General features: G+C 54.1%; 82 protein-coding genes and 1 riboswitch (1 of these 83 running past the window's edge). Of the genes, 35 read left to right on the plus strand and 47 right to left on the minus strand.

Annotated features, from left to right (window positions below; translation table 11 throughout):
- From VGM48_RS09610 to VGM48_RS09630, 5 genes are all read left to right on the plus strand, one after another.
- A partial coding sequence (locus VGM48_RS09610; RefSeq protein ID WP_331578436.1) for a gliding motility-associated C-terminal domain-containing protein occupies window positions 1-2,067 on the plus strand: 2,067 nt, incomplete at its 5' end.
- Between the two features lie 32 nt (window positions 2,068-2,099).
- Window positions 2,100-3,134: a PorP/SprF family type IX secretion system membrane protein gene (locus VGM48_RS09615; protein WP_331578438.1), complete on the plus strand. Its 1,035-nt coding sequence runs from the start codon at window positions 2,100-2,102 to the stop codon at window positions 3,132-3,134.
- Between the two features lie 26 nt (window positions 3,135-3,160).
- Window positions 3,161-3,637 (plus strand): redoxin domain-containing protein, encoded by a 477-nt coding sequence (locus tag VGM48_RS09620; protein WP_331578440.1) that lies wholly within the window; start codon window positions 3,161-3,163, stop codon window positions 3,635-3,637.
- Between the two features lie 130 nt (window positions 3,638-3,767).
- The gene (locus VGM48_RS09625; RefSeq protein WP_331578442.1) at window positions 3,768-4,106 is read left to right on the plus strand and encodes a T9SS type A sorting domain-containing protein; all 339 of its coding nucleotides are present in this window, start codon (window positions 3,768-3,770) and stop codon (window positions 4,104-4,106) included.
- 106 nt (window positions 4,107-4,212) lie between these two features.
- Window positions 4,213-5,244 carry an acyltransferase family protein gene (locus tag VGM48_RS09630; RefSeq protein ID WP_331578444.1) on the plus strand — a complete coding sequence of 344 codons (1,032 nt, stop codon included), beginning with the start codon at window positions 4,213-4,215 and terminating at the stop codon, window positions 5,242-5,244.
- Between the two features lie 3 nt (window positions 5,245-5,247).
- Here VGM48_RS09630 and VGM48_RS09635 read toward each other — a convergent pair whose 3' ends face one another.
- A complete protein-coding gene (locus VGM48_RS09635; protein ID WP_331578446.1) occupies window positions 5,248-6,420 on the minus strand; it encodes a class I SAM-dependent rRNA methyltransferase in 1,173 nt (390 codons plus the stop codon).
- A 151-nt stretch (window positions 6,421-6,571) separates the two neighbouring features.
- On the opposite strand from VGM48_RS09635, the gene VGM48_RS09640 reads away from it, so the two are divergent.
- Entirely contained in the window at window positions 6,572-7,126 is a 555-nt protein-coding gene (locus VGM48_RS09640) for a nucleotide exchange factor GrpE (protein WP_331578448.1), read from the plus strand.
- 24 nt (window positions 7,127-7,150) lie between these two features.
- Window positions 7,151-8,314 carry a molecular chaperone DnaJ gene (dnaJ, locus tag VGM48_RS09645; RefSeq protein ID WP_331578450.1) on the plus strand — a complete coding sequence of 388 codons (1,164 nt, stop codon included), beginning with the start codon at window positions 7,151-7,153 and terminating at the stop codon, window positions 8,312-8,314.
- Here dnaJ and VGM48_RS09650 read toward each other — a convergent pair.
- The 10 genes from VGM48_RS09650 to recG are packed head-to-tail and all read right to left on the minus strand — an operon-like array spanning window position 8,311 to window position 25,387.
- Window positions 8,311-10,077 carry a YfbK domain-containing protein gene (locus VGM48_RS09650; RefSeq protein ID WP_331578452.1) on the minus strand — a complete coding sequence of 589 codons (1,767 nt, stop codon included), beginning with the start codon at window positions 10,075-10,077 and terminating at the stop codon, window positions 8,311-8,313. The two genes, dnaJ and VGM48_RS09650, sit on opposite strands and share 4 nt — an antisense overlap.
- A 33-nt stretch (window positions 10,078-10,110) precedes the next feature.
- A complete protein-coding gene (gene hpt / locus VGM48_RS09655) occupies window positions 10,111-10,647 on the minus strand; it encodes a hypoxanthine phosphoribosyltransferase (protein ID WP_331578454.1) in 537 nt (178 codons plus the stop codon).
- A 14-nt stretch (window positions 10,648-10,661) separates the two neighbouring features.
- On the minus strand, window positions 10,662-11,729 hold the full coding sequence (locus VGM48_RS09660; protein WP_331578456.1) for a glucosaminidase domain-containing protein: 1,068 nt from the start codon (window positions 11,727-11,729) through the stop codon (window positions 10,662-10,664).
- 6 nt (window positions 11,730-11,735) lie between these two features.
- The gene (locus VGM48_RS09665) at window positions 11,736-12,374 is read right to left on the minus strand and encodes an O-methyltransferase (RefSeq protein ID WP_331578458.1); all 639 of its coding nucleotides are present in this window, start codon (window positions 12,372-12,374) and stop codon (window positions 11,736-11,738) included.
- 45 nt (window positions 12,375-12,419) lie between these two features.
- Window positions 12,420-13,922 carry a sodium:solute symporter gene (locus VGM48_RS09670; protein WP_331578460.1) on the minus strand — a complete coding sequence of 501 codons (1,503 nt, stop codon included), beginning with the start codon at window positions 13,920-13,922 and terminating at the stop codon, window positions 12,420-12,422.
- Between the two features lie 19 nt (window positions 13,923-13,941).
- Complete coding sequence (locus VGM48_RS09675) at window positions 13,942-14,571, minus strand: hypothetical protein (RefSeq protein ID WP_331578462.1); 630 nt, start codon at window positions 14,569-14,571, stop codon at window positions 13,942-13,944.
- 54 nt (window positions 14,572-14,625) lie between these two features.
- Window positions 14,626-15,666 (minus strand): PorP/SprF family type IX secretion system membrane protein, encoded by a 1,041-nt coding sequence (locus VGM48_RS09680; protein WP_331578464.1) that lies wholly within the window; start codon window positions 15,664-15,666, stop codon window positions 14,626-14,628.
- 36 nt (window positions 15,667-15,702) lie between these two features.
- Window positions 15,703-19,395, minus strand: a complete 3,693-nt coding sequence (locus tag VGM48_RS09685) for a PKD domain-containing protein (protein WP_331578466.1) — start codon at window positions 19,393-19,395, stop codon at window positions 15,703-15,705.
- A 37-nt stretch (window positions 19,396-19,432) separates the two neighbouring features.
- On the minus strand, window positions 19,433-23,212 hold the full coding sequence (locus tag VGM48_RS09690; RefSeq protein WP_331578468.1) for a PKD domain-containing protein: 3,780 nt from the start codon (window positions 23,210-23,212) through the stop codon (window positions 19,433-19,435).
- A gap of 48 nt (window positions 23,213-23,260) precedes the next feature.
- Window positions 23,261-25,387, minus strand: a complete 2,127-nt coding sequence (recG, locus tag VGM48_RS09695; protein WP_331578470.1) for an ATP-dependent DNA helicase RecG — start codon at window positions 25,385-25,387, stop codon at window positions 23,261-23,263.
- A gap of 87 nt (window positions 25,388-25,474) precedes the next feature.
- Between recG and VGM48_RS09700 the strand changes: the two genes are divergently transcribed.
- The 5 genes from VGM48_RS09700 to VGM48_RS09720 are packed head-to-tail and all read left to right on the plus strand — an operon-like array spanning window position 25,475 to window position 30,064.
- Window positions 25,475-26,377: a decaprenyl-phosphate phosphoribosyltransferase gene (locus VGM48_RS09700; protein ID WP_331578472.1), complete on the plus strand. Its 903-nt coding sequence runs from the start codon at window positions 25,475-25,477 to the stop codon at window positions 26,375-26,377.
- Between the two features lie 13 nt (window positions 26,378-26,390).
- The gene (locus tag VGM48_RS09705) at window positions 26,391-27,122 is read left to right on the plus strand and encodes an SDR family oxidoreductase (protein ID WP_331578474.1); all 732 of its coding nucleotides are present in this window, start codon (window positions 26,391-26,393) and stop codon (window positions 27,120-27,122) included.
- Window positions 27,119-27,727 carry an HAD-IB family hydrolase gene (locus tag VGM48_RS09710; protein ID WP_331578476.1) on the plus strand — a complete coding sequence of 203 codons (609 nt, stop codon included), beginning with the start codon at window positions 27,119-27,121 and terminating at the stop codon, window positions 27,725-27,727. The genes VGM48_RS09705 and VGM48_RS09710 overlap by 4 nt, the downstream gene beginning before the upstream one ends.
- A gap of 41 nt (window positions 27,728-27,768) precedes the next feature.
- Window positions 27,769-28,956, plus strand: coding sequence for a glycosyltransferase (locus tag VGM48_RS09715; protein WP_331578478.1), 1,188 nt, complete (start codon window positions 27,769-27,771; stop codon window positions 28,954-28,956).
- Window positions 28,949-30,064 (plus strand): hypothetical protein, encoded by a 1,116-nt coding sequence (locus VGM48_RS09720; RefSeq protein ID WP_331578480.1) that lies wholly within the window; start codon window positions 28,949-28,951, stop codon window positions 30,062-30,064. The genes VGM48_RS09715 and VGM48_RS09720 overlap by 8 nt, the downstream gene beginning before the upstream one ends.
- Here VGM48_RS09720 and VGM48_RS09725 read toward each other — a convergent pair.
- Together VGM48_RS09725 and VGM48_RS09730 are read right to left on the minus strand one after the other, a co-directional pair.
- Entirely contained in the window at window positions 30,054-30,902 is an 849-nt protein-coding gene (locus VGM48_RS09725; protein WP_331578482.1) for a hypothetical protein, read from the minus strand. The genes VGM48_RS09720 and VGM48_RS09725 overlap by 11 nt on opposite strands.
- A 124-nt stretch (window positions 30,903-31,026) precedes the next feature.
- Window positions 31,027-36,426, minus strand: coding sequence for a PKD domain-containing protein (locus VGM48_RS09730; protein ID WP_331578484.1), 5,400 nt, complete (start codon window positions 36,424-36,426; stop codon window positions 31,027-31,029).
- A gap of 381 nt (window positions 36,427-36,807) precedes the next feature.
- Between VGM48_RS09730 and VGM48_RS09735 the strand changes: the two genes are divergently transcribed.
- Together VGM48_RS09735 and VGM48_RS09740 are read left to right on the plus strand one after the other, a co-directional pair.
- A complete protein-coding gene (locus tag VGM48_RS09735) occupies window positions 36,808-38,169 on the plus strand; it encodes a flippase (RefSeq protein WP_331578486.1) in 1,362 nt (453 codons plus the stop codon).
- A 3-nt stretch (window positions 38,170-38,172) separates the two neighbouring features.
- A complete protein-coding gene (locus VGM48_RS09740) occupies window positions 38,173-39,057 on the plus strand; it encodes a beta-1,6-N-acetylglucosaminyltransferase (RefSeq protein WP_331578488.1) in 885 nt (294 codons plus the stop codon).
- Here the strand turns inward: VGM48_RS09740 and VGM48_RS09745 are convergent.
- Entirely contained in the window at window positions 39,054-40,214 is a 1,161-nt protein-coding gene (locus VGM48_RS09745) for a glycosyltransferase family 4 protein (protein WP_331578490.1), read from the minus strand. The genes VGM48_RS09740 and VGM48_RS09745 overlap by 4 nt on opposite strands.
- Before the next feature lie 2 nt (window positions 40,215-40,216).
- Complete coding sequence (locus VGM48_RS09750; RefSeq protein WP_331578492.1) at window positions 40,217-41,440, minus strand: glycosyltransferase family 2 protein; 1,224 nt, start codon at window positions 41,438-41,440, stop codon at window positions 40,217-40,219.
- 66 nt (window positions 41,441-41,506) lie between these two features.
- Here VGM48_RS09750 and VGM48_RS09755 point away from each other — a divergent pair, with 66 nt between their 5' ends.
- From VGM48_RS09755 to VGM48_RS09775, 5 genes are all read left to right on the plus strand, one after another.
- Entirely contained in the window at window positions 41,507-42,694 is a 1,188-nt protein-coding gene (locus tag VGM48_RS09755) for a glycosyltransferase family 2 protein (RefSeq protein ID WP_331578494.1), read from the plus strand.
- 145 nt (window positions 42,695-42,839) lie between these two features.
- Entirely contained in the window at window positions 42,840-45,080 is a 2,241-nt protein-coding gene (locus tag VGM48_RS09760) for a GumC family protein (protein ID WP_331578496.1), read from the plus strand.
- Between the two features lie 61 nt (window positions 45,081-45,141).
- Window positions 45,142-45,894: a TolC family protein gene (locus tag VGM48_RS09765; RefSeq protein WP_331578498.1), complete on the plus strand. Its 753-nt coding sequence runs from the start codon at window positions 45,142-45,144 to the stop codon at window positions 45,892-45,894.
- Window position 45,895: 1 nt separating this feature from the next.
- Window positions 45,896-46,474: a gluconate 2-dehydrogenase subunit 3 family protein gene (locus tag VGM48_RS09770; RefSeq protein ID WP_331578500.1), complete on the plus strand. Its 579-nt coding sequence runs from the start codon at window positions 45,896-45,898 to the stop codon at window positions 46,472-46,474.
- 6 nt (window positions 46,475-46,480) lie between these two features.
- Complete coding sequence (locus VGM48_RS09775) at window positions 46,481-48,202, plus strand: GMC family oxidoreductase (protein WP_331578502.1); 1,722 nt, start codon at window positions 46,481-46,483, stop codon at window positions 48,200-48,202.
- Here VGM48_RS09775 and VGM48_RS09780 read toward each other — a convergent pair.
- Window positions 48,199-49,677 (minus strand): O-antigen ligase family protein, encoded by a 1,479-nt coding sequence (locus VGM48_RS09780; RefSeq protein ID WP_331578504.1) that lies wholly within the window; start codon window positions 49,675-49,677, stop codon window positions 48,199-48,201. The genes VGM48_RS09775 and VGM48_RS09780 overlap by 4 nt on opposite strands.
- Window positions 49,678-49,908: 231 nt before the next feature.
- On the opposite strand from VGM48_RS09780, the gene VGM48_RS09785 reads away from it, so the two are divergent.
- From VGM48_RS09785 to VGM48_RS09795, 3 genes are read left to right on the plus strand one after another with little or no spacing between them, the layout of a single operon-like run.
- A complete protein-coding gene (locus VGM48_RS09785) occupies window positions 49,909-50,799 on the plus strand; it encodes a cupin-like domain-containing protein (RefSeq protein ID WP_331578506.1) in 891 nt (296 codons plus the stop codon).
- A gap of 40 nt (window positions 50,800-50,839) precedes the next feature.
- Complete coding sequence (locus VGM48_RS09790) at window positions 50,840-52,225, plus strand: flippase (protein ID WP_331578508.1); 1,386 nt, start codon at window positions 50,840-50,842, stop codon at window positions 52,223-52,225.
- Between the two features lie 46 nt (window positions 52,226-52,271).
- A complete protein-coding gene (locus VGM48_RS09795; RefSeq protein WP_331578510.1) occupies window positions 52,272-53,126 on the plus strand; it encodes a cupin-like domain-containing protein in 855 nt (284 codons plus the stop codon).
- A 62-nt stretch (window positions 53,127-53,188) separates the two neighbouring features.
- On the opposite strand, the gene VGM48_RS09800 is transcribed toward VGM48_RS09795, so the two are convergent.
- Window positions 53,189-54,085, minus strand: coding sequence for a cupin-like domain-containing protein (locus VGM48_RS09800; RefSeq protein WP_331578512.1), 897 nt, complete (start codon window positions 54,083-54,085; stop codon window positions 53,189-53,191).
- Window positions 54,086-54,340: 255 nt separating this feature from the next.
- Here VGM48_RS09800 and VGM48_RS09805 point away from each other — a divergent pair, with 255 nt between their 5' ends.
- On the plus strand, window positions 54,341-61,066 hold the full coding sequence (locus VGM48_RS09805) for an amino acid adenylation domain-containing protein (RefSeq protein WP_331578514.1): 6,726 nt from the start codon (window positions 54,341-54,343) through the stop codon (window positions 61,064-61,066).
- Between the two features lie 89 nt (window positions 61,067-61,155).
- Window positions 61,156-65,205, plus strand: a complete 4,050-nt coding sequence (locus tag VGM48_RS09810) for an amino acid adenylation domain-containing protein (protein ID WP_331578516.1) — start codon at window positions 61,156-61,158, stop codon at window positions 65,203-65,205.
- On the opposite strand, the gene VGM48_RS09815 is transcribed toward VGM48_RS09810, so the two are convergent.
- The 7 genes from VGM48_RS09815 to VGM48_RS09845 all read right to left on the minus strand — a co-directional run bounded on the left by VGM48_RS09815 (window position 65,192) and on the right by VGM48_RS09845 (window position 72,955).
- Window positions 65,192-65,947, minus strand: a complete 756-nt coding sequence (locus VGM48_RS09815) for a class I SAM-dependent methyltransferase (protein WP_331578518.1) — start codon at window positions 65,945-65,947, stop codon at window positions 65,192-65,194. The genes VGM48_RS09810 and VGM48_RS09815 overlap by 14 nt on opposite strands.
- Entirely contained in the window at window positions 65,937-67,082 is a 1,146-nt protein-coding gene (locus VGM48_RS09820) for a glycosyltransferase family 4 protein (RefSeq protein ID WP_331578520.1), read from the minus strand. Before VGM48_RS09820 ends, VGM48_RS09815 begins: the two co-directional genes overlap by 11 nt.
- Window positions 67,083-67,090: 8 nt before the next feature.
- On the minus strand, window positions 67,091-68,992 hold the full coding sequence (gene asnB / locus VGM48_RS09825; protein ID WP_331578522.1) for an asparagine synthase (glutamine-hydrolyzing): 1,902 nt from the start codon (window positions 68,990-68,992) through the stop codon (window positions 67,091-67,093).
- A gap of 7 nt (window positions 68,993-68,999) precedes the next feature.
- Window positions 69,000-69,902, minus strand: coding sequence for a glycosyltransferase family 2 protein (locus VGM48_RS09830; RefSeq protein ID WP_331578524.1), 903 nt, complete (start codon window positions 69,900-69,902; stop codon window positions 69,000-69,002).
- A gap of 93 nt (window positions 69,903-69,995) precedes the next feature.
- Window positions 69,996-71,162, minus strand: coding sequence for a sugar transferase (locus VGM48_RS09835; protein WP_331578526.1), 1,167 nt, complete (start codon window positions 71,160-71,162; stop codon window positions 69,996-69,998).
- 148 nt (window positions 71,163-71,310) lie between these two features.
- Window positions 71,311-71,712, minus strand: a complete 402-nt coding sequence (locus VGM48_RS09840) for a response regulator (protein ID WP_331578528.1) — start codon at window positions 71,710-71,712, stop codon at window positions 71,311-71,313.
- A gap of 424 nt (window positions 71,713-72,136) precedes the next feature.
- The gene (locus VGM48_RS09845) at window positions 72,137-72,955 is read right to left on the minus strand and encodes a phytanoyl-CoA dioxygenase family protein (protein ID WP_331578530.1); all 819 of its coding nucleotides are present in this window, start codon (window positions 72,953-72,955) and stop codon (window positions 72,137-72,139) included.
- A gap of 165 nt (window positions 72,956-73,120) precedes the next feature.
- Between VGM48_RS09845 and VGM48_RS09850 the strand changes: the two genes are divergently transcribed.
- Together VGM48_RS09850 and VGM48_RS09855 are read left to right on the plus strand one after the other, a co-directional pair.
- Window positions 73,121-75,028 carry a LamG domain-containing protein gene (locus VGM48_RS09850; protein ID WP_331578532.1) on the plus strand — a complete coding sequence of 636 codons (1,908 nt, stop codon included), beginning with the start codon at window positions 73,121-73,123 and terminating at the stop codon, window positions 75,026-75,028.
- Window positions 75,029-75,153: 125 nt separating this feature from the next.
- On the plus strand, window positions 75,154-76,740 hold the full coding sequence (locus VGM48_RS09855; RefSeq protein WP_331578534.1) for a hypothetical protein: 1,587 nt from the start codon (window positions 75,154-75,156) through the stop codon (window positions 76,738-76,740).
- 10 nt (window positions 76,741-76,750) lie between these two features.
- Here the strand turns inward: VGM48_RS09855 and thiH are convergent, their stop codons facing one another.
- The 19 genes from thiH to VGM48_RS09950 form a co-directional block, all read right to left on the minus strand.
- Window positions 76,751-77,887, minus strand: coding sequence for a 2-iminoacetate synthase ThiH (gene thiH, locus VGM48_RS09860; protein WP_331578536.1), 1,137 nt, complete (start codon window positions 77,885-77,887; stop codon window positions 76,751-76,753).
- Window positions 77,888-77,900: 13 nt separating this feature from the next.
- Window positions 77,901-78,668 carry a thiazole synthase gene (locus VGM48_RS09865; protein WP_331578538.1) on the minus strand — a complete coding sequence of 256 codons (768 nt, stop codon included), beginning with the start codon at window positions 78,666-78,668 and terminating at the stop codon, window positions 77,901-77,903.
- Between the two features lie 2 nt (window positions 78,669-78,670).
- Window positions 78,671-79,321 (minus strand): thiamine phosphate synthase, encoded by a 651-nt coding sequence (locus VGM48_RS09870; RefSeq protein ID WP_331578540.1) that lies wholly within the window; start codon window positions 79,319-79,321, stop codon window positions 78,671-78,673.
- Window positions 79,276-80,058 carry a bifunctional hydroxymethylpyrimidine kinase/phosphomethylpyrimidine kinase gene (locus tag VGM48_RS09875; protein ID WP_331578542.1) on the minus strand — a complete coding sequence of 261 codons (783 nt, stop codon included), beginning with the start codon at window positions 80,056-80,058 and terminating at the stop codon, window positions 79,276-79,278. Before VGM48_RS09875 ends, VGM48_RS09870 begins: the two co-directional genes overlap by 46 nt.
- Entirely contained in the window at window positions 80,021-80,626 is a 606-nt protein-coding gene (locus VGM48_RS09880; protein WP_331578544.1) for a thiamine phosphate synthase, read from the minus strand. The genes VGM48_RS09875 and VGM48_RS09880 overlap by 38 nt, the downstream gene beginning before the upstream one ends.
- Window positions 80,619-82,169, minus strand: a complete 1,551-nt coding sequence (thiC, locus tag VGM48_RS09885) for a phosphomethylpyrimidine synthase ThiC (RefSeq protein ID WP_331578546.1) — start codon at window positions 82,167-82,169, stop codon at window positions 80,619-80,621. The genes VGM48_RS09880 and thiC overlap by 8 nt, the downstream gene beginning before the upstream one ends.
- Window positions 82,170-82,181: 12 nt before the next feature.
- Window positions 82,182-82,388: a sulfur carrier protein ThiS gene (gene thiS / locus VGM48_RS09890; protein ID WP_331578548.1), complete on the minus strand. Its 207-nt coding sequence runs from the start codon at window positions 82,386-82,388 to the stop codon at window positions 82,182-82,184.
- 40 nt (window positions 82,389-82,428) lie between these two features.
- Window positions 82,429-82,524, minus strand: a riboswitch (TPP riboswitch).
- Window positions 82,525-82,546: 22 nt separating this feature from the next.
- Complete coding sequence (locus tag VGM48_RS09895; protein ID WP_331578550.1) at window positions 82,547-83,893, minus strand: glycoside hydrolase family 27 protein; 1,347 nt, start codon at window positions 83,891-83,893, stop codon at window positions 82,547-82,549.
- Between the two features lie 5 nt (window positions 83,894-83,898).
- The gene (locus VGM48_RS09900; RefSeq protein ID WP_331578552.1) at window positions 83,899-85,419 is read right to left on the minus strand and encodes an alpha-N-arabinofuranosidase; all 1,521 of its coding nucleotides are present in this window, start codon (window positions 85,417-85,419) and stop codon (window positions 83,899-83,901) included.
- A 176-nt stretch (window positions 85,420-85,595) separates the two neighbouring features.
- Entirely contained in the window at window positions 85,596-86,846 is a 1,251-nt protein-coding gene (locus VGM48_RS09905) for a glutamate-5-semialdehyde dehydrogenase (protein WP_331578554.1), read from the minus strand.
- Between the two features lies 1 nt (window position 86,847).
- The gene (gene proB / locus VGM48_RS09910; RefSeq protein WP_331578556.1) at window positions 86,848-87,882 is read right to left on the minus strand and encodes a glutamate 5-kinase; all 1,035 of its coding nucleotides are present in this window, start codon (window positions 87,880-87,882) and stop codon (window positions 86,848-86,850) included.
- 2 nt (window positions 87,883-87,884) lie between these two features.
- Window positions 87,885-88,880 (minus strand): hypothetical protein, encoded by a 996-nt coding sequence (locus VGM48_RS09915; RefSeq protein ID WP_331578558.1) that lies wholly within the window; start codon window positions 88,878-88,880, stop codon window positions 87,885-87,887.
- A 9-nt stretch (window positions 88,881-88,889) separates the two neighbouring features.
- A complete protein-coding gene (locus VGM48_RS09920) occupies window positions 88,890-90,074 on the minus strand; it encodes a histidinol-phosphate transaminase (protein WP_331578560.1) in 1,185 nt (394 codons plus the stop codon).
- A 31-nt stretch (window positions 90,075-90,105) separates the two neighbouring features.
- Window positions 90,106-91,692 (minus strand): flavin monoamine oxidase family protein, encoded by a 1,587-nt coding sequence (locus tag VGM48_RS09925; RefSeq protein ID WP_331578562.1) that lies wholly within the window; start codon window positions 91,690-91,692, stop codon window positions 90,106-90,108.
- A gap of 91 nt (window positions 91,693-91,783) precedes the next feature.
- Window positions 91,784-93,322, minus strand: coding sequence for a RagB/SusD family nutrient uptake outer membrane protein (locus VGM48_RS09930; RefSeq protein ID WP_331578564.1), 1,539 nt, complete (start codon window positions 93,320-93,322; stop codon window positions 91,784-91,786).
- A gap of 28 nt (window positions 93,323-93,350) precedes the next feature.
- Window positions 93,351-96,914, minus strand: coding sequence for a TonB-dependent receptor (locus VGM48_RS09935; RefSeq protein WP_331578566.1), 3,564 nt, complete (start codon window positions 96,912-96,914; stop codon window positions 93,351-93,353).
- Between the two features lie 22 nt (window positions 96,915-96,936).
- Window positions 96,937-97,908, minus strand: a complete 972-nt coding sequence (locus VGM48_RS09940; RefSeq protein ID WP_331578568.1) for a FecR family protein — start codon at window positions 97,906-97,908, stop codon at window positions 96,937-96,939.
- Between the two features lie 68 nt (window positions 97,909-97,976).
- Window positions 97,977-98,546 carry a sigma-70 family RNA polymerase sigma factor gene (locus VGM48_RS09945; protein WP_331578570.1) on the minus strand — a complete coding sequence of 190 codons (570 nt, stop codon included), beginning with the start codon at window positions 98,544-98,546 and terminating at the stop codon, window positions 97,977-97,979.
- A gap of 6 nt (window positions 98,547-98,552) precedes the next feature.
- The gene (locus VGM48_RS09950) at window positions 98,553-99,434 is read right to left on the minus strand and encodes a hypothetical protein (protein WP_331578572.1); all 882 of its coding nucleotides are present in this window, start codon (window positions 99,432-99,434) and stop codon (window positions 98,553-98,555) included.
- Between the two features lie 147 nt (window positions 99,435-99,581).
- Here VGM48_RS09950 and VGM48_RS09955 point away from each other — a divergent pair, with 147 nt between their 5' ends.
- From VGM48_RS09955 to VGM48_RS09965, 3 genes are all read left to right on the plus strand, one after another.
- Window positions 99,582-100,865, plus strand: coding sequence for a YdcF family protein (locus VGM48_RS09955; protein ID WP_331578574.1), 1,284 nt, complete (start codon window positions 99,582-99,584; stop codon window positions 100,863-100,865).
- A 44-nt stretch (window positions 100,866-100,909) separates the two neighbouring features.
- Window positions 100,910-101,560 (plus strand): hypothetical protein, encoded by a 651-nt coding sequence (locus VGM48_RS09960; protein WP_331578575.1) that lies wholly within the window; start codon window positions 100,910-100,912, stop codon window positions 101,558-101,560.
- Between the two features lie 64 nt (window positions 101,561-101,624).
- Complete coding sequence (locus VGM48_RS09965) at window positions 101,625-102,563, plus strand: glycosyl hydrolase family 18 protein (protein WP_331578577.1); 939 nt, start codon at window positions 101,625-101,627, stop codon at window positions 102,561-102,563.
- Window positions 102,564-102,597: 34 nt separating this feature from the next.
- Here the strand turns inward: VGM48_RS09965 and VGM48_RS09970 are convergent, their stop codons facing one another.
- Window positions 102,598-104,232: a S53 family peptidase gene (locus VGM48_RS09970; RefSeq protein ID WP_331578579.1), complete on the minus strand. Its 1,635-nt coding sequence runs from the start codon at window positions 104,230-104,232 to the stop codon at window positions 102,598-102,600.
- Between the two features lie 68 nt (window positions 104,233-104,300).
- Entirely contained in the window at window positions 104,301-104,582 is a 282-nt protein-coding gene (locus VGM48_RS09975; RefSeq protein ID WP_331578581.1) for a PDDEXK nuclease domain-containing protein, read from the minus strand.
- Window positions 104,583-104,713: 131 nt separating this feature from the next.
- Here VGM48_RS09975 and VGM48_RS09980 point away from each other — a divergent pair, with 131 nt between their 5' ends.
- Window positions 104,714-106,162 (plus strand): M28 family metallopeptidase, encoded by a 1,449-nt coding sequence (locus VGM48_RS09980; RefSeq protein ID WP_331578583.1) that lies wholly within the window; start codon window positions 104,714-104,716, stop codon window positions 106,160-106,162.
- Between the two features lie 53 nt (window positions 106,163-106,215).
- Here the strand turns inward: VGM48_RS09980 and VGM48_RS09985 are convergent, their stop codons facing one another.
- The gene (locus VGM48_RS09985) at window positions 106,216-108,576 is read right to left on the minus strand and encodes a penicillin acylase family protein (RefSeq protein ID WP_331578585.1); all 2,361 of its coding nucleotides are present in this window, start codon (window positions 108,574-108,576) and stop codon (window positions 106,216-106,218) included.
- A gap of 26 nt (window positions 108,577-108,602) precedes the next feature.
- Here VGM48_RS09985 and fdhD point away from each other — a divergent pair, with 26 nt between their 5' ends.
- From fdhD to VGM48_RS10000, 3 genes are all read left to right on the plus strand, one after another.
- Window positions 108,603-109,445: a formate dehydrogenase accessory sulfurtransferase FdhD gene (fdhD, locus tag VGM48_RS09990; protein WP_331578587.1), complete on the plus strand. Its 843-nt coding sequence runs from the start codon at window positions 108,603-108,605 to the stop codon at window positions 109,443-109,445.
- Window positions 109,446-109,456: 11 nt separating this feature from the next.
- On the plus strand, window positions 109,457-111,805 hold the full coding sequence (locus VGM48_RS09995; protein ID WP_331578589.1) for an FdhF/YdeP family oxidoreductase: 2,349 nt from the start codon (window positions 109,457-109,459) through the stop codon (window positions 111,803-111,805).
- 333 nt (window positions 111,806-112,138) lie between these two features.
- A complete protein-coding gene (locus VGM48_RS10000; RefSeq protein ID WP_331578592.1) occupies window positions 112,139-112,534 on the plus strand; it encodes a response regulator in 396 nt (131 codons plus the stop codon).
- Here VGM48_RS10000 and VGM48_RS10005 read toward each other — a convergent pair whose 3' ends face one another.
- A complete protein-coding gene (locus VGM48_RS10005; protein ID WP_331578594.1) occupies window positions 112,535-113,434 on the minus strand; it encodes an SMP-30/gluconolactonase/LRE family protein in 900 nt (299 codons plus the stop codon).
- Window positions 113,435-113,502: 68 nt separating this feature from the next.
- On the opposite strand from VGM48_RS10005, the gene VGM48_RS10010 reads away from it, so the two are divergent.
- The gene (locus VGM48_RS10010; protein WP_331578596.1) at window positions 113,503-114,156 is read left to right on the plus strand and encodes a MarR family winged helix-turn-helix transcriptional regulator; all 654 of its coding nucleotides are present in this window, start codon (window positions 113,503-113,505) and stop codon (window positions 114,154-114,156) included.
- Between the two features lie 29 nt (window positions 114,157-114,185).
- Window positions 114,186-115,343 carry the beginning of a ligand-binding sensor domain-containing protein gene (locus tag VGM48_RS10015; RefSeq protein ID WP_331578598.1) on the plus strand. 1,908 nt of this gene lie beyond the right edge of the window, so the window shows 1,158 of its 3,066 coding nt (coding positions 1-1,158); its start codon is at window positions 114,186-114,188; its stop codon lies beyond the right edge, outside the window.

Genomic DNA, 115,343 nt, shown 5'->3' on the forward strand with positions numbered 1-115,343 from the left:
GCCCCCAACATCAACGTCAATGCCGTCGGCCCAACAGCCAGCTTCACACCAACTCCCCTGGTCGGCGCCTGCAAAAACAGCCCCGTCGCGCTGACAAGCACGTCTGTTTCCGGCCCCGCCCCCGCCATAACAAACTCCACCTGGACCTTTGGCGACGGTCAAACCGCATCGGGCCCCGACGCCAGCCATTCCTACACCGATACCGGCTTTTTCCATATCTCGCTCCAGGTCACGGATACCTACGGATGTACCGACACCTATGTCTCGCCCGACTCCATCCAGATCACCTCACCCATCGCAAAATTCGCCGGCCCCGACAGCTTCTACTGCCCAGGTGTACCCCTCCATTTCATCGACTCATCCCAGGGATACAACATCCTCGAAGCCTGGTCCTATGGCGACGGTAGTGCCACCGACTCGGCCGTACACACCTACGTCACCGCCGGTCAGATCTATACCGCCAAACTCACCGTCACGGACAAATACAGCTGCACCGCCACATTCACAAAACCCGTCACCATCCAGAAACCCGTCGCCACCTTCGACATCGCCGACACCACAGCCATCTGTGTCCCGCTTCAAACCGAATTCACCTCGCATTCGCAATACTACGATTCCCTCTATTGGGACTTCGGCGACGGCAGCACCTCAACCCTGCCCGTCACCTCCCACTTCTATAATACCCTGGACACCTTTGTCGCCAAACTCTATGTCCAGGGCCCGGGCGGCTGCCTCGATTCCGCAAGCCGCCGCGTACTGGCTCTGGACCCCACCGCCATAACAAAATTCATCTATAGTCCACTGTACCACTGCGATTCCGTAGCCGCCACATTCTCCCTCGTCGTCCCGGGATATGTCAGTTTCGCCGTGGCCTTTGGTGACGGGCAATACGATTCCACCGGGGATACGATGCTTTCCCATTTGTACCGCAACCCCAACCACTATTCTCCCTCCATAACGATGACCGATGCCACCGGCTGTATCTTCGGCGTCGGCGGCTTCTCGCCCATCTACGTACTGGGCGCAACCCCTTTCTTCAGCCCCAATAAACATTCGTTCTGTGACAGCAGCCTCGTCACCTTCACCGACTTTACCATTTCGAACAACGGTTATGCCCGGGAGACTTATACCTTCTCGGATGGCTCGCCGGAACAAACCGAACAACCCGGAAGCGGTGTATACAATGTCTCCAACTATTTCAACAAAGCGGGCGCCTGGCCGGTGATCCTGACAGTAAGCACCGACAGTGGCTGTACCGAAAGCTACGCCGATACGATCCGCGTCTACCAGACACCGCATCCCGCAATAACCACCGCCAGCCTGCTCTGCGCCGGCCTGGTCCAATTCGACGCGGATCTCAACGCCCCGCAGGTGGACACCATCACCTGGGCCTGGAATTTTGGCAACGGCCAAACCTCCGGCGCCGAGAACCCCACCGTCCGCATGGATGCCGGTAACTATACCATCACCCTGAAAGCCTCCACATCCCTGGGCTGCGCGGACACCACCAGCAAACAGGTTACCGTAAACCCCCTCCCGGAAATAAAGGGGCCCAATCAGCTCACCACCCCCCTGGGCATCCCCGTTACCATCCCCTTCACCTACAGCAGCGATGTCACCAGCTACGTTTGGTCACCGCCAACCAACCTCGACTGCCCCACCTGCCCCAACCCCGTGGCAACCCTGCTCCTGAGTACCCAGTATGCGGTCACAGTGACGGATACCAACAATTGCAAAGCCATCGATAGCATTTTCATAAAGACGATCTGCACCACCGACAACATATTCGTACCAAACACCTTTTCACCGAACGGCGACGGGGTCAACGACGTCTTCTACCCGCGCGGAAAGAGTCTGTACAACGTCCAGTCGCTAAGCATTTTCAACCGATGGGGACAAATGGTATTCCAGCGCCGGGACTTCCCGGCCAATAGCCAGGACATGGGCTGGGATGGAAATTTCAACGGCCACCCCGCCCCGGCGGACGCCTACGTCTATATAGTGGAAGTGATTTGCGAGAACGCACAGGTCGTAGCCATCCATGGTTCGGTTACTCTTGTGCGATAGATGGTATTTGACAAAAACTAATATTAGCCCGTTTGAATCGACATAGATCATATAGCTTTCTCTTCGTTCTACTCCTCAGCGTCGCCGCCCGGGCACAGGATATCCATTTCTCCCAGTTCTATGAAACACCGCTTCTCCGCAATCCCTCCCTCGCAGGTCTCTTTACTGGTGACTATCGCGTCCAGACCGTCTTCCGCGATCAGTGGAACAGTTTCACCGACGCCTATCGCACCGGCTCCCTGAATGCCGAGGTCAAATGGCCTGTCGGTCAGACAAGCGACTATTTCACCACCGCACTGCAGGTCCTCTATGACAAGGCCGGCACCGCCGCCCTGACCACAACCGAACTCCTGCCCGCCCTCAACTACCATAAGTCCCTGAGCGACGAAAAACCCATGTTCCTCTCACTGGGATTCATGGGCGGTCTGGTGGAGAAAACCCTCGATCTCTCCAAAGTGACCACGAACAGCCAGTTTAACGGAACGGCCTACGACCCCGCGCTGCCAAATGGCGAGACCATCCTTACCCCAAATGTGCACTATCTCGATGGTAGCATCGGCATCAGCTTCAACACCAGCTTTGGCCCCGACAACGCAAACACGATGTATGCCGGGTTTGCCTATCACCATCTCAACCGCCCGAAAAATTCTTTCTATAAAAATCCCGCCATCGAGCTCGACCCCAAGATCGTTTTCTCCGGCGGCCTCAAAGTCGGGGTCAACGATTATTCCTATTTCACCCTCTACGCCGACTATTCCCGCCAGGGCCCGTCGATCGAAACCATTGGCGGGGTGCTATATACCTACAAACTGGGACCGGACCCCGACAATTATCCCTACTCGTTTACCATCGGTACAATGGCCCGCTGGAACGATGCCCTGATCCCGATCGTCAAGCTGGAGATGAATTCGTTTAACCTCGGACTCAGCTATGACATCAACGTATCCCGGCTCAACACGGTCAGCAATAGCCGGGGCGGCTTCGAACTGTCCCTCTCGTACACGGGATTACTGAACCGCGATCACGAAAGGACCACCAACGGAAAGTTCCACGATCCGAGATTTTAACCTACATTTATTCCCAAAAAACAACCATGAGCATTAGCTTACAAGTGGGTCAGCAGGCGCCTGATTTTACCCTCTTCAATTCCGAAAAACAAAAGGTCTCGCTCAGCGACTATAAAGGCAAAAACGTCCTCCTCCTCTTTTTCCCCCAGGCCTTTACCGGCACCTGCACAAAAGAGCTTTGCAGCACGCGCGACAATATCGCCCTCTACAACCAGGCCAATGCCCAGGTGTTCGGGATCAGCGTCGATTCCATCTTCACTCTCGCCCGGTACAAGGAAGACCAACAGCTCAATTTCCCCCTTCTCAGCGATTTCAATAAAAACGTCTCCACGGAGTATGGCACCCTCTACGACACCTTCGTCTTCGATATGCGGGGCGTGTCCAAAAGATCGGCGTTCGTCATCGACAAAGCCGGGATCATCAGGTACGCGGAAGTACTCGAGACCGCAAGCGATCTTCCGGATTTTGCAGCCATTCAAAAGACCCTGACAACCCTTAACTAATTAACGATCAATAAATTAACAAATGGCCGGTCGAATCCGGCCCCTTATTTTGTTGTATTATTTTGGATGCTAATTTGTATCTTTGAGAAGATATGAGTATTTTGGCACCACATGTAAAACAAGCCTGAGTATGAGGATTTTTTACATCTTTTTTTCCATTATTCTACTGATATCCACCCAGGCTAAAGGCCAGGCACGGGGTCCATTGCCCGAGCCGGAACACAAAGTCATCAAGTTTTATCCAAACCCTGCAGTCTCCTATATCATTTTCGAACTGACCAAAGATCCGAACAAAACTTTTACTCTGCAGATTTTCAGTTTTCTGGGAAGAAAAGTAAAAGATGTACAAGATATGACAGAGAAGACAACTGTCAATGTGAGCGATCTGCCGCGCGGTCTCTACACCTTCCAGCTGAAGAACGAAGAAGGAAGGGTTACCGACTCGGGTATGTTCCAGGTCAATAAGTAAATCCACCTTCCCTTCTCTCTCTTTTTAATTCCATTCTCCTTTGTTGAGCTAACCTAAACACCTGCCAGTAAACCCCTGGCTATTATATACCCTAAGCCCTGATATCATGAAACGTAACTTGCTGCACATCGATGAGATACGCTTTCTCATCATACATATCGTTCTGATAAATCATTGGAACATCAATCTGTACCTTTCACACGCCCCTTACGATCATAAGATATTCGACATCTGGTTCGATCTTACTTCTCCCTGCCTGGCCGTACTCTCCGGCTACCTCTTTTTTTACAGAACAAAAGAAGATTTTCACTATCTGCGAAAATTGAAGACCCGCTTTAACAGCCTCGTAGTCCCCTATCTATTCTGGACCCTCAGTTTCTTCGTGGTCTATATCGTTGTAAAGGACGTCTATTCCCGCATCTTTCATTCCACCTTCTGGTACGCTCCGGAAGAAAGCCTCAGTTTCAAAAATGTGGTTCACAACATTATCTACCCCCCGTTGGCCAACTTCTGGTACCTCCAAAACCTTGTATTTATCTTACCCTTCAACTTTATCATCTACTATTTGCTGAAGAACCGGTATGTATATTTCGCCTTTTTCCTGGGCGTGCTCGCCTGCTATTCTTTTAACCTCGTCGATCTGTTTTTCAACTCCCGTTTTCTCCCTTATTACCTGATGGGCTGCTTCTTTGGTTACAACGAAAAATATCTTCCCAGGATACCGATTTCCACATTGGCGACGGTCATCCTGATTCCGGTACTCACCTGGGTTGCACTGTCCTCCTCGCCATGGAATGACAATCTGTTCCCTTTCCTGGAAATCAAACTGGTGATCGTATTCATCTTCATTCTATCCGTCTACAATCTCCTGGATAGCAATCAGAATTCCATAGTATTCAAATATCTGCAGAAATATAAAGCCTTTTCATTCTTCCTGTTCGCCATCAATATGTTCCTTTTCAGTTTTGTCCAGCGGGCGTTATTGAAACTGGGTGCGGAAAGATACCTGCACTACGAAGCCTTCCTGCTGCTGTTCCTGGTGGGATCGGTAGTCGCGGTGATCGCCCTCGCCTTTGGCATCGCCTCGCTGTTAAAACGGTACTGTTCAAAATTCTTTTACACCATCACGGGAAGATAGCAGCTACAACACCTGTACGATCAGGAATTTCAGGTAGTTCGTGTTCTCCCACCCCTCGATGATGGGGTGATCGCTGGCTTGTGCCTGAAACGTCACCTGCCGCAACTTCCGGCGGGCATCCTTCGCCGCCAGCTGGATCGTCTCTAAAAAAAGCCCGGGCTGCACCAGGTTCGTACAGGAGGAGGTAACCAGAAATCCCCCTTTCCGTACCATCTTCATCCCGCGCAGGTTGATTTCCTTATATCCGGTAATAGCCTTTTGAATGGTCTCCCGGCTCTTGGTGAAGGCTGGCGGGTCAAGCATCACGACATCATATTGCCGCCCTTCCTTGCTCCATTGCTTCAGCGCATCAAAAGCATTCACCGCTTCATAATTGCACACCTCGGTAAGCCCGTTCAATTCCGCATTGCGCCGGCACTGCGCCACCGCATTCTCCGAAATATCCAATCCCAACACCGAACGCGCCCCGTAAAATCCGGCATGCGTTTCAAAACTACCCGTATAACAAAATGCGCCAAGAACATCGGCATCCTTCACGATATGCCGGATGGCACGGCGGTTGTCATGCTGATCGAGAAAATAACCCGTCTTCTGCCCGTTCTCGAGATCCACATGCATCTTCAAACCATTCTCCTGAATGATGATCTTAGGATCGAACGGCGCTGACAAAAACCCCTTCTGCTGCGGCAGCCCCTCCAGTTCCCGTACCGGCACGTCGTTGCGCTCGAAAATACCCTTGGGCTGGAAGATCCGCTGCAGGGCATCGACGATCGCCGGCTTCCACCGGTCCATTCCCAGCGCCAGCGTCTGCAATACAAAATAATCGTTGAACTTATCGATGATCAGCGCGGGCAGATAGTCGGCCTCTCCAAATACAAGCCGGCAATTCTCCGTATAACCCAACCGCTGCCGGTAGGCCCATGCCTCGGCAAGCCGATTATAAAAAAAGGCGTCATCGATGGTCTCCGACTTGTCCCGGGTCAGCAGCCGGACCGAGATCTGGGACTGAAGGTTGATATAGCCTCTACCGATGAACTTCTTATCATGCGAAAAAACCTCTACGATTGCCGCACCCGCACTGTCCCCCTCCACCGTCGCCACCTCATTCCCGAATATCCAGGGATGCCCGTTCTCCACCCGCCGGCTGATCTTCTTTTTCAAATAAACCTTTGTCATGGGCGTAAAGATAAAGAATTAGTACCCATCAGGTTAATGGCGCCCGAATACTATCTTCCTGTCAGGGTGCACATTTTTTTAGGACATTTTGTCTCTTATTGGGTCTTGGCAGGAATCTTGACAACCTTACCTTTGTGCCAATTTTATAGCTATGAATAATATCCATTTAGACAACCAGGATCGGGACGACCTGGAGGACATGAATACCGATGAAAACATCGCCGGAACCACTCATCTCGGGGAATTAAGCGCCCGCGAGGAAGAAGTGGACAGGCTAAAAGAGGAAGTACAGGAGCAAAAGGACAAATACCTTCGCCTCTTCGCTGAATTCGACAATTACCGCAAACGCAGCGCCCGTGAAAGCATCGAACTGCGGCAAACCGCCGGCAAAGAAGTCATCGTCTCCCTCCTCGACGTACTGGATGACTGTGACCGCGCTGAAAAACAATTGCAGTCCACCGAAGACCTTCCGCTCAAGGAAGGCGTACAGCTCGTTTTCTCAAAGCTCCGGTCCGTCCTGCAAAGCAAGGGCCTGAAAGCCATGCAAAGCATAAATACGGACTTCGACGTGGAAAAGCACGAGGCGATCACCGAGATTCCTGTTCAGGATAAGGCCCAAAAAGGGAAGGTGATCGACGAAGTACAAAAAGGATACTACCTCAACGATAAGATCATCCGCTTCGCAAAAGTTGTGGTAGGCAAATAAACCCCAACCCAGGTTCAACACACTATGTCAAAAAGAGATTATTACGAAGTATTGGGGGTGGCAAAAGGAGCCTCTGCCGACGAGGTCAAAAAGGCCTACCGCAAGGTGGCCATGCAGTTCCACCCCGATCGCAACCCCGGTGACAAGGCCGCTGAAGACAAATTCAAGGAAGCCGCCGAGGCATACGAGGTGCTCAGCGACGCAGACAAGCGAAGCCAGTATGATCGCTATGGACATGCCGGCCTCTCCGGCAATGGCCGTGGCTTTAGCGGTAGCGGCAATATGAACATGGATGACATCTTCAGCCAGTTTGGAGATATCTTTGGCGATGACCTCTTCGGCAGCTTCTTCGGCGGCGGCCGCAGAGGCGGCGGTGGAGGCGGCCGCGCCCGTGGGGTACGGGGCAGCAACCTGCGCGTAAAGATCAAGCTCAACTATGAAGAGATCGCCAAGGGAGTTTCAAAGAATATCAAAGTAAAGAAATACGTCGGCTGTACGACCTGCAGCGGCAGCGGCGCCAAAGACAAAAGCAGCGTCCAGACCTGCTCCACCTGTGGCGGCAGCGGCCAGGTACGCCGGGTCAGCAACACCTTCCTCGGCCAAATGCAAACCGTCACCACCTGCCCTACCTGCAACGGTGAAGGTTCCATCGTCACTGCAAAATGCACCGTCTGTAAAGGCGAAGGCCGCGTCTACGGCGAAGAGACCGTCAGCATCGACATTCCCGCCGGTGTACAGGAAGGTATGCAGCTAAGCGTCAGCGGCAGGGGTAATGCCGGCGAAAGAGGCGGCCCGCACGGCGACCTGATCATCCTGATAGAAGAAGAGCAGCACCCCGAATTACACCGCGACGGTCTCAACGTCGCGTTCGAACTGCACCTCTCCTTCCCCGATGCCGTATTCGGCATCCAGGCCGAAGTACCCACCATCGACGGAAAAGCAAAGATCAAGATCCCGCCGGGCACTCAAAGCGGTAAGATATTTCGCCTCAAAGGAAAAGGCTTCCCGGGAGTAAACTCCTACGAAAGAGGCGACCAGCTGATCCATGTCAACGTCTGGACACCCCAGCACCTGACACCGGAAGAGAGATCCACGCTGGAAAAGCTCAACGGTTCAGCCAATTTTCAGCCAAAACCGGATAAAAACGAACGCAGCTTCTTCGATAAAGTAAGGGAGATGTTTTCCTAGTCTTCATCCTTACGATGATGCTTTTCATGCCCGTAGATCCTACGGGCTTTTTCCATTAGAGTGATGAATTCCTGCTGCATGACATCGCGGGGATCGCTCGACTGTTCCGCCATCTCGATAGCTTCCTTCCAACCCGCCTGATGGGTAAAACGCGACCGCTTCAACAAACCGCCAAACAAAGCAATAGAAGAAGCAAATCGGTAACAGGGCTGCAGTTCCTTAAAAGGGACCGATTGATTCTCGCAGTTATACGTGCTGGCCCGCGGCAAGGGATCATGCGGCAGCCGGTAATTCAATTGCACCTGCGCCAGCTGGTCCTCATCCTTCACGATAATACTGTCGGGATTTGCCGGAACGATCTCAAAAAGGGCCAGCAGGGAATGCCCGCTTCCTACTTCCCCACCCTGCAACTGGCTGAGCGAATCCGACAACACCTTTTCCCGGTTGTCAAAGCCGATAAGGCGGTAGTCCCGCACCAGCGAAGAATTGAACTGGATATTCAGATACGCGTCATCCGCCACGGCATATACCGTTTGGGTAAACTCCCGCACAAGGACCTTCTCCGCTTCCCGCTCATCGTCCAGATAGGCAAAATTCCCGTTCCCCTTCTTCGCCAACACCTCCAGCTTGGAATCCTTGTAATTACCCATTCCAACCCCAAGACAGGTTAGATAGATTCCCCAGTCCTTATATTGAGCGACCAGCTTCTCCAACTCTTCCTCCGAGGTCTCCCCTTCGTTAAAATCGCCGTCCGTAGCCAGGATCACCCGGTTATTCCCCCCTCTGATCAATTGACTTTTCGCCACCCGGTACGCCGCCCGGATACCCGCCTCGCCCGGAGTTGCACCACCGGGGGCCAGATCTTCGATAGCCTCCAGGATCTTCTTCTTGTCCGCCCCCGAAGTGGGACCCAGTGACACGGCTACCGATCCGCCATAGGTCACCATCGAAACCGTGTCGATAGGTCGTAAGTTATTGACTAACAACCTAAAAGCCGATTTTAAAAGCGGCAGTTTATTGGGTAGGTCCATCGACCCCGAGATATCGATCAACAGCACCAGGTTGGCGGGCGGGATCCTGGCCGGATCGATCTTCCGGGCGCTTACCTGCAGGAATAGCAGCCGGTTCCCTGGATTCCAGGGACATACGGAGAGCTTGGACCCAAAGGCAAAACAGCTGTCCCGCGGCGGATCGGTATAACCAAAATTGAAATAGTTGAGCATTTCCTCGATCCGCACCGCATCGGGTGGTATCGTACTGCCCATATTCAGAAAACGCCGTACGTTGCTGTAGGAAGCCTTGTCGATGGTCACGGCAAAACCCGTCTCGGGAAATTTCCGGGCGGGAATAAAATCATTTTCTACGAGGGAACTATAAGTCTCGGCGCCCACCGTCCAACCCTTCCGGTCCGTGGCCCGCCAATCTTTGGTCAGCGAGAGAAGACTCTTTTGGGGGGGTGCCGCGGGCATCATCCTGCCCGACGACCGCAAATGAAGGTCCTGGTATTTCGTGGCATCCACCGCCACGACAAGCGTCTGAAAACCCTCCGCAGAAAGGGTAAGCGTATCCGATGACGCGGGTACGGGAATCCCAAAGGCACCGCTACTCCCTGAATGATACAGATACCCGCTCGAATGCAGCACGATCCGTACTTCCGGCAAGGGGCTGTTCTTCTCATCCTTCACCTCCCCGCGTAAATAGAACTGAGCATGCGCGGATAAAAGTAAAAGAGAACATGAAACCGCCAGGATTACAGGTTTCAATCGGATATTTTGAGTCAATTTAATGCGTTCTCCCTACTCTACCAACTGATAAATGGACGGAATATTGCGTCCCAGGCCATCATAATCAAGGCCGTAGCCAAGTAAGAACTTGTTTGGGACCGAAAAGCCGAGATAATCCACGGTGATCGGATACACCGTAGCCTCCGGCTTATGCAGCAAGGCAGCGATCTTTAACGACGCCGGCTGCTGATGTTCCAGTTGCGGCAGGAATTCACTAAGCGTCTTTCCGGTATCCACAATATCCTCCACGATCACCACATGCCGTCCATGCAGGTCGGTATCCAGCCCGATTGCGGTGATCACCTGCCCCGACGACTTCGTTCCCTTATATGACGCCAGTTTGATAAAGCTGATCTCCGCCTCGATGGACATCTTCTTGAACAGATCGGATGCGAACATAAACGCCCCATTCAGGATGGCAATGAACAACGGCCGCTTATCGGAATAATCCCGATTCATCGCATCCGCTATCGCTTGTATCTTCTCGTCGATAAGTTCTTTTCCCAAATAAGGCCCAAACTCTTTATCATGAACGCGTATGATGGACATAGTACAGAATGATTTTATCGCTTGTTATCTCCCGTGGCCAGCCTGGGCCGCGAAGGAGCACTCCGCTGCAAATAGATCCGTTCCCCCGCCGCCGGCCTCGAATCGGCTGAAAGCTGATTCAGCTGGAGCAGGTCCTCCAGCCGGACGCCCTCCGCCTGGCCGATATCGTATACACTCTCCCCCTCTCTTACAATATGAAATTCGATGGAGCCCACCCGCCGCTTCCGCTGCAAAAAGATCAGCTGCCCCTTTACAAGCACATCTTCCTCCTTCAGCTCATTGAATTCCATCAGCCGCGGCAACGAAAGTTCGTATTGGTTGGCAATCGCCAAAAGCGAGGTGCCCGCCTGCGCGTAGATCACCTTCGTCCGGTTGATCGTAAATTCCCCCTCGGGATACGACACCGCGGGCGCACCGTTCAATCCTCCCGCCCCCGCCGCCGGCTTGTTCTTCGTCGTCCCATCTCCGGATCCCGCCGCGCCATCGGCCACATCGGCCTGCACCGGCGTAACGGTAGGCGCACCCGGCATTGTCAGCACCACCTCCTCAGAGGGCTTCATCTTCCCCATCGCGATCAGCGTATACTGCTGCAAGTTATAATCTTTGACAAGTTTGATCAGTATCTGGGAGTATTTGATATTCGTCGCATACCCTGCCTTCCTTAACCCATAGGCCCAGCCTTCATAATCCGTGGGCTCCAGTCGAAAAAGGAAAGCATATCGCGAACTGCGACGCAGGAAATCGGAATGATCCCGGTAAGAATCGGCCGCCGTGGCATAACTGCGAAAACACTCCTGCCGGGCATCGTCATCGTGATAGACTACCTGCCCTTTCCAGTCGTCCTTGCATTTGATCCCAAAATGATTGTTGGATTGTTTCACCAGCTCGCTCGTCCCCGCCTCCGTCTCATGCAACCCCTGGGCCAGGATGATCGAAGCCGGAATACCCGAACGCTGCATCTCCGCCATCGCCAGAGCCTTGTAAGTATTGACATAGACCACCCCGTTCACGCTCATCTGCGCCGGCGCCCATTTCACCGCCGCCACCAACAACAATCCCGTTACGATACTCTTTAAATGCATCAATATTTATTTCTTCCGGATGAAAAACAGCCCATCCCGCACCGTCAGCATCACCCGCTCAACCCGGTCATCCGCCGCCACCATCTCATTAAAGGCCTGGATAGCCTTTGCGCTCTTCCCGGTTACCTCCGCTTCCAGCACCTGTCCATGAAACAGTACATTGTCCGCGATGATCAGCCCCCCACTTCTCAACCGGGGTAAAACCATTTGATAATAATCGATATATCCCGGCTTATCAGCATCTATAAATACAATATCCCACACTTCTTCCAGGGCCGGGAGGATGGCTAACGCATTTCCACGGTGCAATATTATCCGGTCGCCACGGTTTGACCGGCGGAAATATCCCGCCGCCCGATCGGCATCCTCGTCCCGCAACTCGATAGTGTGCAGTTGCCCATCCTCTGCCAATCCTGCCGCCAGACAAAGCGCGCTGTACCCCATAAAAGTACCTACCTCCAATATCCGCCGCGGACAAAGAAGTCTGCTCATCATCTCGAGCAGTTTGCCCTGCAGGGGTCCGCTCAGCATATGCGCCTCGGGATGATTGGCGGCCGTATATGCCGCAATCTCCTCCAGCAGGGGATCCAGTTTCGAAGAATAGTGTTCCGCATAAGCCTGTGCCTTGAGGTCTACAAGTTCCATACCGGTTACATTTGAAGTTGGGCAAAGATACGGCTTCCGACCTCTCTAAGCCTGCACCGGCCTCGACAGGGTCCATAAGCCCAAAAACGTCAGCAGTCCGTTGATAACCAACAATTCCAACCCGATTTGAAACCCGAACAATCGGCCTGAATACTGACTGAGGAAATAACAACACACCGGCGCCAGCAGGCAAAGTGCCGTGATCTTCCAGGTATTGGCCAGGGTCCGCCTTGTAAAGATGCCAAAGGCAAAAAGCCCAAGCAGGGGACCATAGGTATACCCGGCGAGTTCGAGGACGGTATTGACGATGGATTTATTATCCACCCATTTGAATATGAGGATACAAAGAAGGAAGACAAGCGCAAAGCTGAAATGCACGGTCATCCGGATCCGCTTCTTCCGGCCCTCGGTTAGATCGGCCCGGTCCTTCAGTCCCAGCAGATCGATGCAAAAAGAGGAGGTCAGCGCCGTAAGCGCGCCATCCGCACTGGGAAAAAGCGCCGAGATAAGCCCGATAATAAAGATGATCGATACCGCGGAAGGCAGATAATGCAGGGCAAGCGTCGGGAAGAGATCGTCCCCGATGACATTCCGGCCACCCATCAAAAGCGCATGCCCCTGGTAGACCGCACCCCGCTGCAGCGAATACAGATAGAGCAATCCTCCCAGGAACAGAAACAAAAAGCTCACCAGCACCATGATAAAACTGAAGGTCACGACATTCTTCTTGGAATCATGAACATTCTTGACGCTGATATTTTTCTGCATCATCTCCTGGTCCAGTCCCGTCATGGCGATGGCAATAAACATCCCGCCCAGTATCTGCTTGCCCCAAAATCCCTTGCTGCTCACATCACCATTAAAGACATGCGTAAGTCCCTTCGCCTCCAACGCCTGCATGGCCCCGCCAAGCGAAAGGTGCAGATTATGCAGGATATAGACCGTACACACGCAAAGTCCAAGCAACATGAACGTCGTCTGAAGGGTATCGGTATACACGATCGTCTTCACCCCACCTTCAAAGGTATAGAGCAGGATCATCAGCAGAATGACCAGGCTGGTCACCCCGAAAGGAATTCCAAGGTCCTTCAGAATAAAGATATGCAGCACATTGATCACGAGATAGAGCCTCGCCGTAGCACCCACCGTGCGGGAGATGATAAAAAACAAAGACCCGGTTCTGTATGCCACAGACCCGAATCGCGAATGCAGATAATTATAGATGGAAGTGAGATGCAGCCGGTAAAACAAGGGCAGCAGGACAAAAGCGATCACCAGATAGCCAAACCAATAGCCGATGATCACCTGAAAATAGCCAAACGCCTTATGAACATCACCGGCCCAATCGCCAACCGTCCCGGGAACGCTGACAAAGGTCACCCCCGAAAGACTTGTCCCGATCATCCCAAAAGCTACCAGCATCCAATTGGAATTGCGGTTCCCGATAAAGAACGAATCGTTATTCGAGTGACGCGACGTACGCCAGGCTACCACCAGCAACAGCAGGAAGTAACCGATGACAAAGGCAAAAAGCAAAAAAGACGACATCCTTCAAAAATAGGAAATCCTATCGATGGTGCAGGTAAAAATCAAAACCCGCCCGCAAAACCGGCAACGGATGGCCATAGACGTCGTTGTACGGGGAATTCTTATTCGAAATGGCATCGAACATCAGGGCAATATAAAACCCACTTTCCCCAACAACCCGCCGGCCATAACCAACCCCCAGCAACAAACTCGGCGCATTGGCATTAAGCTTGAAAGATTCTCCGCTGGTCATATCCTTCTCTGTGATACTCGTCCAGTTGAACTCGGGCTGCGCAGTCAGGAAAAGAAAAGGTAACACATAGGCACGGCCGAATACCCCGCCCCCATACGTGAATTGCTTGCTGCTCACATCGGGGTTATAGATAAAATTCGGATCAGCCCGGATCGAGCTGTAGTTGAAGTTCACCACCGCACCGACATCCAGCCACCGGTTCAGGGAATAGCCGATCTCCGGGTTGACCCCGACATTAAAGCTATAAGAACCAAAACCAAGCCCCAGGCTCCCGCCAAGGAAAAGATTCTGCTTCGAAAAACCAGTCTCGGGACCTTCATCGGAATAAGTGTACGTACGGTTGGGCATATGCTCCTGCGCCATACCGGCCAGGCATACCATCCATAAACAAAACGCGATTACAACCTTTCTTGTCATTATTGGTTATTGATTTTGGGCAAAAATAGCGCAATTCCCACCTTCTGACGCATCTTACGGTTTGAAAGTGGGACACAACGACTGCCGCTTATCTCCATTATATTGACTGTAAAAGCCCTGGTTCAGCAATGCAAACTCCCAGGAGCCATAGCCACCATCATAATGCTTTAGCGCCGAAGTGGTGACATCATATGTGAAGGTTAGCCTGATATTCTTATAAACAAACCCGATCATCGGGATGATCGCATCTCCCGGCCGCATATAAAGCCCGCCGATCACCTGCTGATCCCCCTCATCCTGCAGATTGAACTGGGCATTCAACCCGATCACCATCTCACTCGCACCCGCCATCTGTGTATAATAACCCATCGGATTGACGATGACCTGCTCATTGACCTTTATACTCGCATTGACAAAACCCGTATAACGGGGCGCGATCCGGCTGTCAAAACCCACCGGGTCCGTATTGAAAAAAGACTCCCGGGGCCGGTTGAAATGCTGCACCGAAAACCCGCCGTTCAGATACATCTTATTCGTAGGAAAATAGGCATAGTTCATCCCGATCTGCATATCCAGGTAGTTGTCCGAAGGATGATCGATGACGACGCTCGTCGGCAGCGTATTGTCAAAGAATTTTCCGTCGAACTGATCGGGGAACTTCAGGTTGGAAGTATTGATCCGTTTGTTCACCCACCCCGTATTAAACCCGATCGAAAGCAAACTCGCAAACCCGACCATCTGATGATAGGCCACCGAAGCATACACCGAAGTCGAGGTCAGCGTGCTCGACCCGGCATCATCCCGCAGGATAACCCCGCCAAGCCCCATCCAGCCGTTCTCGATCCGGTTCCGGAAGACCTGCGCATCCCCCCAGAGACTCATCGTCCGGTAAGGCGCAGCCATGATCGCCGACCATTGATCCCGGTAATTGGCCCCCAGCCGGTAATCGGCATCGGGAATAAAACCGGTGTTGGCAGGATTCGTTATCAGCGGGGCATTGAACCACTGTGAGAAATGCAAATCCTGGCCGTTGGCGCCCAGAATTCCCAGGGTCATGCCACAGCTTAGCACCAGTATTGTTTTCAACCCCCTCATCTGTTTCTATTAACGTAGGTTACAAGATTTTGGTTGTCACCTCACCAAAGTTATATCACCTTTCTTACTCACATGTTTCCCGTCCGAAAATTGCGCCTCCAGGGTATAGGCATACACATCCATCGGCTGCAAAACGCCCAGATAAGTGCCGTCCCAACCCACATTCGGGTTGTCGGATTCGAAGACCATTTTCCCCCAGCGGTTATATATTCTAAAATCCATATGTAAGATACCAAAGCCCATCACCTTCAAAATGGCATTCTGCCCAAACCGGCCCGGCGTAAAGGCATTGGGGACATCCAGCAAGGGGTTGATCAGGGAAGCCACCACATGACAAACCGTATCGGTACACCCAAACTGGTTCGTCGTGATCAGACATACCGGGAAGCTGTCCGTCGCAATATACAGGTGCTGCACCGTATCCGCCGTGGTCCGGACCGCGGAATCCCCGTCGCCAAATGTCCACAGATAGCTGACCCCACCCTGCGACCCATTGGTAAAGACGATCGGCACATTCGCCACCGGCGGCGAAGGCGCAAACGTAAAGGCAGATTGCGGCTTTATGTTCACCGTGATCGTAAAGCTGGTATCCGACACCTTGTTACAGGTGTTCGGGTCCTCCTCATGCAAAGAGATCGTATACGTTCCTGGCGTCTGATACAGATGCGTCGGGTTGACATCATTCGAGATATTCAGCTCCCCGCTCGCCGGATCGCCAAAATTCCAGATGAACGTAGTACCCCCAAGCGATGTATTATTAAATTCCGCATTGTAGGGCGCGCAACCCGTCGACGGCGTTATAAACTGCGCCTTGGCTATCGGCGAAACCCGCAGCATCTGCGACGCGGTATCGGGATAGTTACAATACGAGGTATCGTTCAGGATCAGATTGACGATATAGGTCCCCGGATTCTTATAACTGTAGGTCACCGCACCCGCACCCGTCGTCACCTCCGGCGATCCATCCCCGAAATCCCAGATAAACGACGTGGGGCCAAAAGGCTTGCCGATGGGCGCAGTGGAGGTATTGGTAAAATCATAGTCCAGCGACGTACAGGGCGCCAGCGGATCTTTCGTAACAGCGAAGCTCACCGGCGCCCGGTCGGTCCGCGCAATGACATGACGATAGACCGTATCGGCAACATTACAGCTGTTCGAATCGATCGCTACCATCATCACCGTATAAAACCCCGGATTGACATAAGTGTGCGCCACCGCATAGCTTGTCGTGGCCGTATCGGGACTCCCATCCCCAAAATTGAATATATACTGCTTCGCGTTCCGGATCGTATCCTGCAGATAAGTGTCCATGGGAATACAACCAGCCGTATCGTCCTTTCTGCCGTTCACCGAAACCTGTAATCCCCCTGCCACCCCCGCAAAATTAAAAGCGATCTTTATGGCAGCCATATTACATCCGGCACTCGCCCCATTGACAGGCGCCCAGACACCAGGCGTGGTCGGGTACCGGCCGGTCGCCTGCGGACCACTGCAGTTCGCGCAGATCGCCTGGTAGATCACCCCATTCTGATCATACCGGCTCGTTCCTCCATCCACATGCTCGCTGATACTATTGGAATTGTCGTTCTCCCCAAAGAAGGTCCCGTAAAGCAACCCGCTCGCGTTCTTCGACATGACGATAAAATAAAAGTCCCGATTGTCGCTAAGCCGCTTGTAGGCGTCCGGCGTGGTCGGCAAACCTGCCGTCCCGGCCAACCCATAGGGATCACCTCCATTCCCAAGGATCCATCCCCCCCAGCCACTGACATAAATATTCTCACACCGGTCGATCAGGAAAGCCACAGGCGAAATATTCGGCAACCCGTGGGACTGCCCCGAAGGAGTACCAAAAGTCGTGGAATAGATATAGCCCGAAAGATCCGGCTTCAGCTTCGAAACGAATTGCCGCCCCCCGCCGATCGAATAAGTGGCATTGATCACAGGCCAGGTGCCGTTCGTAGTGCCCATCACATAGGGAATGCCCTTCTTATCGACCTGCAAGCCATAAATGGCATCTCCATAGGCCGTTCCAAGATAAGTGCTTCGGATCATCGTCGACCCATCCGACGACACCTGCGCTACAAACCCATCGGCAGGCCCGCCGGCATAGCCGCTCTGCATAACTCCGCCGCTCTTGCTGCCCGGCAGATTCTGGCTGGTGGTGGCCCCGGCAACATAGATATCTCCCGTCAGCGGGTTTTGCTTGAGGACAAACGCAGCATCGGAAGCCGAACCGCCAAGAAAGCTGCTCCAGATAAGATGATTGCACGTAGGGTCTATCTTCAGCACCACCCCATCCTGCCTGCCCCCGCCATAAGCCGGCTGGAACACTCCGCCTACGATCGGGAAATCCGGACTCTGTGACGACCCGGCAATAAGGATATTTCCCTGTCCATCGAGGACCACCTCGCTACGGGAATCATCCCCATAGTTTCGGATCAGCGAATCGGCCCGCTCATTGGGCGGCTGCGTGGCAGCCTGGTCCTCCATATTCACACAATCATTCTTGGTGCCGCCGATCCGCATGCTGCCGATAAGTTTATTTCCTCCGGCACTGATCTTTGCGACGAACATATCCGCCCCGCCCCCAGCTCCGGCCGTGGAAAGGATCGGGAAATTGGTGGAATAGGTCCTGCCCAGAACATACAGATTACCCTGTCCGTCACAGATAAGACTATGCGGCGTCTCCGTTGCCGCCCCACCAAGATAAGTCGCATATATTTTGCTGTTGCCGCTTTGATTAAGTTTCACGATCCCCACATCGAAACTCCCACCGCCAAAAGAAGGCTCCAGCGCACCCGTGGTAAAAGGAAAGGCCGAACCAAAAACAATCCCCCCGAAGTAAAAACTGCCGTCAGGCCCCGGCGTCGCGGTAAAACCCCAATTGCTCACCTTACTGCCCGAGAACGAACAGAAGATCACCGTCGGATCGATGATCAGCGTGGCGTTGGCGTCATGATCCGGCACATCGAAGCTCACCGTATTCCCGTCATGGATGGTGTACCGGCAACGGATATCTGTTTTTCCCTGCTGATTATAGAGGTAGGAATAAGGCGCCAGTTGCGTCACCGCCCCCACCGACGTACCCACGATCAGCTGGCCCTTCTTCACGCTCAGCCGGTCCGCACCCTCATATTTCATCTGTATCCGCCGGTAATCGCCGCCCGGATGGACGATGATGTCATATTTCATCTGTCCCTCATTGGTGTAATAACGGACGTCGATATTCGGATACAGGTTCTTGTAGGTTACCCCCTGAAAGACCCGGCAGTCCGATCCCCATTTCGATTGATCGTTCCCGATAAAGTAGTTGTTGAGCCCCGGAAGGGCCTTATCCGGCACAATAGCCGCGTCGTCGCTGGCGCCGTCGAAGCTCACCCGGTAAGCATGGGCCCGCAAACCGGCTGCCGACCCGCTTCCGCCTGTGGACACTGCCTGCTTGGAACCCAACACCTTCGGACCCGCCCCATGAAATGCTCCCCCCGGTCCGGATATCCCGTGATGGGCTTCCGTCATCCGGCGCAGGTCATCGGCATTATACAGCATCGCCGAAAAACCCTTCTTCTCGAGGTATAGCGCCCCATTCGGCAATTCCCCCTTGAATTGTACCCGGGGATCCCACTGGCCCTTGTTCTCCACGAATTCAATGTTGGAAGCACCCACCTGGGCCCATCCCCGGAATACGGTCGCCAACAATAGAATTACAATATAGAAAACTCGCTTTCTCAAATAGCGCATTTTTACAAATTACAAAAATCCCCCGTACTTATCGAATCAACGTAATATCCCCTTTCTTCGTCGCTCGTGACCCATCGGAAAACTCCGCTTCCAGGGTATAGACATACACATCCATCGGCTGCGGCTCCCCATGATAGGTGCCATCCCAGCCGACATACGGATTGACACTCTCGAAGATAAGTTGTCCCCAGCGGTTATAGATCCTCCAGGTCATATGAGTGATGCCGAATCCGACCACTTTCACCACCGCATTGACCCCAAACCTGCCGGGAGTAAAGGCATTGGGGACATCCAGCAGCGGATTGATCAGGGCAGGCACAGCATGACAGGTGGTGTCCGTACAGCCCGAGGCATTCGTCACCACCTCGCACACCTCGAACGTATCCGTCATATTATACAGATGGACCACGGTATCCGGCGTCGTCTTCGTCTCCGACGTGCCATCCCCGAAGAACCATTCATACTTCACCCCCGGCGAAGACGCATCCGTGAAGACCGTCGGGGTGTTCGCCGGCTGCGGCGGCGTGGGCGAATACGTAAAGTCCACCGTCGGCTTGCCCTGCACCGTGATCGTAAAGGAATAGGTACTGGTGATATTACACGTCGTGGAATCCACCGCCTTCAGCGTGACGGTATAGGTGCCGATATTCGGATAAAGATGCGTGGGTGAAGCATCGATGCTGTCGATGCCGCTTCCATCCCCGAAATCCCAGTAGAATTGCTGCCCGGCGGTGGAGGTATTCGAAAAAACCGCATTATACGGCGCACAACCCAGTTGCGGCGTCGTAAACTGCGCCTTGACATTTTGCGCGACATAAAGGATCCTCGTAGTATCCATCGGCGAATTACAGTAAGAGGTGTCCACCAGGGCTAGCGTCACCTTATACGGCCCAGGCGCGGAATAAGCATGCGTCGGCTTCGCGGCAAAAGGCTGATCCGGCGCCACCGCCCCATCTCCGAAGGTCCAGGTAAAGGCGGTGTCGCTGAATGGCGGCGCCCCCGGCGAAGCCCCCGAGAGATTCGTAAAGACATAGTTGTTGCTCGTACAGTCGCCCACCTTGTCATAGCGGAAATCCAAAAAAGCGGGGTTATCCTTAACCACGACATAGCGTATCGCCGTATCCGCCACATTACAGGTATTGCTGTCTATCGCGATCAGCGTTACCTTGTATACGCCGACATTCTGATAAAGATGATCAAATGTATATTGGGTCGTGTTGCTGATCACCGTGCCGTCTCCGAAATCCCAGATATACGATTTCGCATTGCGGAGCGTATCCGAGATCGTCGCGGTCAGCGGCGCGCAACCCACGCTGTCACCCCGGCCATGCGTGACCACCTTCAACCCCGCGGCAACACCCGCGAAATTAAAAGCGATCTTCACCGCCGCTTCATTACATCCAAGTGCGCCTGCCCCATTGGTCGAAGCCCATACCCCCGGCGTGGTTGGGAACGTAGCCCCCAGATAACAGTTGGCGCACACGGCCTCATAAATAACCCCCTGCTGGTCGAACCGGCTCGTACCCCCATCCACATGATCCCCGAAGTGCCCATACTGCTGGCCAAAATAACTTCCGTACAGCTGGCTCGCAGCATTCTTTTGCAGCACAAAGAAATAAAAATCCTCGCCGTCGGTTACACTCTTGAGGGCGCCTGCAGTCACCGGAAGGTTCCAGGTCCCGCTGTTGGCATAACCATCCGTACTGTCCGCACCACCGCCCCATCCGGCTACATAGACATTCTGACAGCGATCCACGAGAAAGGCCGTCGGTGATATACTGGGATGCTGCCGGTTGCCTCCACCGAAATTAGCGGAATAGACAACCCCCGTAAGGTCCTGCGTCAGCTTGGTGATGAACTGCTTTCCACTGGATTGACCGGGATTGCTCTGGTTAAAAGGAGAATTATTCACCGGCACGATCCCATCGGTGGTCCCGACGATATAGGGAAATCCGAATTTATCAAAATCCAGCCCATAGATCATATCGTTGGACCCCGTTCCGAAATAGGTGGATTTTATCAGGTTGCTTCCATTGTTACTGATCACGGAGATGAACCCATCGATACCGCCGAGTTGCCCCGGATGGATCACCGGCACATTAGTCCTGCCCGGGAGATCTCCGCTCATCGTTCCCCCGCCGACCCAGATGGTATTATCCACCGGATTCAACGAAAGCACAAAGGCGGCATCACTACCCGATCCGCCCAGAAAACTGCTGAAAAGCACCGTGCTCAGGTCAGGGCTCAGCTTGAGCACTACACCGTCCTGCTTGCCGCCAAACGTACTCTGAAAAGCATTTTGAACAGGAAAATCAGCGGACTGGGTACACGCGGCGATATAGACGTTGCCCGCGTTGTCCAGGATCACCTCGCTTCTGCCGTCATCGCCATAGTTCAATCGCAGGTCCGCCGCCCCTTCGGGATACTGGCTGTTGATCAGATATTTCGGCGCGAAATTGACCCCATCCCATCCGCTCCCGCCGATCCGCTTGCTGCCAAGCAGGGCCGTCCCGGTGGAGTTGAACTTGACGACAAAAAGATCGAATCCTCCGCCACTGCCAACCAGGGTGCCCGGGAGATTAGGGGGGAAGTTGGTAGAACTGGTCCGTCCCGTAACGACGAGATTGCCGCTATTATCAACGATCATGCTGTGCGGCTGCTCATCCCCGCTGCCCCCAAGATAAGTGGCATATATCCGCTTGCTTCCATTTGGACTTAATTTCATGATGGCCACATCATAGTCGTAGCCGTTTTCCCCGCCGCCCTCACTGCCATCCCCACCCTGAAACGTGGTTTGGAACGCTCCAGGACTCGCCAGAAAACCGGAACCATTAGGCCCCTTGGGGTTCATCTGCGACTCGTCCAGCACGATACCACCCATATAGAAATTCCCGCCTCCGTCATACGTGGCCGTATAACCCCAGTTGTCCGACCGGCTGCCCGTGAACGAACAGAACACTTCCGTCGGATCGATAACAAGCGTCGCATCCGGCGAATAATTTTTCACCTTGAACTGGATCCGGTTCCCGCTGAGCAGCGAATAACTGCAGTCCAGGTCTGTCCGGCCGCTGTCGGTGACCTGGTAGCTGCGGGGCTCCAGTTCCGTAACCGTACCCACGGAAGTCTGTACATAGATCTTGTTCTTACGGACGGTCAGTTTGTCCTGCCCCTCATACTTCAAAATGATCTTGCCCGGATCGGCGCCGGGATGAACGATGACATCATACTTGATAAACCCCCGGTCCGTATAGTAATGGATATCGATGCCGTCGTACATATTCCGGTACCAGATGCCCTGGAAGACCCGGCATTGCATCGCCCAGTTCTTCTTATCGCCGATAAGATAGTTGTTGTATGAATCCAGCGGTTTGTCAGGAGTGATCTGCACCCCGTCATTCGAATTCTCAAAGCTCACCCGGTAGGCGTGATTGTGCAACAGATAAGGATCACCGGTCGATCCCGGGCTGCCGGAACCCGCACCTCCCGGCTTTGACGGGTAATTCATCCCCGGCACCGAGGCTACTGTCTTTTTCCCCGCATTTCCGCCGCCCGATACTCCCGCGGCAGCAAGATCTCCATGCATCAATTGCCCAATCCGTTTCATATCATTCGTATCATGCAGAAGCACCGTAAACCCCTTCCGTTGCATGACTAAATTACCCGTCCCGATCCCCGCATTGAAGCGAACCGACGAATCCCACTGTCCCTTGTTTTCGATAAACTCGAGATTGGAATAGCCCCCGGATTGCGCACTTAACTGAATCGCCGATAAGAAGAGCAGCGTAAAAAATAGGCTTATTCTTAGCAAGGGTTCTTTGTTTAATGTTTTCGGCCGACGGACCATCGTCCATCCTGGTTAAGATATCTTGCTCCAGGCCGTTTTGCCGTGCTGGGATTGCAAGAAAGCCTTCAACGCCTTATTCTCTTCCGTCGCCAGGTCGGGATCCTTGTCCAGCAGCTGCGCCGCCCTGTCACGGGCCAGCTCGAGCCAGTACCTGTCCTGAACAATATTCGCAAGCTTAAAGTTCAATAACCCACTCTGCCGGGTCCCCCCGATATCGCCCGGACCCCGGATTTCGAGGTCCTTTTCAGCAATTTTGAAGCCATTGTTAGTCTCGGTAAGGATACTCATCCGCTCCCGGGCCTCTTTTCCCAAACGGGGACTCGTAAGCAGGATACAAAAGCTTTTCTCTGAACCACGCCCCACTCTCCCCCGCAGCTGATGCAGCTGGGAAAGCCCGAATTTCTCCGAACTCTCGATAACCATCACTGTCGCATTCGGCACATTCACTCCAACCTCGATCACCGTCGTAGCAACCATGATCTGCGTATCGCCGCTGAGAAATCGCTGCATATTCGTATCCCGTTCATCATTACTCTGCCGCCCATGTACCATGCTGATCCAATACTTCGGTTCGGGAAACCAGGCCTTGATATTTTCATAGCCCTTCATAAGATCTTCATAGTCCAGCTTCTCCGACTCCTCGATAAGGGGAAAGATAACGTAGGCCTGCCTGCCTTTAGCAACCTCGTGCCGGATGAAATCCATCACCTGCGGCCTCCTGTCTTCGTAACGATGAACAGTCTGGATTGGTTGCCTTCCAGGTGGTAATTCATCCATGACACTATAGTCCAGGTCACCATAGGCAGTCATCGCCAGCGTCCGCGGAATAGGTGTGGCCGTCATCACCAGGACGTGCGGCGGGATCTCCGCCTTCTCCCAAAGCCGGGCCCGCTGAGCCACACCAAACCGGTGCTGCTCATCCACGATCGCCAGCCCCAGCCGCTGGAATTTCACCGCCTCCTCCAGCACCGCGTGCGTCCCGATAAGAATATGCAGTCTGCCCTCAACAGCCATCCCAAGGGCCTCCTTTCGGATCTTTGACCGGGAGGACCCCGTCAATAAACGGACCTCAAGGGGCAGATCCTTTAGCAACGCCGAGATCCCTTCATAATGCTGCCGCGCCAGGATTTCCGTAGGCGCCATCAGACAGGCCTGAAAGCCATTATCTATCGCCAGCAGCATCGCCAGCAGGGCTACCATCGTCTTACCGCTGCCGACATCCCCTTGTAATAACCGGTTCATCTGCCGCCCACTCCCCGTATCCCGGCGGATCTCCTTCAGCACCCTCTTCTGAGCACCGGTGAGCTCAAACGGCAGGTGATGCGTATAAAATCCGTTAAAGAGCTCGCCCACCTGCGAAAAAACAACGCCGTGCGAGAACCGGTGCCGCTTTGACTTGATCAACCCCAATCTCACCTGCGCAAGAAACAGCTCCTCGAATTTCAACCGGTCCACCGCTTGCTGGAAAAGCACAGGCTGCGTAGGGAAATGGATCTGCCGGTAAGCCTCAAAACGCGAAAGCCAGCCCCGCTCCTCCCCTGTTTCCTCATCCGGATAGGTCCTCGCCGGTTGTGGCAGGTTTTCCGGCAAGTCACTCTCTTTCAGCATATTAAGAAGAGTCTGAGTAAGTTTCCCCAATTGCCGGCCCCCAAGCCCCCGGACCTTTAGCTTCTCAGTCGTTGGGTACACCGGCTCCAAAAACTCCGGCCTCGCCGTCCCCTGACCCTGCAATATCTCGATTTCAGGGTGCGTCAACTGCGGACTCCCCTGGAAAAAGCTCACCCGGCCATAAACAAGGAATTCCCCGCCCACCTGTACCAGTTTCTGGATCCCATGGATACCCTGAAACCAAACCAGCTCAAGGGTACCCGAAGCATCCCGCACTTCGGCCACCAGCCTCCTGCTCCGCTTATCACCAAGCAATTCCACACTGATAACCCTGCCGGCCACCTGAATATACTCCGTCGCCGCATTTATCTCCCGGATAAGATTGATCTTCGTCCGGTCGACATGACGATAGGGAAAATGTTCGAGCAGGTCCCGAAAACAAAAAATACCCAGTTCCTTTTGTAAGAGCTCGGCCCGCAGCGGACCGACGCCTTTCAGATATTCTATCGGATTGGAAAGTATGGATGCCAAAGTACTGATGAAACAAAAAATTTACACAAAAATAAGTTATAACTATTGTCGTTTTGTTTGTATTTTGACGGATAATCTACTACTGTTTTGGCGTATCTAAAACTGTTAAGACCAAAGGACTGGGCAAAAAACCTTTTTCTGTTTATCCCTCTCTTTTTCGCAGGCAATTTCTTCCAAACCGCAAAGCTGATAAGCCTTTTTTTTGGCTTCGTCGCCTTTTCCCTCATTGCCAGCAGCATTTATATCATTAATGACTATCGCGATCGGGAAGACGACCGCAAACATCCCATAAAACGCAACCGGCCGTTGGCCTCAGGCGCCGTCTCCCCATCCGCCGCCGTCGTCATCATGGCACTGCTCATCGTCGCGGGATTCGGCATCGCCTGGGTCACCCGCCCTGAATTCGTGGTCGTCCTCGGCGTCTATTTTCTTCTTAACCTGGGCTATTGCTTCGGGCTCAAAAATATCGCGATCCTCGATATCTTCATCCTGGCAGCCGGATTCGTACTCCGGATAAAATCGGGATCCGTCATCGCCGATGTCCACCTCTCGGAATGGATCATTATCATGGTCCTGCTCCTGGCCATCTTCATGGCCATCGGCAAACGTCGGGATGACGTACTTCTCAAAGTTAACTCCGGCGCCGATATGCGCAAATCGGTAAAAGGCTACAACCTCGAACTGCTGAACGTATTACTAGCCGTTGTTTCCTCGATCATCGTCGTAGCCTATCTTATGTATACCATGTCCCCGGAAGTGAAAGAAAGGCTCGGAACTTACCGCCTTTATTACACGGGCGTCTTCGTACTGGCCGGATTGATGCGTTATCTCCAGCTGATCTACGTATCGGCAGAATCCGGCTCTCCTACCAGGATCCTTTACAAGGACAGGTTCATCCAGGTGACCGTTTTCCTCTGGATCATAAGTTTTGTGACTATCCTTTATAGTGAGAATGTCCCTATCTTTAACATTTTAAGAAAGTTGTTCTAAAAAACAGTCGTTCATGCCCTCTGTTCTCTTACTCGGAGCCTCGTCGGATATCGCAACAGCCCTGGCCCGTAAATATGCTTCAGCAGGACACGATCTACAACTGGCTGCAAGGAACGCCCATCGGCTCGAACCGCTCCGTACCGACCTTTCCATCCGCCATGGGATCACGACGACACTCCTGGAATTCGATGCCCGCGCCTTCCAGCAACATTCCGCATTCTGGGAAACCCTGCCAGTAAAACCCGATATCACCATCTGCATCTTCGGCTATCTCGGAGATGAGACGCGGGCGGAATCCGATTGGTCGGAATGCACGAACATCCTCGAAGTAAACTTTGTAGGCGCCGTATCGATCCTCAACATCATAGCCGGCAGCTATATCAACCTTGGGAAAGGAACGATCGTCGGTATCAGCTCGGTCGCCGGCGAACGGGGCCGTCAAAGCAACTACCTTTACGGCAGCGCCAAAGCCGGGTTCACCGCCTACCTCTCAGGCCTTAGAAACCGGCTTTCCCATCACGACAGGCATGTCCTCACCGTTATTCCCGGCTTCGTCTATACCCGGATGACGGAAGACCTGACACTGCCCCCGCTGCTGACGGCAACACCCGAACAGGTAGCTTCCGCCGTTTACAACGCGGTCGAAAAAAAGAAGAATGTCATTTATGTAAAATGGTTCTGGCGCTGGATCATGCTCATCATAAAAAGCATCCCGGAATTCCTGTTTAAAAAACTAAAACTGTGATTCGACGCATCGCTTTTTTCGATTTCGACGGAACCGTCACCACAAAAGATACGCTGCTGGAATTTATCCGCTTCAGCAGAGGTGGGATTCGCCTTGCCCTCGGCTTCTTGATCAACAGCCCCTGGCTGATAGCCATGAAGCTAAAGATCATTTCCAACCAGGCAGCCAAACAACGCATCCTGACGTATTTTCTTGGGAAACGATCCCTATCCTGGTTCGATCGCCGGTGCGCCGACTTCTCCCGCGATATCCTGCCCGGCCTTATCCGCCCAAAAGCACTTGCCGAGATCGACCGGCTGCTGGCATCCGATGTAACCGTGGTCATCGTATCAGCCTCGCCTGAGAACTGGATCGCCCATTGGGCCGAACGCTTGGGGGCCGGCCTCATCGCGACCCGGTTGGCCGTCAATACCGACGGCAAAGGAATAACAAGGCTCACGGGCCGGATAGCCGGCGCCAATTGCTACGGCGAAGAAAAGGTGAACAGGATCCAACAACGATTTGCTCTGCCTGACTACATGGAAGTATATACTTATGGGGACTCCAACGGTGATAAACCGATGCTCCGATTGGGAACGGCTCGCTTTTTCAAGCCCTTCCTATGACGATCAATCCCGAAAAAGAGGGTCGCAAAAAAAATGAAGCTATGGATTTTGTAATTGTAGGTCTTCAGGCCTGGTATTTTGAACTGGGAAGCAATTGTAAGAATATTGCCCTTGAACTATCCAAACACAACCGGGTCCTTTATATCAATATGCCGCTGGACCGGCGGACCATCCTGCAAAAACGGGACGATCCCCATATTGCCAACCACCTCCACCTGGTGCAGAACCGCCAGACCGAGGTTGTCCAGCTGGCTCCCAATCTCTGGAACTATTCTCCTACCCGCGTGATCGAGTCCCTCAACTGGCTCCCCTCCACCTTCCTGTTCTCGCTTTTCAACCGTATCAATAACCGGCGGCTGGCCGACGAGATCCGAAAAGCCACGGACATCCTTGGGTTTAAAGAATATATTCTATTTAACGACAACGACATTTTCCGTTCTTTCTACCTGAAGGAGATGCTCAAACCAAAACTGTACATCTACTACAGCCGGGACAATCTGCTCGCCGTCCCCTATTGGCGAAAACATGGCAGAAGCCTCGAACCCCGCCATATCGCCAAAGCCGATCTCGGCGTCGCCAACTCCCTCTATCTCGCGGATTACCTCCACAGGTACAACGCCCATAGCCATTACATCGGCCAGGGCTGCTCCCTCTCCCTCTTCAACCCGGATATCGCCTATCCGGTCCCGGAAGACCTGAAGGATATCCCCCATCCGATCATCGGGTACGTCGGCGCAATAGTAAGCCTGCGGATCGATATCAATATCATTCTCGAAATAGCACGCGCCAGGCCGGCCTGGCATATCGTCATGGTAGGGCCCGAAGATGATTTCTTTACCGCAAGCATCCTGCATACACTGCCAAACGTGCACTTCCTGGGCAGAAAGGATATGTCCTCCCTGCCCGCTTATATGGCCCATAGTGATGTCTGTATAAATCCGCAGCTGGTCAACGGAATGACCATCGGCAACTATCCCCTGAAGATCGATGAGTATCTTGCCATGGGTAAACCCGTTGTCGCCACCCGCACCGCCACGATGAAATTATTTGAAGAACATAGCTATCTTGCCGACACTCCTGCGGAATACGTTCCGCTCATCGAAAAAGCCCTGGCCGAAAATAATGCGCAGCTCCGGGAAAAAAGGATCCGGTTCGCCAATGAACATACCTGGGAGAATTGTATAAAACTGCTCTATCAGGCCATCGCAAATCATTCGCCGCATGACTAGATCAAGGGAAAAGAACATACTCATCGCCATCCTTGCAACGGGATTTCTCCTTCGGGTACTGATCTCCTTCTTTACCCACCTGCCCAATATGCATCATGATAGCTGGGAATACTATGACCAGGCCGGCACCCTGGTTTCCGGTGGCTATACCAATTACTTTCCAAATGGTTATCCCCTCCTGATCGCCGTTGCCAGAACGCTCGCGGGCACCCACTACCAGGCCTTCCTCCTTTGGACAAATATCGTCTTTTCGACGCTGACCATCTGGTTCCTCTACGATATGGGAAAAACAGTGTTCGCAAAGCCATCCATCGGCCTGGTAGCCGCCGGCTTCCTCGCCGTATTTCCCTCTCAGATCAATTATGTCCGGTGGCTTACAACCGAGGTCCCGACTGCTTTCTTCCTCCTCGGTGCCTATTTTCTTTATTTTCGGAAGCAATATTTTCGCAGCGGGATCTTCTTCGCCGTGTCCATCTTCATCCGTACAAACATCGCCCCGGTACCCTTCTTCCTTCTGGCGATAAAAACCATCCGGGAAAAAAGATTCTCCTTCCGGATGCTGTTCGGCATTCTGCTCCCATTGCTCGCAGTGGGCTTCTATTGCTATTCGAAAACAGGGGAATTCTCCATCTCCGGCAACAGTCAGATCAACATCCTGTATGCGGTTACCGCAAAAGGCGGTGATGTGGACTTTAAATTACAAAATAAACACCCCGAGATAAATACCAGCGGCAAGGCGATAAAAATGTATATCGACCACATGAAGAACAACCCGCTTGGATATCTCGGTCAGAAATGTGCCAATTATTGGGAGCTCTGGGGATTCTACCCCTCCTCCGAAATGGGTACCCGAAGCACGGTATCCCGGCTGCTCATCGGTGCGGGCAATTTCTTCATGGTGGTACTGGGTCTCATCGGCTGGTGGGTTCATCGAAGTTCCCTCGCGGTGAACCTCCTGCTGTTGCCATTTATAACGATCACCCTCATTCATACGATCCTGTTCGCCCTCACGCGATATACCTATCCCGTAGAGCCGTTCATGATCCTTCTGGCGGCAAGCGCCCTTGTAAGATTTAAGGAGAAAAAAGAAGCCCGGATTACCCCTTGATGATCTTGTTTTTCTTGCTCACGATCCTCGACCAAAGATCATAATCCCGCCAGGCCCGCTCTACCCGGTTCCAAAAGCCGCGCACCCGGACAAAAAGGAAGAGCATCCGGCTATGCTTCGCACTCACCCGCTGCAACCGCCCATATTCCTCATAATTCTGCTTTCGGGCGTGGAACTTGGTGACCACCTCATCCCAGTCCTTATGCGGATCTACCTGGATCTTGCGATATAGCTCGCCCCCGCCCACCGGGAGCGTATGCTTCATGACCACCTCATCAAAAACGATAAGCTGATCCTTGGGATAGCCCAGCATCTTCGACCAAACGGAATCGATACCCCAACTGCTGCGATTCCCCGTAAAAGAAGGCAGACAGATCTTCAGCGCCTCCCTGCTGAACAAGGGCGCCATCACCTCGATCTGACCTACAAACCGGCAAAAACTGTTGGGCTGTTGCCGGAAGATCGGCCAGCTGCAAAAGGAATCCTTACTAAGGGAAGCGCAACTGATCGCGGAACGAAAAGCCCGGCTCAGGGAAAAAAGCGCGTTGATCTGTAAGGTGTCGATCTCGATATCATCATCCAGGAAATAGAAATAATCATACTGATCCAGCCATTCGGGTCGCACATTCGTCAACAACTCGGTGAGCATAAAGTATTTAAACCCCTTCAAATGATAAAAGAACTCGACTTCCTCATACAATGCGGGGTTATTGATCTCTTCATGATAGAACAGCAAACAAACGTCAAAGTCCTTTTTGCCCTTCTCCCTTAACCAGCTTTCCTTAAAGAGATATGACTTGTTCCCACAAGGCGCGATGACGATATTCCTCGTTGCCATTAGCTCAAAATTTAACAAACGAGCTACAAGATAGCCAATAAATTCGGAAAAACTAGGGGTGCCCCCTATGCAGAAGACCATCTCCCCATGGAGATGGCCCTTTGCTTAAGCTATAAGCGGACTTTTATTGTTTCATTAACTTTATCTGCTGTGTCTGATTATTGCCGTAAGTAGCGCGGATGATATACATACCCGCAGTCAGCCGGGTTACATCGATCAGCACAGAAGACGTGCCCGGTGCCTTGCTAAACTGCAGAGCCTTGACAAACTTCCCGTTCATGTCGAACAGATTCAGCACTACCAGACCCTGACCATCACCCGTCATGTTCAGCGTCGTTTGATCATGCGCAGGATTGGGATAAAGGAAGAAATGCGCTTCCGAACTATCCTTCGATCCTCGGGTATCACTCATTACCGTCACCTTCACGATCGCACTGGCCGTATCACCGGACTGGCTGGTTACCGTCAGTCGGAACTGGTACAAACCGGCTACCAGGTTGTCCGCCTGCGTGATGGCACCATCCGTTGTAGTGAACGACATCCCTTCGGGACCACTCATCTGTTCCCAATGATAGGAAGCAATCGCCCCGCCGCCATCGGAAGAACCGCTGCCATTCAATTGAACGGCGCTGGCCGGAAGAGCAATGGTTGTATCCTTACCCGCATTCGCGATCAGGGTCGAGACATGCGTGTTCGGTGCGTTGGGCTGGTTGATGGTTATGGTAAGCTGAGTCTGAGTAGTAGCCCCTCGGTTGTCGGCAACGACAAACACGAAGACATAGACCCCGGCCTGCAGACCATGGATGGTCGGCCTCGGCGTATTGGCATTGGTAATGGTCACCCCGCCCTTACCGGACAGTTGATACCAGGAGTAGGATACGATCTCCCCATCCGGATCGAAGGATGCCGAACCGTCGAGGGTTATCGTCGTATCGCTGCCCGTCAGGGTAAAGGTCTGGTCGGACCCCGCGTTAGCAACCGGCGGAATATTCACAGGTGGAGTGTACACGTTCACGTTCACGGTAGAGGAAGCCGACTGGCCCTTGCTATCGGTAGCGGTAAGCATGAAAACATATTGTCCGGCCGTCAACCCGCTCACGCCGGTACTGATGGCATTGGGCGTAGCCAGGGTCGCCGTCGCAGGCCCGCTCTCCTGACTCCAGGTCGTCGAAACGATCGTCGCCCCGTTGACTCCCGTGGCCGAACCCGTCAACGTCAGCGAACTGGTAGGCAGCGTGATCGTCTTGTCGGAACCCGCGTTCACCACCGGTGGCGGCGGCTGCGGCGATACCACAAGATTCACCGTCGTGGAAGCGATCTGACCGTGGTTGTCTGTAACCGTCAGTTGGAACGTATAAGTACCGGAAGCGATAAGATTCGTAACACTCGTCGTCAGACTCCCCGCCGACCGAAGATTCGCCGTGGTGGGACCGCTAACCTGACTCCACTGGGTGGAAGCAATGGTTGCCCCGTTGGTACCGCTGGCCATCCCCGTAAGGGTCGACTGGGTAACCGGTAAGGTGATCGACTGAGCCGTAGCGCTTACATTCGGCGCAGTCACCGGCTGTGAAGCCGCATTCACGGATACCGTTACATAAGCCGAGGCCGTTTGGGCATTATTGTCCTGCGCCGTAAGCAGGAACACATAGACACCTTCAACAAGGTTGGAAATATTCGTGCTCAATTGGCCGGGCGAACCGATCGTCGCGTTGGACGGTCCACCGATCTGTGACCACTGGGTAATCGCGATCGTGGCTGAACCGGTGCCCGCAGCCGTACCCGTCAGCATCGTAGAGTTCGTCGGCAGGGTGATCGTCTGGGCCGTACCCGCACTCACCGTCGGCGGCGTAGGCTTTACCCCATTCACATAGATCTGAACATAATCCGACGCCGTCTGACCATTATTGTCCTTGGCAGTAAGCAGGAACACATAGATCCCCTCCACCAGGTTCCTTACCGCCGTGGTAAGGCTTCCGGGCGTAGCGATCGTTGCCGTTCCCGGACCGCTCAACTGCGTCCACTGCGTGGAGACAAGCGATGCACCACCCGTTGCCGCGGCAACACCCGTCAGGGTCGTGGAACTCGTCGGCAGGTTAAGCGTCTGAGTCGTACCCGCATCCACCGTCGGCGGCGTAACAGGCACTCCATTCACGGTCACCGTTACATATGCACCCGAAGTCTGGCCGTTATTATCCGTCGCGCTGAGCAGGAATACATAGACACCCTGTACCAGGCTCGAAACCGTAGTGGTCAGGCTCGTCCCTCCACCGCTAAAGGTCGCGTTGGACGGGCCCCCGATCTGGGTCCACTTAGTAGTAGTAAGGGTTGCACCGCCATTGGCCGAAGCCGTACCCGTCAGCGTCGCAGAACTGACCGGCAGGGTGATCGTCTGGGCACCGCCCGCATTCACCGTCGGCGGCGTATACGTTGGCGGCGGAGCCGAAGAATTTACCGTCACGGTTACGGAGGCGGTAGTCGCCTGGCCCCTGTTGTCCGTTGCGGTAAGCAAAAAGGTATAGGTTCCCTGTAGAAGATTGGAGACAGTGGTAGTCAGACTCGATGCCGTACCGATCGTCGCGGCAGAAGGCCCGCTCGTCTCCGTCCAGTAAGTGGAAGAGATCGTCGCACCCCCGTTGGCCGTAGCCGTACCCGTCAGCGTTACCTGATTCGTAGGCAACGTGATGGTCTGGGTACTGCCCGCACTGACCGTGGGCGGTACGGCAGGAGCGCCGTTCACCGTAACCGTCACGGTAGACTTGGTCGTCTGCCCCTTGCTGTCCGTCGCCGAAAGAGTAAAAGTATAAGTGCCCTGTACAAGGTCGGAAATCGTTGTGGTCAGGTTTGACGCCGTACCGATCGTCGCGGTAGCGGGACCGCTCTTCTCCGTCCACGTGGTGGAGGAAATGGTCGCCCCGCCGTTAGCCGTAGCGGTACCCGTCAGCGTCGTAGTATTCGTCGGAAGCGTGATCGTCTTGTCGCTCCCCGCACTGACCGTCGGCGGAACCAACGCAGCCGCATTGACAGTGACGGTCACATTAGCCGAAGCCGTCTGTCCCTTGCTATCCGTTGCCCGAAGCGTAAAGGTATAGGTGCCTTCTACCAGGTTGGAGGCACTCGTGGAGAGACTGCCGGCCACCCCGATCGTCGCATTGGCAGGTCCCGAGGTCTGCGTCCACTGCGTAGAACTGATCGTGGCCCCGCTGTTACCACTCGCCGTACCCGCCAGCGTCACGGAATTTGTCGGCAGGGTGATCGTCTGGGTCGTACCCGCATCCACCGTCGGCGGAGGCGCCGGCGCCGTAGCGTTCACAGTGACCTTCACCGTAGAAGAGGCCGTTTGGCCATTGTTATCGGTGGCGGAAAGCCGGAAAGTATAAGTGCCCTGCACCAGCGCATTCACCACCGTGATCAGATTGCCCACCGAAACGATCGTCGCCGGGGCAGGACCGCTCGCCTGACTCCAGGAAGTGGAGGCGATTGTCGCGCCGTTGGTGCCGGTCGCCGTCCCGGTCAACGTCACCGTGGCTATCGGCAACGTAATAGTCTTGTCACTGCCGGCGGTAACCGTAGGCGGAGTGTTGGGCAATGCGGCAGAATTGACCACTACCGTATCGGCAGCCATGTTCGTAGCCCCCTGATTGTCGGTAACGGTTAAAGAAAAGATATAGGTACCCGCAGCCAGCCCGCTTAAACCGGTGGTCGCCGCGGTGGGAGAGGCAATGGTGGCGGAATTGGGCCCGGAACTCTGCTGCCAGGCATACCCGGTAACGGCACCATCAGGGTCCGTCGACGCCGATCCATCCAATGTAGCAGTGCTCGTCGGCAGCGTTATAGTGATCTTGGAATTCGCTTTGGCCACCGGCGGCTTGTTCGTCCCGCTGCTGTTGACGACAACCGTCACCTGCGACGTCGCCGTCCGCCAGTTGTTATCCGTCACCTTGAGCTGGTACACATAGGTGCCCGTAATAAGGTTGCTCACCTTCGCAGTTGGTCCCGAAGGCAGGGTGATAAGGGACGTGGAAGGTCCCGACACCTGCGTCCACAAATAATAGTTGATATAGGTATTGCTGTTCGCAGTCGTAGCCGACCCCGTCAGCGTCGTCGTATTCGTACTGATATTCTGATTGGTACCGGCGTTGGTGGTCGGGTTCGCTACATTCGGGATCGCATATTGACTGCAGGGAGACCCACCGGGATTCAGTACACAATAAGGTGAAGAGGTCAGGGCCGCCTTGGTCAGCGCAAAAGGATTGATGGCCGTAACCCAGGGCACGTCAAATGAGTTTGGATAGATCGACAGGATATCGCCCGTCGCCTGCATCTGCCCGTTCCCCAATACTCCCCCCTTGTTCCGGCCCCAACTGTAAAGATTGCCATTGGCATCCTCGGCCCAGGTGTAAAACACGTCCCCAAGGCCATTCCAGACATTGGTAAAGCTGTGCAAACCAACCGCGATCTGCTGCGGCTTCGGCACCAGCAACTCGGCCATTCCCCAGTCCCAGGCATAAGGTGCGGCCTGCCCGCCGGCCTTGATATAAGTGGCCCAGTTCAGCTCCTGTCCGTTACCGATGCTGCCACAGGCATTGTCCCCCCAGGCCCAGATAGTGCTGTCCGTGAGAAGAACAAAACTGCTTTCATTATTAATGGAGATCTGCTTGATGGGTTTCGGCAGGTTCAGGTAGGAATTCAGCAGGGTCGGCTGCAGCTGCGCATTGGCCGTAGCACCCATCCCCATCAGATTGGGATAATATCCCCAGCCCCAAAGATTACCGTTGGCACAAAGCGCGTAGTTGAAATTACTGCCCGCCTGTATATCGACCACAGGCGAGGAGATATTGATCTTCGTAGGAGTCGTCGGATTGGGATTGCTCTTCCCCTGCGCCAAAAGATAAGGCATCGAATAACCGACAGCCCCACCCCAGGTCCAAACGTTGCCGTCAGCGTCCAACGCACAACCGAAGATGTCCATCGCGATCTTCTTGATCACCACACCCGCCGGAAAAGGGATCTGCACCGGCCTCGTCGACGTACCGCCACCGGTCCCGTTACCACGGTTCCCCGAACCGGTAGCCCCCCACATCCACACCGTCCCATCTCCCTTCAGGGCCATAGTCAGATAACCGGAAGCACCCGCCCCCGGACATACCTGCACGATATTGTTAAAGGCATTGCCAAGACTGTCCGCGGATATCTTCACCGGCGACCCTACGGACCCGCCGATAGACCCATTGCCGACCTCGCCATAAGCGTTGTCACCCCAGCAATAGACATTACCCTGATCATCCAGCAAACACTGGTGATGCAGGGCGCCCGCGACATTCGTAACGACAGAAGGCTGACCGGGAACAAGCGCGGCCGGCCCTCCCGCTACATCGTAGAGCTTATGAGTCGCATTATTTATTATGAAACAGTTGTACTCCCCCGGACCGATAAAGTACTTGGGCGTTTGAGAAAACGATGGAGTGGAGAAAAGACACAGAAAGGTTAATAGGGCAGAAATTAAATGTAAAGTTCTGGCTTTCATGATTTGGATTTTAGCATTCAATAACACAAAAAGATCGCTCTGACAGTTTAGCTTTGATCAAACAAGATTACCACGTTTCAATAGGATAGGCGGAACTGTGAATTAAAGGACGATCAAAGAAAATCTAGCTTTTAATAGTATCGAAAGGTTTGACAATATTCATGCCAAAAAGGAGTAATATATGGCCACGTTTTGATTAATTAGGGTATGCATTTATCCCCAACCGGTGTTGAAAAATCAACTTGTTGACGCGCAATAAAATATATAAAAAAAAGTTATTGGTTGGGTGCCGATGGAATACCCGGAAACAGGTACGAAAAAATCAAGGTTTTTGACGTAAGTTTGACCCCGCGCCCGGGAAGGCTTAAATAATAACCACCGTTGAAAAAATATCTCTCTTCTTACTGGATTCGTTCGGCATTTTTTTCTATTCTGCAACGGTTCTCGGTAACCCTCTTCGGCCTCATCAATTTCATCGTGCTTATCCGCTTTTCCCTCTCAAAAGAACAGATGGGCACCTGGTCACTCTTCCTGGCTATTACCACCATCTTCGAAACGACAAAAAGCGGCCTGCTGAAGAATGCCCATATCCGCTACGTTAGTACCAGTGACGTCTCCGACGAAAAAACAACCATCGCCTCGTCTTCTTTATTAATTAACGCCTCTATCAGCATCCTTTTCATCGGGTTGATCATCTTTTTTTCGGGTAGCGTCAGCACCCTGCTCCATACCGGCGCCGACCTCGGCACCACCCTGCTCTGGTTCATCCCCGGGCTGGTTTGTATGGTCTTCTTTTCTCATATGGAAGCCATCCAGCAGTCCCACCTCGACTTTAAAGGCGTATTCGCCGGCTATTTTGTCCGCCAGATCGTCTTCTTCACCCTCATCCTCGGCACTGCCCTGCTCCGCATCCCCTTCGCCCTGCCCTGGCTGGCCCTTTATCAATCCTTCAGCATCGCCCTGGGCACCATCGTCATAACCCTCTATAGCCGCAAATATCTCATCGGCCGCTTCAACCCCTCAAAACTCTGGATAAAAAAGATCTTCAACTATGGCGGCTACATCTTTGGCTCGGGCCTCCTCGGCAATATCTTCGCCAGCGTCGACCAGTTCATGGTCGCCACCTTCAAACTGTCCAATGCCTGGGTAGCCAACTATAGCGCCGCCGCCAAACTCAACCAGGTGGTCGATATCCCCTCCTATGCCGCCGCCGAGGTCCTCTTCCCAAAAGTCTCCAAAGCCTCCATCGACGAAGGGAAGGAAAAAGTGCGCTATCTCTATGAAAAAATGGTAGGGATCCTGATGGCCTTTACCATCCCCACCGCCATCTTCGTGATCATCTTCCCTAAATTCGTCATCCTGCTCATCGCAGGTAAGAACTATATGGAAGCCGCCCCCATCCTCCAGATGTACATGATCACCGGCCTCCTCCGCCCTATGCAGAACCAGGGCGCCAATCTCCTTAACTCGATCGGGAAAGCAAGACTATGCTTTATTATAAACGCCATTTCACTGGGAGGAAATCTGGTAATTAATTATATTTGTCTGTCTAACCTGGGATTCTATGGATCAGCCGTAGGAACCATGATCACCTGCCTGTTAGGAGCCATATGCTGGTATTTCATTATTAAACGACAAATCGGGGCAGTGCTGCCAACCATGGCGCGGCACGTAGCCGAATATTATAAACTCTTTTTCACGTATGCGAAAGGTTTCCTCTCACCTCAACCATCCGGCAAATAAAAGATGAGAATCGCACACCTGATCTTGACGCACAAGAATCCGCAGCAGTTGGGACGGCTGATCAACGTGCTGGACCATCCGAATTTCGACTTCTATATCCATGTTGATAAGAAGATCGACCAGGCCCCCTTTGCCTTCCTCGCACAAAAAAAAAATGTCTTTTTCATCAATAACCGGGTCCGCATCTACTGGGCCGGCTACGGCACCATTCAGGCCACCCTCAATGGCTTCGAAGAGATCCTGCAAAAAAAATACGACTATATAAACGTCACCTCCGGCCAGGACTTCCCCCTCCGGACCCCGGATGATATCTATACCTTTATCGCCGAACGGAATGGCCTCGAATTCATCACCTGCCAATCCATCGACGACGAATGGAAGGACGCCGCGCCCCGTATCCGGAAATACCACCTGATCAACTGGCACATCCCCGGCAAACACCGCCTGGAAAGTCTGACAAATATAATGCTGGAGAAAAAGCTGTTCCCAGCCAGGAAATTCCCGCTGGATTATAAGATCGTCGGCCGGTCCAATTGGTTTACCGTCACCACCGCTGCCGTCCAATATATCTCCGGTTTCCTCAAACAGCACCCGGAGATCGTTCGCTATTTCAAACTCTGCTGGGGCGCCGACGAGTTCATCTTCGCCAGCGTTCTCTATAATTCCTCCTTTCGCGACCGTATCCGCGATAGCCTCGTCTACGTCGACTGGACAGGCAAAACCGACGGCCATCCCCGTATCCTCGATGTTAGGGACTTCGAGAAAATGAAAGCCTCCGGTAAACTCTTTGGTAGAAAATTTGACCAGGACACCGACTCCCGCATCATCGATATGCTGGAACAGTCCATCCAAAACACAAGCTCCAAAGTCGACCCGCGTCCTTCTTAACTCCCCGCGATCTTCTCCTCATAAAGCCGCTGGAATCCCTCCGCCCACTTGTCCCAGTTCAGCGTTTCCTCGAATCGCTCCCGGCTCGATCGGACCAGCCCATGATACCGCTCCTTGTCCGCGAAAAGCTCCGCTATCTTTTCTGCGTAGGCTGACCCCGGCGCATCATACGGCAGACAATATCCGTTCACCCCATCCCTGACCACATAGGAAACCCCGCCCGTGTCCGTTGTGATTGCCGGAACTCCATATGCATTCGACTCACAGGCCACCAGCAACGAACAATCGGCCCTCGTCGGCAGGATCAAAAAGTGCACCGAGGACAAAAGCCCGATAAACTGCCGGTGATCATCCTCCTTATTCTTGTTCAGAAATGGGATCACCGTCATATCCGCATCCCGGTATTCCTCAGGCGGCACCACCCCGCATACGATCAACTCGGCATCCACCCCCTTCTTCTTCAACGCCTGCAACGCGTCAAAAGCGATCTTTCCCCCCTTGCGCTCCCACTCGACCGCAAGATATAAAAGCGTCAACCGCGGATTCTTCTCTTTCTCAAAGATCGACGACCGATCCGGTATTCTGTCCATATTCGCACCCAACGTCATCAACACGATCCGCTCCGCCGGGATCCCATAGTCCTTCATCGCCGAATCCGCCGCCCATTGCGACGAATAGATGATTGCCGCACTCCTTTGCAGGGATCGCCGCTCCAGCCAGTCACCCTCCCAGCGGGAAAAAGGACTGACATTCTCGAAATCATTCTTGTAGTAGTTACTGATCAACCGGAAGGTCGCATCCGAAACATACACCATCGGCAGACGGCTGTCCAGACACGCTACCCCGGTGGAAGCGGCCGGCGCCACGATACAATCATATTCCTTCCCCTTCATCCGCCGCCGGAATACCCGCCGCGCATACCAGCTGCTCAGCAGGTTGTACTTGGTGGCATACTCCGTCCGGAACAAGATACGGTTCAGCTTCGCCATCGCCCGCATCGTCTTGTCCAACCATCGCGGGAACACAACCGGCCCCACAAAATCCACGTCCCACCCATGCCGTACCAGCGACTGCCCCAAATAATAGGTAATACCGCTCCAGCTGCGCTTGTCCAGCGGGTCGTTAATGGTCAGATACGCGATCTTTTTTCCTTTCAAACTTAAGGGTTTGTCGTATTCTTCAATGCCGGGTTGCTCACCTCGGTCTTGGTATGCACCGTGTGGATAAATGTCTTGTTGGCCTTCTTCAAATGCAAAAGTGTTCCGAACATGATGAACACAGCCCGCGGCAACCGCAACATCGCCCGAAACAGGTCCCGGTTCACAAGCTCCGAAGGCACACCCATCATCATCGACAGAACAAAAAGCACCAGCAGCGTCCCCGACGCGATCACCCAGTACAACATCGGGTGCACAAAAAAGCTCATCACCACCAGCAACGGCATCAGGACGAACAGAAATGACCGGGGCGGAACGAAATTATGCAGGATCCCAAGGTTGAAATAATTGAAATTCCCCCGAAACAACTGCCGGAAAGATGGAAGAAAATATTTTTTCAGATATTGATGCTGGCTCGATACCCAACGCTTGCGCTGATTGCTGAACGCGGTCGAATTACCGATCTTCTCGTCATAGATCGCCCCATCATGCAGATAACGGATCGAATGTCCCCGCTCCACCACCTTTAATTGAAGGATCTTGTCAAATCCGCCCGTGGCGTCGATCTCGCTCATGATCTGCCGCATTTCCGAAAAATCAAAAGCCATCCCCGAACCGATCACCGACGAAGACAAACCCAACGCATTCGACCCCCGCCGGAACAGATGGTTCCCGATCGCCTCGCTGCAGGCATCCAGTATCGCAAACGGACTGTCCAGGTTCTTGGCCACCCGCTGCCCCTGCACCGCCCGCTCCCCGGCACTAAACTCCCCGTCAAGCTTCCGCAGAAAGTCTTTCTCAAGGATATTATCTGCATCACAGATCAGTACGATATCATGTTTCCTGTCGATCCGGGAAAATGCCGCATTCAACGACTTGGCCTTCGTGCTCTTCTCAAAAAGCACCTCGATCACCTCCACCGGCAACCGCCGCAACTCCTGCAACGTTTCCGGGCGGAACGAATCCGCCAGGATATAGACCGTATACAAACCCGCTGGATAATCGAGGGTCAGCAGGTTCCTCGCAGTCGAAACGATGATCCCATCTTCCTTATACGCCGCCACCATGATCGCAATATCATTTTTTGGTGTCGCGGAGATCCTTGCCGGCTTTATCCGCCGGACCCGGCCCGCAAACGATAAAATGAACAGGTACAATACCGAAAAAGTCAGCAACGCGAAAAGAAGGAGATAAAAGAGATAGGCGATTTTTTCTAAAAATGACACTTACTTGTATAATTTTATGCGCGTAACACGTTCTGACGGGTCAAAAGTAATACAAAATAATAGGACATGCATTTGTGGCAATTGATTTTCTACGTCTCCTGCGGACTGGTCTTCTATAACTACGCAGGATACGCCGTTATTGTCTTTCTCCTGAATAAGATCACCGGTAACAGACAGGAAGCCAAAGACGACCCCGGCTTCCGTCCTTCCGTCGCCTTCATCGTCGCAGCCTATAATGAAGAAGATGTCATCAAACAAAAGATAGTCAACTCCTTAGAACAGGACTACCCAAGGGATAAAATAGAGTTCATCTTCATCACCGACGGCTCTTCCGACAACACCCCACTGCTTATTACCCAATCCCCCGGGATCCGCCTCCTGCACCGCCCCGAAAGAAGCGGAAAATCCGCGGCGCTCAACCGCGCTGTGGCCGAAGCAACCCAGGATATCATCATCGCCAGCGATGCAAACACCCTGCTGAATAAAGATGCAGTAAAGAATATCGTCCGGCACTACCGCTCCGCAGAAACGGGCGGCGTCGCAGGCGAAAAAAAAGTGCTTTCCGCAAACACCGGCGCGGAAGACGTTGGAGCCGGCGAAGGCCTCTATTGGAAATATGAATCCGCCCTCAAAAAGCTCGACGCGGATTTCTATTCCGTCGTAGGTGCAGCAGGTGAGCTGTTCTCCCTCCGAAGGACGCTCTATGAACCCCTCCCGCACGATGTCATCCTCGATGACTTCGTGCTCTCCCTTCGCGTTGCCCAAAAGGGATACCGCATCCGTTACGAGCCCGATGCCTATGCCATGGAACTACCCTCCTTCTCGATGAAGGATGAACAAAAACGCAAAGTCCGCATCGCCGCAGGCGGATTTCAGGCCATCGGCATGCTGACCCCCTTGCTCGCCTTCTGGAAATACCCCCGCCTCACCTTTCTCTATGTCTCCCACCGGTTACTCCGCTGGACCCTCAGCCCCCTCTGTCTGATCCTGGCCCTGCTCGCCAATGCCGCGCTGCTGCCCGCCGGAACGCTATACGTCGTCCTGTTTGCCGCACAGGCGGGTTTCTACGGCATCTCCCTCCTCGCCCGGCTCTTCCCCACCATCCGCAACAGAATAAAACTGGCAAAACTCGCCTACTACTTCACGTTCATGAACCTCTCCGTCATCCTCGGATTCTTCCGGTTCCTCCGCGGCAGGCAATCGGCCACCTGGGAGAAGGCCCACCGGACACCCCAACCCGCACCCGGGGATTAAATCAACCCACCGAAGGGCCTAAAACTTGCACCAAAAGAAAACCATCATTATATTTACAACCACATTCACTCAAAGTTTCGGCTCTTTTCCGTCCAACTTCCTATCTGCCTAGCATTCAATTACTTACAATACCACTTTAAAATTAATGGATTTACTGTATTATATCCGGATCGTACTCAAGAGAAAATGGATCATTCTGGGGGTAGCAATCATCGCAGGCATAGTTGCTTTTTATTTCATGCGCAACGAGCCCAAAAGCTATAAGTCGGTTACCCAGATCTCCACCGGTTTTACGATTAGCGACGAGATCAGACTGGGCGAAAACTTCTCTCTCTATGATGCCGACGTTAAATTCAACAACGCCATCGCGACTTTCACCTCACCGACGGTGATCAACCTGCTCTCCTATACCCTCATCCTGCACGATCTGGAGAACCCGAACCCCTTCCGCAACATTACCCCGGAAAAAAAGCGGTTACCCGTTTACCAGGCCGTCAACCAGGAACAGGCCCGGCATGACTTCGGCGACAAGCTCGAGACCATCACAATGCTCAGCTCCTTCAACCCGGACGAAAAGAAACTGCTCGAATTCCTGACCCTCTATGGCTATGATTACAAGTCGCTCAACAAATACCTCAACGTCGGCCGCCTACAGGGAACGGATTATCTCGAAATAGAGTTCAAATCGGAAAATCCCGAACTGTCCGCCTTCGTCGTCAATACACTCTACCAGCAGTTCCTGCGCTATTATAACACCACCCGAGGTCACCGCTCACAGGAAGGGGTCGATACCCTCCGCAGCCTCATGGAAAAAAAGAAACAGGAACTGGATCTCAAGAACGCAGCCCTTCGTGGGGAAGCCCCGGTCGGCGCAGCCGCCGATTCCCGGAAACTGGCCGAACTCACCAACCTCGATCGCGCACTCACCGATGAGAAAGCACGGCAGCTCAACCTCTATTCCAACCTGCGAAAAGTGAATCAGCGCCTGGTCAATATGGGAGTCGACGCACAAACGGCAACCAACCAAACCGCCACCCCGCCGGACAATACCAATAGCGAAGTGCTGATGCTCAGAAAAGCCATGAATGAAGCCTATATGGCCTATATCAACAGTGGCTCGAACGACAAAAATCTCCTCAACCGGTACAACCAGTTGAAGACGGAATATCAGAATAAGATCATTAATTCGAATAGCACCACCTATAAAGCAGCTGACGGCACGACGAAAACGGAGGATCCGGCAGGGAAAAAGGCCGATCTGATCCAGCAAAAGAACGATATCGACTTCGACATTCAGGAAAGCACCCGCTACATCGATTCCCTCCAGGGCAAGATCGGGTTGCTGAGAAGCGGCGCCGCCCGCGACGCCTCACAGGAAGTAGCAACCGAAACCCTGATGAAGGACGCCGAACAGGCCAACAAAGACTACCTCGAAGCAAAAAAACGATACAACGACGCTACCGATTACTCCACCTCCTCACTGAATAACTTCCGCCAGGTCGTAACGGGCCAGCCCGCCATTACCCCCGAACCCTCGAAAAAGGTCCTGATCGTTGCTCTGGCAGCCATCGGTTCCGCGGTCACGGCAACGCTGATCATCCTCATCCTGGCCTACCTCGACTCCTCCGTGAAAACCCCGCGACTGTTCGAACGTACGGTCAACCTGAAGTTGATCAGCATGATCACCTTTATGAACCTTAAACAAAGGACCATCGCCGAACTCGTCACCACGCTCGACCCAACTTACGACGCAAAGGACAAACAACGACATAACGTCTTTCGCGAATCCCTCCGCAAATTGAGATACGAGATCGAGATCAGCGGCAAAAAGACTTTCCTGTTCACCAGCACAAAAAAAGGCCAGGGCAAGACAACCCTGATCCAGGCCCTCGCCTACAGCATGAGCATGAGCAAGAAAAAGATCCTGATCATCGACACCAACTTCTGTAACAACGACCTCACCGTGGCCCTCGAAGCACCGCCCATCCTGGAAAAGATAGTCCCTAATGATCGGAACGATGATAGCCTGGCCGAGCAGATCCGCAATCTCTCAAAGGACATCGGTGTCGACACGGTCTTTGTTATCGGATCCGAAGGCGGCGACTACACCCCCTCCGAGATCCTGCCGCGCAAACACCTTCTTCAACATCTCCAGAGCCTGGCTCATGACTATGATTTCATCTTCCTCGAAGGGCCGCCTCTGAACGATTTCTCCGACAGTCGCGAACTCGCCCAATACGTGGACGGGGTCATCGGTATCTTCTCAGCCGACCAGATCATCAAACAGATCGACAAGGAATCCCTGCAGTTCTTCTATGAGCTTAACGGGAAGTTCAGCGGCGCCATCCTGAACAAGGTCGACCTTGAAATGGTCAATGTCTCCTGAGCCACGAACCATGCATGAATCATACAAAACACGTATATTACATTTGTCAAACACCCATCTCATGAAGAGAGAAAAAAGCTTCCGGTTGGCCGGTTCCTGCTGGTTGATCACCCTTTCTATACTGCTCGCATCGACGACCTCACAGGCTCAGAATTATCAGGCGCCGTATACCCCGCCCCTTAACAAACGGCCCATCCGTTCACTGCCCATCAGGGACACCGGAGTCGAGGAAAAGCTCGTCCAGCTGGCCCTGCAAAACGTCTCCTATGACGCCATAACAAGGCTGATCACCATCGCCAAATACAAGGTAAAACAGGAAAAGAATTCCTGGTTCGACCTGCTGACCCTTTCTTCTCAGTTCAACGACCAGTCGTTCAAACATTACTCTGCCAACAGCTCGATCGCCTATATCTATCCTAAATACTTCTACGGCATCACGATCCCTATCGGGACCATCGTCTCCAAAGGCGGCCAGGTCAAGGCTGCAAAGGAAGAAGTAAAGATCGCCGAGGACAATCAGATCGATCTCGCACTGAAACTCCGGACGGACGTATTGTCAAAATACAAGAACTGGCGTGTAAGTAATTCCCTGGTACTCCTCGAAAGACAGGTTGCCGACGACATCCACGCCGCATTCCTGCAAATGGAAAAACGTTTCAATGATGGCTCCGTTACCATCGAAGCCTATAGCGAGTCCTCCCGCAGTTACTCCATGGAAATGACCAAACTGCTTAATTACCAGTTGCAGGCCGATCTGCAAAAACTCGAGATCGAACAGGTCATCGGCGTTCGCCTGGAATCGGTCATCAATTGATATGAAAAGACGTACAGCCATCGGCCGAATTCTGCTCACCGGTGCCATCGGAGCCGGCGCTTTTTCGGGCTATGAATGGTACGAGTGGAACAAATCTCCTGACTTTGACTACCCCGATAAACACCGGGCTACCCTGGCGGCCCTCGTGCAGACCATCCTCCCACCCGGCCCGTCGATTCCAGGCGCAGCCGAAGCCGGCGTCCATGAATACATCATCCGTCTCGTCAAAGATTGCGTGGACATCCATGCCGCCAACACCTTCATCGACGGATTAAAAGACCTCGTACACTATAGCCGCTCCACATACAAAAAGGAATACGAAGCGGGCACCCCCGCCGAACAAACGGCAATTATGACCCATTTCCAGGAAAAAGGCCGCCCTCTCAATGGCATCCTGGGAAAAGCACAGAACAAATACCTCGGTAAATCGTTCTTCTACCTGCTGCGCGACTACACCGTTCGGGGTTACTGCACCTCCGAACTGGGCGCCGGCAAAGGATTGGCCTATGTGGCGATCCCCGGCAGTTTCCACGGCTGCATCCCAAAAGCCCCGGGACAAAGAGCATGGGCAACAAAATAACACCGAATGGGCGATCCGCGACAAATACCAAATCTCAATACAAAAGGAGTCGGCGCAAACAGCTTTGACGCCATCGTGGTAGGCTCCGGCATCAGCGGCGGTTGGGCCGCAAAAGAGCTTTGCGAAAAAGGCCTCAGGACCCTCGTCCTCGAAAGAGGCCGCAACGTCCAGCACGTCAAAGACTATACGACAGCCTTCATGGCGCCCTGGGAATTCCCGCACCATCTCGAAAATACCCGCAAAGACAAGGAAGCCGACCCTATCCAAAGCGGAGCCTATACGGAAAGCAATAAACAATGGTACGTAAGCGACAGCGAACATCCGTATATCCAACAAAAACCCTTCAACTGGATCCGCGGCTACCAGGTAGGCGGCCGCTCCCTCACCTGGGGACGCCAATGCTACCGGCTTAGCGATCTCGACTTCGAAGCCAACGCAAAGGATGGTATCGCCGTCGATTGGCCCATCCGTTATAAGGATATCGCTCCCTGGTATGATTACGTGGAGACCTTTGCCGGCATCAGCGGTAAAGCAGAAGGCCTTCCCCACCTCCCCGACAGCATCTTCCTGCCACCGATGGAAATGACCTGCATCGAGACCGAATTCACCAACAAGATAAAACAACAGTATAACGACCGCATCGTGACCATCGGCCGCGTCGCCAACCTCACACAGGCAGTGCAGGGCCGCGGCCCCTGCCAGTTTCGCAATCTCTGCGCCCGCGGCTGTCCCTTCAGCGGCTACTTCAGCAGCAACGCTGCCACCCTCCCCGCAGCAGAACAAACGGGGAATATGACCCTCCTGCCCGACTCCATTGTCCTTGAAGTTCTCTACGACGAAAAAAAACACAAGGCCACGGGCGTCCGGGTAATGAACGCCCACACAAAAGCAATAACCGATTATTTCGCCCGGGTCATCTTCCTCAACGCCTCTACCATCGCAACGGCCGCCCTCCTGCTGAACTCTACCTCTCCCACCTTCCCCAACGGCCTCGGGAATTCCAGCGAACAGGTAGGTCACAACCTCATGGACCATTTCACCGGCAGCGGCGCACTGGGAGAATACGAAGGCTTCGATGACCGGTATTTCTCCGGCAGAAGGCCCGTCGGCATCTATATCCCCCGCTACCGCAATATCAGCAAAGAAACTGCCCGGAAAGATTTCATCCGTGGCTACGGACTACAGGGAAACGGCACCCGCGCAGAAGGCGTCGAACGGTTGGCCTCCCTGGAAGGTTTCGGCGCCGACTTCCGTGATAAACTCGTCCAACCCGGACCCTGGACCCTTTGGATGGGCGGCTGGGGAGAGACCCTGCCCTATTACTCCAACAAGATCACGCTGGACGACGCTAAGAAAGACAAATGGGGCCAGCCCGTGATAAAAATCGATTTCGAATACCACGAAAACGAACGGGCGATGCAAAAGGACGTAGAAGAAAGCACCCGGGAGATGCTGGAACGCACAGGATTTAAGAATATCAACTCCTATAGTCACGCGCAACCCGGCGGATCGGCCGTCCACGAAATGGGGACCGTCCGTATGGGACGCGATCCAAAGACCTCGGTCCTCAACGGCTTTAACCAGATGCACGATGTTAAGAACGTCTTCATCACAGACGGTAGTTGCATGACCTCCTCCGCCACGCAAAACCCATCCCTGACCTATATGGCCCTCACGGCCCGCGCATGCGACTACGCCGTCAGCCAGCTGAAAAAAGGAGATCTCTAGGAGACATAGTTCACCCGCAACAGGATCGCGATCGCCGGGTAATAGATACATACATTCGTGATCTCATTGATGCCTTCCTGCGCCAGGTCGGCAAGCATGAACGAGAACAAACAGGCCAGACACGCCGCCAGGATCGATTTGTTCCGCCCGTTGTTCGTACTGAAATATTCCACTACACCCGTTCGCAGAATGTAGAAGTAGAGGATACACGTGATCAGCAACCCGATCCAGCCGATCTCGAGCGCAGTCTTCAGATACCCGTCATCCGTCTGGAAATTCGCCAGATAATGCCCGGGGTTGTAAGAAACGCCCGCTGCATTCGTCGTCCCAAGCCCCCCGCCGATCGGATGAGAATAGATATAGGGTTGAATATGCTTCCGGTTCACCTCCCTTACAAGATAAGAGTCGTCATGCTTGCCCTGGAAGCTGCTGCGAAACCGGTTCAACGTCGCATTGCTGTAGTACGGCAGATTGATGACGAACAGGAGCATCAGCACCATCACACCCGCAAAAATGCGCGTTTGCTTTTTATTGGCCTGTAAAAGGATATAGATGAATAGTCCCGCCAGCAACATAATATTAGAAGTGCGCGTACCCGAATAGGTACTGGAAAGGATCATGACCATCACCCCCGTAAAATAGAGATATTTTCGCAACCGCCTCTTCTCGTTCAGGCCAAGGATAATGTATAACACCGCGACCCCCGCCATGTCCATCCCAAAAGCCGTCGGCCCCGAGGTGGTCGAGAACTTGCGGATCTGCCCGGCATAATAAAGCGAGGTACCCTTGATCCTGCTGATATACGTCATCTCGAAGGGAAACAGCCCGTGCCATTGCTGGATACAACCATAAATAGCGCAGATAAAGGAAGCCCAGAACAACATCAGCAGAAAGTTGTCGATCCGGTTAAAACTGTTGAAGACCTGATACGCAATGAAGAACAACAGGAAACTTTCCGTAGCAACACGAAAACTGATATACCATCCCGTAAAGGAATGCGCCAATGGATTGAAGAACTCGATGATCGTATAGATATACAGCACCAGCGTCCATATCATCACCGGCGTGTGGAATAAATGATTCGATGCCTTCCTCAGCCGCTCCCGCCGCAATACGAACCCCAACATGGCAACTATCAGCAGCAGATCATAACCGACCCCGACTTTTATCGAATCGTTTCCGATAAGCCGGGGCACGAAATAAATAAAATAGTTGTAAAACAGGACAAAATACAACGACGTCGCGCCGTTGGCCAGACAGGGAAGCACGGCGCAAAGCCCGATCACCAACACAAAAAGACTGATGCCGATGACCGCCTGCTTAGCCAGAAGATAGCCAAATCCGGCCGCAACCAGGGCTAATAAAACGCAGCCAAACCAATTGTAAAGCTTCTCATCGAGGAAGGTCCTCGTAAGCCAACGGTTGAACCGCCCACTGACACGCTGCTTTCTGCGAAGAACGTAATTGTTGTCCATTAGCGGCTAAAGAAAACAAACTTTTAGGATGATAAAAATAAGCACGGCAGCCATGAAAAAAATGACCAGTTTCTCATGTGTCGTACGTTCCCTGTTCGTGGTATTTTGGTTGTTGTCCATAGAAGAACCCATTCATTATCAACTACCGGCAGTAAAATACCCGGTCACCCGGCAAAAAGGCATAAAATTTCCTAAAATTATGTATATCTTGGCAAATATAATAACGTGATTATGACAAGTGAAAGTATGCCTGCTTTAAAGGCGACCCCTACTACCGACACCGCCAAAACGGTCACCATCGACCGCCGCAACAATCTTTCCTACGAAGAGTTCAAGCACGAGTACCTGTTTCCCCGCAAACCGGTCATTATCACGGACGCTACCGCCGCCTGGAAGGCATCCACCTGGACTCCTCAGTTCTTCCGGGATAGATACCCCGGTAAGCTCGTCACCACCGATCAGGGCGAAATGCGGATGGAAGATTTTATCGACAGCATCACCAATCACAACGGCACACCCGGCCCGTTCCTTCGTGAACAGCCGTTGAAAGACGTTTTCCCCGATCTCGTCGATCACGTTCAACCGACCCCTTCTTACGTCAAGCCAAATTGGCTGGGAGGTAATTACCTGGTCGGATCCGTCACCCGCCGCCTCAACCGGGAGTCTCAAATCGAGGTGAATTTCTGCGGTCGCAGGATATTCCCCTATCTGCATATCGATGACCTTGGAGTTCACGCCTTCATCACCCAACACTACGGTGATAAAGAGCTCGTCGTCTACCCCCCGGACCAGGAACCCTGGCTCTACCGGAAACCCGGTTCCCGCTTTTCCGAAGTGGTCGATGTAGACCATCCCGATCTAAGCAAGTACCCGCTGTTTGCAAAGGCCTCCGCTACGAGAGTAGTCGTAAAAGCCGGTGAAAGCGCCTTCATGCCCGCGGGCTGGTGGCACACCACCCGGGTGCCCGGAACATCTCTTAGCACGGTGATCAGCCTTTCCAACAGCTCAAACTGGCCCGATCTCGTAAACTATTTGCAAAGCAATAGCTATAGTCCCCGCCTCTTTTCAGTCTATGCGATGTATCTTCGCAGCGTCGGATTTATTAAGTCCCGGATAAGCTAATTGCATATCTGTAAATATTTGTACTCTTTAAAACCTGGCATTGAAACCGCCAGCTGGCACGGACGTCAACATGAATACTCCTAATCGACGCTATTGGCTTCAATCCGGTTTCCTGAGCCTGATGATCAATTTTCAAAATCTTATCTTTGGTTTTGGAAGCTTCTACTTTCTTGTCCGCGAACTCGACAAACATCAGTACGGCATCTGGTCCCTGTTCATCGCCACCACAACGATCTTTGACTCTGCCCGCAGCGGCATGGTCCAGAATGCGCTCATTAAATACCTCTCGGATCATTCGAAAAAAGAGCACCCCGCAATCATAACAGCCTCCTTCTACCTCAGCGGTGGCCTGATGCTGGTTTGCATGATCCTCAACATCTGCATCGCCGGCTATCTCGCCCACATCTGGCACGATCAGGGCCTGGTCCATATGTTCTATCTCTTCAACATCGTCTATCTGCTGCAGGGCCTGCTCTATCAGTTCCAATGGATCGAACAGGCCAATCTTAGTTTTAAGGGCGTGTTGATCAGCAGCATGATCCGCCAGGGTGGCTTTTTTACGTACGTTATACTCGCATACTTTCTCCGTTGGCCGCTCACCCTCATCAGTTTCATCTGGGTGCAGGCCGGCTGCGCCTTCGTAGCGATGCTGATCCAATACCTCTTCGTCAGCAATGACCTCACCTTCGAAAAAAAGGTCGACCTCGCCTGGGTAAAAAAACTCTTTAACTACGGCAAATATGTCTTTGGCACCAATATCAGCGGCATCCTCACCGGCTCGATCAACCAAATGATGCTCGGCGCCATCGTGTCTGCAGACACGGCCGGCGCTTTCAACGTCGCTGTCCGCATCACCACACTCACGGAAGTGCCCACCAACGCGCTCGGAACGGTCGTCTTTCCCCAAAGCGCAAAACGCTTTGCTACCGGCGGCCAGCAGGCGATAAAATACCTGTACGAGAAATCCGTCGGCACCCTGTTGGCAATCCTGATCCCCTCACTCGCGCTCCTTTTCATCTTCCCCGATTTTACCGTACGCTTCATCGCCGGGAACAGATACCCCGAAACCATCCCCGTCATCCGGGTCACCGTCCTCTATTGCCTGCTCACCCCATTCAGCAGACTCTTTGGAACGATCATGGACTCCATCGGTAAACCCCGGATCAATTTTATCATCATCCTCCTCTTCACCGCTCTCGAACTCTTTCTCACCTGGATCCTGATCGAAGACTTCGGAATGATGGGCGCCGTCTATGCTTCGCTCATCGCCTGCCTGATCTTCTTCATCATTATCCAGGCCATTCTCAACAAACAGCTTAAGATCAATTTCCTGAATACCTTTGTCTACGCAATCCAGTTCTATCCTGAGTTCTACCGTGTTTATGTCCGCCCGCGCATCAGCAAGAAAATGCAGCGGAGCCTATGATTAACGGGAAAAAAGAAGTATTTTTCAACCCATAAACCGTGTAAAAATGCAAGTGCAGAAAGTGGACGACATTACCCCAAAAGAATTTCATAACGAGTTCTATATGACCGGAACTCCTGTCGTCTTTAAAAACGCGTCAAAGGTCTGGAAAGCAAATGGCACCTTCACTCCCGATTGGTTCCGTCAGAACTACGGCGAACGCACCGTCGAAGTCAAGGGGAAAAAATACACCATGCGTGAAGTGATGGACATGGTGGAGAACAGCACCGAAAAAGATCCCGCACCCTATCCCATTATCTACAATATACCGGAAACCCTGCCCGAACTGACCCCCATGCTCCAACCCCTGAACCTCAACTATGCCTGCCCGAACTGGCTCGAGAGCAAATGGTTCAAAAAAGGTAACTGGGGCGGCGTAACCGAATTGTTCATCGGCGGCCCGGGCGGTCGCTTTCCCTATGTCCATCTCGATTACTATCACCTCAGCGCCTGGATCAACCAGCTCTACGGCGAAAAACGCTTCACCGTCTATCCCCGCGGCCAGGAAGAATTCCTATATCCGAAAGCAGATGATCCCTGGCGCTCCGATATCAATATCTTCGAGCCCGACTACGAAAAATTTCCCAAATACAAGAACGCCACCCCGATCCATTTCACGGTCGGTGCGGGCGAAACCCTCTTCATCCCCTTTGGCACCTGGCACAGCGCTTACTCCCTGACACCCACCATCTCGGTAGCCTTCGACCAGCTCAACAGAAAGAACTATCCCGAATTCATGAAGGACGTGTGGATGTTCAAAAAACGCGAAGGAACGCTGAGAGCCATCAAACAATACAGCTACGCATGGTTCGCCGGCCAGACCTGCAAACTGGGCGATGCACTCGGAGCAAAACGCTCATGAGTTCAACTTACAAATGAAAAAGGGACCCCTGGGTCCCTTTTTTTATTCTGAGTGAAAATTTTTCATAACGGCATCAGCGCCTCTTGCGCATCCATCAAAACCCCCAGGGCCATCCCATAGGCATAAACAGCCATCGACATCAAAGCGGACTTTCGCCTCCACACCTTCGCCTCGTCCCTCACGAAGGCCCTCCAGTTGGAGCCATTCAAATGGCAACGCCCAAGCGAAATACAAGGCTCATGTATCTGGGTAATATGCCACCACCCTGTCGGGAACAGCAGCGTCTCACCCTGATTGACCATCACCCGCAACGGCCGGGCCTCCCTGAACAGGGGAAATTTCTCATAGTCGGGATTCAGTACATTCACCTGTGAGATCTTTGGATTATTCGGAGTTGGATACAGATACGGCGTCTGTTCCGGCCCGAACAAGATAAACTCCTTGCTGCCATATAGTTGCGTCAGCTGATTATGCAGAAATAGTTCGTCGACATGCAGAAATGGAAAGGAAGCCCCCTGACCGCCGATAAAAAATTCATAAACCTCGGTCCCATGCATCATGAAACGAGGTAACAACGGATGATTGATCCGGTCCAGCTTACCGAATACGATCTCCGGCTTAAATTCCTTACGCATTTCCGGGCAATAATATTCCACATTGACATTGAAGGGGTAAGGTGCCGGAGTTTCAGGCGACGAAGCCAATACCCTATCGATAAGGTCGGAAAAGGTATACTCCACGCCTTTTACATTCTTGGTCAGATGCCCATATTTTTCCTTGATGAACTGCGGTGTCACCTTGCCCATTCCGGGCCATTGGCGCGCCGCATCCGTAAGGACAACCGGCCTCCCGGGCTCGATATATTCCTTGATGAGTTCCCTACGCGATAGGTTCGACCTCCGGTCTATCGTCTCGACAGTTCCGGACACGGCTTTGAGCTTAACGGCTTCCTGTAACATGGGGCCTGTTGTTTTTGGGTATTTTTTGAATGCGCGGTATCATTCGGAGACTGGACACAGGAGGAAAAGTACAAACGCTGGGTAGTAAGTGCAATAAAGATATGTCTTTTTACTCAATTTTTAATGCCAGGAAGGGCCAAAACATTAAAAAAATCACAGAGTAAGTAGTATATTTGAGAGCCTGTAAAAACCCCTAAAATACACGGCAGATACGTATTCTGCCCTGCGAATGCTAACCTGTTTATCGTAGTAGCCATGGAAATGTCCATCCATTCACTTTTTGAGCGTCAGCTTAGGCTGACCCCTGACTATATTGCCGTCAGTTTTGGCGAACGCATCCTCACCTACGCAGACCTCGACCGCGAAGCGTCCCGCCTATCACAAGCGATCATCGCCCGTTCGCCTAACTCCGCCGCCATCGGCATCAGCACCATGCGCCGCATCGAAATGGTCATCGGTGTCCTCGCCATCCTTCGCTCGGGCAAAGCCTATCTTCCACTCGATCCTTCTTACCCCGCGGATCGCCTGCAACAAATAGTCTCCGACTCGGGCATCGATACCTGCCTTTCCATGTCTACGGAAGAAGAAGCCACCCTCGCATCGCTGCAGGGTCTCTCCCCCCTTTCCTTCAACGCAACCACAGCCGCCGTCGACCTAACGGCCATCCAAAACCGCGAACCATTCCTTGCCTACCTCCTCTACACCTCCGGATCCACCGGCAAGTCAAAAGGCGTATGCATGGGCCACGCACCGCTGGTCAATCTGCTCCAATGGCAGCAAAAACATTCCATCGCCGCAGCCGGTACCCGCACCCTCCAGTTCGCACCGCTGACCTTCGACGTTTCGTTCCAGGAACTGTTCGCCACACTTACAACAGGCGGCACCCTGGTTCTCATCGAAGACGAGCTGCGCCTCGACCCGCAGAAACTGCTCCGCTTCATCGGCTCGGAAGGCATCAACCGCATCTTCCTGCCCTTTGTCGCATTGCAATACATCACCGAAGCCGCCGACAACGCAAAACTCTTTCCTTCCTCTCTTCAGGAAGTGATGACGGCTGGTGAACAATTGAAAATAACTCCCCAGGTAGTCAACTTCTTCTCGGCCCTTCCCGGCGCCGTACTGTACAACCAGTATGGCCCAACCGAGACCCACGTCGTTACCGAACTCGTCCTGCAGGGCGATCCCAACGCCTGGCCCGCACTGCCCAATATCGGCAAACCCATCGACAACACCGGCGCCTGGATCCTCGACCCCCAGCAACGTCTGCTCCCCGATGGAGACATCGGCGAACTCTGCTTCAGCGGCGTCTGTCTGTCCGAAGGCTATCTCCATCGACCCGAACTCACAGCTCAGAAATATCTGCACTGGACCCATCCCGAAAAAGGGCAACTTCGCCTGTACCGCACCGGTGACCTCGCCCGCTACCTGCCCGATGGCAACATCGAATTCCTCGGTCGCATGGACGATCAGGTCAAGATCCGTGGCTACCGCATCGAACTCGGCGAGATCGAAGTGGTCCTCAACCAGGCATCCGACGTCCAGCAATCCGTCGTCATCGCAAGAGAAGACGTCCCGGGAACAAAGAGACTCGTAGCCTACATGGTCAGCAGCAGCGGTAAAAAAGACACCCAGGCCCTGCGCCAGCTCCTCGCCCGCACGCTCCCCGACTACATGATGCCGGCAGCCTTCGTCTGGCTCGACGAACTCCCGCATACCACCAGCGGGAAGATCGATAAACGAGCCCTCCCCAAACCGGAGATCAAACGCCCGGAACTGACCGTCCTCTACAAAGCGCCCGCTACAAAGACGGAGACCCTGCTCGCCGGTCTCTGGGCCGGACTCCTGCAGCTGGACAAGGTTGGCTCCGAAGACAACTTTTTCGAACTCGGCGGCAACTCCCTGGTAGCCCTGAAGACCGTAGCCGTCCTGCAACAGGAGCACGGCCTCGATCTACCGATCACAAAACTCTATCAGTTTCCGACGGTAAAAACCGTCGCCGCCTGGCTCGACGGCGGAAAAAAAGCCCGTATCCAGTTGCCAAAAGATCACGGCCGTCGGACCACCGGCGCCGGCAACGACGATATCGCCATCATCGGGATGGCCGGCCGCTTCCCCGGAGCCGCCACCATCGACGAGCTGTGGACCATCCTGAAAACCGGGAAAGAGACCGTCTCCTTCTTCTCGAAAGAAGAACTCGATGCGGCGATCCCCGCTTCCCTCCGCAACGACCCGGACTACGTGCCGGTACGCGGCATCATCGACGGCGCCGACACCTTCGACGCAGGCTTCTTCGGCATCAGCCCCCGCCTCGCCGAACTGATGGACCCCCAACAGCGCATCTTCCTCGAAATAGCCTGGGAAGCCCTTGAAAAAACGGGCTACCTCCCCGAAAAATATTCCGGTTCCATCGGCGTCTTCGCCGGCTCCGGCAACAACAGCTACTATCTCAACAACGTCATCCCCAACAAAGAACTGGTCGACCGGGTCGGAAGCTTCCAGGTGATGACCTATAACGAAAAAGACTACGTGGCCAGCCGCACGGCATACGTCCTCAACCTCAAAGGACCCGCCGTCAGCGTCCACTCCGGCTGCTCCACCTCCCTGCTGGCCGTGGCCCAGGCAATGGACAGCCTCCGCAAAGGCCAGTGCGATATCGCCCTCGCCGGCGGCGCCTCCGTCACCGCGCCTATCCGCAGCGGTCACATCTACCAGGATGGCGCCATGCTCAGCCGCGATGGACATTGCCGGCCATTCGATGCCGAAGCCCAGGGCACCACCTTCAGCGACGGCGCCGGCATCGTACTGCTGAAACGAAGGGAACAGGCGGAAAAAGACGGCGATACGATCTACGCCGTTCTAAAAGGCGCCGGCATTAACAACGACGGCAGCGGAAAAGGCTCCTTCACCGCCCCAAGCGCGGAAGGCCAGGCAGGCGCCATCGCCATGGCGATCGCCGAGGCCGGCTTCGAGGCCTCCTCTATCAGCTATGTAGAAGCTCACGGAACGGCAACCCCCCTCGGTGATCCCATCGAGATCGAAGGTCTCCGCATGGCCTTCGGCGACCAATCCAAAAAACAATACTGCGCCATCGGGTCTATCAAAAGCAATATGGGTCACCTCACCGCCGCCGCCGGCGTGGCAGGTCTCATAAAAACGACCCTGGCGCTCTGGCACCGCCAGCTGCCCCCATCCATCAACTACAACTCCGCCAACCCGGCAATCGATTTCGGCCAGACACCCTTCTTTGTCAATACCGCCCTCCGCGACTGGCAGGCGAACGGCTTGAGAAGGGCCGGCGTCAGCTCCTTCGGCGTTGGTGGCACCAACGTACACGTCGTCGTCGAAGAAGCCCCGCAACCCGCACCCGCCGGTTCCCCGGCCGGCAGACCCGTTCAACTCGTTACCTGGTCCGCCCGCACGCCGCAAAGCCGGGAAGCCTACGGCAACCGTCTCGCCGCCTGCGCCGCCACAGCCACACCGGGAAGCCTCGCAGACATCGCCTTTACCCTTCAATCCACCCGGGCTGAATTCGCCGCCCGCCGCTTCGTCCTGGCCACCGATGAGAAAGACCTCGTCCGCCAGCTGCGGCAGCCGGCTCCGGCTCCGTCAACAACCGGCATCCTCGAAGAATCCCGCACCGATATCGTCTTCCTGTTCCCTGGTCAGGGTTCACAACAGGTGAACATGGGCCTCCAACTCTATGAACACGAAGCGGTCTTCCGGCAGGCCGTAGACGAATGCGCACAGCTGCTGCTTCCCGTCATGGGCGAGGACATCCGCGGGATTCTCTATCCCCGCCAGAACACCCCGGATACGGCCGCACGCATCAACAATACACTTTACGCCCAGCCCGCGCTTTTTGTCATAGAATACGCCCTGTCCTGTCTCTGGAAAAGCTGGGGCATCGTCCCCGCGGCCTTCGCCGGACATAGCATCGGGGAATTCGTCGCAGCCCATCTGGCCGGCGTCTTCAGCCTCAAAGACGGCTTACACCTGATCGCCACACGCGGCCGGATGATGTCGGAACAACCCGGTGGCAGCATGCTCAGCATCCGCGCCCCCCATGAAAAGATCGCACCGCTGCTGCCCGGAACCCTTTCAATGGCTGCTGTAAACAGCCCCGAACTCTGTGTGGTTTCCGGCCCCACCGCCGAGATCACCACCTTCTCCGCCTTGCTAGAAAGCCAGGGCATCCAGAATAAACCACTTTATACAAGTCACGCCTTCCACTCCGCCATGATGGACGCGGTAGTGGAACCCTTCCGCCAACTGGTAGCCTCCATCCCGCTCAGCCTGCCCCGGCTGCCGATTGCCTCCACCGCCACCGGAAAATGGCTCACCGATACCGAAGCCACAAGCCCGGCATACTGGGCGGCCCACCTGCGCGAAACCGTTAGGTTCTCCGGCGCTGTCACCACCTTGCTGGAAAACGACAACCGGCTGATGCTCGAGGTCGGACCCGGAAAAGTTACCGCCGTCCTCGTCCGCCAGCACCGCACCGCAAAACCCGCCACCGCCATCAGCAGCCTCGACGCCGAAGAAGGCGCCTCCCAATACCACGCCGTCCTGAAAGCTCTCGGCCAACTGTGGCTCAACGGCATCCAACCCAACTGGAATGCGTTCTACGCCGGCCAGCAGCGCCGCCGCCTCGAACTTCCGGCCTACGCCTTCGACCGCCAGCCCGCCTGGGTGAACCCACCACAGCCGCCGGCCCCACAGGCACAGCCGTCACCACTGCAGCCACAGCCGCATACATCCATGTCCTTCCCTATCACCGAAAATTTGACTCAAAACAGACCTATGCGTACAACAGAACTGATTCGAAAAGTGAAAGAGATCCTGGAAGACGCTTCCGGAATCGAATTGCAGGCCGCAGACCCCGACACCAGCTTCGTGGAACTCGGACTCGACTCCCTCCTGCTCACCCAGGTGGCCCTGAATCTGAAAAAAAGTTTTAACCTGCCGATCTCCTTTCGCCAGTTGAACGAAGAATACGGCAGCCTGAACCTGCTGGTGACCTACCTGGACGCCAATCTGCCCCCCGACCCGGTACAGGTCCAATCCCAACAACTTCCGCAGGCTCAACTCCAGGCACAGCCGCAAACCTATGCCCAGCACCAGCCGGCTTACGCACAGCAGCCCATGGCATACGCCCAACAACCCATAGCCTACGCCCAGCAGTCCGCGATCCCGGCGGGGGGCAACAACGCCACCGTCATCGCACTCATCTCCCAGCAGATCCAACTGCTGGCCCAGCAGATCGCCCTCCTGCAAGGCGGCATTCCCATGCCGGTCTATCAACAGGCCGCCCCCGTCGTCGCAATACCACAGGCCATGGCTGCCCCGGCCTTCATCCCGGCGCCATCGGCAAACGGCAACGGCAAACCGAAAATGGAAGGCGATCTCACGGCCGAAGAATTGGTAGAACACAAAAAACCCTTTGGCGCCACCGCCAAGATCGATAAGAATGCCCGCGAACTCGATGTCCGCCAGCAAGCCTTCCTCAACGACCTCGTCGCCCGCTATACGGCAAAGACGGCCACGAGCAAGCGCTACACCGCCGAACATCGCTCCTATATGGCCGACCCCCGCGTGGTCACCGGCTTCAAACCACAGACAAAAGAGATCGTATACCCCATCGTCGTCAACCGCTCGAAGGGCAGCCGGCTTTGGGACCTCGACGGAAATGAATATATCGACGCGCTGAATGGCTTTGGCTCCAATATGCTCGGATACCAACCCGGCATCATCGTCAACGCGATCCATGAACAAATGGAAAAAGGCTACGAGATAGGTCCGCAACACGAGTTGGCCGGCCCCGTTAGCAAACTCATCTGCGAGTTTACCGGCTTCGACCGCGCCGCCCTTTGCAACACCGGCTCCGAAGCCGTCCTGGGCGCCATGCGCATCGCCCGCACCGTGACCGGCCGCAGCACCATCGTCGCTTTCGCCGGTTCCTACCACGGCATCGTGGACGAGGTCATCGTCCGCGGATCGAAAAAATTGAAGTCCTTCCCCGCCGCCCCAGGCATCATGCCCGAGGCCGTCCAGAATATGCTGATCCTTGACTATGGCACCGAAGAAAGCCTCCGGATCATAAAAGAGCGCGCCCATGAACTGGCCGCCGTCCTCGTCGAACCCGTCCAAAGCCGCCGGCCGGAGTTCCAACCCGTGGAATTCCTGAAAAAGTTGCGCACCATCACTGAAGATGCAGGCACATGCCTCATCTTTGACGAGGTGATCACCGGCTTCCGGATGCATCCCGGCGGCGCCCAGGCCCTTTTTGGCGTAAAAGCCGACCTCGGCACCTATGGCAAGGTCATCGGCTCGGGCATTTCCATCGGGGTCATCGCCGGCCGGAAACTGTATATGAACGCCTTAGACGGCGGCGACTGGAAATATGGAGATAACTCCACTCCGGAAGCGGGAGTAACGTATTTTGCAGGTACCTTTGTAAGACACCCGCTGGCACTGGCCGCATCAAAAGCCTCCCTCGAGTATATGAAGGCGAAAGGACCGGCCCTCCAGCAACTGCTTACCGACAACACAAAGTATCTGGCAGATTCTTTCAACGCCATCTCTAAACGCCATGAACTGCCGCTGTATGTCGCCCAGTTCGGCTCGCTCTGGAAGATAAAATGGAAGGAAGAGATCACCTATGGAGAACTGCTCTTTACCCTCATGAGGGACAAAGGCATCCATATCCTCGATGGTTTTCCCTGCTTCCTCACGGAAGCCCACAGTCGGAAGGACATCGACACCATCATCGAAAAATTCGAACAAAGCGTCGATCAGCTCATTGACGCCGGCTTTCTTCAAAGCATAAATGCCAATCCAACGGTCCTCAACAAAAACCCTGAAATAAAAGTCGATGAAACACCGTTGATCCCTGGCGCAAGACTGGGCCGGGATCAGGACGGCAACCCCGCGTGGTTTATCAATGATCCTGATCGCCCCGGGAAGTATTTGCAAGTCAACTAAAAAGAAGACAATTGGACCAGGGAAAACTGACTAACGACCTATCACCGGTGGAATTTAACCCATTCACCGGACCCGAAATTATTCGGGTAATGCCTGCTATTGAGCCGCAACTGGAGATATGGATCTCCTGCCGCCTCGGTGGAGACGACGCTAACCGTTCCTATAACGAATCGGTATCCCTTCGCCTTACCGGCCCTTTTGACCGGCCTGCCATGGAGAACGCCCTCCGGGACCTGATTGCCCGGCACGAAGCTCTCCGTTCGGTATTCAGCGCCGATGGGCGGAAGATCATGGTCTTTCGGGAACTACCCACAAACCTCTATTTTGAGGATATCTCCACCCTCTCATCGGAAGAACAACAGGCCTTTATCGACATTTTCTCAAAGAACGATGCCCAATCGGCCTTCGATCTCCTGAATGGCCCCCTCTTCCGGATGGCCCTGTTCCACCTCGACAACGAAACGTATTTCTTCAAACTGACGGCCCACCATATCATCTGCGACGGCTGGTCACTCGGGATCATCCTGCAAGACCTGGGAAAACTCTATTCCGTCTACGCAAAAGGAACGATCCCCGCCCTGCCCGAAGCCCTCCGCTTCAGCCAGTACGCCCTCGAACAATGGCAATTCCTCGAAAGCCCCGAATACACCCGGACGGTAAATTATTGGCTCGACCAGTATAAAGCCCGTGTTCCCGTCCTCGACATGCCCACGGATTTCCCCCGCCCCGCCCTGCGCACCTACAAAAGCAGACGGGATGATTATGCCCTCGATTCCGTCCTGACCCAAGCCATAAAGAAACTGGGGGCCGGTGCAGGCTGCAGCATGGTGATGACCCTGATGACGGCCTTCGAACTCTTCCTGCACCGCCTGACCGGTCAGGACGATATCGTTCTCGGTCTCCCCGCCGCCGGTCAGTCGGCGGCAGGCTATCAAAACCTCGTCGGCCACTGCGTCCACCTGCTCCCCCTCCGTAGCCAGCCAAACGGCGAACTCTCCTTCCTCAATTATCTCAAACAGCGGAAGCCAAAGATTTTCGACGCCTACGACCACCAGGAGTTCACCTTCGGCAGCCTGCTGAAACGCCTACCCATCTCCCGCGACCCATCCCGCATCCCACTGGTCCCGGTCGTCTTCAATATCGATATGGGCCTGGACAACGGCGTTGCTTTTCACAACCTCGCCTACCGGATGGCCTATAACCCCCGCGAGTTTGAAAATTTCGAGATCTTCCTCAACGCCTCCGGCTCCGAACAATCCCTTGTACTCGAATGGTCCTATAATACCCAGCTCTTCAAACCGGAATCGATCCGGCGGATGATGGATACTTTTGTACACCTGCTCCGGGAACTGACCTCCAACCCAAATACCCTGATCAGGAACCTTCAGGTGATGGATTCTTATGCCTCCAACGCCCGGCTCAATAGTCTGAACGATACGGCATTCGAATATCCAAAGGACAAGCCGCTCTACGCCTTTATCGACGAACAGGCGGCGGCGAACCCCAGCCACGCCGCCCTGCAATTCCAGGGTGTCGTCATCACTTATAAGACTCTTGCGGAAAAGACAAGTCGCCTCGCTCATCTGCTAAAAGCAAATGGCGTCAAAAAAGGAGATGCCGTTGGCCTGGCCCTCGATCGTTCTGCGGAAATGGTCATTGCGCTGATCGCCATCTGGAAGGCAGGCGCCGCCTATATCCCCCTCGACCCCGCCTACCCGGACGACCGGATCGAATTCATGCTCAAGGACGCCGCCGCAGGTATCCTGCTCACCGCCGCAAAATATCGCAGCCGCTTCCGCTCTGAGGCAAAGAACCTGATCCTCGAAGACTGCTGGAACAAAATAAACAACTACCCCTCCACACCCCCCGTAACCGGCACCGGATCGGACCTGGCCTATATCCTCTATACCTCAGGGTCCACCGGAACCCCGAAAGGCGTCGCCATAGAACACCACAACCTGGTCAATTTCATGCTCAGCATGCAGCATCTGCCCGGTATCACCCCCGCCGATCGCCTGCTGGCCGTGACGACCATTTCATTCGATATCGCCGGCCTGGAACTATACCTGCCCCTGGTCACCGGCGCCACCCTCGTCCTGGCAGACGCAGATTCGACAAAGGACGGCCGCATCCTGCTGGATATCGTTCGCACGGAAAAGATCAGTATAATGCAGGCTACCCCATCCACCTGGCGGATGATGCTGGAAGCGGGCTGGGATGCTCCCCTGCCCCTGAAAGCCCTCTGTGGCGGTGAAGCCCTGCCGAAAGACCTGGCCGAGATCCTGGTCTCCAAATGCGCCTCGCTCTGGAACATGTATGGCCCTACCGAAACGACTATCTGGTCCACCGTAAAACAGATCCAGCCCAACGAAGAAGCCATCACCATCGGCCGGCCCATCAACAATACAAAAGTCTACATCCTCGATGAGACCGCCAGCCCCGTGGCCCTCGGCGCCATCGGAGAGATCTATATCGGCGGAGACGGCGTTGCCCGCGGCTATCATAACCGCCCGGCCCTCACAACCGAACGATTCGTCAACAATCCCTTTGCCACCGGCAACACAAAGATGTATCGCACCGGCGACCTCGGCAGACTGCTCGAGAATGGCGACATCCTCTGTCTGGGCCGGATCGACCACCAGGTTAAGATCCGCGGCCATCGCATCGAACTGGGCGAAATAGAACATAGCCTCATCAAACAGCCCGGTGTGAAAGAAGCCGTGGTTATCGCCCGGGAAGACCGGCCCGGCGACCAGCGCCTTGTAGCCTATATCGTCCCGACCAGTGCCAATCTGCCCGAAGGAAGCCATGTTCCCGCCCAACAACAGCGCGCATTGGAAAATGGCCTGCACAATCTCCTGCCCGCCTACATGGTCCCAAATGACTTTGTGGCGATGAAGCAATTGCCCCTGACGGCAAACGGCAAGATCGACCGCAAAGCCCTTCCCCGTCCGGCGGCAAGGGAGGGCGCAGCCTCCTCTTCGACAAAAGAATTTGTTCCACCCACTACCGAACTGGAAAAGATCATCGCCGCCTCCTGGATCCGGTCCCTCGGCCTGACCAAAGTCAGCATCCATGATGACTTTTTCGAACTCGGCGGCCACTCCATGATCGCCATCCAGGTCATGACCCAGCTGGATAAAGCCCTCGGTAAACGACTGCCCCTGACAACCCTGGTGGAATGCCCTACCATCGCCCAACTTGCCCGGCGCCTCGAACAAACCGACAGTGCCGTATCCTGGAGCTCGCTGGTCCCCATCCGCGCGGAAGGGTCCAAAACCCCGTTGTATATCGTTCACGGCGCAGGTCTTACCGTCCTCATCTTCCACTCCCTGGTAAAAAGCATGGACCCCGACCAACCGGTCTATGGCCTGCAGGCCAGGGGCCTCAATGGCATCGACAAGCCACTGGATAACATGGACGCCATCGCCGGCCACTATGTCTCGGAAATCCTGGAACATAACCCCGATGGCCCCTTCAATCTCGCCGGCTATTCTTTCGGGGGCTTCGTGGCCTTCGAAATGGCGCGGCAGCTCAAAGCACTGGGAAAAGAAGTAAAAATGCTGGGGATATTCGATACGGCAGCCGACAACACCTCGGTTCAATTCGCCCCACTTTGGAAAAGAATGATCCGGAAAATATTCCGCCAGTTCCCGAAAATGCTCTTCATCCTCCAATCCCTGGGCAGACATCCCGGCCAGACGATCCGGTATCAGACCACCTTCTTCCGTAAAAAAATGCGCCAGCCCCTCGAAAAAGTCGGCTTGCTGCCGGAGGAAAAGAACGAACTGGATACCCTCGAACATGCCGCAGAGATCAATGAGAAGATAGAGATCGCTTACAGCGACTTCCAGTTGCAACCCCTTGATATCGAGGTAGATCTCTTCAGGGCGGAGACCCGTCTGTTCTTCGTAAGCGACCCGGAATACCTAAGCTGGCAGAGATATGCGCTGGAAGGTGTATCCGTCCATGATGTTCCCGGCGACCACAAAACCTTCCTGATGGACCCTCATTACAAGAAAATGGCCGTGATCCTGCAAAGGTGTCTCGACCAGCGCAATGAGAATTCCGGGAAGGAACAAAAAGAGATCGTGAAAATGCTTCCCCTCGCTAAACGGAAAAAGCTTACCGGGTCTTAGTCTTTTCCCATACTGTCACAAAACCACCCGTCCACTGATAAGGCAACACCTCGGCAAGGGCGCAATCCCATTTTTGAAGGACCTTGATCTTCTTGGTAAAGAGGGAGAAAGGAAATACGTCTTCGATAAAATTGGTCTTCCCGAACCGCACGATCCGGAAAGTATTATCACTGGCCAATTTCTCGAGCGAGGGACGTGTAAAGAATTGAATATGAGTTAGATCATCGGCATCCGATTGCACCGTGGTGCCCTTGTAGCCAAGACCCTGCTTAAACTTATTGACACTCCGCCAAAGCCAGCTGTTCTTCTTCTGCATCCGCTGCACCGGCTTCGTCACCAGACTTTCCCGCGGCCCCTTGCCATTTGGCACCGTTACTACCAGCACCCCATCGTCATGCAGGATCTGGTGCAGCACCTTCAGCAGTTTCCCCGGATCGTTCAAATGCTCCAACACCTCGCTGCAAACCACGGCATGATACCGCTGCCCGTCCGCAACCAGCTGCTCGGCGCTTACCACCTCGAACCGGACATTGGGAAAAGTATTCAGGCTCCGGGCCTTCTCAATCGCCTTAGGACTCACATCCACCCCGCGAACCACAAACCCCTTCTCGCCGAGATACCTCGAGATCACCCCGTTGCCGCAGCCTACATCCAAAACCTCCGCTCCCTCGGGCAGGTTGGCTTTCAGGGCATCCACGATAAAGTTCACACGCTTGATATCGACAATCTTTCTAAATTCCATTGTTAGCTAAGGGTTTGTTTAACACATCAGTATATATAGCCTCTATTTCCCGGGCCATCCGCACAACGTTAAAACGTCCGCTGATCGTTTCTATGGCCCTTTGCTGAAATTTTTTCTGCATTTCCCGGTCCCGGCCCAACTGGACCAGGGCCTCCGTAAGGGAGGATACAAGCTGCCCCGTCTGGATCAATAACCCGTTTTCCCGGTGTTTAAGCACCTCTCCGGTGCCATCCACATCGGAGGCGATGATCGCCTTCCCCATGGCCATTGCCTCCAACAGTCCGATCGGCAAACCCTCCCAAAGCGACGGCAGCACAAAGATATCGGCCGCAGCCAAAACGTCGGGCACATCCTGCCGGAAGGTTTGAAAGAGGATCCGCTCCCCCAGCCCAAGCTCACTGCTAAGCTTCAGGGCTTCCTCTCTCAGTTCCCCATCCCCCACCATCAACAGCCGCATGCCCGGTACCGTCTCCAACGCCGCTTTAAAGGCCCTGATCATCGCCAGGGGCTGCTTCTGTTTGGTGAAACGCGCGATAAAAAGCACCAGCAGGTCATCGGATGCGATCCCCAGCTCCGCCCGCACATCCTTGCTAACCCCGGCAGGCGAGAATTTCTTCTGATCGATGCCGTAATTAACAAGCACAGACTCAAATCCCCTTATGTTCTTTCTCCCCGAAGCCTGGTTAGCCTCGGACACCGAGATGTTCACCGCGGTCCGGGTCGTGATATAGCTCTCGCCGGCGATCCGCATCCGCTTCAGTAGCGTCTGCTGATCCTGGTGAAAGGACCATCCATGTATGGTATACACCACGGGTATCCCAAGAGACCTCGCCGCCCAGAGTACATTGCTGGCGGCACGCGTCCCATGCGCGTGAATAAGGTCCACCTTCTTAGCCCTGAGCAGTTCCTTCACCCTTCCCCACTTGGTCAGATCAAAAGGCTTCTCCGTATAGATAACATCGGTTCCTACCCCCATCTGCTGCAGCCTGTCGATCATCGGCCCCTGGGTAAAGCTCAGCACCACCGGCTCGAACCGGCTCTTGTCGAGGTACTCCACAAGATTCAGCAAGTGAGACTCACCGCCCCCGATCTTGCCCTGCCGGATACACTCAAGGACCCTGATTTTTTTTCCCATAGCCATAATTATAGTTTCTCTATCCAGCGGTCATACCAAAGCTGGAACATCAACACCTGCCACAATTTCTGATAGTTTACTTTTTTACCCGCAAGGTATTCATCTCTCAATTGAATAATGGGTCCAAAAGCAAATACACCCGTAGCCGAAAGCGCCTTCTCACTAAGATAATAACGCAACTGCTCCTTCAGCTCTTCCCTGAACCAGACCATCAGCGGCGCGATAAAAGGTCGTTTGGGCCGTTCCATCAGCTCTTTAGGAATATAACGGTGCACCACCTCCTTCAACAGCCATTTGTTCACCCCATTCCTGATCTTCAGGGAGGAAGGCAACTGCGCCAGGAATTCGATCACCCGGTGGTCCAGCATCGGCTCCCGTCCTTCCAGACTCACGGACATCGTCGCCCGGTCCATCTTCACCAGATTGTTATCCACCAGAAAAGTCTTGTAGTCGATAGCCAGAAGCCGGTTGACAACTCCGTCATTATGCTCCAGCAACCTACCGTCTTCAAAGAAGGTGTGATACCGCTCAAAAGGCCGGCCCAGAAAGGATTCCACCTCCTTTTCCGTGATATACTGGCTGATATATTTCACCGCGGTGACGGGATCATGGCTTTTCCAGATAAGCCGCATCTTCTCGTACCGGGTCGCAAAATTATATTTACTGTTAAAGAAAGGAATATACTCGGGATTGATCAGCGACATCGTCCCGCTGATCAGGCTTTGCACAAAAGGCGGGAACTGACTCGTATATTTCTCCGCCTGGTTGAATTTATTGTAGCCGCCAAAGATCTCATCTCCCCCATCGGCACTCAGCGCCACCTTCACCTGCTTCCGCGCAAGCACACTCACCAACACCGTCGGTACGGTGGAATTATCGGCAAACGGTTCATCATAGATCTCCGGCAACCGGTCCAGCACACTCCCCGCTTCCTTCGCCGTGAGATACCATTCCGTATGATCCGTCCCAAGATACCCGGCGATCTTCTTCGCCTCGGGCGCCTCGTTGAACTCATTTTCATTAAACCCGATCGTAAAGGTCTTTAGCTTCTCTGTCCGCCCCGTCTGCAGCAAAGCCGCTACACTGCTGCTGTCATAGCCGCCGCTAAGAAAGAGCCCGACCGGCACATCGGCTACCATCCGGTACTCATAGGCGTTCTTCAGCAGCTGATCCGTTTGCTCGATCGCCTCCTGATCGGACAGGTCCAGCTTGGGCTTGTTATAATGATCGAAAACATCCCAGTACTTCACCAACTGCTGCTTGCGGCTGGCCAGATCGATCGTCAGATAATGACCGGGCAACAATTTGTAGGTCCGGTGGAAGATGCTGTGCGGTGCCGGGATGTAGCTGAATTGCAGAAAAAGCGCCACGCTGTTGATATCGATCTTCTTTTCAAAAGCAGGATGGGCATACAGGGCTTTTAGTTCGGACCCGAATAAAAGGATCTCATCGTTCCAGTAATAATACAACGGCTTTACACCCGCACGGTCACGCAAAAGCGTGATCTGTTGCTTCTTCTTATCGTAAAGAACAAAAGCAAACATGCCGACAAATTTCTGTACCACGTCGATCCCCCAACAATCATATCCTTTTAGGATTACCTCCGTATCCGACCAGGAATTGAAGGAATAACCCTTCCCCTCCAGCTCTTTTCTGATCTCCTTAAAATTATAGATCTCCCCATTGAAGTTCACGATCAGCTCGCCAAAATGCATCGGCTGATGTCCCAACGGCGACAGATCGAGGATCGACAGCCGGCGCTGACCAAAGCCGATCGCCGCGTCCGGAGCTTCATATACCTCACAGCCGCCGTCATCCGGCCCGCGATGAAGCATCGCATCCGACATCTTCCGCAGCACGTCGATGCCGGTAGTCTTTTTAAAATCCACGAAGCCGGTGATTCCACACATAGATAGATCAGTTAAAGGTAATGGTACGATTGAATTGCCACAAAATGCCCTTCCAGAAAGAGTTCAGATGCTTCTTCTGACCTCTGACAAGATAGGTCAGCGTATTCTTGGGTATGGTAAAAAGAACAAAATAGAGGGCAAATAGGGAAAAGGCCAGCGGCGGCGTATTCCGGCGCATAAACAGGATCCGGTTACGCGTCAGATAAAAGGTCTTCAGCGGACTCGACTTGCCCGTCGTCATCGATTCCTTATGATAGATCAGCGACTTGGGCTGGTAATAGACCTTGAATCCATGCCGCTTGATCTGCTCCGACCAGTCGAATTCCTCATAATAAAGAAAGAACTCCTCCGGCATGGCACCCACCTCCTCGATGACCCGCCGGGGAACCATCATGGCGCCTCCATGCGCATAATGCGTCTCCTTCATCTGGTCATATTGACCCTGATCCTTCTCCCGGCACCCGATCATACTGTTGCGACCGGTAAAAATATTGACGGGATAATAGCCGGCGTACTCGATCGTCCCCTTGTCAAAAAAATAATGGAACTTGGGACAGACGATCCCCGCATCCGGAAACTGCTCATACACCTCGAGCAAACCCTCCAGCAGGCCGGGAGTGAATTCCGTATCGTTATTGACGATAAAAAGATAATCGCCGGCAGCCTTTCGGATGCCCGCGTTATTGCCGGCCGAAAACCCAAGATTGCGGGGATTGCGAACGATCTTCGCCTCCGGATAAACCTGCAGAAAGGAAGCGGTGGGATCCTCGTTCGAAGCGTTGTCAACGACGATGACCTCGATGTTGGAATAGGTATTCTGCTTCCGGATGGAAATAAGAAAATCACACGTTATTGCGGTAGTGTTCCAATTCAACGCAATAATGGATATTAAAGGACGATCCTTCAACATAAGTTGATCTTCTTTTTTTGCAAGGTAAGCGAATTAACTGAACGGACCTAAGGTACGCGTTCATCCGGGGCTAAACTCAAAAAGACTCCGCCCCTAGACATTTTCCCTTTGCAGGAGCGCACTGGGAGTATTCGCGATGATCCAGAAATCGGTGACAAAATTGCATTTGGTGGCATAGTCGATGTCCAGGCTGATCCTTTCTTCCACCGACATATCCTTTGTCCCCCTCTTCTTCACCTGCCAAAGCCCCGTGATCCCGGCCGGCGCCATAAAACGCGCCGCATAATCGTCCGTTGTCAGGTTCTTGGCCTCGTACAGCGGCAGAGGACGGTTGCCGACCAGCGACATATCCCCGATCAGCACATTTACCAGCTGCGGCAACTCGTCAAGGCTCGTATTCCGAAGGAAACTACCCACTTTCGTGATGCGGGGGTCATTATTGATCTTAAAGAAGACGGGACCCTTTGCCTCTCCACCATATTGGTTCAGATGAGCCAGATCGGCGATCTTCTTGTCGGCGCCATGGATCATCGTCCGAAACTTGTAGAAGTTGAATATCTTATAACCCCGGCCGGCGCGCTTGGCAATATAAAAGATAGGGCCACGCGACTCCAGCCTGACGGCAAGGGCGATCAACAGAAAAAGCGGGCTCAACAGCAAAAGGGTGACCGATGCGACAAGAATATCGAAAGCGCGCTTCGTCATAGGTCCAAACCGCAGACTGCGCAATGACTTCTCCTCGATCTTCGGCTCCGCGGTATCCTTACCGGTATGCGCCTTCATCTTGCAGAGAAAACGGATCTTCGAGATCAGGTCCTCCTTTTCGCATTCTTCGATGAACAGCATCTCATCCGGGCGCGCATGCTTACGGTAAAGCAGCACATCCTTGTCCCCTAATCCCGACACATCCAGGATAAATGGGATACCACTAAGAACAGTATGCTTGCGGAGAAATTGATTGAAATGACTGATGACGGCAAAATCAAAACGCGCCTCACAAACGATAACTTCAGGTAATTTGTTCTTTCCCTGCTCAACACTTTTCAACAACTCGGTCTTTGCTTTTTCAAGCCCTTCCAGCACCGCACCTTCCTTATAAAGCTCCACGAGCTTCATGATGTTATTGCTGTTCCTCCCGATATAGCAGAACCCGCTAAATTGGAAGTTGCCGGTTTGGGGCAGATGATACGACCTAAAAGTTGCTCTCGGGGCAATCTTTTTGGCCTTTTGTACAGTTTGGGGCAGATAAATTAAATCCATACAACAGGTTTTCGGTATTCATAAATACGGTGGCTCAGAAATATGAAGCAGCTTGTTCACTTGCGCGCTTCTTTTTACGATTCAGGGTTATATACGCTGTACGCTCTTAATTGGATTAGATTTTTCATGGTGAGAACACCAAAAAATTCTAACTCGCTAATACGCGATCTTTATCAAGCTGGCCATTGCTAACCAGATCCTGGATGGCTTCCACCAGCTCTACCGGATTGAATGGCTTCATGAAATATTTTAGCACTCCGTGCTCCACACATTTGGCGTCCGTCTCCTTCGAATCAAGACCGGATAATACCACTAAAGGGATATCTCCGTACATTCCACTGCTCGCCAACTGCTCGATCAATTCCCATTTTTCCATATCAGGCAACTGGGGATCGGCTATGATCAGATCGGGATGCTCCCGATGAGAAAGATAATACATGGCGGAATATCCATCAGGCACGGTCACAACCTGATAATCTCTTCCTAATACGGTCTGAAGCAAGAATCTGATTGCTTTGCTATCATCGATAGCCAGAATTTGTTTTTTCATTACCACTGGGTATTTTAAGGGTTCAAGTCGAAACTTGATCTTTCAAGGATGGCAATGGAACTTACCTTCAGGCTAACACGAGGTATTGGCTTCAAGAAAATGCTTCTGTGGTAAAGAAGAAGCTGGCTTTACAAAATAGCAATGTGGATTATAACTTTCTTACTAATTCCAGATCTTAGATCGTAAGGAATTTCAAGGATGGTGGGTTACTCAAAAGGTATACATGAAAGAGTTATATAGCCCAATATTCAGAGGATTTTAGAATATGGCAGGCGTTAAGTAGCGTGAAGGTACATACTCCTTTTTTATTTTTCAAATTATTTGGTGATTATTTTTAGATTCGAGAGCTAAATTGGGAATTTTTCCCGATTTGAAAAATACCCTTTTTAGAGTATTTTTTGCCCTGTCCCTTAACGTAATGCAACTATAAGACCAGGGGGTTGAATTCCGACGCCGCCAGCCTCCCGGGGGGTAACCCGTTAAGCCAGTTATTAAGCTCGCTTACCTGTGCCGGATGGATCGGCTGGGCTACTCTCGCCCCATCTGCCATATAAGTAATTGTCATCATTTCTCGCCTCCGGTCTGACAAATTTGCCGCCGTATGATGCACCGTATTCCCATAATGCCAGGTCGCATCCCCAGCCCGCATCCCCGCAGCCCGGCTAAGCGAAAAACGCTGTTCGCGGATATATCGGCGGTAGGTCCCATCCGGCTCCGAAGAGAGCTTGGGATCCATGATCGTCCCCTGCCGGTGAGACCCGGTCGCAAAGACAAACATCCCCATCTCGATCGTCTGATCCGTTAGCGCCATCGCCATCGTCACCGTATCGGCCGTATCCAACGGCCAGTAATATTGATCCTGGTGCCAGTACGTTTCCCGCCCACCCGCTTCCTTCAACAAAGCATGATCATGGTAGATCCGCACATTGGCCACACCCAGCAGATCGGCAGCCACTTTTGCTAGTCGCTTCGACAACACAAACTGCCTCACCCCCTCATCCACCCGCCACAAATTCACCATCTGACCAAAGGCCCGGCCATAGATTCCCCGCTCCGGCAGCCTCCGCTTTTCCCGGCTCTGTCGCTTTACCACATCCACGATCAATTGTCGAAAATTGGCCACATCCTGGGTATTTAAAACCCCTCTCACAAGCAAATGGCCATTGACCCGGAATTCGTCCCTTTGCGCCATGGAGACATCCAGAAAGCCTTCAGGAAGTGGTATATTCTTTAAAATCGCCATCTGCCTGTAAATTAATCCTTCCTTTTAAAAAATGGAAGACCCTTGTAGAAAACACACGCCTTTTACCATCAGGAATAACCCCTAGACCCCGCTTATTTCGGGCACCTGACTATTACGACTCGCCTTTTTAGGCTACCTTGATCGCTAATCTAAAATCAGTATCCTATGAGAAAATGTTACACTTTTCTCCTGGTATCGCTTTGCCTGTCCCTGACCGCCTTTTCGCAAAACTCATCCTTGAATCTTACGGGCGCCAACAACATGACCGCCGGCGTGGACGTGATCCCGGTGACCGGAAACTTTGCCGTCGAATTCTGGGTATATGTCCCGCATTCGACGAACGACGGAGATTTCCACACCATGATCTCGGAAGGCCAGCCCGGGTTGGCTTTTTCCATCGGCCTGGCCAGCGACGGAACAGTTCAGGTAGGCGATCCGGCCGCATGGCCGAGTACCGGGTTCCCAATGCCCTTCGACACCTGGACCCATATCGCACTCAGCTTCGACCAGGCCGACATAAACGGCGCCCTGCTCTATGTCAATGGCAAATACATAACTAATGTAGCCGGCTTCTTCTTTAACGATGATCAGCCCTTTCGCATCGGCGTCCAGACCGACCTGACCCAACCCCTCGTCGGCAGGATCGACGAAGTAAAAGTCTGGAATACCCCAAGGTCCGCCGCCCTGATAAAAAGCGATATGTTCGGCGTTCCCAACAACGCCGATAACACCCTAAACGCTTACTATAATATGAACGATGGTAGCAACACCATCGTTACCAACAGCGCCGATTTCACCGGCAGCCTCCAGAACGGTTCCATCAACGGCGACGTCGGCGGCCTCCTCTCCTGGCAGTCCTCTCCCATTCAATATGGGAACAATGCTCTCGTTTTCGACGGCGTCGACGACCAGGTGGATATTCCCGCCCTCGCAGACAAAAGCTACGATCTTTCCAGCGGCGGAACCGTCGAATTCTGGGTCAATCCCTCCACCCTTCCCACAAGCGGTTGGAGTACGATCTTCGGCAACCGCGGCCCCGGAGGGGTCCGCTATAGCATCCAGCTCTCGGCCAGCCAGATCGGCATCGACAACGGCACCACTGTCAATACACTCAATTACGCCGTCCCGGCCGGGACCAACACCTGGACCCACATGGCCTTTGTAATGGACGGAAGCAACAACACGCTCGTCTATGTCGCCGGCCAGCCCCTTGCCACGATCGTCGGCACCCCGGGCGGCGGGATAGGCCAGCCCGTAACGCTCGGTATCTCGAAAAATATCAGCGGCCCCGACAATAACCCATTCACCGGAGGTATCGACGAGGTCCGTATCTGGAAAACGCAACGATCAGCCGCTGAGATCCTCGCTAACCGCGATAATACCCTCAACGGCACCGAAACGGACCTGATCGGACAGTTTACCTTCGATCAGGGCGCCTCCAATGGCGACGACGACGGGTTCAGAACAGCCCTCGATAACAGCAACATCGCCAACCACGGTACCCTGGCGAACTTTGCCCTCACAGGGACGACATCAAATTTCACCCTGCATAATCTCACCGGCGAACTTCCGGTTACCCTCACCGCCTTCACCGCCGTCCGCTCCGGAAATGATGCGGTACTCCAATGGAAAACGGCAACGGAAGAGAATACCAGCGAGTTCATCATCGAAAGAAGCGCCGATGGAAAGAAATACACGGACGTCGGAAACGTCCCCGCGGCCGGCAACAGCAAAACAATGCTCAGCTATTCCTATATAGACCCCAAACCCGGCAGGAATAGCATCTACTACCGGCTCAAACAGGTCGACCTCGACGGCAACTACGTCTTCAGCAGTGTTCGCCTGATCAACTTCCCCGCCAACGACAAACTCATCTGGTACCCCACCGGTAAAGGGACGGCCGAAGTCCTGCTGCAACATGGCGGCAGCGAACCTTACACGCTCTTCGACGCCGGCGGCCACCTGCTGCGGATGGGTCAGCTGGCAAACGGGAAGGCCCAAATATCCCAACTGCCACCGGGCATCTATTACTTCCATACGTTATTATACACCACGGCAATTCTGCTCCCCTGATAAAAAAGGCCGCCTGCAATACAACGAGGCGGCCTTTTTATCCCCAAAAGCCATAAAAGCCGTTCGCCCCGGCGCGCAAACACGAGTTTTCTTGCAAGACCCAAAACCCTGTGCTATCTTGGCATATGTCCTCTCTTCAAACCCTTACCCAAAAACAGCGCACTGCCGTTTGGATCACGTTCCTGGTCCTGCTGGCCGTCGCCTTTATTCAATGCTTTCGCGTTACCCATGACCTTCTCTGGCCCTTCGACGTCGACTTCGATCGCGATATGTCCTTTGTTCAGGGTACACTGGACGGTGCCTATGGCAAAGACCCCAGCTATCTCAACGAATGGCTCTGGTACAATCCCCTGCTCTTCCTGATCGAAACAGGTATCGTAAAGCTCACCGGACTGCCCATAAACCTCGTCCTGGTCCGGGCCGGCGCCTGGCTCAATATCCTCGGACCCCTCTTCTTTTTTGTCATGTGCCTGCGCCTCTTCGATCCCCGGACGGCTCTCGCAGCGGCACTCTCTTATCTTTTTCTCTCCTCGGGCAAGATCCTGCTCGTCATCGGCGCAACCTATACCCCCTGGCTCTACCCCTCGGCGTTCATGCTCTTCGCCTTTTTTCTCGACATCCTCCTCTGCTATAAAGCCTTCTCCACCGGAAAGAACGCCTGGTTCGCCCTCCTTGGGGGAGCCATCGGCATCACCTTCCTGGGCCACGCAGCCCCGGCCGTTATCATCGTCCTGATCATGGTCGCCCTGCAGGCAGGCAATCTCCTGAAAGCCTTCAGACAAAAACAATACGGCCAGGTAAAAACCTATCTTATCCAGGGCGTCATCGCGTTTGGCTGCTTCTGCCTCGCCGCCTCACCCATCTTCTACTATATCGCCGGGAAATATCATTTACACATCATCAACCGCGAGCCCTCCGAGTACACCGAAGGACTCTTTTTTATCAACCATAGCTGGGGATTGTTAAAAGCAAATTTCACCTTCGGCTTTGTCGTCGCGATCGTCGGCCTGATCAGCTTTTACCGCACCTTCCCCCGCGGACTGGTCCGCAACATCGTCCTCAGCTGGCTGTACATCTCCGTAGGCCTCTATCTGTTCGCAACCATCGTCGCCGGCCTCGACCACCGCTACGGCATCCGCCTGCCGGCAATGGTGCCCTCGTTCCATTATTTCATGTATATAAAAGCCATCCAATCGGTATTTTTCGGTTTTGGCCTCGTCTTCCTTCTCCGCCCCCTGCAAAAATATTGGGCGCTGGCGATCCTGGTCATCGCCGCGGCCAGCTTTCCGTTCTATCTGAAACGGGAAGACTTCACGGTCGGCCGGCAACTCTCCATCGCCAAACAGGACGATACGGATAAACAACAGGTTTATAGTTATATCATGCAAAATCTCTCTCCGGACAAGGTCATCCTCTGCGAGAAAGACCCATCCCTCTTTCCCGTAATGCCCACCGGCCGGAAGATGGTTTCCACCGCCTATACCTTCTCCAATCCTTATGTTGATTTCGAAAAACGGGAAGCCGATCGCGAATCCATGCTCGACGATATCCGCACCGGGCAACAACCGGCGTTACAAAAATTACTGTCGGAATATAAAGTGGATTACATCCTGCTTTCCAACGAAGCCATAGCCGTAATAAAACCCGGCTTTACCGTCCCCGGAAAAACAGTGCTTCATAACAACAGGTATACACTCTTTGCCTTGCAATAACCCCGGGGGCTCACCATACCCCATCCCGGTTCTGGTTTCCGGCTTGCAACACCGGATCCCAATCCTTCCATACCGCATCATATCCCTGCCGCCGGATCATCGCGGCAATCTCCTCGGGACTTCGGTCATCATGGATCTCAAACTGCTCCAGCGACTCCCGGTCCACCACATATCCGCCCGGATTCGTCCGCGACCCGGCACTGATCGAGGTGATCCCCACCCGCACCGCATGATCCCGGAAAACAGGACTTTCCCGCGTAGACAACGACAGTTCCACCTCCTCATCCACCAGCCGGTAGGCACAGATCAACTGGATCAGTTCCCGGTCACTCATTACCACCTTCGGCGCCAACCCGCCCGCGTGCGGTCTCAACCGCGGAAACGACAGCGAATACTTCGACCGCCAATATCGATTTTCCAGGTACCGCAGATGCAACCCCGTAAACCAGCTGTCTGTCCGCCAGTCCTCCAATCCGATCAACACGCCCAACCCCATCTTGTAGATCCCCGCCATCCCAAGTCGGTCCGGCGTCCCCAGCCGGTAGTCAAAATTGGCCTTCTTTCCCCTGGGATGATGCAGCGTATAATCCTCCCGGTGATACGTCTCCTGATAAACCAGGACGGTATTCAGCCCATGCTCCATCAACAGCGAATAATCCCCCGACTCCAGCGGCTGCACCTCCATCGACAAATGCGCAAAATGCGGCCGTAATACATCCAGCGCCTTTACAAAATAATCCACGCCGACCGTTTTATTGGCCTCCCCGCTCACCAGCAACACATGTTCATATCCCATCTCCCTGATGGCGGCCGCCTCCCGCAGCAATTCACCCGCACTCAGCGTTCGCCGCGCGATCTTGTTCGAAAAGCTAAAGCCGCAATAGGTACAGATGTTCTGACACTCATTCGAAAGATAGAAGGGGATATACAGTTGGATCACCTTACCAAAACGCTTTTGCGTGATCCGCCGGCTCATCTGCGCCATCTCTTCGAGATAGGGCGCCGCGGCCGGCGAAAGCAGGGCCTTGAGGTCCTCCAGGTCACGCACCGGCTTGCCCAACGCCCGCTCCACATCCCGGTCCGTCCTGCCATAGATGTCCTCTTTCACACCCCGCCAGTCATATTTATTAAAAACTTCAATGAACATACTCACGAAATACTTATTCCAAAAATGCCGTCAGCGGACTGCTCGCCATCGCCCCCGCCGGTACCCCGGCCAACCGGGCCTCAAACGCCATCCGCCCACTCTCCACCGCCAGCTTAAAGGCCCTCCCCATCTTCACCGGATCGCCGCTCACCGCGATAGCCGTATTCACCAGCACGGCATCCGCGCCCATCTCCATCGCCTTAGCCGCATCAGAAGGCGACCCGATACCGGCATCCACCACCACCGGCACCCCACTCTGAGCAATGATGATCTCCAAAAAATCGGCGGTCCTCAGTCCTCTGTTGCTGCCGATAGGCGCCCCCAGCGGCATCACCGCCGCCACTCCCACTTCCTCCAGGCGCTTACACAGTACCGGATCGGCATGGACATAGGGCAACACCACAAACCCCCGTTTCACCAGTTCTTCTGCCGCTGCCAGGGTCTCCACCGGGTCCGGCATCAGCCACCGCGGGTCGGGATGGATCTCCAGCTTAAGCCAGTGGGTCCCAAGCGCCTCCCGGGCCAACTCGGCGGCAAAGAGGGCCTCCCGCGCATTCCGCACCCCCGAAGTGTTCGGCAGAAGTTGTAGATGTGGATGCCGCAGCCGGCGCAGCAGTTCATTGCCGCCCGAACCACCATGAGTATCCACCCTTCGCAAAGCCACCGTCACCAGTTCGCTGCCGCTGGCCACCACCGCCTCCTCCATCGTGGCAAGCGAACCAAATTTACCGGTCCCCGTAAATAACCGGGAATGAAAGGTCTTATCCGCAATAGTCAGCATGACTAATAATTTTTAATGGTTTCATCCAGCAGCCTCACCAGCCCGGGCCGGTCCTCCGCACGCACAAGCATCCCCGAAAAAGCGATCCCATGAAGACCCGCATCCAGCAAGGGAGCGACATCCTCCATTCCAATTCCGCCAATGGCGACGACCGGCAACGGGATCTGCTCCCTTCTCATCTGACCCAGGATCCGCTGATACCCGGCAAGTCCCAGGATGGGGCTAAGATTCTTCTTGGTCGTCGTATACCGACAGGGGCCCAACCCGATATAGTCGGCCCCCTGTCGCCAGTGTTCCCGGATATCCTCGATCGTGTTGGCCGTCCCGCCGATGATCCGGCCCTCGCCCAGCAGTCGCCTCGCCTCGGCTGTGCTCATATCCTGCTTCCCCAGATGCACCCCGTCGGCGCCCGATTCCGCGGCAACAGCCACCCGGTCGTTGATGATCAACACACAATCCCTCTCCATGCAGATCTTCTTTGCCGCCCGAGCCACCTCCAATACCTCCTCATCCGGCGCCAGTTTCATCCGCAGTTGGATCCATCGGATACCCGCGTCGCAGGCCGCCTCCACCTGCTGAATAGGATCCACCGGCGCCTCATCCATTGTCAAAAAATAAAGCCGGCCCGGCGGCCTCCAAAGGATCGATGCCATCCTAACAAGGTTTTATCACTGCTTAAAAATTGTTTGACATAGTCCTTTGCCTGTATTGCCGCCACAGACAGTCCATGACCAAGCGCCAGGTTAGCCGCCAGCGCAGAGGCCAGCACACAACCCGATCCATGCTTGGGATAGACGGGCTCGTCACCGGCCGGTTCCAGCACCTCCACCCTTCCCCCACTCCACAGATAGTCCCTTCCCGGATGCTCCGGATGATGCCCGCCCTTCAAAAACAAATGACAGCCAACCCAGGCCGTCAGCACCCGGCATCGCTCCATCACGTCCTCATCCGGATAAAGCCACCCGATCTCTTCCCAGTTCGGCGTCAGCATGAAACATTGCGCCGCCAGTTCCTCCCATCCCGCCACACCCCCTTCCCAAAACATCGACCCGCTGCTTGCCCGGATCACGGGATCCAACACCACCCGCACAGCCGGGTTATGTTGCTTCAGATGCCGGATGATATTTGCCGCCGCACCCGGCGAAGGTGTGACCCCTATTTTCACCCAGTCAAAATCCGCCGAGGCAAAACAAAGATCCATCTGCTCGAACAGGTCCTTCTCAGGCGTCCAATCCACCCGCCGGATAACCCGCTCATTCTGCCAGGTCATCGCCGTACATACCGCCCACCCATAAACGCCATGCGCCTCCAGGGTCTTGACATCCGCCAGTACCCCGGCCCCGCCGCTCGGGTCATAACCCGCCACCACCAATACCCTGGGTTGCTCCATCCACTGCTTTTTTTAATTGTTCAAAACGCTCCACCGCCCTGGCCGGTTCCTCCCAGATCCATCCCAACACCGCCGCGCCGGTCCACCCATACCGCACCATCTCCCCGATAGTTTCGGCGCTAACCCCACCCAGCCCCACCGGCCGGCAGGGCAGCTTTGCATCCGGCACGGATAACAACTCCGCATTCGCCAGATACCCCTTCTTCGAAATGCTATCAAACAGGGGGCTGATAAACGCATAGGCCAACCCATCCGGCAACGCCGCAAATTCCTCCCAGCCATGCACCGACGTGGAAACCCGCAAGTTTGTCCCCACAGCCATCCTCACCGGTCCGTGGATCTGCGGGATACCAAAACGCACCGCCAGTTCCGGCTCATAATGCAACACCAGCCGCGACTTCCATCGGGGCGCCAGCCGCGCCACCAGCCGCTCAAGCTCAGGCTTACCCATTTCAGGCTTGCGTAGATGCAAATGCTCCACTCCCGCCGCGAGCAGTTCCTCGAGACAGTCGGCCTCACCGTCAAAACTCCCCGGCAAGGTCAGTACCGCGATAAGAAAATTATTCATATACTGGATTCATGGCCCGGATCTCCTGCGTGATCTTCATGCTGCAGAATTGCGGTCCGCACATCGAACAAAAATTGGCAATCTTCGCACCTTCCGCCGGCAGGGTCTCATCATGAAAGCTCCGCGCCGTATCGGGATCAAGCGAAAGATTGAACTGGTCCTGCCAGCGAAACTCGAACCGGGCCTTACTAAGCGCATCATCCCGGTAACGCGCGCCGGGATGCCCCTTCGCCAGGTCCGCGGCATGCGCGGCGATCTTATAGGCAATGACCCCGTCCTTCACGTCCTTCTTGTTAGGGAGCCCCAGATGTTCCTTGGGTGTTACATAACAAAGCATCGCAGTCCCATACCACCCGATCATGGCAGCGCCGATCGCCGAGGTAATATGATCATAGCCCGGCGCAATATCCGTGGTCAATGGCCCCAGAGTATAAAAAGGCGCCTCCTGACAAACAGCCAGCTGCCGGTCCATATTCTCCTTGATCAGGTGCATCGGGATATGTCCTGGACCCTCGATGATCACCTGACAATCCTGCTCCCAGGCTATCTTCGTCAACTCGCCCAGCGTCTCCAGCTCGGCAAATTGCGCCGCATCGTTGGCATCCGCGATCGAGCCCGGCCGCAGCCCATCCCCAAGCGAAAAGGATACGTCATACGCCTTCATGATCTCGCATATCTCGCCAAAATGCGTGTAAAGAAAGCTTTCCCTGTGATGCGCCAGACACCATTTGGCCATGATCGACCCCCCACGCGACACAATACCCGTCATCCGCCTGGCGGTAAGCGGGATATAACGCAAAAGAACTCCCGCATGGATCGTAAAATAGTCCACTCCCTGCTCCGCCTGCTCGATCAGCGTATCCCTGTATATTTCCCAGGTCAGCTCTTCCGCCTTGCCACCCACCTTCTCCAACGCTTGGTAGATCGGCACGGTTCCCACCGGAACAGGAGAGTTTCGCAGGATCCATTCTCTCGTCTCATGGATGTTCTTGCCGGTCGAGAGGTCCATGATCGTGTCCGCGCCCCATCGGCAGGCCCATACAGCCTTCTCCACCTCTTCTCCGATACCCGAACTCACCACGGAATTACCGATATTGGCATTGATCTTTACAAGAAAGTTCCGCCCGATGATCATCGGCTCGGCCTCCGGATGGTTGATATTGGCAGGGATCACCGCCCGTCCCCGGGCTACCTCATCCCGGACAAACTCCGGCGTAATACCCGCACCGGACAGGCCCAGGTTCTCGCGGATCGCGATATACTCCATCTCCGGAGTAACGATCCCCTTCCGCGCATAGTGCATCTGCGTCACATTCCCGCCTCCCTTTCTTGCCTTCACCCATTCCGTCCGGACCCTCGGCAATCCTGCCTGTACATCGATATCCACGGCCGGGTCCGTATACGCACCACTGGTGTCATAAACGGTCACCGGCCCATCCCCCGTTTGGATCTCCCGCATAGCCACCCGCAAGGCATGGATCTTTCCGGGAATGTAGATCTTCTTCGACGCGGGAAAAGACTCCCGGCTTACTTCATTATTCATAAAAATAGATTTTTATCCGCCTTGTGTCGCCCTGATCACAAAAACCCGGTCCCCTTCCTGCAACAGGTAACCGGCCCAACCGGCACGCGGGACTACCGCCTCATTAACGGCAATGGCTATCCCATCCGCCTCGCCGATTTGCAAAAGCGGCAGCACATCGGCCAAACAGCCGTCCTCCCGCAACTGGAAATTTTTTTGATTGATCGACACCTCCGGCATAACAAAAAATAAAAGATAGGAGGTGCTGCATTGCGCAGAAAGAGAAAGTCCGCCTTTTCCCTTCGCCGGTATTACCCGGATCAGGTTTTGAGGGTATCATCTCAGCCCGATTTAACGAGCACCCCTAAAGTACAAGCCAAAGGTAGGGGGAAATTATTTCAACGCGGAATTATTTTTAAAAGCACACATCCATGTGCGGGTATCATTCTGGAATACCGTTTCTTGAAAACGCCTCCATCCTGCTGCCTCCACAGGTCCCGCACTACGGCCGCTCGCCGTATTCCCAGCGAAGCGAGCTCCACGGACAGTTCCCGCGCACTGTCCCCGATATTGAACACCCCCGCATACACCGCACCGCCGCCGGCATCCGAAACCCAAACCATCTTCCCATCGCCTTTAGCCACCTGCCGCGGATTGACGCCGTCCTGATTCACCGCAAGCACCTCGGCATTGCTGAAAAGTCTTCGCTCCAGCTCCCGGTTATCCGGCAGGTTACCCCCGATCATCAGCGGCGAACGGTAGATACACCAAAAACTCAGGTGCGTGATCAGTTCGTCCTCGGTGAACCGGCTGTATCGCTCCGGTCCCACCGGCCCCCGCTTGGAGACCTTTCCGATCTGCAGCATGTCGCAGTCCGGCCAATGCCCCGGACCACCATTCCCCTCCCACTTCCTCGCATAGTCAAACATCTTCAACAGTTCGGGCCAGCTATCCCAGAAATCATCCGCCATCCGCCACATATTCCCAAACGCCTTCACATGCACCGAGTCGGCAAGTGGTGTCTCCCCCGGCGAAAGACTGAGGACCATCGGTCTGCCACACGCATCGATCGCCTTCCGGTATCCCTCTATCTCCGCCGCACTGTACGGCCGCGAGATATCATCCACCTTGATCAGATCGACACCCCACTGCGCATATAGGGCCAGCAAGGAATTGAGATATTCCTGCGCTCCCGGCTTCCGCATATCCAATCCGTACATCTGGTTCATCCACGGACAGGTGGAGCTGGTATCCGCAACGGCATCGGCCCTAATTCCCTTGGTTCCCATCACCCGACTATGTGCCCACACAGCCTGACGCGGGATCCCCCGCATGACGTGGATCCCAAACTTCAGCCCAAGCGAATGAACATAGTCCGCCAAAGGCTTGAATCCCTTACCGCCGAAGGCAGAAGGGAATTTGTTGACATGAGGTTGCAGCCGGCCCCACTCATCCATGGCCAGCCAGGGAACATAGCTTCCGTCTCCCAGCCGCAACTGAAAAGGATTCCCGATCCGGCTTCCCGGCGGATTGTCATAGGACCACAAAAAATCCACAACAATATACTGCCAGCCAAACCGGCCCATCTGCTGCGACATGTAGTCCGCGTTGGCCCGAACCTCATCCTCATGCACCGCCGAGCCAAAACAATTATAACTGTTCCAGCCCATCGGCGGTTTCATCGCCACCTGCGCACGTACGCCGGCGACGATCAATAGCAGCGGCAACCAGGTCCAATATCGCATAAGGCTTATTTCAGTTCGAGCACAACCACCGACATAGCCGGCAGTTCGACGACGAGATCGGCGCCATCTTTTTTCGCGCCGTTGAAGACCGCCGGTTTCACCCGGTTGGGGTCTTCAAACGTATTGATATCCGTAAACCGGGAAGAAGTGAGCACCTCGCCCTGCACCGTCTTGAAGGGGATACCCGGCAGGTTCACCCGGACGCTGATCTTCTTGGCCGGATCCAGGTTCACCAACGAAACATGTATCGCCCCGGCACTGTCTTTCGACGCCGAAGCATTGACGGCCGGAATTTTCTCCATACCATGTACATAGTCGGGGGTGTAATACTGGATCGGCAGCAACCGCGCATCCTGATGAACTTTATAAAGGTCAAAAACATGATAGGTCGGCGTCAGCAACATCTTATCCTTGTTCGTCAGGATCAGCGCTTGCAGGACATTCACCGTCTGCGCCAGGTTCGCCATCTTCACCCGGTCGGCATGATTGTTAAAGATATTCAGGGTCGTCGCAGCGATAAGCGCATCCCGCATGCTGTTTTGCTGGTACAGAAAAGCTCCGTTGGTCCCCGGCTCGGCATCCGTCCAGATACCCCATTCATCAACGACAAGCGCCATCCGTTTGTGCGGATCATAGCGATCCATTATCGCGGAATGCTTGCTGACGATATCTTCCATCCGCAGACACGAGACCATGGCCCGGAAATATTCATCTTCCGTAAACTGAGTAGCCGATCCCTTATGCGCCCAGGAACCAACCAACGTGTAGTAATGCATCGAGATACCCCAGGTGCGCCCGCGATCGATATGCTTCATCAACGCTTCCGTCCAGTTATAGTCATCACTGTTCGCCCCACTGGCGATAAGCTTAAGCCGGGTCCCCGGATAGTTCTTGCAAAACTCCGAGTACCGGTTATATTCACCCGCATAATATTCCGGGGTCATGCTCCCGCCGCAACCCCAGCTCTCATTCCCGACACCCCAGAAGGAAACACCCCAGGGCTGCTCCCGCCCATTCTGCCGGCGCAGGTCCGCCAGCGTGCTCTTGCCGTTATAGTTGAGATATTCCAGCCAGTTCTCCATCTCCTCAGGAGTCCCCGTCCCCACATTCCCGGCAATATAAGGCTGACAGCCCAACAGATCGCACAGCTGCAGGAATTCATGCGTGCCGAAACTATTGTCCTCGGAGACCATCCCCCAGGTCGTGTTCACGGTATGTTTCCGCTGATCACGCGGACCGATGGCGTCCCGCCAATGGTATTGATCCGCATAACAGCCCCCCGGCCACCGCAGGACCGGGATTTTTATTTTCTTCAGCGCTTCCACCACATCCATTCGGATATGATCCCCTGTCCAGAAGCCGTCATAGATACACCGGCCCAGGTCTTCGGAAAAATGCCCGTAAATGTTGCGGCTGATCACCGGTCCTGACGTGTCGCGTATCGTCAGCCCAACGGTGTTTTGCGCGGAAAGAGAAAAAGAAAGGAAAATAAAAACGGAGAAAAGCAGGGTCCTGGTGGCATTCATATGCGTTAATCGTTTTATGAACCCTAAATTAATCGTTTTTTTGACAATTAATAAAATTTCTTAGCCCCCGTCGGAAGCACTCCGGAACCTCGCCGGGCGCCCGCTGAAAGCCCGCAAAAAGCCCGCCGCAACCTCGCCGGAACTCGCCGGAACCTCAGCGGAACCTCGCCGAATGCCTATTCCCGGATCTGCCCCGTCCCCCGGATAACCCATTTCTCAGTCACCAGCTTCTCCAATGCAAAAGGCCCGCGGGCATGCAGCTTCTGCGTCGAAATACCGATCTCCGCCCCAAGCCCCAGCTCCTCCCCGTCCGTAAACCGGGTAGATGCATTCGCATATACCGCTGCGGCGTCAACCTCCGCAAGAAACCGTTCGCATTGCATCTTATTGCGCGATACGATAGCCTCGGAATGCTTCGTCGAATAGGTCGCGATATGCTCCAGCGCCTCATCGATATCCTTTACCACCTTCACCGCGCACTTGAGACTCAGAAACTCCCTTGCATAGTCCTCCGCCCGGGCCCGCTTCAGCATCGGATAACCTTTAAGCGCCCGGGCCGCCTCCGCATCCGCAAACACCTCCACCCCATAGCTTTCCAAAGGTGCACGCAGCCGCCTCAGAAGCTTACCGGCCACCGCCCGGTCCACCAGCAGCGTATCCATCGAATTGCAAACGGAGGGCCTGGAAACCTTCGCATTGACGACGATCGCCACGGCCTTATCCAGGTCGGCTTCTTTCTCGACATAAACATGACAAACCCCCGCCCCCGTCTCGATCACCGGCACAAGACTATTGCTTCGCACATAACGGATCAGCGCATCGGAACCCCGGGGGATCAACACATCCACCCAGCGCGTAGCCGTGAATAATTCCTGGACCACCTCGCGCTCCGGCGGCAGCAACGTCACACAGTCGGGATGGATCCCGGCCGTCTTCAGCGCCTTTTTGATGAGCACCATTGCCGCCCGATTGGTATCGGCCGCCTCCTGGCTGCCTTTCAACAGACAACCATTGCGGCTTCGCAGGCAAAGAGCCGCGATATCGAAAGTAACATTAGGTCTCGACTCATAGATCGCACCCACGACGCCAAGCGGCACAGCCCGCTTCTCCACTTTTAATCCATTGGCCAGGGTCCGGCTGTCCAGCAGTTTACCCGAAGGGTCCGGCAGCCGGCTCACTTTGCGGATACTCTGCGCAATGGCCTTTAACCGCATTTCATTCAAAAGCAGCCTGTCCGTCCGCGGACTGCCCGGGTCTTGCCGGGCAACATCCTTGGCATTAGCCCGCAAAAGCGCGGCGCCCTGTTCCTCAAGGCTGCCGGCTAGCGATAGCAACGCAGACTTCACCTGTTTGTCGCTGGCCTTCCTCAGTTCCACCGCCGCCCGATGGGTCCTCCTGATCAACGGTTCGATACGCTTTGTGCTCATGTCAAAATAGTACTATGTCGTCCGCATGTGCGGCAATCGTGTTCTTATTCTCTAATTTGGCAGTCATCTCCCCTGCCCCCAGTTTTACCTTGGCAACTCCTATGATCTGCTCCTCCTCATCCTTCAGCTGCACCACCTCACCCGGAGCAAACTTGCCCTGCACCCGCCGGATACCGACGCTAAGCAGGCTATGCCGCCGTTCGAGCGCCCGGATCGCCCCCCTGTCCAGATAAAGACTGCCCAAAGTGATCGACCCACTGGCCAGCCATTTCTGCCGGGCCCGCAGGTTGGAAACCCGGGGAATAAAACTCGTCCCGGTCTTTCCCGCAAGGGCATCCGCAAAAGGACTGGGTCCGCCAAGCCCGCAGATGACGACGCGGATCCCCAGAGAGGTGGCCAGACGCGTAAAGGTCAGTTTTGATAACATCCCCCCCAGGCCAAGACTGCTCTTTCCTTCCTGGACATAGCTCATTATCCGCGCATCCACCTTTTCAACCACCGGGATGATCCTCTTCTCCGAATCCATAAACCCGCCGACAGAAGTGCAAAGCAAAAGCGTCTCCGCATCGAACCCGATCGCGGTCAGCGTAGCCAGCTCATCATTGTCGGAGAATTTCAGTTCTACGTTACTGACGAGGTCGTTCTCATTCATGACCGGCAATATGCCGTTCTTCCAAAACTCTTCAAACGTCTCTTTCAACTGGAGAAAACGCGGCCGGCTGGAGAAATGCTGCCGCTCGCACAAGGCTTGCGCCACCGGTATGTTATAAGCGGAAAAATGCTTCTGGTAATGCCGGATCAGGATGGGATTACCCACGGCCGCGGCAGCCTTCCGTTCCGCCAGCGTGCCCTTGTATCCGGAAAAAAAACTCTTGCCGCTACCCACCGCACCGCTCGATACCAGGATCATCCGGTAGTCATTGCTCAACGCGGCAATCCCCGCCGCCACCTTCCTGACCGTGGACTGACCGATCTCCCCTTTTTCAGTGGTCAGCACCGCCGTACCCAACTTGATAACCAAAACAGGCTTTTGCATCCTTATTTCTGTTTGACCATAACGCCGTTTAGGATCAGCGTATTCCCCTCCGCGGCAACAATATTATACACTTTCTGCATCCCGCCTGCGCCTTCTTTCTTATCCCACACTTCAAATTCTTCATATTGGCCCGACCTTGCATCCATACATAAGACCTTATCTCCAGCAGCCAGCTCACCCGCTTTCTTTTCCCCTTTTGCCGTCGTCATCGGATGATTTGGCGTCGCCTCCAAAACCCTTGTCGACAACAGGATCTGCCGCTCCCACGTCTCCCGTGCACCAACCAGCAAAAGTTTGGTGATCGCATAATTCTTTGCGGCATGAACGGCCAGCGCCTTCACCACCACCGCTTTCTCCTGATGTGTCACAGGGTCCACCGTCACCACGGCATCACCAGGCTTTACCTCGCTGAGCGGTTTCCTCACCCCGCCCGCCATCGCCACTTCCATATCCCCCGGGAAACAAATATCATTGCCATAAGTACCGGACTCCCGGCTGACATCCTTCCCTCCCGCACCCGTAGCATTGCGGTACAATTGATATCCCAATTCTTTCGATAACACATACGACAGCTTCAGCACGAAATTGGGCTCGTCTTTCTCTATAGCATGGATATCTTCAAAATACTTTTCCCACACCTTGGCGTCGGCCTTATACCCGGGCATACATGCCTCCCATCGCTGCCCCTTCTCGTTCGAATAAAAGATCATAGTCCCCAATTCGATCCGCCCATCCTTAAGGATCAGCTTATACAGATCGATCCGCTTCTTCTTCCCGTCATCCCCCGTAATGAAATAAGGCTTCCCGAATCCGCCCTTGTCGAGAATATAGGCATTCTCGAATTTGACATAGGTATCCTTGTCAAGGTCTTTGACAAAAAATGTCGGCGTTTTCTGATACTCCGCCATCGTCAGGCCCCGGCTTGCTGCCGAATCCTGTGCACGCACGGCGAAAATGCCGGCCAGCAGCACGCAAGCCGATAAAAGGATATTCTTCATCCGGCAATGTTATGAAATTTCTTTAAATGCGGCAGCAAACGCCTCCATTTCATCCATGCGGCCGATACTCACCCGGCACCATTCCTGGTTATTGAATTTCCAAAACCGCACGCCGACTCCCCGTTTCATCATCTCGTCGGCAAACTGCTTCCCTTCCATCTTGATGGGGAAGAGAACAAAATTCGCACTCGAAGGGATATAGGTGTACCCTTCCTTCTTTAATACCTCATATAGAAATTCCTTGGAAGCGACCGTCTTCTTCAACGCCGCATCCAGGTACTCGCGATCCTGGTAGGTAGCGATCGCTGCCTGAAGCGTCGTCGCACTGATCGACATAAAACCCTCGGTATATCGCGACAGGTCCTTGATCATATCCGGCTGCGTCACCACATATCCCAGGCGCAACCCCGCAAAACCATATAGCTTCGAGAATGTCCTCGCCACGATGATATTGGGCATCGAATTCGCCATTGGCACCAGCGTCGTACCCTGCGGGTCCGGCAGATAATCGATATAGGCTTCGTCCACAAACACCGGCACCCGCTTCGATACCCGCTCCACAAACGCCTTCAGTTCCGCAGTATCCACTACCGTGGCCGTCGGATTGTTGGGGTTACAGATATAGACAAGCCCGGTATTGGGATCGATCGCCTTTTCCATCGCCACCAGGTCCAGCTTGTATTCGGCCGTCAACGGGACCTTAACCCATTTTTCCCCCATCCGCGTAGCCCGCGTGGGAAGGTCTTCATAGGAAGGATCACCCGTAATGACGTTCCCCCCGGGTTTGCTGGTACACAATGCCGCAGCCATCAGCAGCGGCGAGGAACCTGCGGCCATCATAAGGTTATCCTGCTTGATCCCCTCGAATTGCACGATCTTATCGGTGAGATCGCTCATCGACCGGAACGGATACTGATAAGCCGTAGGCAACGCTTCCATAAGCGCTTTCTTCGCCTTGTCGGATGGGCCAAAAGGATTTTCATTCGCAAAGAGCCGGGCCTTCAGCGGCACCGGAGATGCAAGGGCAATCTGCTTCTCCGTCCAGGCTTCCGTATAAGGGATGGAAACATCTCCCGGTTTTATAATTGCCGGGCTGGCCTGGACCTTATCCAGCAGACTGGCGGCAAAAGGAAGGCCGCCGGCCAATAGAGCTCCCCTCTTGAGCAGGGTGCGACGACTGATTGAGTTGCCCATAACAGTATATTTTTGGTGGTTGAATACTTACTTAACTTCCAAAACCCGGATACGAAAAATGCTGACCCGTCACCCGGCTATGCACGGCCGCCACCACACTCCGGGCCGATTCAAGCGCCCCCGCCATCCATGCATTGAGATAGGTCATATGTTCGCCCGCAAAGTAAACCTGTTTGTCAGGCTGCACTAAGGCCTTATATAAACTCTGCCGCTCCTCCGCCGAGTACAGCGCCCATCCGCCAAGATTGTATTTTGTCTTATGCCAGCTCACCGAAAATGAAGTCTCGAATTCCTGCCTGTATTGCGGATGGATCATGCCGCCCTTGTCCAATGCCAGTTGCTCCCGTTGAGGATAGGAAAGATTACCCGTAGCTACTGCCTTCTCATTAAAATTATAATATCCGATCAGGATTCCCTTACCGCTCAAATAATCATAGGAAGGATAGAATATTTGGGTCAGTTGATTGTTCGTATGCGTGATGCCGCCGTAAATCCCTTCGTCCTCCTCCCAGAACCGGCGCTTGAACTGCAACCCGATCTTCCCGGTCGACATGTAGACGATGGAGTCGATCGCCCGGCTGGCATCGGAGCCAAAATTATGATCGATATTGCTCAGCACCGGCAAAGGGATCGTACAGATACAAAGATCGGCATTCATCACCTTCTCACCCGTCTTATCTTTATAACCGACCCTAACCCCCTGTTCCAGGTTGTGGATACTGCTGACTTCCGAATGATAACGGATCATGGAACCCACCTTCTGCTCAAACGCAACGGCGATCCGGTCCATCCCTCCAACCGCTTGAAACAGCGTCCCTTGTAATTCATAGGTGTATTCAGCAACATTATAAAAATCCGGGTCCAGCAGCCCCGACTGCAGCATGGCCAGCAGGGTCAACGGCTCTCCGATCCTGCCCTCCCGGTCGCCCGGCCCCGGCGATTCGATATATCCGCGACGTGCCGAGGCCTTATAAAGTTTATCGATATCCAATCCGCCCTCGGCCCGCAAATACTCGATCACCTTCAGGGTATCCTCCCTGCTCATCCCCGCATCGACCTTACCCCCATCCATCCCCTTGGCCAGCAATTCCGCCATCCAGCCCCGCATGTCATTATGCACTTCCCGCACCCGCACCCGCTTATTCGATAACGGCCCCTTTCCCTCACTATAGTAATAAGTATTCTCGTTTACATTGTTATATACCTGGATCGGCACCGCCAGCTCCTTGCAGTAATGCAGCGTCAGACCATGATGGTGGGGAATTCGCGACGGACCTGCATTAAAATATTGGCCCTCATCAAAACCCGCCGCATGAAGCCCGCCGCCCGTCTCCTCATTCACCGATCCTCTGCGGACACTCCAGCATCTTCCGCCGGCCCGGTCCCGCGCTTCCAGTATCGTGCAATGATATCCAAGCTTCGTCAACTCATAAGCCGCAGCCATCCCCGCCAGCCCGGCGCCCAAGATCACCACCTCCTTCCCGCTTCCACTCCCTTCCAACCGGAAAGGATATACCGGTGCAGCCGGCACAAGCCCCATCGCCATCATCGCCGGATAAGCCCCGCCGGCCAATACCCCCGCCTTTTTAAGAAAATCCCTGCGCGTTAAAGAGTTCAAATAGAAAAAAATGAAATGTTAGAATTGGTAACTAAAAATACAAAAAAACCGCGACGGTTGTCGCGGTTTCGATATTAAGTTCCCCTGGTGATCAATACCCCGGATTCTGATACATCCTCTTCGGATCAAGGATGGTCTCATTATACGGTATGGGATAATACTCATCCTTCATACTGAAATTCGCAATATTCGCCAACCCCCAATCCGCCGGGTTCTTGGCATGAATATAGGCCACCAGGTCATTGATGCTGAAAAACCGCAGCAGGTCGAACCACCGGTAATGCTCAAAAGCCAGTTCGCTCCGCCGCTCGTGCAGGATCGCCAGTTTCAGCGTCGGGTACTTCGAACTGTAATTGGCATCCGCCATCGAAGTCGCATAGTCCGGCATCTTCGCCCGCGTCCGCACGATATTCAGATACTGGATGGCCTGCGTGGTGTTGCCCCGGTACATATTCACTTCCGCCAGCTTCAGAATGACGTCGGCATACCGCATCACCGGAAAATCATTTCCACCATAGCCATTAGCGCCCGCGGAAGCGCTCGTATCCCGGTACTTGGTCACATACCAGTCCTTTACCGTCTTAAAGGTATCATACCGGATAGAGAAGCTGTCCCGGGGATCGGTTACCTCATACTCTTTCACCAGATCATGCGTCACATTATACCCGACCCCGCTCTGAACTTTCTTGGTTGTGATAAACTCCCCTGCCGCCTGTGCGTCGGCCGCAATATTGGAGTGATAGTTTACATCCCCCTGGAGAAAGACCAGTTGGAAGATAGGTTCGGGACAGCTGCCCTTCTTAGTGACATCGAAATTGTCCGTATAGGGTATCGTCTTCAGATCCGTAAAGGTCCGCTGATTATAACAGGTCGTCAGATAATACTCGGCGCTGTCCAGATCGGTGTTCGGTGCAGTCCCGCCGTTCCCGCCGTCAAGGGTGGCAAACTTCGTAAGAAAAACCGTTCCCAACAGGGCATTGACGGCCTGCATCGACGCATGTCCACGGTTACCGGATGGCTGACGCACCGGCAGATTACTCCTGGTGGCGTCGACCAGATCGGCGATGATCTGGTTATAAACCTGCGCGGCCGGCACCCGATACGTAGCCGCCGTGATCTGCGCCGGGGAATTCAGCGGAACGGTAGCCATGGGAATATCTCCAAACTCCCGGACAAGGTCAAAGAACAGCATCGCACGCAGAAACTTGGCTTCCGCGGTATACGTCGGCTTAAGACTATCGGTAAAGGTCACCTTGTCGACATTCGCCAATACGATATTACACTGGGAAATGGCGCTGTACATCTGCTTCCAGTGGCTATATAGGTAAGAGTTCGTCGGCAAAAGAGAGAAATTGTTGAACTGAAAAGGCTCTCCTGCATTCGACTGGTTGTCATTGGTACCCGCGTCATCCGATCGCTCATCCGTGAAAAGATCGCTCTCCTCACCCATCGCATTATTGTTCTTCATGGCGGAATAGCATCCATTGATCGCCAGCAGAACATCCGTCTCGGAGGTAAAAAAGGCCGGGATCGTCACCGAATTCGGGTTCGATTGCTCCAGGAAGCTTTTCTTGCAGGAGCAGAACAGGATCAGCCCCACCCCGATAGTCGCTATAATTTTATTTCTCATCATATCAGTTTTAAAATGTGCTGGAAGATCAGAAGGTTACGTGAACACCCATATTGTAAGCCCGGACAAGCGGATATACCCCATAGTCGACACCCGGTGTCAGATTCGCCGCGCTGCTTCCGATAGCATAGTTATAATCGACCTCCGGATTATAGCCCTTGTATTTGGTGATCGTAAAGACATTGTTCACCCCGGCATAGACGCGGATGGCGCTGAGCCCCGCCTTGTGCAGAACCGAAATATTCGGCAGGTTATACCCGATCGAGATATTCGTACACCGTAAAAAGCTCCCGTCCTGCAGATAGAAAGTGGAAAGCCTGGTGCTGTTGCTCTGCGTACCCGCACGCGATGCCCGATAAACCTGGCCATTGCCTGGCTCCGATTCCGAACGATAGCGTTGCGATACCACTTCGTACTGATTACCCGAACCCTCCATATTGAACAGATAGTAATCCTGTCCGTCCAATATCTGATTCCCATAACTGCCGGCAAAGGAAGCGCTTGCGTCGATGGCCTTATAGCTCGCCGACAGGCTGAACCCATAAGTAAACTTCGGATAAGGTGAACCGATGGTCCCGAGATCACTGGCGTTGACAACTCCGTCTCCGTTGACATCTTTGAAGTAAAGATCACCCGGACGAAGGGCATTGGTCTGTGCCAGCGACCGGGGAGGCCCCATCAGTTTGTATCCCTTGGGGAATGACTGGCCATTAGCATTATACACCTTTGTATCGGCGGAGATCCCGGCCGTATCCTTTGCGCGGACCATACCCGCAACCTTATACCCATAGAACATGCCGATCGGCTGGCCCGTTTCCGTGATATGAGTGATATACTGCCGCTCGGCGCCATCGCTGACGATCGTGCTGGCCCCACCCAGGTTCAGCACCTTGTTCCGGTTGATCGAGATATTCCCGCTTACATTGAAGTTGAAACCACCCGGGCTCTGGATCACTTTTCCGTCCACCTGGAGATCAAAACCCTGATTCCTGATCCTTGAGTTCCGCAGGTTTGTGAGAATGGTGGAAGAACCCGACACGGCAGAGATATTGTTGTTGACAAGAAGATTGTAGCTGCGGCTGTCATAGAAATTGGCGATCAGCTGGATCCTGTCACGGAACATCCCCAGGTCGATTCCTACATTGTACTGCTGGGTCGACTCCCACTCCAATCCATTGTCCATTACATTACCCGCCAGGTAGGCCTGCGAGATCACATTGTTGCCAAAGATGACACCCGAAGGGCTATTATACGTCTGCACAGTATTGTAGTTCCCGATATTGTTGTTTCCGCTGAGGCCCCAGGACGCCCGTAACCGCAGACTCGTATTCTCCTCAAGCCATCCCTTATAAAAATTTTCCTTCGAGATCGTCCAGCCACCACTCACCGACGGGAATACCGCCCATTTATTCGCAGCACCGAACCGGGAAGAACCATCCGTCCGGAAAGAACCCGACAGATAATATTTCCCTTCATAGTTATACTGCACCCGGCCAAGATAGGAGTTCAGGGTATATGCACTCTTTCCCGAACCGCTGTTGATAGTGATCTGTCCCGGTGTCCCGGCAGTCACCTGGGGAATAAGATCGTTCTGGAAACCCTTGGCCGTAATACCCAGTACATCGCTGCTCGTCTGCTGCGCTGTATAGCCAGCCAGGAAATTTAACGCATGCGGTCCGAAATGCTTGTCATACGTAAGGGTAAACTCAGCCAACTGATCTTTCTGGTTGAGATTCTGAGCGACCGAATTCGCCGCCGCAATGGACGCCGCGGAAAAAGGCGGATTGGTGCCGTTACTTAACGAAGTCGGCAGATAATAGTCATATTTCTCGCCATAAGTCTGCAATCCCAGGTTGGTCTTGAACACAAGGTGCGGGATCACTTCGTATGTGGCATACGCGTTATACGTGGCTCGGTTGCCCTGCCGCTTGATCTGCGTCATCTCGGCCGTTGCAATGGGATTCTCGATGGATTGATACCCATATTGCGCCGATTCCGCATCCGCCAGATACTGCGCTATGCTGCCGTCCGGATTGTAAGCCGGAAATACGGGCATATAGATCAGCGCCCCAAACGCCGGACTGTGGTCCCAACGCCCTTCCTGTGTCTCATGGTTCGTATTGCCCGTATAGGAAAGGCTGGCGCCCACCTTCACCTTATCGTTCACATCTCCATCAATATTGGCACGGAAATTCACCCGCTGCTGGCTGGTGTTCAGCATGATCCCATCCTGGCTTTGGTAATCCCCACTGAGCATATATTTTACCTTATCCGTACCGCCGGAGAAAGCCAGATTATGCCGCATAAAGGGGGCATTCCGGTATAATTCATCCTGCCAGTCCGTATTATACTTCTGCTTCATCTCCTTGCCGGTGTTGAAATCATACAATTCGGTCGGAATGCTGACGGAAGATCCGTTCCCAACCCTGGCGACCCGTGTTGCGTTATTGTCAAGATACATAGCATCATTCCACACAATACCCTGGTTCTGCACAAGGTCTTTATAGCTGTCATTACGGCCGTCGATCACCAGTTGTGCAAACTGATCTCCATTCAGCAGCTTCACCTTATGCGCCAGTTGATTGACGCCATATTGATAGTCATATTCCAGCTTGCCCTTGCCCGCTTTTCCCCGCTTCGTCGTGATCAGGATTACCCCGCCCGCAGCCCGCGATCCGTAGATGGCGGCCGATGCGGCATCCTTCAGGATGTCCACGGATTCAATATCGTTAGGGTTGATGTAAAGGTCATTCCCCGCAGGATATCCATCGATCACGTATAAGGGATCGGTACTGGCATTAAACGAGTTTACCCCGCGAACCCGGATCTTCGGGCTCGCATACGGAGAACCATCGGTCTGCGATACAACCACCCCCGCAACCTTGCCCACAAGCCCCTGACCGACGGTGGGCGCCGAAACGTTCAGCTCACTGGCCTTCACGCTGGCAACCGCCCCGGTAAAATCGCTCTTGCGTATTTTTTGATACCCGACAAAAACCACTTCATTCAATGCGTCACGCCCCTGATGCATTCGGATATCCAGCGGACTGATACCCTTTACCAGGACATCCTGGGTGCCAAATCCAACGGAAGAGACTTCCAGGTGCGCCCCTGCCGTTACAGTGATGGAATAACGGCCGTTATCGTCCGTGACCACCGCATTCTGCGTCCCTTTCACCTGTACCGTCGCGGCCCTGACAGGCTGACCATTCTCGTCAGCCACCGTCCCTTCGATCCGCCGGCCGCCGCTCATCGGCGCTTGCGGCGAGGCATTCAACGGCACATACTTGAGGGTAAGATTAGACCCATCCAGCAGGTAGCGCAAACCGTATTGCTTCTGCAAGGTCTCCAGCGCATCCTGCAGACGCGCCGCCTTCAGCTGAATACGATCCACTTTCACCCTCTCAAGAACCTCCTGACTGTAGGTAAAATTCACCGTGGGCGCCTGCTGCTGCAGCGCCGCAACGACTTTACTCAGATCCGTTCCCCGGAGATCGAGTCTGATCGTCTGAGCCCATCCTTTCTGTCCCAGGATCAGGAACAATAGGAGCAACCCAAACCCCATAAAGCTGCGTTCTAGTTTTCTTGTCATACCGTCATGTTTATTGTTATCGTTATCTTACGTGTAAGGTGTTTCCGGTCCTGGCAAAATGAAGGTCCCAGCCAAACGAAAGGGACTGCAGCACTTTCTCCAGCGCCGTATTTTCAAACCTGGACGTAATTGTCCGGTTCTTTATCGGGTGATCATAAATGATCTGCACCCCATATCGTGCTTCTATCTGCGCCAACGCCTCCTTCAACGGCGTCTGATAAAAGACCATCCGCCCTGCCGTCCATTCATCCATCTCGCCCGGCGCCTCCTGCAATACATCACCGCTGCCGGATTTCTTATCATAGATCAAAAGCTGACCCGGCAACAAGGTCTTCCGGGTCTGTTTTCCTACGTCGATGCCCACCTTGCCGCTCTTAAGCGAAACACGCAGTTCCCCCGCTTCGGGATAAGCGGAGATATTAAAAGAAGTCCCCAAATCCATCGTGGAAGTATTCCCGGCGAGCACCACAAAAGGATGGATCACATCCGGCTTCACATCAAAAAAAGCCTCGCCGCTAAGCATGATCTCCCGATGGGTCATAAAATCTTCCGGGAAAGACAGCCGGGTTGCCGAGTTCAGCCATACCACCGACCCGTCGGGGAGTAACACCTTTCTCACTTGCTGATAGTGGGTGGATATAGTCGTATATACGGGGGATCGCTTCGCCGCACCCCGCAGATTCTTTCTGTTCCATTGCATCCAGATCCCGCCCGAGACCATGATCATCCCGGCCCAAACAGCCGCATAACGCAATACCCGCCGGCTCTGAAGCCGGTTCTCCGGCCCTCTTTTCATTTCCGGGTTCTCTTTCGCCGCGATCTTCTCCCACAGCTCCTGCACCAGCCGCTGCTCATCGGCTTCCGACAGTAATCGTATTGCATCTTTCTCCAGGGTTAGCCGGTCGTACCACCGTTCAAGAAGGATAGCCTCTTCATCCGAACACTCTCCTTTGATATACCGTTCTAACAATTCCTTGATCTGTTCTTGATACATACGTATCTAAGTCTGCCGGACAATAGGAAAGGACTACTGTAAAAAAGGGAATTAATACTGCCGTAACATTAGAAGAGAGTCGACAGTCGGACTGCGGCGTTTCGTAATCTTTTACGGATCTTCTGAAGATGGTTCTTCACGGTATAGGGACTCACAAGGAGCTCTTCCGATATTTCCCGGATGCTCTTACCCTGCTCCGCACTGAGCCGGTACACCTTTTTCATTTGCGCAGGCAGTTGCTCAAGCTCGGATGACACGATCGCCTCCTGAGTAGCCAGTTCCTCTTCAAAAAAAGCATCCGTCAGGACAGCCTCTTCCTGCATCACGAGGGTCCAGGCCCTGATCTGCTTTTCAGTTAATTGCTTTTCCCGCAGCCGGTCGAAGATCTTGTAGCGGGCCATGCTATATATATAGGAGAAAACTTCGTTTCTGATCTGGATCTTCGCCCGCTTCTCCCAGAGATCGAGAAAAACCTCCTGCAGGATATCCTCCGCCTCATTTGTATCAACCGCCCACTTATACATCGCACCCAACAAGGCATGAAGCGTACGCCTGTACAGTTGCTCAAACGCAGTTCTGTTCTCCTCCTGCGAAATAAGCCGCCAAAGCTCTTTATCGCTATACCGCTCAGATTGCATGTCGCCTTACCAGTTTATATCTATAAAATTGACATTCCCTTTACGGGAAGAGGTCACTGCCACACCTTTTGAAAGCGTGGAAAGAAAGGAGAATCCTTCCAGCTCATCGCCCCGGTCGATAGAATCCACCATCTTCACGACTTCTGCCTTGCCGGATTCCAATGATTTTTTCAGATCGACATAAGTGAACCGCCATTTTCTTCCTTCCACCTGGTTCTGGATCAGCAGCAACAGCCCCTTCGAAGGAAGCCATTGCATGTTCTGCACCCAGGCGCCACAGGTGAACTTCTTATATACTACCCCCTTATCGGTCGTCTTTTTAGCATGTTGCAGCACGGCCGGTTCATAAAGCCGCACCTCATTGGCCCGGCCGCCATAGTCAGCCGTCGCCACATACCACTTGTGTTTGTATTCCACATATTCCGGGCGCGTCCCCTGGATACAGGCGTCGTCTTCGATCACATTCTTCAAATTCCCCCCATCCAGGGTTCCCGTCCGCTGCAGTCCCGGCCAGTCGATGCAATAGATAAGGGCCTTCCATTTATTGGTCGCCCGGTCAAGCAGGACGCTGTTCCCCATAAAGACCGGGTCCTTCCCGTGAACGGCAAATCCCGTGGGGTGATTGATGACATCCGTATCATTTAGCGTAAGCCGGTATTCCTTACCGGTGTAAAGAAGCGAATCCCCTACAAGGTCGAACTCCCGGATCATCCCAACCTCCCGGTCGCCATAGAGATAGGCTTTACCGTTCTGCCAGGAAATACCCTGACAGGCGCCCAGGGAATCGAGCGTAAGTGAGTGGGATAATTGCATCTCTGGCTTACCCGGGTCGAATGCCGCGGGCACAAAACAAAGCCCGGAGATGAGAAGCAGAAGTAAAGGTCTCATATGTTTTGCAAAGATTGCCCATTTTCATTCTCCCCCTCAATTTTAAGGTGTTATGGTTGGATTAGGGAATGTTGAAATAATTATTAATTCCTCCGGAGTGGGTAGTTCTTTTGTTCTTTTCGTAGACTACTAAAAAACTCACTAAAAATGACAGCCGCATCCTACAAGTTCATGATCCCCATCGTATTTCTGTTGATGATCGTCGCATCCGGCTTCGCACAATCCGGGGCTGGCTTTCAAAAAGATTACCGTCTGCTACGTTCGTCCAACGGGATAGCAGATAAAGGTTTCTATTGGTTTACGGTCATCGGCCAGACCCCGGCCATACAAAAACTTTTAGCCGCCGATCCCACCCTTAGCGGCTTTTGCAAAGCCCGCATAAGCCTTCTCCGGTCCCATGCCACCGACACCTGCTCCTGGGCCTCGTCAATGCTCACCGATTTTCGCTTTACCATCGCCGACTCGGCCGAGGTAGCCAACGCCCTGCTGTCCCTCTATCGCGCCAACACCGCGGCCTTCGACGAAATGATCAACCACCAGTTGCGTCCCTCCGGCTGCTACCAGCGGTTTATCGCCGGCAGCAACGAAAAATTTCTCCTGGACGCCTGGTCACAGACCATCATCGGCATAAACTTTATCATCGACCGGTATGGACTCGGGAAACGGCTGCGCTACTACGCGATAGACTCGGCCAGCTATAATATCAACGGCGAGTACTATCGGGCCGCCCTGAAAGACCTATTCGCCTGGCTGAGTGAAGGCGCGGATACGATGAATCTCTTCTTCCAACCCTCGCTCACCATCGCCATGCAACTGATGGCTCTCAATGACCGCGATGAAGCCGCCCGCTTCGAACCCCTCGAAGAAGGCGAGAATAAGGCCGCCGCAGCCGCCGTGCGTTCGACAGATTGGAAAAAATATAAATTCGCCACCATCGTGGTGCCCGGCGAAGGCCCCGAACTGACGACGGTCGCCCTCGACCCCTTGGGCCGGATGCGCTGCAACCTCGCCATCGCCCGCTACCATGACGGATTGGCCCCGTTCATCATCGTAAGCGGCGGATTCGTTCATCCTTTTCACACTCCCTACGCCGAGGCATTTGAAATGAAACGATATCTTCTTACACAGGGCATCCCCGAAAGCGCGATCATCATCGAACCCCAGGCCCGCCACACGACGACCAATCTGCGCAATGCGAATCGCCTCATGATCCGTTACGGCATCCCCATCACCATGCCCTCCGACATCGTCAGCACAAAATCGCAGATCGACTACATTGTTCTACCCCAGGGACACTTCGATCAGCGAAATCTCCGCGAACTGGGTTACCTGCCTTACAAAGAGAAAAACCGCATCTCCATCCACGAAGCATCCTATTATCCCGTAATGGAATCCCTGCATATGGACCCCTATGATCCCCTGGACCCTTGATTAAGGGATTTATATTTCCTATCTTGGGGCAAACCCCTGACAGCATGAAAAAGATCGCTGCCCTATGTCTTGTTTTAGTCCTTTCGGGCTTCCTGGCGAATGTCTGCTTTTCGCAGAATGAAGCATTCCACATTGAATTGCTGCCTGCCAAAAAAGGCGCCGTTCTTGCCTTTTCAGGTAAGAAACATTCCTTTACCGTTCATATTGCCAGCGACTCGATAAAGACTACCGACGTTCCGACTTACTTTACCATCGACAATCAGATATTGCAGATATCCTGTGTAGCAGTCCCAAATGGTGCAGACCTGGGCAATTACAATAAGGATCAGCAAAAGACAACCCTGGACTCCTATGCCGACTATGAGCTCGAATATTTTCAAAAGGAACTGAAAATAAGCATCAAAAACCTTAAAAGGGAATGGGTTATCATTCAGAACAGGCTCTATCTGATATGGCAATATGATGTACCCGCTCAAAAGATCGGAAAATTGAAAGGAGAAGAACTGAAGCAACAGATCACCCACCAGATTTTTTTATCCGCGATTATGCATGACCAGATATTGGATCTCAATACGCCGATGTTCAACGCAAACGACCCGGTGAAAGCCCGGAAACTCCTCGATGACATCGCAGGCTCACTCAAGATCTTCGACAAGGAATTGGACATTCCGGCGCTTGCAAAAACGCTGGAGTAAGTGATTCCCTGGACCTGCAATGGCGCGCACATTGCTTACCTTAAGGTCCTAAACACACTTGTATATGAAAAAAACAACCTTTTCCATTCCGCTTGCCTTGTCCTTTTTATTGATCACCTGTACCAAGTACGACCAGAAACCCGCCGATCCTCAACTCACCATTGCTGCCACAACCCCATCCATCACCCCCTTGGGAACACCCGTCGCCGCCCCTTTTATCACTGCTTATGTAGAAGTCAATTCCAACAGCTTCCACAATCCCGGCTGCTATACCTATGGCAGCCCTGCTAAACAGGACTTTGGCTTTGCCGTTATCTTCGCCGCCAATATCAACGCGAATGCAAATGGGAAAGCCGTGCTGTTCTTCAACCCGCAGGTACAAAGCACCCTCAATTCCGGGAGCATCGCCTATCTGCATTCGCTCGGCATCAAGGTGTTGCTCACCGTCCTCGGCAACCATGAGAATGCGGGCTGGGGATGCTTTACCACTTATGCTCAGGCCGACAGCTTCGCCGTCCAATGCAAAAACGCCGTCAACCAATATGGACTCGATGGGATCGACATCGATGACGAATACTCCACCTGTACGACCAATACCAGCTCCCTCGTGATAGCCCTGTCCGCACTCCGCGCCGAACTGGGCACGACCAAATACCTCACAAAGGCGCTGTTCAGCGACACCCAGTATTTCAGCGCAGTCTACAACGGTAAAAAAGCCGGCGATATCCTCGACTATGGCTGGGAAATGACCTATGGCAACACCAACTACTCAGGCCGGCTGGCGCCCTATGTCAATGCCGGCATGGCGAAGACAAAGTTGGCCATCGGCGTCGACATCGGCGGAACCGACGAGACCACCGCGGCCAACTTCGTAAAGAACAACGGCTATGCTGCCGTCATGACATATAATATCAGCACCACCTCACAAACCAATCTCAGTAAAGTGACAAAGGCCCTCTATGCAAATAAGGCCACCAATGTCGCCGCCAACTGCCTGCAATAACCGAAGGAAAGGCCCCGGTGACGGGGCCTTTCCTTTATTTCAACCCATTCAGCAATGCCGTCCCAACCGGCACTCCCCACCCCGTCACCCCATCGTAACCGGTGCCCGCGACGTATCCGCCGATCGAGGCCGTTTCGTTATTCCCCGAGGTGATGTCCCGGAATCCGGTCTGGCCAAGCGTCTTCCCGCCAGTGCCGGCCTGAAATAACAGCGGGTTCAGATAACCTACCGGTTTGTCAAGACTGGAGTTGAGCAACGCGATCAGGGAAGCCCACAACGGCGCCGAAGCGCTGGTTCCTCCGCTGACTCCGCCCTGACCATCGACCACCATCCAATAACCCGTGTTCGCGCTGGCGTCCGCCGCAACATCCGGCACTACCCGGCCTACAATAGACCCCGGGTTCACCGAATTGATATCCACCGTCTGCCAGGAAGGCCGCGCAAAATAAGTGCTCACCCCACCCCCGGTGCTGCCGCCGTTATCGTTTCGCAGTCCATCCCCATCCTTCCAGGCCGTCTCCGTAATGACGCCCGTCGCAGATTTTTTCAGCGTGGTCCCACCAACCGCAAGCACATACGGGCTGGAAGAGGGAAAGTCGACATGCGCGTGACCATCGCCCACCTGATCGTCCGACCCGTCATCCCCCGCCGCTACGCAGATCGTCACGCCAAGCAATGCCGCCGCCTTTAACGAGTCGTTGATCGCATCCAGCGCCCCTGCGCTCCACGCGCCCGGCGCATCCTCCGCATAACCCCAACTGACAGAGATCACATTCAGCGGATTCTGCTCATCATGCACCGCCGTGTCGACGGCGCTGACCCAACCGCCTTCATCAAAGGTGGAGAAATAGACCACGATCGCTGCCTTGGGGCAGACCCCGGCTACGACTTCCACATCCAGCATCACCTCTCCCTCCGCGCCGTCCCGTTGATCGGTAGGCGTATTATTGACCGACACCGTCTTCACCACAGGGACGGCGACATCCGCATTCTGACAAAAAGTAGTAAGATCATCCGCAAAATATCCGCCCCCAAACTCTAGCAACCCCACCGTCTGACCCGCCCCATCACCCGAAGGAAAAGAATAGATCGCCGCCAGCTCAGCCGGATAGAACCAGCTCCGGCTCGCCGCCTCCCGTTGCGCCAGGTTGAGTGAATGTTTTCGCCGCCGCAGCGGGCGCCTCTTCACCATCTTGCGGTTGTCAAGGCCAAACACCGCTAAAATGATCCCCGACAACTCTGCCGGCACATGCAGATCTCCCTTCCGGCCCCGGTAATTCCCTTTCGGATGGGAATAATGGAACAACCTCACCTGGAATACCGACTCCACTACCGCCGCCGTGGCTCCCGCCCGAACCGTGCAGGTCGCTGCATCCTCTTTTAAAATCTTCATCCCCAACCCCGTGAGCACCGTCCTCACCTTCTCTATATCTGCCGGATCGGCCCCGTACTGCGCCAGCAGTTCGGTCCTGCTAAGCGGTTTAGCGCCCTTCGCGCCACCGGTCCCCGGCTCCGGCAAAGCCTTCTTCCGCCTCAGCTTAATGGTCAATTCCAACCATTCGTCGGGATCCGCCACCCCCAAAACCTGCGATCCCGGCCGCATCTCTCTCTTGCTCCCTGCTAAAAGGACATGTGTCTCTCCTGAATTTTTCTGTGATTGTGATTTCATACGATGTGTTTTGTACGTTATCCGTGATGGGTTCCAAAATTCGTGCTGAGAATACCTTCCGCTGTATTTTATTTATGCACTTCCACCGCCGCCCCATTGACCGCATAACTCCTTAACCGCGTATGGTAAAAAAGCAGATCAGCATAAAACTGCTCCCCACCAACCTCCAGCGGCACTTGCCTCCCCATAAAGGCAAAACCCTGCCCCAACTCCAATAGAAACTGCTGAATATGCCCCGCCAGCGCCCGCTCCAGATCCCGCTCCTTCGCCTCCCTCCCTAGCGTCAAAAAATCAAAATTGTAGGGATTTTTCAGCGTCTCCCGCGCAAGATCAGCCTGCGGCGTCGGCATCGTCTTATTTAGTTTTAAGCCAAATTTATTAGTAATTAATTTTGCACACCCTACCCCATATTTCCCTACCTTAAATCATGCAACACCAAAAAACTCTCCTGGCACTCACCGCAATCCTTTTGGCAACAATCTTGACGCGCGCGCAAGCCCAAACACCCCCCGCCCTCACCTCCATCCGCAGCACCGACATCAAATCCGACATCTTCAACATGGCAGGCGACCACTTCCGCGGCCGCGAAGCCGGCACCCTCGACGAACTGAAAGTCGCCGCCTGGGTCGCCGACAAAGCAAAAGAAGCCGGACTCCGCCCCGGTGGCGACGACGGCACCTGGTTCCAGTTTTTCTCCATGTGGCGCAATCGCATCAGCGCACTCAGCACCGTCTCCATCGACGATCACCCCTTCCCGTTATGGACCGACGTCCTCATCCCTCAAACCGCCACCGCCTCTGTCAACGCCCCCATCCTCTTTATCGATAAGGCCGACACCAATCGCACCGACTTCAAAGGCAAAGCCGTCGCCCTCGTCGCCTCCCCGGATGGCCTCAACCTCCAGGTCTCCCTGCCCCTCCGCCGGTACATGGGGCTCATCACCCGCAGATATGCCGCCGGCCTGCTCGCCAAAGGCGCCGCAGCCGTCATCTTCATCGCCGATGATCTGGCGGAAGCAGGCTGGGCGCTCAACGCCACCTATGCCGATCATGGAACCTACAGCCTCGAAGGCGATCCCGGCGAAAAGGTCGCCGACCGCCAACCCGTCATCTGGCTGCACGCCTCCGCCACCGAATGGGTAAAAACGCCGGGACATACCCTTAACGTCAAGTTGCTCGTCGACCACTTCGAATACCCCTCCGTCAACGTCATCGGCATCGCCGACGGCAAAGACCCGGTCCTGAAAAAAGAATATGTCGTGTTCAGCGGCCATCACGATCATGACGGAGCACGGACCCTGAACAAGTATACCACCAACCCCGCACCAAAGCCCATCGCCGATACCATCTTCAACGGCGCCGACGACAACGCCAGTGTCAGCGTCGCCCTCCTCGCCATCGCCCGCGCGTTCCACAAACAACCCGGCCGCCGCTCGGCGCTCTTCATCTGGCATGGCGCGGAAGAACGGGGCCTTCTCGGCTCCCGCTGGTATGCCCTTCACCCCACCGTACCAAAGACCTCCCTCGTCGCCGTGCTCAACGGCGACATGATCGGTCGCAACGGCCCCGACAGCGCCGCACTCCTCGGCGTCCGACCGCCGCATCGCAATTCTCCCGATCTCGTAGCCATCGGCCTGGCAGCCAATCAGCAGGGACCGCGTTTCAAACTCGATACCGCCTACGACGGTCAATCGCATATCGAAGGCTGGTATTTCCGCAGCGACCACCTGCCCTATGCCCGGGCCGGCATCCCCGCCCTCTTCTTCACCTCCCTGCTTCACCCCGACTATCATACGCCGCAGGACGAGGCCGCCCGTATCAATATAGCCAAGGTCACCCGCATCGCCGAATGGATGTACCGCACCGGCTGGACCGTCGCCAACAACACAGCCAGGCCCGCCGAAGACCCCAATTTCAAATTGGAACGATAATAAAAAAGGCCCGGCGGGATCCGCCGGGCCGCAAAAAATTTGTGTAAGGCACCTTATTCCTCTCCCGGATGATATTTTTTCTCGACGTGCTGATTGACGTCCTCCGGATAAAACAAAACATCTTTGAATTGCCCGTTCAGATACATCGACGCCTGATCGGAAAAATGCGGCGAAGCCGGATCACTGCTCTCCCCACCCGTGACGATGGTCTTTGCCGTTACCTTCTTACCAAACTCCACTGCCGCGATAAAGCTGTTCCCCGAAACTCCATATCGTTTCTTGGTATTCGGCATCACCCGGCTCACAAAAGATGGCAGCTCACCAAAAGCAGACGAGACAAGCCCCACCGGAAGACTGGGCTTTCGATCATCATAGGTCTCGACGATCTTCCCCGTCAGCCGCTGATAACGGCAAACTTCCCCCCATTGGATCTTCCAGCTCCCATAACGTTGCCGCAGATCGTTGACGACGGCCGCAAGTTCCGCCGTCTTTTGTTGCGGAGTGCTTCGCTCCAGTTCCTTTTGGACATTCCCAACGGCATTCGAAGCCTCTTCCGGGGTCTTCGGCCTTGGCGCATATTGAGCCATCCGCATTCCCCAGTCTACTGCAAGCGTGGTGGCGACGGAACGTACCCCCGACCGGCGGTCCCATTTCTGCAGAACGGAAATCGGCTCTTGCAGCATCTTGCGCGTGCTGTCGGGGGCCGACGAGTAAGCGTCGAATAAGGCAGGAAGCAGAACGTCGAAGGCAGTGAGATAATGATCGTATCCCTTGGTCATAAGACTGTCCAGTGTAAAATTATTCGCGCCGCTGATCAGCTGCACGGCATTCACCGCCCGGAAATTCTCCCCATCCGGCGCCATATAGGCAGGATATTTCCTCCGCTCCGGGCTGCTGTTGCCGGAAAGCGAATAGGGCGTGGAGTTGCAGTTCTGGATCCACCCCGTCGCGGGGTTATAGACATGCACAATCTCATCCAGCTCATGCAAACCCTTCCATTCCGTTGCAGCAATGCTTCCATCTACCGGGTGGCTCCAGTCATACGAGCTGTCCCGCCGCGGCATAAAATTCCCGTGCCAGTAGGCGATATTCCCCTGGTCATCCGCGTATACGGTATTATTGGTGGTATTGGCGCGGAGGTCCATGGCCTTCTTGTATTCCTCAAAGGTGTTGGCCTTGGTGATCAGCCAGGCTTCTTCCAACGCATTCAGGCTCCGGTTATACTCCCGTAAACTCAGCCACTTCCCCTCGCGGCTGGCGATCACGGGTCCATGATGAGTATAGAGTCCTTTCACCGGCAGGGTCTGCATCACGCCGTCCTTGTTGTAATAGATAGTGAATTCCTTTGTCTTTACCGGCTTCGTCTGCCCTTCGTATTCATATACCCAGTCATTATTCTCCTGTTTCACTTTCTCCATATAAAGATCCGCCACGTCCGCATAGCTGGACGTGTGCATCCAGCCGCAATGGGCATTAAAACCCTGGTAGATAAAAAACTGCCCCCAGGTGACCGCACCATACGTATTCAATCCTTCTTCACTCACCAGCTGACATTCCATCCGGAAATAAAAGGGAACATGTGGATTGATATAAAGCTCCGTCGCCTCTGACGCCGTCCGAAAACCCGCCAGTGCAAAGCCGTTGGACCCCCGCTCGTCTTCGTCAGGCAGCCAACCTTCCGGCCCGCCATCGGCATCGGCAACCTCCGGTTCGGACTCGGGTTTGCCCTTTCCATTCCTGGAAGGCACCCCGATCCCCCGATCCTCCAGGACCATCTTTTCGATATCGGACACCGCCTGCACCCGATGGGGCTTCGTCTTCGCGACCGCAGGCGCCTGGCTATAAAAGTTTTTTATTTCATCGACCCGAACGCCACCCGTGCTCGTCGCCGACACACTCCCATCAGTGAACATCAGCGCATACCACGGCTCAAAATGCTTTAACACCAGCGGCTGGCTCCCGGGGTGTTTGTACAGGTAATAGTTTATGCCATCGGCAAAGGCATCCAGCAACCGGTGCATCCACACCGGGCTATGTTCATAATCCGCCTTCGCCTGAACACTGTCATAGATAAGCCGCATCATCAGATCCGTATAGAGATAGTTCTCTCCATAGGCCTCCGCCTGCCGGCCCAGCACCTCCAGGTAGTTCTTCTCTACCCTCTTGATGTCTTCCTGGCATTCGGCATACAAAAGCCCGAACACCACCGAGGCGTCCGTCTTCCCATAGATATGAGGAACGCCCCACTGATCACGGACGACCGTCACCTGGCTCGCTTCCTGCTCACAACGCTGCCGGTCTGCAGCTGTGAACTCCTGTGCCGAAACAGAAACGGTACCCGTTAGAAAAAGGCCGGAAAATAAGGTATGTAGCAACCAATGGCGGCAGCCCGCTCTCATAGACAGTTTATTCATCCCCCTAATTTAATGTAAATTTGGATATGCCCGACTCATCCGAAATACGAGTGTCTTCTACCGGTATCACCCGGCTGCCGGTGCAAAAAATAGCCGATGACACTCTGCTGCAGACAAACGATCCAGTCGCCATCGAGGAACCACTGGAAATTCGCATCCAATACGGCCCCGGCGGCCGCAGACAGGAGAAGAGCCTCTCGGTCACCATGCGCACCCCCGGCAACGATGAAGAGCTCGCCATCGGCTGGCTCTACACCGAAGGCATCGTCACCCAAAATAGCCTCAAAATCACCACGATAACCACCGAAAACACCATCACCCTCCTCCTCCCGGAAGGGTGCCTCCCCGACCTCACCCGGTCGCAACGCCATTCCTATACGAGCTCCAGCTGCGGGGTCTGCGGAAAGACCTCCCTGGACAGCCTGCAAGCCCATATCCCAAAATCCAGCGAAAACACCGATTTCTCGATCCCCGCCGCCCTCCTCTATACCCTCCCGGACCTCCTGCGCAAAGGCCAGGACATTTTCGACGCCACCGGCGGACTCCATGCGGCCGGGCTCTTCACCCCCCAGGGCCGGCTCCTCGCGCTCCGCGAAGACATCGGTCGCCACAACGCCCTCGACAAACTCATCGGCTATACCCTTCAACAAGGCCTTCCCCCCGCGGAGACCATTCTCCTGCTCAGCGGCCGCGCCTGCTTCGAGCTCATCCAAAAAGCTGCCATGGCTGGCATAAGAATAGTAGCAGCTGTAGGCCCGCCCTCCAGCCTTGCCGTCCGCCATGCCGAAGCCACCGGCATCACCCTCGTAGGCTTCCTGCGGCAACATCGCTTCAACATCTATTCCGGCGCCCACCGTATCCGCATCTAAATCGAACGACCATGAACGACCAGTCACCCATCGAAGATCCCGTCACCGCCAGTTCACGCGGAAACTCCACAGACGACCTGCCCGCAGCGGAAAACCCCGACAACCTCACCGGTCTCCATACCCGTAACATCCGCCATAAAGCCGTCGGCCTGCCGGCCATCGTCTCCAGCTTCCGCCACGCCATCAGCGAAGCCGGCCTCACCCGCGGCCTAAAGGCACTCGCCCACGTAAACCAGAAACGTGGCTTCGACTGCCCCAGCTGCGCCTGGCCCGACCCCGACGACGAGCGCTCGGGCATAGCCGAATATTGCGAAAACGGCGCAAAAGCCGTCGCCGACGAAGCCACTACGAAAAAACTCCCGCCCACCTTCTTCGCCGAACCCGGCAACTCCATAAAGCAGCTCTCCCAACTCACCGATTACCATCTTGGCGGCAAGGGCCGCATCGCCCAGCCCATGTATCTGCCGAAAGACGCCACCCATTATCAGCCCATCACCTGGGACGAGGCATTTGAAAAACTCGCAAAACATCTCAATGCCCTGTCCTCACCCGACGAAGCCATCTTCTATACCTCCGGTCGCACCAGCAATGAAGCAGCATTTCTATATCAGCTCTTTGTCCGTGAATACGGCACAAACAATCTTCCCGACTGCTCCAATATGTGCCACGAGTCCAGCGGCGTAGCCCTCGGCGAATCGCTCGGCCTCGGTAAAGGTTCCGTCACTCTCAACGATCTCTACGAGGCAGAGGTGATCATTATCATGGGTCAGAACCCCGGAACCAACGCCCCACGAATGCTCACCGCCCTGCAAAAAGCAAAACACAACGGCGCCGTCATCATCTCCATAAACCCCCTGCCGGAGACCGGCCTGATGGCCTTTAATAATCCCCAACAGGTAAAAGGCCTCCTCGGGCTCGCCACCCCGCTCACCGATCTCTATCTGCCCATAAAACTCAACGGGGACATGGCCCTGCTGCAAGCCATCGAACATCTTCTCTGGCAGGAAGAGCAGAAAGCCCCTGGCACCGTCTTCGATCTCGATTTCATAAACAACCGGACAGCCGGTTACGAGGCCTTCGAAAAACACGTCCAACAATTCTCGCTGCCCGACCTCTCGGCAGCCTGCGGCATCCCGATCCCCGACATCTCCAGGGCCGCCGGACTCATAAAGCATAAGAAAAAGATCATCATCTGCTGGGCCATGGGCCTCACCCAACATACCAATGCGGTAGATACGATAAAAGAGATCGCAAATCTGATCCTCCTAAAAGGCAGCATCGGTAAACCCGGCGCCGGCACCTGCCCCGTCCGCGGCCATAGCAACGTCCAGGGCGACAGAACGGTAGGCATTTGGGAAAAACCAACAAAGAAATTCCTCGATTCCATAGAAAAAGTATTCGGCTTCTCACCGCCCCGCAACCATGGTTACGACGTCGTGGCTTCCATCCGGGCGATGTACGAAGGCAAGGCCTCCGTATTCTTCGCCATGGGTGGCAATTTCCTCTCCGCCACCCCCGACACCGAATACACCGCGGAAGCTCTTCGCCGCTGCCGGCTCACGGTTCACGTCTCGACAAAGCTCAACCGCAGCCATCTCGTTCATGGAGAGGAAGCCCTCATCCTGCCCTGCCTCGCCCGCAGCGACCGCGACTTTACCGGGGGCCGCGAACAGTTCGTTTCCTGCGAGAATTCGATGGGCGTCGTCCAGTCTTCAAAGGGAGTGCTCACCCCCATCTCAAGCCAGCTGCTCAGCGAACCGGCCATCGTCTGCCGCCTGGCAAAAGCAACGCTAAAAACAACAAAGGTCGACTGGGACGCCTTCCAAAAAAATTATGACGCGATCCGTGACGTTCTCGAACGTACCGTCCCCGGTTTTGATGACTACAACAAGCGCATACGCGAGCCCGGTGGATTCTATCTCCCGAACGGACCACGCGAAGGCAAATTCAACACCCCCGATGGCAAGGCACATTTCAACATCGCCTCTCCGGCAGCCATAACCCTCCAACCCGGCGAGTTGATGATGATGACCATCCGCAGCCACGATCAGTTCAACACCACCATCTATGGTCTCAATGATCGCTATCGTGGGGTCTTCAACGAAAGACGGGTCATCTTCCTCAATGAAGAGGACATGAAGGAGCAAGGTCTCAGGGCCAACGATATCGTCGATATCTCCAACGCTCACCGCGTAGCGCGCCACTTCGTCGTCATCCCCTATCCAATCCCCCGCCAGTGCGCCGCAACTTACTTCCCCGAGACAAATGTCCTGGTGCCCATCGACAGCGTCGCCGAAAAAAGCAATACTCCTGTCTCCAAACTCATCCGCATCCGGCTGCAGGTCTCCTCAGCCGGCTAATCACAGTCGGCGCCGTCAACCATGTGCTCCCACCTAACCCCCATTCCAAAAAAATGGCCGCGTTTTTGTTCCCTTCCATCGGATAATTTGCTATTCCATTGAAGAGAAAGCCTCGTGCAATAGGATTAATGGAAAAGGGATGGGGAATTAATTCCCCATCCCTTCCACACATCAAAAAAAATTGGATCGACAAGCATGAGCTTCAACCCCAGTTATGACTCGGAACTCTGCGGTACGGCATAACGGCATCATCGCCGCCCAAAGCAGCGAAGGAAAAGGCACGCGGTTCGACATAATATTACCTCGTACCCATTGACCAGTTAAATGATGAATATGTTGAAGTATAAGAAAATAGTCCTGGTGGACGATGATGCAGACGACCGGCAGATCTTTGACGAGATCCTTCGCGAAATAGATCCCGAGGCTGAGGTCGTCAACGCAGAAAACGGCCTCGAGATGGTCGCCATGCTTGACAAGATGCCCGACGACCAGTTGCCGGACATGATCATTCTTGATCAGAACATGCCAAAGATGACAGGTAAGGAAAGCCTCGTTTTTCTAAAAGAAAGTCCCCGCTATAAGAGTATCTCTACCATCGTATATTCGACTTATCAGGTAAAAGATTTCTACCAGGAATGTCTCGAGCTCGGTGCCCAGGACGTCGTCGCAAAACCCGATACCATACAGGCCTATCGGGAGATGATCGAACAATTCCTCGTGGCCCACTGATCACTCGACGCCTTTCACCTGCATCCGTAACACATATACCCCCTGTGAAGCCGTAATAAACAACGTCTTCCTGTCCCGTCCGCCAAAACAGAGATTCGCCGTCCATTGCTCGGCAACGGGGATATGTGCAATCTTCTTTCCCGCCGGATCATACACCGTCACTCCATTCCCCGTCAAATACACATCCCCCCGCTCGTCCAACGTCATACCATCCGACCCCTGTGTACAAAACAGCCGCCTCCCCGTCAACCGCCCCCCAGCGCCGATACTGTAGGCATAGGTCTTCCCATCACCGATATCCGAAACATAAAGCGTCCTGCCGTCCGTCGTCCCGACAATCCCGTTAGGTTTCTTTACATCCGTAGCCACCACCACCGGCTGCCTCGCGCCCCGCGGAAGATAATAGACCTTCTCTCCATCGAGCTCCGGTTTCGTCCGGGTCCAGTAAGGTCGCTGATAATAAGGGTCCGTGAAAAAGATCCCGCCACCCGCATCGATCCACAGATCGTTTGGGCCGTTCAGCCGATGCCCGCCGGCATCCCGCAACAAGACCTTCACCCGCCGGTCCGGTCCGATCGACCAGAGCTGTTCCTGTTCATCGGCACAGGTGACCAACCTCCCGCCGGGATCAAAATACATCCCGTTCGATCTCCCCGCACTGTCCATAAAAAGCACCAATTCCCCATCGAGGGTGTACTCCCAGATCTTATTATTCGGCTGATCCGTAAAAAAGATATTACCTGCCTTATCCACCGCCGCTCCTTCGGTAAAGGAAAACTGATGCGACACCAGCTCCGGCCGGATCGCCCCCTCCGCAACCACATGCCCCGAATCAAATGCAGGCGCCTGAGCCGCCACACTCCCCCAGATTCCCAGCACACCAATAAACAAATAGCGCATAGCTGTTTTTTGAGCAATATAACAATTTTGTTGTATTTTTTTTATAACTTAGATCAAAATCGTTTCAGATGAGCGGCCTCGCCACCTCCGTAATTCCCTTATTATCAGAATGGGAGAAATATACCCAGGATCATCCTGGCGGTGACATTCCCGCCTTCGCCCGCTGGATACTGGCCGGCGAGAAATCCGCCGCACCAGCGGCACCAGCCCCACCGGCGACCCCCGCGCCCACCCCCACGCCCCAAAACGCAAACCTCAACGCAAACCTCAATGATGTCGCCCAGGCCGCACCCCTCATCACCCGCAACCATCGCATCCTCCGCCTTTTCTCAAAACCCATTATCAAAGACCTCGGCTTCACAAAAGACATCGAGTTCGAAGCCGTCGTCCACGTCGCCATAATGGACCGCCCGAATAAAAAGGAGCTCTGCCGGGAATTACTTATCGAAAACTCCACCGGCGTCGAGATCACCAAACGCCTCGCAAAAAAAGGCCTGATCGCCGAATCTCCCGACCCCGAAGACCGCCGCTCAGCCCTTCTCAGCATCACGGACAAAGGAAAAAAGATCCTTCAGCAGGGGAATAACAGGCTCTCTCCTGTCCACACCTCCTTTCTCGACGCCCTTGGCCCGGAAGAAAAACGACAACTCGTCAACCTCCTCTCCCGGATCAACAAATACCATAGCGACCAGCTCAACAATCGCCCCGATTTGCTCGAATAGGCCCCGCTATTTCTCTACCTTTACCGTTGATGACAGGTAGCCGGATCATAGTAGTCGGCTTGCTGACCTTTTACACCCTCCCCGTGGCTACCAACGCACAGGGCCTGCCTCATTTTGTGGAAAAACTCACCATCAGCGAAGGGCTCAACAGCAACGTTATCAACGATCTCGTCCAGGACGACAACGGCTTCCTCTGGATCGCCACACCCGATGGCCTCAATCGCTTCGACGGAACAGAGACGGTTCATTTCATGCACCAGCAGGGCCTCAATTCCCTCGCCCATAGCTATATTAATTGCCTCCTGAAACTCCCGGATCATACACTGGCCATCGGCACCCAGGCAGGAATAAGTTTCTATAACCCCAACACCGGTATCTTCCTGAATTTCTACTCCCATCATCAACCTTCCCTCGATCTGTATAACAACATGATCGGCGAATTGACCATCGACGCCTTCGGCAATTGCTGGGCAGCTTCCCGATCCTGTATCTACATTTTCGATAGGCAGCACCAATTGAAAAAAATAATTCCCGCCCCCTTCGATGAGTCCGTTGCCGCAAAAGAACGCCTCAGCTTCGTGGAAAAAATGGTCCCGCTTTCAAACGGCGATGTCCTGCTCTGCCTCTACACCGGCTGGTCCCTGTTTTCCGCTGCCACGGACACCCTCATCCAATATGAACGGCCCCCGCCATTTCTTCCCCCCGCCAATCCGGGCAGCTTCCCCGCCGCCCGCATCTTCAAATTATTCAGCGATCATTTTCTCTCTATCCCTCCTGGCAGCGACAGTCTGTACCTCTTCGACGAACAGGCAGGGAAGAAGAGCAGTTGCTACTTCCCCTATAACAAATATCCCTTTATCTCCTGGTCCCAGCAGCTCGTCACCATCGATTCCAACCGGCTCCTGCTGCTTCTTCATAACTATGGTCTGCTGATGATCTCTCTCACCTGGCGCTCCGGCATCCCCCGGTTGTCTTCCTTATCCCCGCTGCTCTTCGACGAGAACGAGTACAAAACCGCCCTCTGCGACCGCCAGGGAAATTGGTGGCTGGCCACCACAAAGGAAGGCCTGCAAAAGATCTCTCCCACCCGCCAGTCCTTTATCGGCGCACCTCTTATCGATCGGCAAACAAAACGCCCTATCCGCTACGAAGTATTGTCCTGCAACCGTCTCGGTTCCACCCTATGG

It is taken from the genome of Puia sp., assembly GCF_036500295.1.
Taxonomy (GTDB): domain Bacteria; phylum Bacteroidota; class Bacteroidia; order Chitinophagales; family Chitinophagaceae; genus Puia.

Excerpts from the sequence above, each read along its gene's own strand:
- VGM48_RS09620 (WP_331578440.1), top strand. The coding sequence starts at position 3,161 with ATGAGCATTAGCTTACAAGTGGGTCAGCAGGCGCCTGATTTTACCCTC.
- VGM48_RS09625 (WP_331578442.1), top strand. The coding sequence starts at position 3,768 with ATGAGGATTTTTTACATCTTTTTTTCCATTATTCTACTGATATCCACC.
- VGM48_RS09630 (WP_331578444.1), top strand. The coding sequence starts at position 4,213 with ATGAAACGTAACTTGCTGCACATCGATGAGATACGCTTTCTCATCATA.
- VGM48_RS09635 (WP_331578446.1), bottom strand. The coding sequence starts at position 6,420 with ATGACAAAGGTTTATTTGAAAAAGAAGATCAGCCGGCGGGTGGAGAAC.
- VGM48_RS09640 (WP_331578448.1), top strand. The coding sequence starts at position 6,572 with ATGAATAATATCCATTTAGACAACCAGGATCGGGACGACCTGGAGGAC.
- dnaJ (WP_331578450.1), top strand. The coding sequence starts at position 7,151 with ATGTCAAAAAGAGATTATTACGAAGTATTGGGGGTGGCAAAAGGAGCC.
- hpt (WP_331578454.1), bottom strand. The coding sequence starts at position 10,647 with ATGTCCATCATACGCGTTCATGATAAAGAGTTTGGGCCTTATTTGGGA.
- VGM48_RS09660 (WP_331578456.1), bottom strand. The coding sequence starts at position 11,729 with ATGCATTTAAAGAGTATCGTAACGGGATTGTTGTTGGTGGCGGCGGTG.
- VGM48_RS09665 (WP_331578458.1), bottom strand. The coding sequence starts at position 12,374 with ATGGAACTTGTAGACCTCAAGGCACAGGCTTATGCGGAACACTATTCT.
- VGM48_RS09670 (WP_331578460.1), bottom strand. The coding sequence starts at position 13,922 with ATGTCGTCTTTTTTGCTTTTTGCCTTTGTCATCGGTTACTTCCTGCTG.
- VGM48_RS09675 (WP_331578462.1), bottom strand. The coding sequence starts at position 14,571 with ATGACAAGAAAGGTTGTAATCGCGTTTTGTTTATGGATGGTATGCCTG.
- VGM48_RS09680 (WP_331578464.1), bottom strand. The coding sequence starts at position 15,666 with ATGAGGGGGTTGAAAACAATACTGGTGCTAAGCTGTGGCATGACCCTG.
- VGM48_RS09705 (WP_331578474.1), top strand. The coding sequence starts at position 26,391 with ATGCCCTCTGTTCTCTTACTCGGAGCCTCGTCGGATATCGCAACAGCC.
- VGM48_RS09715 (WP_331578478.1), top strand. The coding sequence starts at position 27,769 with ATGGATTTTGTAATTGTAGGTCTTCAGGCCTGGTATTTTGAACTGGGA.
- VGM48_RS09720 (WP_331578480.1), top strand. The coding sequence starts at position 28,949 with ATGACTAGATCAAGGGAAAAGAACATACTCATCGCCATCCTTGCAACG.
- VGM48_RS09725 (WP_331578482.1), bottom strand. The coding sequence starts at position 30,902 with ATGGCAACGAGGAATATCGTCATCGCGCCTTGTGGGAACAAGTCATAT.
- VGM48_RS09730 (WP_331578484.1), bottom strand. The coding sequence starts at position 36,426 with ATGAAAGCCAGAACTTTACATTTAATTTCTGCCCTATTAACCTTTCTG.
- VGM48_RS09740 (WP_331578488.1), top strand. The coding sequence starts at position 38,173 with ATGAGAATCGCACACCTGATCTTGACGCACAAGAATCCGCAGCAGTTG.
- VGM48_RS09755 (WP_331578494.1), top strand. The coding sequence starts at position 41,507 with ATGCATTTGTGGCAATTGATTTTCTACGTCTCCTGCGGACTGGTCTTC.
- VGM48_RS09760 (WP_331578496.1), top strand. The coding sequence starts at position 42,840 with ATGGATTTACTGTATTATATCCGGATCGTACTCAAGAGAAAATGGATC.
- VGM48_RS09765 (WP_331578498.1), top strand. The coding sequence starts at position 45,142 with ATGAAGAGAGAAAAAAGCTTCCGGTTGGCCGGTTCCTGCTGGTTGATC.
- VGM48_RS09770 (WP_331578500.1), top strand. The coding sequence starts at position 45,896 with ATGAAAAGACGTACAGCCATCGGCCGAATTCTGCTCACCGGTGCCATC.
- VGM48_RS09775 (WP_331578502.1), top strand. The coding sequence starts at position 46,481 with ATGGGCGATCCGCGACAAATACCAAATCTCAATACAAAAGGAGTCGGC.
- VGM48_RS09780 (WP_331578504.1), bottom strand. The coding sequence starts at position 49,677 with ATGGACAACAATTACGTTCTTCGCAGAAAGCAGCGTGTCAGTGGGCGG.
- VGM48_RS09785 (WP_331578506.1), top strand. The coding sequence starts at position 49,909 with ATGACAAGTGAAAGTATGCCTGCTTTAAAGGCGACCCCTACTACCGAC.
- VGM48_RS09795 (WP_331578510.1), top strand. The coding sequence starts at position 52,272 with ATGCAAGTGCAGAAAGTGGACGACATTACCCCAAAAGAATTTCATAAC.
- VGM48_RS09800 (WP_331578512.1), bottom strand. The coding sequence starts at position 54,085 with ATGTTACAGGAAGCCGTTAAGCTCAAAGCCGTGTCCGGAACTGTCGAG.
- VGM48_RS09805 (WP_331578514.1), top strand. The coding sequence starts at position 54,341 with ATGGAAATGTCCATCCATTCACTTTTTGAGCGTCAGCTTAGGCTGACC.
- VGM48_RS09810 (WP_331578516.1), top strand. The coding sequence starts at position 61,156 with ATGCCTGCTATTGAGCCGCAACTGGAGATATGGATCTCCTGCCGCCTC.
- VGM48_RS09815 (WP_331578518.1), bottom strand. The coding sequence starts at position 65,947 with ATGGAATTTAGAAAGATTGTCGATATCAAGCGTGTGAACTTTATCGTG.
- VGM48_RS09820 (WP_331578520.1), bottom strand. The coding sequence starts at position 67,082 with ATGGGAAAAAAAATCAGGGTCCTTGAGTGTATCCGGCAGGGCAAGATC.
- asnB (WP_331578522.1), bottom strand. The coding sequence starts at position 68,992 with ATGTGTGGAATCACCGGCTTCGTGGATTTTAAAAAGACTACCGGCATC.
- VGM48_RS09830 (WP_331578524.1), bottom strand. The coding sequence starts at position 69,902 with ATGTTGAAGGATCGTCCTTTAATATCCATTATTGCGTTGAATTGGAAC.
- VGM48_RS09835 (WP_331578526.1), bottom strand. The coding sequence starts at position 71,162 with ATGGATTTAATTTATCTGCCCCAAACTGTACAAAAGGCCAAAAAGATT.
- VGM48_RS09840 (WP_331578528.1), bottom strand. The coding sequence starts at position 71,712 with ATGAAAAAACAAATTCTGGCTATCGATGATAGCAAAGCAATCAGATTC.
- VGM48_RS09845 (WP_331578530.1), bottom strand. The coding sequence starts at position 72,955 with ATGGCGATTTTAAAGAATATACCACTTCCTGAAGGCTTTCTGGATGTC.
- VGM48_RS09850 (WP_331578532.1), top strand. The coding sequence starts at position 73,121 with ATGAGAAAATGTTACACTTTTCTCCTGGTATCGCTTTGCCTGTCCCTG.
- VGM48_RS09855 (WP_331578534.1), top strand. The coding sequence starts at position 75,154 with ATGTCCTCTCTTCAAACCCTTACCCAAAAACAGCGCACTGCCGTTTGG.
- thiH (WP_331578536.1), bottom strand. The coding sequence starts at position 77,887 with ATGTTCATTGAAGTTTTTAATAAATATGACTGGCGGGGTGTGAAAGAG.
- VGM48_RS09865 (WP_331578538.1), bottom strand. The coding sequence starts at position 78,668 with ATGCTGACTATTGCGGATAAGACCTTTCATTCCCGGTTATTTACGGGG.
- VGM48_RS09870 (WP_331578540.1), bottom strand. The coding sequence starts at position 79,321 with ATGGCATCGATCCTTTGGAGGCCGCCGGGCCGGCTTTATTTTTTGACA.
- VGM48_RS09875 (WP_331578542.1), bottom strand. The coding sequence starts at position 80,058 with ATGGAGCAACCCAGGGTATTGGTGGTGGCGGGTTATGACCCGAGCGGC.
- VGM48_RS09880 (WP_331578544.1), bottom strand. The coding sequence starts at position 80,626 with ATGAATAATTTTCTTATCGCGGTACTGACCTTGCCGGGGAGTTTTGAC.
- thiC (WP_331578546.1), bottom strand. The coding sequence starts at position 82,169 with ATGAATAATGAAGTAAGCCGGGAGTCTTTTCCCGCGTCGAAGAAGATC.
- thiS (WP_331578548.1), bottom strand. The coding sequence starts at position 82,388 with ATGCCGGAGGTGTCGATCAATCAAAAAAATTTCCAGTTGCGGGAGGAC.
- VGM48_RS09895 (WP_331578550.1), bottom strand. The coding sequence starts at position 83,893 with ATGCGATATTGGACCTGGTTGCCGCTGCTATTGATCGTCGCCGGCGTA.
- VGM48_RS09900 (WP_331578552.1), bottom strand. The coding sequence starts at position 85,419 with ATGAATGCCACCAGGACCCTGCTTTTCTCCGTTTTTATTTTCCTTTCT.
- VGM48_RS09905 (WP_331578554.1), bottom strand. The coding sequence starts at position 86,846 with ATGAGCACAAAGCGTATCGAACCGTTGATCAGGAGGACCCATCGGGCG.
- proB (WP_331578556.1), bottom strand. The coding sequence starts at position 87,882 with ATGCAAAAGCCTGTTTTGGTTATCAAGTTGGGTACGGCGGTGCTGACC.
- VGM48_RS09915 (WP_331578558.1), bottom strand. The coding sequence starts at position 88,880 with ATGAAGAATATCCTTTTATCGGCTTGCGTGCTGCTGGCCGGCATTTTC.
- VGM48_RS09920 (WP_331578560.1), bottom strand. The coding sequence starts at position 90,074 with ATGGGCAACTCAATCAGTCGTCGCACCCTGCTCAAGAGGGGAGCTCTA.
- VGM48_RS09930 (WP_331578564.1), bottom strand. The coding sequence starts at position 93,322 with ATGAGAAATAAAATTATAGCGACTATCGGGGTGGGGCTGATCCTGTTC.
- VGM48_RS09935 (WP_331578566.1), bottom strand. The coding sequence starts at position 96,914 with ATGACAAGAAAACTAGAACGCAGCTTTATGGGGTTTGGGTTGCTCCTA.
- VGM48_RS09940 (WP_331578568.1), bottom strand. The coding sequence starts at position 97,908 with ATGTATCAAGAACAGATCAAGGAATTGTTAGAACGGTATATCAAAGGA.
- VGM48_RS09945 (WP_331578570.1), bottom strand. The coding sequence starts at position 98,546 with ATGCAATCTGAGCGGTATAGCGATAAAGAGCTTTGGCGGCTTATTTCG.
- VGM48_RS09950 (WP_331578572.1), bottom strand. The coding sequence starts at position 99,434 with ATGAGACCTTTACTTCTGCTTCTCATCTCCGGGCTTTGTTTTGTGCCC.
- VGM48_RS09955 (WP_331578574.1), top strand. The coding sequence starts at position 99,582 with ATGACAGCCGCATCCTACAAGTTCATGATCCCCATCGTATTTCTGTTG.
- VGM48_RS09960 (WP_331578575.1), top strand. The coding sequence starts at position 100,910 with ATGAAAAAGATCGCTGCCCTATGTCTTGTTTTAGTCCTTTCGGGCTTC.
- VGM48_RS09965 (WP_331578577.1), top strand. The coding sequence starts at position 101,625 with ATGAAAAAAACAACCTTTTCCATTCCGCTTGCCTTGTCCTTTTTATTG.
- VGM48_RS09970 (WP_331578579.1), bottom strand. The coding sequence starts at position 104,232 with ATGAAATCACAATCACAGAAAAATTCAGGAGAGACACATGTCCTTTTA.
- VGM48_RS09975 (WP_331578581.1), bottom strand. The coding sequence starts at position 104,582 with ATGCCGACGCCGCAGGCTGATCTTGCGCGGGAGACGCTGAAAAATCCC.
- VGM48_RS09985 (WP_331578585.1), bottom strand. The coding sequence starts at position 108,576 with ATGAATAAACTGTCTATGAGAGCGGGCTGCCGCCATTGGTTGCTACAT.
- fdhD (WP_331578587.1), top strand. The coding sequence starts at position 108,603 with ATGCCCGACTCATCCGAAATACGAGTGTCTTCTACCGGTATCACCCGG.
- VGM48_RS09995 (WP_331578589.1), top strand. The coding sequence starts at position 109,457 with ATGAACGACCAGTCACCCATCGAAGATCCCGTCACCGCCAGTTCACGC.
- VGM48_RS10000 (WP_331578592.1), top strand. The coding sequence starts at position 112,139 with ATGTTGAAGTATAAGAAAATAGTCCTGGTGGACGATGATGCAGACGAC.
- VGM48_RS10005 (WP_331578594.1), bottom strand. The coding sequence starts at position 113,434 with ATGCGCTATTTGTTTATTGGTGTGCTGGGAATCTGGGGGAGTGTGGCG.
- VGM48_RS10010 (WP_331578596.1), top strand. The coding sequence starts at position 113,503 with ATGAGCGGCCTCGCCACCTCCGTAATTCCCTTATTATCAGAATGGGAG.